106 protein-coding genes, 1 tRNA gene and 2 pseudogenes (2 of these 109 cut by a window edge) are annotated in these 115,343 nt (G+C 50.6%); 48 read left to right on the forward strand and 61 right to left on the reverse strand.

Going from position 1 to position 115,343, the window contains the following annotated elements; genetic code table 11:
- From RNAN_RS04410 to nrdD, 7 genes are all read left to right on the forward strand, one after another.
- Positions 1–88, forward strand: the end of a protein-coding gene (locus RNAN_RS04410) for a nitrate reductase subunit alpha (RefSeq protein WP_008219189.1). Its footprint begins 3,629 nt before the window's first position; only the last 88 of its 3,717 coding nucleotides appear in the window; the start codon falls outside the window, past its left edge; the stop codon is at positions 86–88.
- 16 nt (positions 89–104) lie between these two features.
- Positions 105–1,640: a nitrate reductase subunit beta gene (gene narH / locus RNAN_RS04415; protein ID WP_008219191.1), complete on the forward strand. Its 1,536-nt coding sequence runs from the start codon at positions 105–107 to the stop codon at positions 1,638–1,640.
- A 4-nt stretch (positions 1,641–1,644) separates the two neighbouring features.
- A complete protein-coding gene (narJ, locus tag RNAN_RS04420; protein ID WP_008219194.1) occupies positions 1,645–2,400 on the forward strand; it encodes a nitrate reductase molybdenum cofactor assembly chaperone in 756 nt (251 codons plus the stop codon).
- Positions 2,401–2,412: 12 nt separating this feature from the next.
- Complete coding sequence (gene narI / locus RNAN_RS04425) at positions 2,413–3,102, forward strand: respiratory nitrate reductase subunit gamma (RefSeq protein ID WP_008219196.1); 690 nt, start codon at positions 2,413–2,415, stop codon at positions 3,100–3,102.
- Between the two features lie 291 nt (positions 3,103–3,393).
- Positions 3,394–4,161 carry a peptidylprolyl isomerase gene (locus RNAN_RS04430; RefSeq protein ID WP_008219198.1) on the forward strand — a complete coding sequence of 256 codons (768 nt, stop codon included), beginning with the start codon at positions 3,394–3,396 and terminating at the stop codon, positions 4,159–4,161.
- 326 nt (positions 4,162–4,487) lie between these two features.
- A complete protein-coding gene (nrdG, locus tag RNAN_RS04435) occupies positions 4,488–4,940 on the forward strand; it encodes an anaerobic ribonucleoside-triphosphate reductase activating protein (RefSeq protein WP_008219201.1) in 453 nt (150 codons plus the stop codon).
- 13 nt (positions 4,941–4,953) lie between these two features.
- On the forward strand, positions 4,954–6,756 hold the full coding sequence (gene nrdD, locus RNAN_RS04440; protein ID WP_008219203.1) for an anaerobic ribonucleoside-triphosphate reductase: 1,803 nt from the start codon (positions 4,954–4,956) through the stop codon (positions 6,754–6,756).
- Positions 6,757–6,835: 79 nt separating this feature from the next.
- Here the strand turns inward: nrdD and RNAN_RS04445 are convergent, their stop codons facing one another.
- Positions 6,836–7,252: a SirB2 family protein gene (locus RNAN_RS04445; protein ID WP_008219205.1), complete on the reverse strand. Its 417-nt coding sequence runs from the start codon at positions 7,250–7,252 to the stop codon at positions 6,836–6,838.
- 279 nt (positions 7,253–7,531) lie between these two features.
- On the opposite strand from RNAN_RS04445, the gene RNAN_RS04450 reads away from it, so the two are divergent.
- Together RNAN_RS04450 and RNAN_RS04455 are read left to right on the forward strand one after the other, a co-directional pair.
- Positions 7,532–9,799, forward strand: a complete 2,268-nt coding sequence (locus RNAN_RS04450) for a nitric-oxide reductase large subunit (RefSeq protein ID WP_008219207.1) — start codon at positions 7,532–7,534, stop codon at positions 9,797–9,799.
- A gap of 144 nt (positions 9,800–9,943) precedes the next feature.
- Positions 9,944–10,588 carry an MOSC domain-containing protein gene (locus RNAN_RS04455; protein ID WP_202802259.1) on the forward strand — a complete coding sequence of 215 codons (645 nt, stop codon included), beginning with the start codon at positions 9,944–9,946 and terminating at the stop codon, positions 10,586–10,588.
- A 34-nt stretch (positions 10,589–10,622) separates the two neighbouring features.
- Here the strand turns inward: RNAN_RS04455 and RNAN_RS18630 are convergent, their stop codons facing one another.
- Complete coding sequence (locus RNAN_RS18630) at positions 10,623–11,096, reverse strand: hypothetical protein (protein WP_008219211.1); 474 nt, start codon at positions 11,094–11,096, stop codon at positions 10,623–10,625.
- Between the two features lie 175 nt (positions 11,097–11,271).
- Here RNAN_RS18630 and RNAN_RS04465 point away from each other — a divergent pair, with 175 nt between their 5' ends.
- The gene (locus RNAN_RS04465) at positions 11,272–11,559 is read left to right on the forward strand and encodes a hypothetical protein (RefSeq protein ID WP_008219213.1); all 288 of its coding nucleotides are present in this window, start codon (positions 11,272–11,274) and stop codon (positions 11,557–11,559) included.
- A gap of 94 nt (positions 11,560–11,653) precedes the next feature.
- Positions 11,654–12,838, forward strand: coding sequence for an HPP family protein (locus RNAN_RS04470; RefSeq protein WP_040551725.1), 1,185 nt, complete (start codon positions 11,654–11,656; stop codon positions 12,836–12,838).
- 2 nt (positions 12,839–12,840) lie between these two features.
- On the opposite strand, the gene RNAN_RS04475 is transcribed toward RNAN_RS04470, so the two are convergent.
- Entirely contained in the window at positions 12,841–14,802 is a 1,962-nt protein-coding gene (locus RNAN_RS04475) for a methyl-accepting chemotaxis protein (RefSeq protein WP_008219218.1), read from the reverse strand.
- A gap of 167 nt (positions 14,803–14,969) precedes the next feature.
- Between RNAN_RS04475 and RNAN_RS04480 the strand changes: the two genes are divergently transcribed.
- Positions 14,970–15,374, forward strand: a complete 405-nt coding sequence (locus RNAN_RS04480; RefSeq protein WP_008219225.1) for a hypothetical protein — start codon at positions 14,970–14,972, stop codon at positions 15,372–15,374.
- Positions 15,375–15,487: 113 nt separating this feature from the next.
- Here the strand turns inward: RNAN_RS04480 and hemN are convergent, their stop codons facing one another.
- Together hemN and ubiT are read right to left on the reverse strand one after the other, a co-directional pair.
- Positions 15,488–16,849: an oxygen-independent coproporphyrinogen III oxidase gene (gene hemN / locus RNAN_RS04485; protein ID WP_008219227.1), complete on the reverse strand. Its 1,362-nt coding sequence runs from the start codon at positions 16,847–16,849 to the stop codon at positions 15,488–15,490.
- Between the two features lie 85 nt (positions 16,850–16,934).
- Entirely contained in the window at positions 16,935–17,447 is a 513-nt protein-coding gene (gene ubiT / locus RNAN_RS04490) for a ubiquinone anaerobic biosynthesis accessory factor UbiT (protein WP_008219229.1), read from the reverse strand.
- A gap of 110 nt (positions 17,448–17,557) precedes the next feature.
- Here ubiT and ubiU point away from each other — a divergent pair, with 110 nt between their 5' ends.
- The 3 genes from ubiU to mog all read left to right on the forward strand — a co-directional run bounded on the left by ubiU (position 17,558) and on the right by mog (position 20,201).
- Positions 17,558–18,550 (forward strand): ubiquinone anaerobic biosynthesis protein UbiU, encoded by a 993-nt coding sequence (gene ubiU, locus RNAN_RS04495; protein WP_008219230.1) that lies wholly within the window; start codon positions 17,558–17,560, stop codon positions 18,548–18,550.
- A 4-nt stretch (positions 18,551–18,554) separates the two neighbouring features.
- Positions 18,555–19,427 carry a U32 family peptidase gene (locus RNAN_RS04500; RefSeq protein WP_008219231.1) on the forward strand — a complete coding sequence of 291 codons (873 nt, stop codon included), beginning with the start codon at positions 18,555–18,557 and terminating at the stop codon, positions 19,425–19,427.
- Positions 19,428–19,664: 237 nt separating this feature from the next.
- Complete coding sequence (gene mog, locus RNAN_RS04505; protein WP_008219232.1) at positions 19,665–20,201, forward strand: molybdopterin adenylyltransferase; 537 nt, start codon at positions 19,665–19,667, stop codon at positions 20,199–20,201.
- Between the two features lie 212 nt (positions 20,202–20,413).
- Here mog and RNAN_RS04510 read toward each other — a convergent pair whose 3' ends face one another.
- A complete protein-coding gene (locus tag RNAN_RS04510; protein ID WP_008219233.1) occupies positions 20,414–22,150 on the reverse strand; it encodes a bifunctional protein-serine/threonine kinase/phosphatase in 1,737 nt (578 codons plus the stop codon).
- A 29-nt stretch (positions 22,151–22,179) separates the two neighbouring features.
- A complete protein-coding gene (locus RNAN_RS04515) occupies positions 22,180–23,676 on the reverse strand; it encodes a NarK family nitrate/nitrite MFS transporter (RefSeq protein WP_008219234.1) in 1,497 nt (498 codons plus the stop codon).
- A 304-nt stretch (positions 23,677–23,980) separates the two neighbouring features.
- Between RNAN_RS04515 and RNAN_RS04520 the strand changes: the two genes are divergently transcribed.
- The 4 genes from RNAN_RS04520 (at position 23,981) to RNAN_RS04535 (ending at position 27,689) form a co-directional block, all read left to right on the forward strand.
- Positions 23,981–25,309, forward strand: a complete 1,329-nt coding sequence (locus tag RNAN_RS04520; RefSeq protein ID WP_008219235.1) for an MFS transporter — start codon at positions 23,981–23,983, stop codon at positions 25,307–25,309.
- Positions 25,300–26,502: an NnrS family protein gene (locus tag RNAN_RS04525; protein WP_008219236.1), complete on the forward strand. Its 1,203-nt coding sequence runs from the start codon at positions 25,300–25,302 to the stop codon at positions 26,500–26,502. Before RNAN_RS04520 ends, RNAN_RS04525 begins: the two co-directional genes overlap by 10 nt.
- A gap of 112 nt (positions 26,503–26,614) precedes the next feature.
- Positions 26,615–26,992, forward strand: a complete 378-nt coding sequence (locus RNAN_RS04530) for a putative zinc-binding protein (RefSeq protein WP_008219237.1) — start codon at positions 26,615–26,617, stop codon at positions 26,990–26,992.
- 190 nt (positions 26,993–27,182) lie between these two features.
- A complete protein-coding gene (locus RNAN_RS04535; RefSeq protein WP_008219238.1) occupies positions 27,183–27,689 on the forward strand; it encodes a cytochrome b/b6 domain-containing protein in 507 nt (168 codons plus the stop codon).
- Between the two features lie 35 nt (positions 27,690–27,724).
- On the opposite strand, the gene RNAN_RS04540 is transcribed toward RNAN_RS04535, so the two are convergent.
- Genes RNAN_RS04540 through norR form a run of 6 tightly spaced genes read right to left on the reverse strand, consistent with a single transcriptional unit; the run spans position 27,725 to position 31,853 of the window.
- Positions 27,725–28,120: a hypothetical protein gene (locus tag RNAN_RS04540; protein ID WP_008219239.1), complete on the reverse strand. Its 396-nt coding sequence runs from the start codon at positions 28,118–28,120 to the stop codon at positions 27,725–27,727.
- Entirely contained in the window at positions 28,117–28,554 is a 438-nt protein-coding gene (locus tag RNAN_RS04545) for a SixA phosphatase family protein (protein WP_237739890.1), read from the reverse strand. Before RNAN_RS04545 ends, RNAN_RS04540 begins: the two co-directional genes overlap by 4 nt.
- 34 nt (positions 28,555–28,588) lie before the next feature.
- On the reverse strand, positions 28,589–29,116 hold the full coding sequence (locus RNAN_RS04550) for a GNAT family N-acetyltransferase (RefSeq protein WP_040551727.1): 528 nt from the start codon (positions 29,114–29,116) through the stop codon (positions 28,589–28,591).
- Between the two features lie 31 nt (positions 29,117–29,147).
- On the reverse strand, positions 29,148–29,939 hold the full coding sequence (gene moeB, locus RNAN_RS04555; RefSeq protein WP_052027251.1) for a molybdopterin-synthase adenylyltransferase MoeB: 792 nt from the start codon (positions 29,937–29,939) through the stop codon (positions 29,148–29,150).
- Complete coding sequence (locus tag RNAN_RS04560; RefSeq protein WP_008219245.1) at positions 29,932–30,324, reverse strand: YbaN family protein; 393 nt, start codon at positions 30,322–30,324, stop codon at positions 29,932–29,934. Before RNAN_RS04560 ends, moeB begins: the two co-directional genes overlap by 8 nt.
- Positions 30,324–31,853 carry a nitric oxide reductase transcriptional regulator NorR gene (gene norR, locus RNAN_RS04565; RefSeq protein ID WP_008219247.1) on the reverse strand — a complete coding sequence of 510 codons (1,530 nt, stop codon included), beginning with the start codon at positions 31,851–31,853 and terminating at the stop codon, positions 30,324–30,326. Before norR ends, RNAN_RS04560 begins: the two co-directional genes overlap by 1 nt.
- A 169-nt stretch (positions 31,854–32,022) precedes the next feature.
- Between norR and ytfE the strand changes: the two genes are divergently transcribed.
- A complete protein-coding gene (gene ytfE, locus RNAN_RS04570; protein ID WP_008219249.1) occupies positions 32,023–32,721 on the forward strand; it encodes an iron-sulfur cluster repair protein YtfE in 699 nt (232 codons plus the stop codon).
- Between the two features lie 574 nt (positions 32,722–33,295).
- Positions 33,296–33,368: transfer RNA gene (locus tag RNAN_RS04575), tRNA-Val, on the forward strand.
- 229 nt (positions 33,369–33,597) lie between these two features.
- On the opposite strand, the gene RNAN_RS04580 is transcribed toward RNAN_RS04575, so the two are convergent.
- Positions 33,598–34,503, reverse strand: a complete 906-nt coding sequence (locus tag RNAN_RS04580) for a LysR family transcriptional regulator (RefSeq protein ID WP_008219250.1) — start codon at positions 34,501–34,503, stop codon at positions 33,598–33,600.
- A gap of 209 nt (positions 34,504–34,712) precedes the next feature.
- On the opposite strand from RNAN_RS04580, the gene RNAN_RS04585 reads away from it, so the two are divergent.
- Genes RNAN_RS04585 through RNAN_RS04600 form a run of 4 tightly spaced genes read left to right on the forward strand, consistent with a single transcriptional unit; the run spans position 34,713 to position 39,760 of the window.
- The gene (locus tag RNAN_RS04585) at positions 34,713–35,942 is read left to right on the forward strand and encodes an efflux RND transporter periplasmic adaptor subunit (protein ID WP_008219251.1); all 1,230 of its coding nucleotides are present in this window, start codon (positions 34,713–34,715) and stop codon (positions 35,940–35,942) included.
- A 10-nt stretch (positions 35,943–35,952) separates the two neighbouring features.
- A complete protein-coding gene (locus tag RNAN_RS04590; protein WP_008219253.1) occupies positions 35,953–36,663 on the forward strand; it encodes an ABC transporter ATP-binding protein in 711 nt (236 codons plus the stop codon).
- Positions 36,660–39,068 (forward strand): ABC transporter permease, encoded by a 2,409-nt coding sequence (locus RNAN_RS04595; RefSeq protein ID WP_008219255.1) that lies wholly within the window; start codon positions 36,660–36,662, stop codon positions 39,066–39,068. Before RNAN_RS04590 ends, RNAN_RS04595 begins: the two co-directional genes overlap by 4 nt.
- Before the next feature lie 14 nt (positions 39,069–39,082).
- The gene (locus RNAN_RS04600) at positions 39,083–39,760 is read left to right on the forward strand and encodes a hypothetical protein (protein ID WP_040551684.1); all 678 of its coding nucleotides are present in this window, start codon (positions 39,083–39,085) and stop codon (positions 39,758–39,760) included.
- 4 nt (positions 39,761–39,764) lie between these two features.
- On the opposite strand, the gene RNAN_RS04605 is transcribed toward RNAN_RS04600, so the two are convergent.
- The gene (locus RNAN_RS04605; RefSeq protein ID WP_008219257.1) at positions 39,765–40,466 is read right to left on the reverse strand and encodes a YoaK family protein; all 702 of its coding nucleotides are present in this window, start codon (positions 40,464–40,466) and stop codon (positions 39,765–39,767) included.
- A 67-nt stretch (positions 40,467–40,533) separates the two neighbouring features.
- The gene (locus RNAN_RS04610; RefSeq protein ID WP_008219259.1) at positions 40,534–42,390 is read right to left on the reverse strand and encodes an amidohydrolase; all 1,857 of its coding nucleotides are present in this window, start codon (positions 42,388–42,390) and stop codon (positions 40,534–40,536) included.
- 360 nt (positions 42,391–42,750) lie between these two features.
- Between RNAN_RS04610 and RNAN_RS04615 the strand changes: the two genes are divergently transcribed.
- The 3 genes from RNAN_RS04615 (at position 42,751) to RNAN_RS04625 (ending at position 44,349) form a co-directional block, all read left to right on the forward strand.
- The gene (locus RNAN_RS04615; RefSeq protein ID WP_008219260.1) at positions 42,751–43,440 is read left to right on the forward strand and encodes a hydrolase; all 690 of its coding nucleotides are present in this window, start codon (positions 42,751–42,753) and stop codon (positions 43,438–43,440) included.
- Positions 43,441–43,570: 130 nt separating this feature from the next.
- Complete coding sequence (locus tag RNAN_RS04620) at positions 43,571–43,867, forward strand: DUF1427 family protein (RefSeq protein ID WP_008219263.1); 297 nt, start codon at positions 43,571–43,573, stop codon at positions 43,865–43,867.
- A 101-nt stretch (positions 43,868–43,968) separates the two neighbouring features.
- Entirely contained in the window at positions 43,969–44,349 is a 381-nt protein-coding gene (locus RNAN_RS04625) for a response regulator transcription factor (RefSeq protein WP_008219265.1), read from the forward strand.
- A gap of 3 nt (positions 44,350–44,352) precedes the next feature.
- On the opposite strand, the gene RNAN_RS04630 is transcribed toward RNAN_RS04625, so the two are convergent.
- Positions 44,353–45,270 carry a helix-turn-helix domain-containing protein gene (locus RNAN_RS04630; RefSeq protein WP_008219267.1) on the reverse strand — a complete coding sequence of 306 codons (918 nt, stop codon included), beginning with the start codon at positions 45,268–45,270 and terminating at the stop codon, positions 44,353–44,355.
- 147 nt (positions 45,271–45,417) lie between these two features.
- Positions 45,418–46,197, reverse strand: coding sequence for a helix-turn-helix domain-containing protein (locus RNAN_RS04635; RefSeq protein ID WP_237739891.1), 780 nt, complete (start codon positions 46,195–46,197; stop codon positions 45,418–45,420).
- Between the two features lie 686 nt (positions 46,198–46,883).
- Here RNAN_RS04635 and RNAN_RS04640 point away from each other — a divergent pair.
- Positions 46,884–48,578: a PAS domain-containing sensor histidine kinase gene (locus RNAN_RS04640; protein ID WP_008219272.1), complete on the forward strand. Its 1,695-nt coding sequence runs from the start codon at positions 46,884–46,886 to the stop codon at positions 48,576–48,578.
- 26 nt (positions 48,579–48,604) lie between these two features.
- Positions 48,605–49,225 carry a response regulator transcription factor gene (locus tag RNAN_RS04645; RefSeq protein WP_008219274.1) on the forward strand — a complete coding sequence of 207 codons (621 nt, stop codon included), beginning with the start codon at positions 48,605–48,607 and terminating at the stop codon, positions 49,223–49,225.
- Positions 49,226–49,238: 13 nt separating this feature from the next.
- On the opposite strand, the gene RNAN_RS04650 is transcribed toward RNAN_RS04645, so the two are convergent.
- Positions 49,239–49,826, reverse strand: a complete 588-nt coding sequence (locus RNAN_RS04650; RefSeq protein ID WP_008219276.1) for a TMEM175 family protein — start codon at positions 49,824–49,826, stop codon at positions 49,239–49,241.
- Positions 49,827–50,119: 293 nt separating this feature from the next.
- On the opposite strand from RNAN_RS04650, the gene RNAN_RS04655 reads away from it, so the two are divergent.
- Entirely contained in the window at positions 50,120–51,613 is a 1,494-nt protein-coding gene (locus tag RNAN_RS04655) for a hypothetical protein (protein WP_008219278.1), read from the forward strand.
- A 119-nt stretch (positions 51,614–51,732) separates the two neighbouring features.
- Here RNAN_RS04655 and RNAN_RS04660 read toward each other — a convergent pair whose 3' ends face one another.
- From RNAN_RS04660 to RNAN_RS04670, 3 genes are all read right to left on the reverse strand, one after another.
- Complete coding sequence (locus RNAN_RS04660) at positions 51,733–53,523, reverse strand: monovalent cation:proton antiporter-2 (CPA2) family protein (protein ID WP_008219280.1); 1,791 nt, start codon at positions 53,521–53,523, stop codon at positions 51,733–51,735.
- A gap of 23 nt (positions 53,524–53,546) precedes the next feature.
- The gene (locus tag RNAN_RS04665) at positions 53,547–54,179 is read right to left on the reverse strand and encodes an FMN-dependent NADH-azoreductase (protein ID WP_008219282.1); all 633 of its coding nucleotides are present in this window, start codon (positions 54,177–54,179) and stop codon (positions 53,547–53,549) included.
- Between the two features lie 128 nt (positions 54,180–54,307).
- On the reverse strand, positions 54,308–54,952 hold the full coding sequence (locus RNAN_RS04670) for a hydrolase (RefSeq protein WP_008219284.1): 645 nt from the start codon (positions 54,950–54,952) through the stop codon (positions 54,308–54,310).
- Between the two features lie 181 nt (positions 54,953–55,133).
- Between RNAN_RS04670 and RNAN_RS19540 the strand changes: the two genes are divergently transcribed.
- Positions 55,134–55,250 carry a LysR family transcriptional regulator gene (locus RNAN_RS19540; RefSeq protein WP_369403212.1) on the forward strand — a complete coding sequence of 39 codons (117 nt, stop codon included), beginning with the start codon at positions 55,134–55,136 and terminating at the stop codon, positions 55,248–55,250.
- A 121-nt stretch (positions 55,251–55,371) separates the two neighbouring features.
- Here RNAN_RS19540 and RNAN_RS04675 read toward each other — a convergent pair whose 3' ends face one another.
- From RNAN_RS04675 to RNAN_RS04725, 12 genes and pseudogenes are all read right to left on the reverse strand, one after another.
- A complete protein-coding gene (locus RNAN_RS04675) occupies positions 55,372–56,271 on the reverse strand; it encodes a helix-turn-helix domain-containing protein (protein ID WP_008219287.1) in 900 nt (299 codons plus the stop codon).
- Positions 56,272–56,416: 145 nt separating this feature from the next.
- Entirely contained in the window at positions 56,417–59,395 is a 2,979-nt protein-coding gene (locus RNAN_RS04680) for a di-heme oxidoredictase family protein (protein WP_008219288.1), read from the reverse strand.
- Positions 59,396–59,655: 260 nt separating this feature from the next.
- Positions 59,656–60,585: a pirin family protein gene (locus RNAN_RS04685; RefSeq protein ID WP_008219290.1), complete on the reverse strand. Its 930-nt coding sequence runs from the start codon at positions 60,583–60,585 to the stop codon at positions 59,656–59,658.
- A gap of 358 nt (positions 60,586–60,943) precedes the next feature.
- Positions 60,944–61,888: an LLM class oxidoreductase gene (locus tag RNAN_RS04690; RefSeq protein ID WP_008219294.1), complete on the reverse strand. Its 945-nt coding sequence runs from the start codon at positions 61,886–61,888 to the stop codon at positions 60,944–60,946.
- A gap of 32 nt (positions 61,889–61,920) precedes the next feature.
- A complete protein-coding gene (locus RNAN_RS04695; protein ID WP_008219296.1) occupies positions 61,921–62,925 on the reverse strand; it encodes a zinc-binding alcohol dehydrogenase family protein in 1,005 nt (334 codons plus the stop codon).
- Positions 62,922–63,233, reverse strand: coding sequence for an antibiotic biosynthesis monooxygenase family protein (locus tag RNAN_RS04700; RefSeq protein ID WP_008219298.1), 312 nt, complete (start codon positions 63,231–63,233; stop codon positions 62,922–62,924). Before RNAN_RS04700 ends, RNAN_RS04695 begins: the two co-directional genes overlap by 4 nt.
- 168 nt (positions 63,234–63,401) lie before the next feature.
- Complete coding sequence (locus RNAN_RS04705) at positions 63,402–63,710, reverse strand: ArsR/SmtB family transcription factor (protein ID WP_202802261.1); 309 nt, start codon at positions 63,708–63,710, stop codon at positions 63,402–63,404.
- A 100-nt stretch (positions 63,711–63,810) separates the two neighbouring features.
- Positions 63,811–63,987: pseudogene (locus RNAN_RS18865) on the reverse strand (NAD(P)(+) transhydrogenase (Re/Si-specific) subunit beta); the annotation flags it as partial.
- 50 nt (positions 63,988–64,037) lie between these two features.
- Positions 64,038–65,000, reverse strand: a complete 963-nt coding sequence (locus RNAN_RS04710) for a zinc-dependent alcohol dehydrogenase family protein (RefSeq protein ID WP_040551687.1) — start codon at positions 64,998–65,000, stop codon at positions 64,038–64,040.
- Between the two features lie 565 nt (positions 65,001–65,565).
- A complete protein-coding gene (locus RNAN_RS04715; protein WP_008219304.1) occupies positions 65,566–65,859 on the reverse strand; it encodes an addiction module antidote protein in 294 nt (97 codons plus the stop codon).
- Position 65,860: 1 nt separating this feature from the next.
- Positions 65,861–66,103 carry a type II toxin-antitoxin system RelE/ParE family toxin gene (locus tag RNAN_RS04720; protein ID WP_008219306.1) on the reverse strand — a complete coding sequence of 81 codons (243 nt, stop codon included), beginning with the start codon at positions 66,101–66,103 and terminating at the stop codon, positions 65,861–65,863.
- Positions 66,104–66,138: 35 nt separating this feature from the next.
- Positions 66,139–66,453: a hypothetical protein gene (locus RNAN_RS04725; RefSeq protein WP_008219308.1), complete on the reverse strand. Its 315-nt coding sequence runs from the start codon at positions 66,451–66,453 to the stop codon at positions 66,139–66,141.
- A gap of 137 nt (positions 66,454–66,590) precedes the next feature.
- Between RNAN_RS04725 and RNAN_RS04730 the strand changes: the two genes are divergently transcribed.
- From RNAN_RS04730 to RNAN_RS04740, 3 genes are all read left to right on the forward strand, one after another.
- A complete protein-coding gene (locus tag RNAN_RS04730; protein ID WP_008219312.1) occupies positions 66,591–67,451 on the forward strand; it encodes a bile acid:sodium symporter family protein in 861 nt (286 codons plus the stop codon).
- 149 nt (positions 67,452–67,600) lie between these two features.
- Positions 67,601–67,906 (forward strand): DUF6172 family protein, encoded by a 306-nt coding sequence (locus RNAN_RS04735; RefSeq protein ID WP_008219316.1) that lies wholly within the window; start codon positions 67,601–67,603, stop codon positions 67,904–67,906.
- A gap of 91 nt (positions 67,907–67,997) precedes the next feature.
- On the forward strand, positions 67,998–69,266 hold the full coding sequence (locus tag RNAN_RS04740; RefSeq protein WP_008219318.1) for a DEAD/DEAH box helicase: 1,269 nt from the start codon (positions 67,998–68,000) through the stop codon (positions 69,264–69,266).
- Positions 69,267–69,305: 39 nt separating this feature from the next.
- On the opposite strand, the gene RNAN_RS04745 is transcribed toward RNAN_RS04740, so the two are convergent.
- Positions 69,306–70,109 (reverse strand): TlpA family protein disulfide reductase, encoded by an 804-nt coding sequence (locus RNAN_RS04745; RefSeq protein ID WP_008219320.1) that lies wholly within the window; start codon positions 70,107–70,109, stop codon positions 69,306–69,308.
- A gap of 147 nt (positions 70,110–70,256) precedes the next feature.
- Here RNAN_RS04745 and RNAN_RS04750 point away from each other — a divergent pair, with 147 nt between their 5' ends.
- Positions 70,257–70,595, forward strand: a complete 339-nt coding sequence (locus RNAN_RS04750) for a YajD family HNH nuclease (RefSeq protein ID WP_008219323.1) — start codon at positions 70,257–70,259, stop codon at positions 70,593–70,595.
- Positions 70,596–70,736: 141 nt separating this feature from the next.
- Here RNAN_RS04750 and RNAN_RS04755 read toward each other — a convergent pair whose 3' ends face one another.
- From RNAN_RS04755 to ybaK, 3 genes are all read right to left on the reverse strand, one after another.
- Positions 70,737–71,213 (reverse strand): NYN domain-containing protein, encoded by a 477-nt coding sequence (locus tag RNAN_RS04755; RefSeq protein WP_008219325.1) that lies wholly within the window; start codon positions 71,211–71,213, stop codon positions 70,737–70,739.
- Between the two features lie 91 nt (positions 71,214–71,304).
- Positions 71,305–71,640: a transporter substrate-binding domain-containing protein gene (locus tag RNAN_RS04760; protein ID WP_040551691.1), complete on the reverse strand. Its 336-nt coding sequence runs from the start codon at positions 71,638–71,640 to the stop codon at positions 71,305–71,307.
- 183 nt (positions 71,641–71,823) lie between these two features.
- Positions 71,824–72,297 (reverse strand): Cys-tRNA(Pro) deacylase, encoded by a 474-nt coding sequence (ybaK, locus tag RNAN_RS04765; RefSeq protein ID WP_008219331.1) that lies wholly within the window; start codon positions 72,295–72,297, stop codon positions 71,824–71,826.
- A gap of 133 nt (positions 72,298–72,430) precedes the next feature.
- Here ybaK and RNAN_RS04770 point away from each other — a divergent pair, with 133 nt between their 5' ends.
- Positions 72,431–73,234 carry a DODA-type extradiol aromatic ring-opening family dioxygenase gene (locus tag RNAN_RS04770; RefSeq protein ID WP_008219333.1) on the forward strand — a complete coding sequence of 268 codons (804 nt, stop codon included), beginning with the start codon at positions 72,431–72,433 and terminating at the stop codon, positions 73,232–73,234.
- Here the strand turns inward: RNAN_RS04770 and RNAN_RS04775 are convergent.
- Together RNAN_RS04775 and RNAN_RS04780 are read right to left on the reverse strand one after the other, a co-directional pair.
- Positions 73,231–73,529, reverse strand: a pseudogene (locus RNAN_RS04775) (BlaI/MecI/CopY family transcriptional regulator). The gene RNAN_RS04770 and the pseudogene RNAN_RS04775 overlap by 4 nt on opposite strands.
- On the reverse strand, positions 73,489–74,526 hold the full coding sequence (locus tag RNAN_RS04780; RefSeq protein ID WP_008219337.1) for a GlxA family transcriptional regulator: 1,038 nt from the start codon (positions 74,524–74,526) through the stop codon (positions 73,489–73,491). The pseudogene RNAN_RS04775 and the gene RNAN_RS04780 overlap by 41 nt, the downstream one beginning before the upstream one ends.
- A gap of 134 nt (positions 74,527–74,660) precedes the next feature.
- Here RNAN_RS04780 and RNAN_RS04785 point away from each other — a divergent pair, with 134 nt between their 5' ends.
- Complete coding sequence (locus RNAN_RS04785; RefSeq protein ID WP_008219339.1) at positions 74,661–74,855, forward strand: hypothetical protein; 195 nt, start codon at positions 74,661–74,663, stop codon at positions 74,853–74,855.
- A 53-nt stretch (positions 74,856–74,908) separates the two neighbouring features.
- Positions 74,909–75,556 (forward strand): energy-coupling factor ABC transporter permease, encoded by a 648-nt coding sequence (locus RNAN_RS04790; RefSeq protein ID WP_008219340.1) that lies wholly within the window; start codon positions 74,909–74,911, stop codon positions 75,554–75,556.
- Between the two features lie 47 nt (positions 75,557–75,603).
- On the opposite strand, the gene RNAN_RS04795 is transcribed toward RNAN_RS04790, so the two are convergent.
- The 5 genes from RNAN_RS04795 to RNAN_RS04815 form a co-directional block, all read right to left on the reverse strand.
- A complete protein-coding gene (locus tag RNAN_RS04795) occupies positions 75,604–75,954 on the reverse strand; it encodes a DUF4870 family protein (protein ID WP_008219341.1) in 351 nt (116 codons plus the stop codon).
- Between the two features lie 141 nt (positions 75,955–76,095).
- Positions 76,096–76,674, reverse strand: coding sequence for a TMEM165/GDT1 family protein (locus RNAN_RS04800; protein WP_008219342.1), 579 nt, complete (start codon positions 76,672–76,674; stop codon positions 76,096–76,098).
- Between the two features lie 252 nt (positions 76,675–76,926).
- Positions 76,927–79,980 carry an efflux RND transporter permease subunit gene (locus RNAN_RS04805; protein ID WP_008219343.1) on the reverse strand — a complete coding sequence of 1,018 codons (3,054 nt, stop codon included), beginning with the start codon at positions 79,978–79,980 and terminating at the stop codon, positions 76,927–76,929.
- The gene (locus RNAN_RS04810; RefSeq protein WP_008219347.1) at positions 79,977–83,252 is read right to left on the reverse strand and encodes an efflux RND transporter permease subunit; all 3,276 of its coding nucleotides are present in this window, start codon (positions 83,250–83,252) and stop codon (positions 79,977–79,979) included. The genes RNAN_RS04805 and RNAN_RS04810 overlap by 4 nt, the downstream gene beginning before the upstream one ends.
- Positions 83,253–83,495: 243 nt before the next feature.
- Positions 83,496–84,566 (reverse strand): efflux RND transporter periplasmic adaptor subunit, encoded by a 1,071-nt coding sequence (locus tag RNAN_RS04815; RefSeq protein WP_008219348.1) that lies wholly within the window; start codon positions 84,564–84,566, stop codon positions 83,496–83,498.
- 282 nt (positions 84,567–84,848) lie between these two features.
- Here RNAN_RS04815 and RNAN_RS04820 point away from each other — a divergent pair, with 282 nt between their 5' ends.
- Positions 84,849–86,300, forward strand: a complete 1,452-nt coding sequence (locus tag RNAN_RS04820) for an OmpP1/FadL family transporter (protein ID WP_008219351.1) — start codon at positions 84,849–84,851, stop codon at positions 86,298–86,300.
- A gap of 164 nt (positions 86,301–86,464) precedes the next feature.
- On the opposite strand, the gene RNAN_RS04825 is transcribed toward RNAN_RS04820, so the two are convergent.
- Positions 86,465–87,775, reverse strand: a complete 1,311-nt coding sequence (locus tag RNAN_RS04825) for a DUF4397 domain-containing protein (protein WP_008219353.1) — start codon at positions 87,773–87,775, stop codon at positions 86,465–86,467.
- A gap of 241 nt (positions 87,776–88,016) precedes the next feature.
- On the opposite strand from RNAN_RS04825, the gene RNAN_RS04830 reads away from it, so the two are divergent.
- Positions 88,017–89,123, forward strand: coding sequence for a phosphoribosylaminoimidazolesuccinocarboxamide synthase (locus tag RNAN_RS04830; protein WP_040551746.1), 1,107 nt, complete (start codon positions 88,017–88,019; stop codon positions 89,121–89,123).
- Between the two features lie 125 nt (positions 89,124–89,248).
- Here the strand turns inward: RNAN_RS04830 and RNAN_RS04835 are convergent, their stop codons facing one another.
- From RNAN_RS04835 to RNAN_RS19220, 5 genes are all read right to left on the reverse strand, one after another.
- The gene (locus RNAN_RS04835; RefSeq protein WP_008219357.1) at positions 89,249–89,662 is read right to left on the reverse strand and encodes a GNAT family N-acetyltransferase; all 414 of its coding nucleotides are present in this window, start codon (positions 89,660–89,662) and stop codon (positions 89,249–89,251) included.
- A gap of 135 nt (positions 89,663–89,797) precedes the next feature.
- Positions 89,798–90,787, reverse strand: coding sequence for a DUF4097 family beta strand repeat-containing protein (locus RNAN_RS04840; protein ID WP_008219359.1), 990 nt, complete (start codon positions 90,785–90,787; stop codon positions 89,798–89,800).
- Positions 90,788–90,796: 9 nt separating this feature from the next.
- Positions 90,797–91,276 carry a hypothetical protein gene (locus RNAN_RS04845; protein ID WP_008219362.1) on the reverse strand — a complete coding sequence of 160 codons (480 nt, stop codon included), beginning with the start codon at positions 91,274–91,276 and terminating at the stop codon, positions 90,797–90,799.
- Positions 91,269–91,790 (reverse strand): RNA polymerase sigma factor, encoded by a 522-nt coding sequence (locus RNAN_RS04850; protein ID WP_008219364.1) that lies wholly within the window; start codon positions 91,788–91,790, stop codon positions 91,269–91,271. The genes RNAN_RS04845 and RNAN_RS04850 overlap by 8 nt, the downstream gene beginning before the upstream one ends.
- A 65-nt stretch (positions 91,791–91,855) precedes the next feature.
- Complete coding sequence (locus tag RNAN_RS19220; protein ID WP_008219367.1) at positions 91,856–92,023, reverse strand: hypothetical protein; 168 nt, start codon at positions 92,021–92,023, stop codon at positions 91,856–91,858.
- Positions 92,024–92,205: 182 nt separating this feature from the next.
- Between RNAN_RS19220 and RNAN_RS04855 the strand changes: the two genes are divergently transcribed.
- On the forward strand, positions 92,206–92,940 hold the full coding sequence (locus RNAN_RS04855) for a pseudouridine synthase (RefSeq protein ID WP_008219370.1): 735 nt from the start codon (positions 92,206–92,208) through the stop codon (positions 92,938–92,940).
- Here the strand turns inward: RNAN_RS04855 and RNAN_RS04860 are convergent.
- Both RNAN_RS04860 and RNAN_RS04865 read right to left on the reverse strand, forming a co-directional pair.
- The gene (locus RNAN_RS04860) at positions 92,899–94,089 is read right to left on the reverse strand and encodes an MFS transporter (protein WP_008219372.1); all 1,191 of its coding nucleotides are present in this window, start codon (positions 94,087–94,089) and stop codon (positions 92,899–92,901) included. The two genes, RNAN_RS04855 and RNAN_RS04860, sit on opposite strands and share 42 nt — an antisense overlap.
- Positions 94,090–94,207: 118 nt before the next feature.
- The gene (locus tag RNAN_RS04865; RefSeq protein WP_008219373.1) at positions 94,208–96,412 is read right to left on the reverse strand and encodes a TonB-dependent receptor; all 2,205 of its coding nucleotides are present in this window, start codon (positions 96,410–96,412) and stop codon (positions 94,208–94,210) included.
- A 233-nt stretch (positions 96,413–96,645) separates the two neighbouring features.
- On the opposite strand from RNAN_RS04865, the gene RNAN_RS04870 reads away from it, so the two are divergent.
- Positions 96,646–97,263 carry a DUF5610 domain-containing protein gene (locus tag RNAN_RS04870; protein WP_008219375.1) on the forward strand — a complete coding sequence of 206 codons (618 nt, stop codon included), beginning with the start codon at positions 96,646–96,648 and terminating at the stop codon, positions 97,261–97,263.
- Here the strand turns inward: RNAN_RS04870 and paeA are convergent.
- On the reverse strand, positions 97,260–98,585 hold the full coding sequence (gene paeA, locus RNAN_RS04875) for a polyamine export protein PaeA (RefSeq protein ID WP_008219376.1): 1,326 nt from the start codon (positions 98,583–98,585) through the stop codon (positions 97,260–97,262). The genes RNAN_RS04870 and paeA overlap by 4 nt on opposite strands.
- Positions 98,586–98,767: 182 nt before the next feature.
- Here paeA and RNAN_RS04880 point away from each other — a divergent pair, with 182 nt between their 5' ends.
- Positions 98,768–99,124 carry a DUF3718 domain-containing protein gene (locus RNAN_RS04880; protein WP_008219377.1) on the forward strand — a complete coding sequence of 119 codons (357 nt, stop codon included), beginning with the start codon at positions 98,768–98,770 and terminating at the stop codon, positions 99,122–99,124.
- A gap of 143 nt (positions 99,125–99,267) precedes the next feature.
- Positions 99,268–100,248: a sugar phosphate nucleotidyltransferase gene (locus tag RNAN_RS04885; RefSeq protein WP_008219378.1), complete on the forward strand. Its 981-nt coding sequence runs from the start codon at positions 99,268–99,270 to the stop codon at positions 100,246–100,248.
- Here the strand turns inward: RNAN_RS04885 and RNAN_RS04890 are convergent, their stop codons facing one another.
- The 7 genes from RNAN_RS04890 to RNAN_RS04920 all read right to left on the reverse strand — a co-directional run bounded on the left by RNAN_RS04890 (position 100,249) and on the right by RNAN_RS04920 (position 110,217).
- Positions 100,249–101,502, reverse strand: coding sequence for an Nramp family divalent metal transporter (locus tag RNAN_RS04890; protein WP_008219379.1), 1,254 nt, complete (start codon positions 101,500–101,502; stop codon positions 100,249–100,251).
- Between the two features lie 68 nt (positions 101,503–101,570).
- A complete protein-coding gene (locus tag RNAN_RS04895; RefSeq protein WP_008219380.1) occupies positions 101,571–104,744 on the reverse strand; it encodes an efflux RND transporter permease subunit in 3,174 nt (1,057 codons plus the stop codon).
- Positions 104,745–104,761: 17 nt separating this feature from the next.
- Entirely contained in the window at positions 104,762–105,943 is a 1,182-nt protein-coding gene (locus RNAN_RS04900) for an efflux RND transporter periplasmic adaptor subunit (RefSeq protein WP_008219381.1), read from the reverse strand.
- A gap of 206 nt (positions 105,944–106,149) precedes the next feature.
- The gene (gene secF, locus RNAN_RS04905; protein ID WP_008219382.1) at positions 106,150–107,088 is read right to left on the reverse strand and encodes a protein translocase subunit SecF; all 939 of its coding nucleotides are present in this window, start codon (positions 107,086–107,088) and stop codon (positions 106,150–106,152) included.
- A 10-nt stretch (positions 107,089–107,098) separates the two neighbouring features.
- Positions 107,099–108,946 (reverse strand): protein translocase subunit SecD, encoded by a 1,848-nt coding sequence (gene secD / locus RNAN_RS04910; protein WP_008219384.1) that lies wholly within the window; start codon positions 108,944–108,946, stop codon positions 107,099–107,101.
- Positions 108,947–109,088: 142 nt separating this feature from the next.
- Positions 109,089–109,409 carry a hypothetical protein gene (locus RNAN_RS04915; RefSeq protein ID WP_008219386.1) on the reverse strand — a complete coding sequence of 107 codons (321 nt, stop codon included), beginning with the start codon at positions 109,407–109,409 and terminating at the stop codon, positions 109,089–109,091.
- A gap of 130 nt (positions 109,410–109,539) precedes the next feature.
- Complete coding sequence (locus RNAN_RS04920; protein ID WP_008219387.1) at positions 109,540–110,217, reverse strand: tellurite resistance TerB family protein; 678 nt, start codon at positions 110,215–110,217, stop codon at positions 109,540–109,542.
- A 154-nt stretch (positions 110,218–110,371) separates the two neighbouring features.
- Between RNAN_RS04920 and RNAN_RS04925 the strand changes: the two genes are divergently transcribed.
- The 3 genes from RNAN_RS04925 to RNAN_RS04935 all read left to right on the forward strand — a co-directional run.
- Complete coding sequence (locus tag RNAN_RS04925; RefSeq protein ID WP_008219389.1) at positions 110,372–113,629, forward strand: S41 family peptidase; 3,258 nt, start codon at positions 110,372–110,374, stop codon at positions 113,627–113,629.
- 242 nt (positions 113,630–113,871) lie between these two features.
- Positions 113,872–114,978: a flavin reductase family protein gene (locus RNAN_RS04930; protein ID WP_148275652.1), complete on the forward strand. Its 1,107-nt coding sequence runs from the start codon at positions 113,872–113,874 to the stop codon at positions 114,976–114,978.
- A gap of 11 nt (positions 114,979–114,989) precedes the next feature.
- Positions 114,990–115,343, forward strand: partial view of a fatty acid desaturase family protein gene (locus tag RNAN_RS04935; RefSeq protein WP_008219393.1) — the beginning only. It continues 732 nt past the right edge of the window; 354 of the gene's 1,086 nt are visible here — the first part of the coding sequence; it begins with the start codon at positions 114,990–114,992; its stop codon lies off the right edge, out of view.

Raw genomic sequence — 115,343 nt, forward strand, 5'->3', positions numbered from 1 at the left:
TAACTATTACGGCACTGTCGGCTGTAACCGCGATGAGTTTGTTGTGGTGCGTAAGATGAGCAAAGTCGACTGGCTGGATACTAAATAAGGTTGGAGTAAGTAACATGAAAGTAAGAGCCCAAATTGGCATGGTGCTGAATTTAGACAAGTGCATAGGTTGCCACACTTGCTCCATCACTTGTAAAAATGTCTGGACCTCGCGCGAAGGCGTCGAGTACGCCTGGTTTAACAACGTAGAAACCAAGCCCGGTATTGGTTTTCCAAAAGAGTGGGAAAACCAGCAAAAATGGAACGGCGGCTGGGTACGCAACAAAAGCGGCAAGCTGGAGCTGAAAATCGGTGGTAAGCGCCGCATTCTGGCGAATATTTTCGCCAACCCGGACTTGCCGGAAATTGACGACTACTATGAGCCATTCGATTTTGATTACCAGCATTTACACAATGTTGGCGACACCAAACACCAGCCGGTGGCACGGCCGCGTTCGCTTATTAGCGGCCAGCGCATGGAGAAAATCGAATGGGGCCCGAACTGGGAAGAAATTCTCGGTACCGAATTTGCCAAACGCAAAGTCGACCAGAACTTTAACGAAGTGGTACAAAAGGACATCTACGGTCAGTTTGAAAAGACTTTTATGATGTACCTGCCACGTTTATGTGAGCACTGCTTAAACCCGGCCTGCGTGGCAGCCTGCCCCAGCGGTGCCATTTATAAGCGCGAGGAAGATGGCATAGTGCTGATTGATCAGGACAAATGCCGCGGCTGGCGCATGTGTGTATCGGCCTGCCCGTACAAAAAAATCTATTACAACTGGAAAACCGGTAAATCAGAAAAATGTACCTTCTGCTTCCCGCGCATTGAAGCCGGCCAGCCGACAGTCTGTTCAGAAACCTGTGTTGGCCGTATCCGCTACTTAGGCGTACTGCTATACGATGCCGATAAAATTGAAGTCGCGGCCAATACACCGAACGAGAAAGACCTGTATCAGGCGCAGCTGGATATCTTCCTTGATCCGAACGATCCGGTGGTTATTGCCGCGGCCCGCGCCGAAGGTATCAGCGACAACTGGATTAAAGCGGCCCAGCGCTCACCGGTGTATATGATGGCGATGGAGTGGAAAGTGGCGCTGCCACTGCACCCTGAGTACCGCACCCTGCCGATGGTATGGTACGTACCACCACTGTCACCTATTCAAAGCGCGGTGCAGGCCGGCCATGTTGGCATGAACGGCGAAATTCCGGATCTGAAATCGCTGCGCATTCCGCTGCGTTATCTGGCCAATATGCTCACCGCCGGTGATGAAGCGCCGGTAGTACGCGCACTGGAGCGGATGATTGCCATGCGCGCCTTTAAACGCGCGCAGCAGGTAGACGGTGTCGAAGATGCCGAGGTGTTAAAGCAAGTGGGCTTAACACCGGTGCAGGTAGAAGAAATGTACCGCTATATGGCGCTGGCGAACTATGAAGACCGCTTTGTAATTCCAACCAGCCACCGTGCCTATGCCGAAAATGCCTACGACTTAAAATCAAGCTGTGGTTTTAGTTTTGGCAATGGCTGTGGCGATGGCAATAACGGCGTAAACCTGTTTGGCACTAAAGCCAAAGGCGTACGTCAGGTTATCCCGGTTGAGATTAAGGACTAAAGCCATGCAAATCTTACAATTGTTATCTCTGCTGCTGGATTACCCGAAGCAGCCGCTGCTAGACGCTAAGGCTGACTTGCTGACGATAGTGGCCGATGCTGCTATCGCGGCAGAGCTTAAGCAGCAGTTAAATGCCTTTATTACAGCGCGCTGCAGTGGCGAGCTGATGGACTGGCAATCAGAGTACGACGGCCTGTTTGAACGCGGCCGCTCATTATCTTTGCTGATTTTTGAGCATATTCATGGCGAATCGCGTGACCGCGGCCAGGCGATGGTTAACCTGATGGCACAATACCGCGAAGCCGGGCTGGATATCGGCGTAAAAGAGCTGCCGGATTATCTGCCGCTTTACCTGGAGTTTTTATCCACCCAAGGCGAGCAAAACGCGCAAATTGGCTTGGAAGAAATTGCGCCGGTGTTGGCGGTACTGCTGTGCCGCCTGCAGCAGCGCGACTCTGACTACGCCAGTATTTTGGCTACCCTGCTGGCGCTGTCTGAAGCTGACGTCGATTTAGCCGACATCAAGCAGCAGCTGGCCGGCGAGCAGCGCGACGATACGCCCAAGGCATTGGACAAGGTATGGGAAGAAGAAATGGTCAGCTTTATCGGTAACGAGCAAGCCAATTCAGCCTGCGGCAGCGGCAATAAACCGGCAGATGGCCAGCGCCGTGATCAGTTTATTCCGCTAAGCACTGAGCTGCTCGGTAGTGAAGAAGCTGGGCAACAACTTTATAAAGCAGCCGCGGCTAAGCGCGCTTAAAGGAGCATTAACATGGCACACTTAAATCTGTTTGCCTTTGGCATTTACCCCTACATTGCCATCGCCATTATGGTAATTGGCAGTTGGATCCGCTACGACAGAGAGCAATATACCTGGAAAACCAGCTCCAGCCAGCTGCTGGAAAGCAAACAACTGCGCAAAGGCAGTATCGCTTTTCACATTGGTATTTTGGGCATCTTTTTAGGCCATTTCTTTGGCTTACTGATGCCAAAAGAAATCTGGTATCTGTTTGGCATTACCACCCAGATGAAGCAAATAATCGCTATCGTCGCCGGTGGCATCTTTGGTTTGATCTGCTTTTACGGCCTTACCGTGCTGATTAAACGCCGGCTGTTTAACCCGCGTATTCGCGCTACCAGCAACCCGATGGACATTGCCATTTTGTTTTTACTTTATGCGCAGTTAATTCTGGGCTTACTGAGTATTACCGTATCAATGGGCCATTTAGATGGCGCCGAGATGCTAAAACTAATGGCCTGGGCGCAAAACACCGTCACCTTTAACAGCGTGGCCGCAGCAGAAGCCATTAGCGGCGTGCACTGGATTTTTAAACTGCACGTGTTTTTGGGTATGACGCTGTTTGTAGTGTTCCCGTTTAGCCGCTTAGTGCACATGCTAAGTGTGCCGGTGCAGTACGTACGCCGTCAGCACCAGATAGTACGCCAACGTTTTGTGCGCTAGACGACGTGAATAACGGACGGTTTAAGGCCCTGACGGTTGCAACACTCGCTGTGCTCGCCACAGCAACTCGCTGCGCTCAGACACTCTGTGGCTGCGCTAACGAGGTTCCAACCTGGGCCAGAATGGATCGATTGACCAGCCAGACTGCGAGCCGATATTGCTAAACAAAGCGTCTTTGGCATGGATGCCAAAGAGGAGCCTCCAGGGAGGGATTTACGGCGTCTTTGTGTGCAATACCGGCTGAAAGCAGTCTGGCGATATGCTAAACGGTACCGATTACAGAGGTTTAATATGATACAAGTCAACCAAGCCAGTATCAGCGAAGCGGCGATAATGGCCGAAATGCAGTACCACCCGGCCAGCGATAAACGCGCGGCTATGCTAAAAGCCGCCGAATCACTGATTATTGGCGAGCTGCTGCGCCAGCGCGCCAAAGCGCTGGGCCTTAGCGTAAAAAGCGAGGCCAATACCGCCAGCGATGATAATTTTCTTGATGCACTGATTAACACCGAGGTGGCCATTCCCACTGCCAGCCAGGAAGAGTGCGAGCAATATTACCGCTTAAACCCGCAGCGCTTTCATAGCTCGCCGCTGCTGGAAGTCAGCCATATACTGCTGGCGGCAGCACCAGAAGATGACAAAGCCCGGGTAGAAGCCAAAACCCTGGCCGAGCAGTTAATCACTAAGCTACAACAAGGCGAACCGCTGGCACAACTGGCACAGCACTACTCGGCTTGTCCGTCAAAAGAAACCGGCGGCAGTTTAGGCCAAATCAGCCGCGGCCAAACCGTTCCGGAGTTTGAGCGGCAAATATTTAATACCGAACCGGGGCTAATGCCACAGCCAGTAGAAAGCCGTTATGGTTATCACATAGTGTATATTGCGCGCAAAGTGCCTGGCCAGTTACTGCCCTTTAGCGCCGTCGAGCAAAAAATTGCCGACTATTTAAATGAAAAAGTCCGCCGTAAAGCGGTAGCACAGTATATTCATACGCTAATTGTTGACGCTGAAATAGAGGGCTACGACTTTAACCTTTCAGCCTCACCGCTGATGCAGTAGAGCGCAGGTTTGCGCCCTGTTGTCACACTGCAGCGCCACTAAGTCGAATTCTCTCATAGCTCCACGTTGGCCAATGTTGTTTTGGCTCCTCTGCACCGCCCCTGGGTTTCAGTGGGCGGTTTTTTCATTGTCCATACTGGTTTTTTGCCAAAGCAACTTACCCCCGATGGGGTAACAAGCTCAGCTTTGATGCGCTCTGGCGCGACTATGGCAATTTCAGGTCCGTTAAAACATGATCCAGATCAAACTTTTGCCGACAGCTAACGCTAAGCTAAAACACAATATCTAGTGCATCAAAATAAAATAAACACTATATAGAGGGTTAAATGCTTAGATTCACCGATGAACAAATCGCCTTTCAGGAGGTGCCAAATGAGGTGTCACTGGCCTTTACCATTGCTGGCTGTACGCTGGGCTGCAAAGGCTGCCATAGCAGCTATAGCTGGCAGGCTAACCAGGGTACAGCACTGACACCGGTTTACCTGCAACATCGCTTAGACAGCTATAAAAACCTGATCAGCTGCGTGTTGTTTTTAGGCGGTGAGTGGCAGCCTGAAGCCTTGATATCACTGCTTAAGTTAAGCCGCTATGCCGGGCTTAACACCTGTTTATATACCGGCTTGGACGATGTCAGCAGTGAGCTGAAACAGCAGCTAACCTACCTTAAAACCGGCCGCTGGCTGTCTGAACGCGGCGGCCTGGATAGCCCGCACACTAACCAGATTTTTACCGATTTACGCAGTAATACACGCCTGAACCATTTATTTGTAAAACCATAAAAAGGGATCTGCCATGCAAGCGCTCAATTTTCACCAACTACAACAAAAACTCAGCTTTATCGACAACTATCTGCAGGCCACGAATGCCGCCGATGGCTCAAAGTTAGATGCCAATGCTAACGTGACACAAAAAAACATTGCCACGCTGGAAGCCGAGCTAATGAAAGATCAGTTTATTCAGGTAAATAGGGCGTTAGTTAGCAATAAAATCAGTGAGTTATTTGGTGCTGAACTGGCAGCGGAATACCTGCGGCAAATTAGCGATCACGAAATTTATGTACACGATGAAACCAGCTTAAAGCCATATTGTGTGTCGGTAACTATGTATCCGTTTTTACGCGATGGCTTAACCAAACTGGGCGGCGAGTCACAAGCGCCGAAGCATTTAGAATCCTTCTGTGGCTGTTTTGTTAACTTCGTGTTTGCCGTGTCCAGCCAGTTTGCCGGCGCCGTGGCCACAGTGGAGTTTTTAACCTACTTTGATTACTTTGCCCGCAAAGACTATGGCGATAACTACCTGCAAACGCATCGCAAACAAATCGAAAACCACCTGCAGCATGTAGTGTATGCGCTAAACCAGCCAGCGGCAGCACGGGGCTACCAAAGCGTATTCTGGAATATTTCAGTGTACGACCAACACTACTTCGACAGCATGTTTGGTAACTTCGTGTTTCCGGACTTTGTTAAGCCAGAGTGGCAATCGGTGTCAGCGCTGCAGCAGTTTTTCTTAAGCTGGTTTAATAAAGAGCGGGATAAAACCGTGCTGACCTTCCCGGTGGTTACCGTTGCCATGTTAACCGAAAACGGCAAATGCAAAGATGCCGCCTTTGCCAATGACATTGCGGCTGAGATGGCAGCAGGGAATTCATTCTTTATTTACCAGTCTGAAAATGCCGACTCGTTAGCCAGCTGCTGTCGGCTGCGCAGTGAAATCAGCGACAATACGTTTTCTTACTCCTTAGGTGCAGGCGGTGTCGCCACCGGCTCTATTAATGTGATTACCATTAATATGAACCGTTTAGTGCAGGATGGCCGCGACCTGGCTGTGGAAGTGGCGAAAATCCATAAATATCAGGTGGCCTACCGCAAATTGATGGAGCAGTACAAAGCGGCCGGCCTGCTCACGGTATACGACGCGGGCTTTATCAGCCTGGACAAGCAATTTTTAACCATTGGCATTAATGGCATGGTAGAAGCGGCAGAATCGCAGGGGTTAACCGCCGGCAATAACCCGGCCTATATCCGTTTTGTGCAACAGCAGCTCAAAGTGATCTTCGACGCCAATAAAGCGGCCAAAGCCGAATATGGCTATATGTTTAACACCGAGTTTGTACCGGCGGAAAACCTGGGGGTAAAAAACGCCAAGTGGGATCGCGAAGATGGCTATATAGTAGCGCGCGACTGCTATAACTCGTATTTTTATGTGGTAGAAGATGAGCACAGTAATACGCTGGACAAATTCCAGCTGCATGGACGGCAACTGCTGGATTATCTCGATGGCGGCTCGGCGCTGCATTTAAATCTGGAGGAAAAACTCGACCAGCCGGGCTACGTTAACCTGCTGCATATCGCCGCCCAAACCGGCTGTAACTACTTTTGTGTAAACGTGAAAATTACTATCTGCAACCAGTGTGAAGCCATCGACAAACGCACGCTGTGCGCCTGTGCTAAATGCGGCAGTAAAGATATTGATTACGGTACCCGGGTTATTGGTTATTTAAAACGGGTATCTGCTTTTAGCAGTGGCCGTCGCCGGGAGCATAGCCTGCGGCATTATCAGCGCGAGCAAACCCCCCAGCAACAACGCCGCGCTTAAAGCGGATTAAATCCGCAGCGCAAAAACCGGGGCGCCTGTAACTATGAGAATGGGCGCCCCTACAAACCCGAGGCAGACATCAAACAAACAACAACGGTTTAAACCGGGCCAGGTAAAAAATACCCGCCAAATGCGCCAGCGCGATAACAGCACACACCGCACGCACCGGCAGGCTTAGGCGCTGTTTTAAGGCGCCAATACCAAACACAATATAACCCAGCAACAATAGAATTTTAAACCCCAGCCATTGGTGCACAAAGGGCTGCCAAGGCCCGATAGCCAATAATGTGAATGCCAGCGTAAGCAACAAGGTGTCGTTAATATGCGGCAAATATCGCACCGGGCTTAAGCGCCAACCGGGTTTACCGGCCATATCCAACAATAACCGCAGCATAAACAAGCCGGCACTCAAATAAGCACAAAACATATGTAATTGTTTTAACGGTAAATAGTATTCCATTTGGCAGCTCTCATCGTCATCTTTGCGCGCCACCATAAAACAACTTCCCCGCCATGCCTATATCGCTGAAGAGGTAGAAAAAACTGTTAGCATCAACTGATCCGGGTACTTTCTACCCTGACGGTAAATTACACCCAGTCCAGCGCAAGTTAAAACCACCCAACCTTTAAGTAAATCACAATAAAATCAATTAAAAACAATTAATTAAAAAATGGCGTAGTTCTTGTAATGCCCATACAGGCGACAACGCCGGTTATATAAAATAGGAGTGACCTATGACACTTGGGTGCAACAACAATAATGTAAGGGGGCTGTATGGCCGGATATCGTAAACTCTGGTGGCTGTTAATTGCCATTTTGGCCATCACCTTTGGCGTGCTGGGCTATTTTGGCGCTGAGGTGTACCGCTCGGCGCCGCCTATTCCGGCTAAGGTGGTTAATCAGCAAGGGCAAGTGCTGATGACCAATGAAACTATCTTAAACGGCCAGACCGCCTGGCAATCGGTTGGTGGTATGCAGCTGGGCTCTATCTGGGGCCATGGCGCCTATCAGGCACCGGACTGGACGGCCGACTGGCTGCACCGCGAGTTAATAGCCTGGCTGGAACTTGCCGCGCAAGATGAATTTGGCCAAAGCTACAACGAGCTTAATGCCACGCAACAAAATACGCTGCAGTTTGCGTTAAAGCAGGCCTACCGCAGCAACAGCTACGACAAAGCCACTGACACCTTGCTGCTAAGCGACAGGCGGGTACAGGCCATAACGCAAACGGCTGAACACTATATTGCCTTGTTTGGTGATGATATTGCACTTAGCCAAACCCGCGCCAACTATGCAATGAAAAACAATACCCTGCCCTCACTTAAACGCCGGCAGGAAATGACGCAGTTTTTCTTTTGGACGGCCTGGGCAGCCAGCACTGAGCGTTATCCGGACAGTGCAACCTACACCAATAATTGGCCACATGAGCCGTTAATTGACAACCGGCCAACCGCCGAGAACCTGATTTGGTCACTGGTGAGTATTATTTTACTGATCGCCGGTGTCGGTGGCCTGATCTGGGGCTGGGCCTTCCTACGCAAACACGATGACGAAGAGCCTGCAGCGCCAAAACAAGACCCTATCGCCCGCTTAACACTGACCCCGTCACAAAAAGCACTGGGTAAATATATTCTGGTGGTGGTGGCACTGTTTACGCTACAGGTGTTTTTAGGTGGTTTTACCGCCCACTACACCGTAGAAGGCGATGGTTTTTATGGCTTAAACACCACTGAATGGCTGCCGTACAGCCTGGCGCGTACCTGGCATATTCAAGCCGCGATGTTCTGGATTGCCACCGGCTTTTTAGCGGCAGGCTTATTCTTAGCACCCATTATTAACGGCGGTAAAGATCCCAAGTACCAAAAACTGGGCGTCGATGTACTGTTTTGGGCCTTAGTGGTGCTGGTAGCGGGCTCTTTTGCCGGTAACTACTTTGCCATTATGCAAATTATGCCAGAGCAATACAGTTTCTGGTTTGGCCATCAGGGCTATGAGTACATTGATATTGGCCGCTTCTGGCAAATTATTAAATACGTTGGCGTACTGTTCTGGTTAGTGCTGATGCTGCGCGCTGTGGTACCGGCCTTTAAAGCCCCTGGCGATAAAAACCTGCTGGCGCTATTTGCCGCCTCGGTGATTTGCGTCGGCTTATTTTACGGTGCCGGCCTGTTTTATGGCGAGCGCACACATTTATCAGTAATGGAATACTGGCGCTGGTGGGTGGTTCACCTGTGGGTAGAGGGCTTCTTTGAAGTGTTCGCTACCGTATCGCTGGCGTTTATCTTCCACAGCATGGGGCTGGTATCGCGCAGTGTCGCCACCAGTGCCAGCTTAGCGTCAGCGTCACTGTTTATGTTAGGCGGTATACCGGGCACCTTCCACCACTTGTACTTCTCGGGCACCACTACGCCGGTGATGGCAGTTGGTGCCACTTTTAGTGCACTGGAAGTGGTACCACTGGTAGTACTGGGTTATGAAGCCTGGGAAAACTGGCGCCTGAAAAATAAAGCGCCGTGGATGGGCGATATTAAATGGCCACTGATGTTTTTCGTCGCCGTGGCGTTCTGGAACATGCTCGGCGCCGGCGTGTTTGGTTTTATGATTAACCCGCCGATAGCACTGTATTATCTGCAGGGCTTAAACACTACGCCAACCCATGCCCATGCTGCGCTATTTGGTGTCTATGGCTTCCTGGCGCTGGGTTTCTGTTTGCTGATACTGCGTTATATCCGGCCACAACTGGTGTTTGATGAAAAGCTGATGAAAACGGCGTTTTGGTGGATGAACGGCGGCCTGGTGCTAATGCTGTTTAGCAGCCTGTTGCCGATTGGCTTTATTCAGTTTTACGCCAGCGCCACCGAAGGCTTATGGTATGCCCGCAGTGAAGCCTTTATGCAAAGCGACATTTTGCATACGCTACGCTGGGTGCGCACCTTTGGCGACGTGATCTTTATCATCGGTGCCTTAGCAGTGAGCTGGCAAGTGGTAAAAGGCGTGTTTGACAGCAAAGCTGCCGTGCAGCCATTGCAACAGCTAAACTAATACCCAAACTATCATACAAGGCTTCTGCTTAGTTAAAGCGAAGCCTTTTTGGTACCTTAACCTGTCAAACAATACGCCTTTTGTTCAGGAGCAACACAACAAATGATTGTCAGCGCAAGAATTGTCCACATAAGAACCGGCGGCTTGCAACCACTCGGCACAGAGGGGGTTATCAGCGGCATCCATAAAACGCCGGTAAAGCAAGCCTGGCTGGGCATTAACGGCTTAGAAGGTGACTTACAGGCGGACCGGCTACATCATGGCGGTGCAGAAAAGGCCTTACATCATTACCCCGCCAGCCATTATGCCTACTGGCAGCAAATACTTGGTAAGCTGCCCGATTTTGGCGACAGCGCCGCCTTTGGCGAAAACCTGACGACAGATGCGTTAACCGAACAGGATGTTTGTGTTGGCGATATCTGGCAATTGGATCAGGCTATTGTAGAGGTATCGCAGGCAAGGCAACCGTGCTGGAAATTAAACTTACGTTTTGCCAAACAAAACATGGCAAGGTTAGTTCAGGACAGCCGCCGTACCGGCTGGTATTACCGGGTATTGACGCCTGGAATGGTGGCAACCGGTTACATTATGACACTGCTTGAACGCCCTTATCCTAACTGGCCGCTATCACGTTTGTTAGACACTCTTTATGGCTCCACCTGGTGCACAGAAGTGTTACAAGAAATCGCCATGCTTAGCCCGCTTAGCGAATCATGGCGAAGTTTAGCAAAACAGCGCTTAAAAACAGGTCAGGTAGAAGACTGGCGCAAACGACTAGGCGAGCCATAAATTAACTTACTCGTGCCTGGCAAAACCCGCTTACTTAATGTGTAATAGGCAAAAACGCGTCATCATTAAAATACTCGGAATAGCGCTGCAACGCCCGTAACAACTTAACAGCGCCCTGGCGTTGGGTTGTCAATTCACTTGCAGCCATCGCTTGCTGGCTTTGCATCATTGCCGCAAGTACCAAATGAAACTGCGCATCTGCCTCGGGTGTTAACTTGCAATTGGCAACGATGTGGTTAACTTCCTGCTGCAACATCTGAGAAAACTGTTGATATTGTGACGCGGTAAAACGTTTGTGATGAATATCATCCAGATGCGTTAGCAGCTGTGCCCTCAGCCGAAGCATCGCCTCACTTAACACTGTATCTACCGGCCATTTAGCGCCATCATTCAGCGCCAGCATCGTAAGCACCTCATCATCGCCATGGTGATGATGAGGTGCTTGATCAGCCTGTAAGGGCGCGGCATGCAGTAAGCCGGTTAACAGCCATATCGATAGTATTTTCATGCATTATTCTCCCTTTGATATGGAATTATTCCGTTAACGCACCGTCCTGTCTACCTTGTTACTGCTGTGAGCAACAAAGCATATTAGGCACTACGATGTACCTACTTTGTATAATAGCCAGACAATGGGTCATACAGTACAGTTGGCGCTCTTGCCGTAACCAGAGGTTGGTATTATGCCGACTAAACCTGATCTGACTACCGCAATGCAGCAACTGCTGGTTGAGGTTAAAGCCACCCTACCGTTATATGAGCCCGCCACCTTTGTCTGTGGCATAACTAACACCGACTGTCAGGGTTGCCCAAAAAAACTGCTGGAGATGGTTGACGCTGAAGTATCGTTTTGGGAGCACGCCATCAAAAATGGCCGTACACCCAAATTTGATGAGCTAAGACGTTTCGGTAAATTGTGTTTAAGTGTTAAACGCAGCCTTATCCGCAATAAAATTTTAGCTGCCGACTAGGTATTAACGTCATTCAGCCGCAGACATCCGGGTGTCTTTTTTTCTGCTAACTGCTTATACTTGCCCTCCTTTGGTGCAAATTCCGGATTTAACCTTGCAACGCCGAGCAAAAAACCTGTTAAGTGCCGTACTGGCACAACTGGGCCTGATTAAACGCGACAGCCAGCGCTTATCGGCCATACCGCTTACCGAGCGGCTAAAGGTAGCGCTGGCGGCCTTTATCGCACTTTTTATTGTCACCTACACCAGTTTGCAACTGGCCGATACTGCCAGCACCATAGTGCTGCTGGCCTCGATGGGTGCATCGTCGGTATTGTTATTTGGTTTGCCTAACAGCCCGTTGGCCCGGCCCTGGTCTTTTGTTGGCGGCCATCTTATCTCGGCTACCGTCGGCCTTATTTGCTCGCACCTGTTTACCGACTTAGCGCTGATGGCCGCAGTAACCATTGGCTGCGTGCTGTTTGTCATGTACATCTTTGAGTGTATGCACCCGCCGGGCGGCGCCACCGCGCTGGTGCCGGTGATTGCCTCTACCGACAGCGTATTGGGCTATGACTTTTTGCTCTACCCGGTAGCGCTGAATGTGCTGGTAATGCTTGCTGTTGCGCTGCTGCTGCAAAAATTCTGGCTAAAACGTGGTATGCAGCCAACGACACAAAAATTTGACCCGGTGCATTTGCATAAAGACGCCACACCGCTAAAACGGCTCGGCCTGCAGCCGGAAGATTTACTTAGTGCATTAAACAGCTTTGATACCGTAGTCGATATTAGCGAGCAGGATTTAGAACGTTTATATCATCAGGCGCAGCTTAATGCTTATCAGCGTAAAAGCGGTGAAATTCGTTGTAGCGATATTATGTCGACAGATCTCATCACCGTAACACCAGACACCGCCGTAGGCAGTGCCTGGCAGCTACTGCGTAAACATAAAATTAGTATGCTGCCGGTAACAGACAACCAGCAACAATTAATGGGTGTGGTATCAACGGTCGACTTTCTAAAGAACCTGCAAGTGCCGCATTACTGGGGTTTACTGCGCCATGTCAATCAGCTGCTGCTGAAAAACCGCCATAAAACCCAGCATAAACGTGAGGTCGCCGAAATTATGGTGACTAAGCTTACCGTTGCCCATGAGCGGGATCATATAGTGGCGCTTGTTCCTATGTTATCCGATCAGGGCCTGCACCATATACCTGTATTAAACGACCAGCAACAGCTGGTCGGAGTAATAACCCAGTCAGATCTTATCGCCGCGCTGTTTAATGCCAAACTAGCCTGACATTAGGCCAGCGTAAAACGCCCTACCAGCTGTTGCAGTTGCTCGGCAAGGCGCGCCAGTTCGCGGCTGGTGCTGGCGGTTTGCTCAGCACCGGCACTGGTTTGTACTGCTACATCACTAATATTAAGTATTTTTTGGTTTATCTCATCAGCTACTGCAGCTTGCTGCTCGGCCGCTGAGGCGATCTGCGTATTCTTATCATTAATGCCATTAATACCCTGTAGCACCTGCGCCAGAATATCACCAGTTTCAGCTACTTTGTCACGGCCTTCCTGCGCCTGGCTCAGGCTGATACGCATCGCATCGGTGGCCTGGGTTGCGCCTTGTTGCAAGCCTTCTATCATGCGCTGGATATCACCGGTCGACTGCGCCGTGCGCTGCGCCAGAGTACGCACCTCATCTGCGACTACGGCAAAACCGCGGCCTTGCTCACCTGCCCGGGCCGCTTCTATGGCCGCATTTAACGCCAGCAAATTCGTTTGCTCGGCAATACCACGAATTACATCCAGCACCGAGGTAATGGCATCACTGTCCTGTTTTACCTGGTCAATCACTTTGGCGGTGCTGTCAACCTGGCCCGATAAACGCTGAATAAGTGCTATGGTCTGCTCTAACCGGCTTTGCCCTTGTGCTGCACCGGCTTGCACGGTTTCCGACAACTCTGCCGCCTCTGCCGTGCTGGCGGCAACATCACGCACGGTAGCGCTCATTTCATGCATCGCAGTGGCCACCATTTCGGTGTCTTGCTGTTGCTGCTGTACGCCTTTACTGGTTTGCAACGTTACCGCCGATGATTGCTCGGCAGCGGTAGCAACCTGCGCAGTAGCGCCGCCAATTTCATGAATAACCCGCAGCAGCTCCTGCGCCATATTATTGGTGCTGTCGGCAATGCGGCCAAACTCATCTTTACTTTTATAGTGGCTGCGCGCGGTAAGGTCGCGCTTTGCCAGTGCAGTAATGGTGCTTTCAATACTGCGTACTGCAGCTGAAATACTGCGCATGGTAATAGCTGCAACAATTGTCAGCACGGCACTTATCAACACAATAGCCGCCGCTAATAACCATAATTGGCGCACAGACTGCTGCTGCAGTTGCTCAGCAGAGGCGACAATACCGGCTTTGAGTGCTGTTTCAAATTCAGCCATTTGCGCCAGACGGCTAGTAGCAAGGTCAAACCACTGGCCATCATCTACGTTAAGCGGCTCACCCAGTGCGGTGTTAAACGCCAGTTGCTGCAGGCGGGCCACTTCAGCAAAGCTGTTATGCTGGCTAAGGGTACGCCAGGCGCTTTGCTGCTGTGGGCTGACCATACGTAAAAAGTTTTCAGCAAAGGCGTTATAAGCGCCTAAATTATTGCTAAAGCGAGCCAGTAATTCACTGTTAAAACTGCCACGGCTAAACACTAAGCCTAAAATGGCGCGCTCACGCCCGGCGCGCTCTTTCATTTCTATAAACTGGTTGAGTATCGCCAGTTGCCGCGCCATATCCCGGTGCGTCAGCGCCGCTTCCAACTGATGGTTTTGCGCTATCATGGCAGTAATGAGTGCGGTATAACGCTCAGCCGAGCTGGCATTGTTGATGCTTTGCTGATCAACCTGATGGCGCAACGCATTAAGCTCGCCCAGCTGTTGCTGTAGCGCATTAAGCTCAGGCAATTGCACAGCTAAAAACGCCTGTAAACGCTGATCGCTTTGCTGGCGCAGTTGCGGCAAACGCTGGGCAAAGCGGCTACCATTGCTGGCCAGGTAAACACCACTGGCACCACGCTCAGCTTGTAGGGTGGCTACTAACGCATTGGTTGTGGCTGACGCTTCAATAGCCTGGCTAACATGCTCAGCCAGAGCAACCTGCTGCCAGCTGTCGCTAAAACGCCCCAGCGCCAGCCATAACGCCGCCAGCGCCGGCAACAACAGTAATAACATCAGTTTACGGCTAATCGACAAGTTGCGGATAAAGTGTGTCATAAGACGGCCTCGGGGTGAAAATTACCACCATTTTAGGTAAAAACCACCCAGCTGCTAAGCAGGCAAAGGTGACTACCTCTTCAGGGTTAGCCCCTACCCCACCAGAGCCGGTATTTTCACTACACAGGCTTTGTTACACTGGCGAAAACTGTTAGCAGGCGTGAATCATGAATATAGAATCTTACTCTGACTTAATCAAAGCGGCGGCCATGCAGGACGAGCCGCAGCGTTTGCTGTTTGTGTTTGCCAAAGCCGAGCTACCAAACGGTTATACTGACACGCAAAAACACAACTTCGAGCAAGGCCAGGGCGGCGCCTTAGCACCGGTGCTGTGTGTGGATAAACTGCCAGACGAGGTAAACGAATTTGCCAGCTTAGTGCAAGAGTCCACCACCACTGGCGTTGACTGGGATATCGCCTTTGTTTCAGCACTGGGCGGCCGCGGTGGTTTCCCACCAAACAGCGATGAAGCGACACAGCCACTTAAGATGATGATGGAGAAAATTCAGGGTGGCATGATTGCCGATTTTCTGACCTTTAATAAAGCCGGCGACTTAGTGGCGCTGTATTGACGACAGCCGGAAAACGTAGGGGCGCATCGTTGCGCCCTTTGACAATTAATGTTCTGCCATTTTGCTAAAAATCGGGGCGCCTGCTTGGTGTAAATAGGCGCGCCCCTACAGGCTTACACCACCTTTGAATACCGCTGCTGCCCCTGGCTTAAGTAGGCATCAAAACAGGCGCAGATGCTACGCACCCACAGCCGGCCGGCGTTGGTTACTTTAATGCGCTCGGCGTATACCTCAACCAAACCGTCTTCCATAAACGGCTGCAAGCGCTCTAATGCTTCGGCGAAGTATTGCCAGAAGCCGTTAAGGCGCCACTTATGACTGAAAGCTTCAACGTCCAGCTCGAAATGACAGATAAGCTGGCTGATTAACGCAGCGCGCAGTTTATCATCGCTATTTAAACTAAAGCCGCGCTCTACCGGCAGCTGGCCACTGTTAATAGCGGCATAATATGCCGGCAGCTCTTTACTGTTTTGCCATAATACGCCGCTTACCTGGCTGATGCTGGATACCCCCAGGCCAATTAACGCATCCTGGCCGGCGGTGGTATAACCCTGAAAATTACGCTGCAGCTTACCGGCTTGCTGCGCTTTGGCCAGGGCATCGTCGGGTCTGGCAAAGTGGTCCATGCCGATAAACTGATAACCGGCGGCGACAAAACGGTTAATGGCCAGCTGCATGAGTTCAAGCTTTAACGGCGCATCCGGCAGGCTGTCGTTATCAATTTTGCGCTGGGCAGCAAAACGCTCCGGAATATGTGCATAGCTAAATAACGAGATGCGATCGGGATTAAGGCGGATAATTTCATCTACGGTTTCGGCAAAACTGGCGCTCTGTTGAAAGGGTAAGCCGTAAATCAGATCGAGATTTATCGAGCTAAAGCCCAGCTCACGGCTTAACTGCACCTGATGGCGGATAAGGTCAGTATCCTGCAGCCGGTTAATGGCAATTTGCACTTTTTCGTCTAAATCCTGCACACCGTAGCTAACCCGGTTAAAACCTAAGCTGCGTAAATGCCGCAGTTTGTCGTCACTGCAGCTGCGCGGGTCTATTTCAATACTGATTTCGGCATCAGCATTAATTGTAAAGTGTTGCTGCAACAGCGCCATTAAACGGCTTAGCTGTACCTCGGTTAAAAAGGTGGGGGTACCGCCACCTAAATGCAGCTGATTAATGCTTTTGCCCTGCAGCAGTGGCTGATACAGCGCCATCTCCTGCGCTAAGGCATCGAGGTAAGTATCGGCTTTGTGTTGATGGCGGGTGATCACCTTATTACAGCCGCAGTAGTAACACAGCTTATGGCAAAACGGGATATGCAGGTACAAGCTGAGTTCGTTCGGGCTCTGGCTGATCGCCGTTTGAATGTGCGCACGGTCAAAGTTACTGTTCAGCGCCAGTGCCGTGGGGTACGAGGTATAACGCGGGCCGTTAATATTGTATTTACTGATTAACTTCTGATCCCACTGTATGGTGTGCATTCTAACCTCGTTTACTGATTTGGGCCGGCAGCTTGGCATTATAACGCCGGCCAGGGCGCATACTTTGATCTGCCGCAGGCCAAACTTAATTGACCAGCGCAGCAGCGTTGTCGCTGGCAATTAGCTGTTGCTGCGCCAGCCAGCTTAAACCAAGCTGACATAGCTTCGGCAGACGCTCTGGCCCTATGCTGTCGAGCAGGTTTTTGCAATATAAGCCAAGCTCGGTATCACCCAGCATTTGCAGGCGGCGGCGGAAAAACAACGTATCCGGATCGGCAGTATTGCTGATCATGGCGACAAAGTCGGCCAGCTCTGCCTTTAGCAGTAAATCCTGCCCTGCGCTGGCTAACTGCACCCGTAGCTTGTCACCGTTTAGGCTAATGGCAAACTGCAGAGCTATATCGCTTACCTGCACCACCAGTGTTTTGCCGCTTAAAAAATCCAGCTCACTGGCGTTTAGCTCCGGGCGGAAAAACTGGTTCAATGCCAACTGTAACACGCCGGCCTGAGCTGCCTTGGGCGCACAACGGGTAAGGCCGCGCAGCATTGTGGGTAGAGATGCTACCAACTTGGAGTTAACGCTTTTAATATCAAACATATACAAGCCTTGCGCTGAGTTATCACCCTATAATGAAACCACAGTACGCCGCCACACTCTATTCCCTGTCGGTGGTAGTAATAACGCTAAACGAATACGGAACACACCCTATGGAGCTGCTTTGTCCGGCTGGCAGTATGCCGGCACTGAAAGCCGCCATCGAGCATGGCGCCGATGCCGTTTACATCGGTTTAAAAGATGACACCAACGCCCGCCATTTTGCCGGCTTAAATTTTGACGAAGCTAAGCTCAAAGACGCGGCCCGTTATGTACACCAGCATGGCAAAAAGCTACACGTAGCCATCAATACCTTTGCCCACCCAAACAATTACCAACGCTGGCAGCAGGCGGTGGATATGGCCGCCGATGCCGGAGCTGATGTGCTGATCCTGGCTGATATTGCCGTGCTGGCTTATGCGGCTGAACGCTACCCCAAACTGGAGCGGCACTTATCAGTACAAGCCTCGGCCACCAATGCCGCAGCCATTGATTTTTACCGCCAGTTTAATATCAGCCGGGTGGTACTGCCGCGGGTATTATCGATGCAGCAGGTACGGGCGCTGGCCAGAAGCTGTGATATAGACCTTGAAGTATTCGCCTTTGGCAGCCTGTGCATTATGGCCGAAGGCCGCTGCTATTTAAGCTCTTATATGACCGGGCAGTCGCCCAACACCGCCGGGGCCTGCTCGCCGGCCGCCTTTGTGAACTGGCAGGATAACAACGGCACGCTGGAGTCGCGTTTAAACGGCGTGTTAATCGACCGCTTCGCACCAAACGAAACCGCCGGCTACCCCACCCTATGCAAAGGCCGCTTTACTGTAGGCAATGATACTTATCATGCGCTGGAAGAGCCCACCAGTTTAAACACGCTGGATTTACTGCCCGAGCTATACGCCGAGGGCATTAAGTCATTAAAAATAGAAGGCCGCCAGCGCAGCCCGGCCTATGTGGCACAAATTACCAAAGTCTGGCGCGCCGCTATTGATGCGGTAATGGCCACGCCAGAGCGTTTTAATGTGCAACCACAGTGGCAGCAAGTGCTGGCCGGCTTGTCTGAAGGCAGCCAAACCACACTTGGCGCCTATCATCGCAAATGGAAGTAATCACATGCAATTTTCACTAGGCCCGGTACTGTATTTTTGGCCCAAAGCACAGATGCTCGCGTTTTACCGCGAAGTCGCTGACAGCGACTTTGATATTGTTTACTTAGGCGAAACGGTTTGTAGCAAGAGGCGCGAGCTTAAATTTGATGACTATATGGCCATCGCCCACATGTTGCGCGAAGCCGGTAAACAGGTGTGTTTATCATCCATGACATTATATGAGTCACCCGGTGAGCTGCGTGAACTGCGTAAATATGTCGATAACGGCGAGTTTTTAGTTGAGGCCAATGACGTGGGCGCTATTAGCATGCTACAGCAGCAGGGCCTGCCTTTTGTCGCCGGTGCGGCAATTAACTGCTACAACCAGCATACGCTGCGCCGCTTAGTCAGCATGGGCTTAACGCGCTGGGTGATGCCGGTAGAATTATCCGGCCAATGGTTAACCGAAGTATTACATCAAAGCATTATTGCCGATATCCGCGACTGTTTTCGCACTGAAGTGTTCAGCTTTGGCCACCTGCCGCTGGCCTGGAGTGGCCGCTGCTTTACTGCCCGTTCGGAGAACCGCAGTAAAGATCAGTGTGAGCTGTGCTGCATTAACTACCCACAGGGGCGCGAGGTAACAAGCCAGGATGGCACTCAGGTATTTGTGTTAAACGGCATTCAAACCCAGTCTGGCCAGCGCTATAACCTGGTTAACCAGCTAAGCACTATGCAGGGCCAGGTGGATATAGTACGGTTAAGCCCACAGCTCAGCGGCACCTTTGACTGGCTGGCGAAATTTAAAGCCAATATTAACGGCACAGCGCCGCAGCCACTGCCGGCAACCGACAGTAACGGCTACTGGCTGAATCTGGCCGGAATGGCGACAGGTTAGTCAGTGACGGAACAAATGAGGCTGACGCAAAATTTAACTGAGAATCGACTTACCCTAAGCTAACCGTTGCAGGCCAGGATGCTGACAAATTCGTCAGGAACGAATTTGAACAGCGAAGCTGGTCCGCAAGGATAAACTTCACTGATGAAGTTTATAATCGAGCCCCCAGGGATGGGGTCACGGCGTGTTGGCGTGGGTAGGTCGGTTCGATTGATGCAACAGGACGCAGGATTTCTAATGACTACACAAAAGGCCATAATAGGCATCGTTACCATAAGCGACCGCGCCAGCGCCGGCGTATATGAAGATTTATCCGGTAAGGCGATCATCGATACGTTAAAAGACTACTTAACCAGTGACTGGCAGGCCGAATACCGGCTTATTCCGGATGAGCAGCCATTAATTGAGCAAACCTTACGCCAGCTGTGTGATGAACAAGGCTGCTGTTTAATTGTGACTACCGGCGGCACCGGCCCGGCCAAACGTGATGTGACACCCGAAGCTACCGAAGCGGTGTGCGACAGAATGATGCCCGGTTTTGGCGAGTTAATGCGGGCTGAATCGTTAAAATACGTGCCAACGGCGATACTGTCGCGCCAGACTGCCGGCCTGCGTGGCAGCAGTTTAATTATTAACCTGCCGGGTAAGCCCAAAGCCATTCGCCAGTGTTTAGATGCGGTGTTTCCGGCGGTGCCCTACTGCATTGATTTAATGCACGGGCCATATTTACAGTGCAATGAAACGGTGATTAAGGCGTTTCGGCCTAAAAGCTGAAGGATGTTTAACCCAGACGATGGAGCAGGAATCGGTTTGCTCTAAGTCAACCGTTGGAGGCCATGGATGGCCTGACAAATTCGTCAGGAACGAATTTGAACAGCTTCGCTGGCCCAAAGGGTGAACCTCATGGATGAGGTTCATAATCGAGCCCCCAGGGATGGGTTTACGGCGTGTTGACGTGAGCAAACCGGTTCATGCCAGCACTGCACTCAACGTTTGAGCAAAAACAACCACACCACCAGCAATAAGGTAATAAACCAAAAACCGGATAACAGCTGCCAGAACAGCAGCGGGTTGGTTTTATGCTGCTGCTTAACTTCCTCGTGTAAAAACGCCGGATTAGGCTGCTGTAAGTCGGTTAACAGCTGGTTTATGCTTTGATAGCGCTGTGATAAATCGAGGCTGACGCCCTTTTGCAGGGCACGGTCAAACCAGGTTGGGATCACCGGGTTATACTGGCTGGCACTACGATAACGCAGTTTGTCATAATCGGCTGCGGTGCGGCATTCTTCTACTGCATTGCCGTAAGGTAAGTGGCCGCCACTGAACAGCTCATAGGCAATAGTGGCCAGCGCATAAATGTCGCCCTGCACGCCGGAGTTGTGCCCAAGCAGATAATGCGGATCAGAATAGGCCGCTGTGCCCAGTGCCGCATCATGCTGCAATGGGCTGTAAATTTCGGCTAAGCCGGCGACATACACAGAGCCAAAATCGACAATTTTTAACTGACCGTTGCTTAAATACATAATATTGCCGGGCTTTAAGTCCTGATGAATAGCGCCCATACGGTGAAAGGCTTTTAAGCCTTCGGCAATTTGCTTAACCAGTTTAATCGCCAACGCCGGTTTTAGCGGTTTGGGCTGGCGCTCAAACCATTGCTCTAAACTCTGGCCGTCTAAATACTCCATCAGATAATATAAAAAGGTGCGTGGCCGGCTTTGCCGCACCACTTTTACTACGTAGTCAGATTCAATACGCAGGCCTATCCATTCTTCACGGATAAAGCGGTCGATATAGAGCGCATCATCATCATAATTCAGTGACGGGCACTTAAGCACCAGCTTAGCCCCGCTGTCTTCATCTCCCACTAAATACAGATGGCTGCGGCTGCTGGCAAACAGCTCTTGCAGTACTTTGTAACCATCCAGTTTCATGCCGGCGCTTAATGCCGGCGGAAACGGTAACCGGGTTAAATACTGGTTTAAATCATCCAGGCTTTGTTCAGGCAGTGCTGTTATCTCCAGCAAAATCAAGCTGATATTGTCGTCGCTGCCCTGCGCTAACGCCTGCTGCTTTAATTGCAAAGCGGTTTGCTCAAGATCATCAGCTGCCGATACAGCCTGTTGCAGCATATCCGGACTGACAAAATCTGACAAACCATCGGAGCAAAGCAAAAAGCGATCACCAGGCTTGACACTGATACTGCCCTGCTGCAGCTCAACCCGCGCATCCATGCCCAGCGCCCGGCCTAAAAACTGACGCTGCTCTGACAGTACTGTAGTGTGATCCTGACTCAGCTGCACCAGCACACCATCTCGCCAGTGGTAAAGCCGGCTATCGCCAATATGAAAAAAATGTGCGGTTTGTGATTTTAAAATCAGGCAGGTAAAGGTAGTGAGATAGCCTTTTTGTTCATGCACAAACTGATGGCTCAGCTCGTACAGCTCGTTGTTAATGGTCGCCAGTAGCTGCTCGGCGCTGTAGGCCACCGACCAGCTATCCGGCGTTTGGCAGTATTCGCGGCAAAAACGGCTGACCGCGCGCTGGCTGGCCTGCTGCCCGGCTTCGGCGGTACTGACACCATCGGCCAGGGCAAAACAGGCACCTTTGTAGGTAAGTAAGTGAGCATCAGTTGGCATATAAAGCGCTACCGCATCTTCGTTGGCCGGCTTAATACCGGCCTCACACACTGTGGCGTAGCGTAGCTGCAACGCAGACTCACTCACATCTTGCCTCCTTTGTATCGCCAGCCAGGCTAGCCGACATTAATGCGATGCACAGTACCGTCTTCACCCACTTCGGTAATATGGCCTTTAGGGTCATCCAAAAACATCACCGCTACCAGACCCACCAGTGCCGAAGCGGCGATAACATAGAAAAACATACTGTAGCTGACATAACTTAGCACTGTTAAGTACACCACAGCACCGACATTACCATAGGCGCCGGCCATACCGGCAATTTGTCCGGTCATACTGCGTTTTATCAGCGGCACTATAGCAAACACGGCGCCCTCACCTGCCTGCACGAAGAAGCTACAGGCCATAGTTGCCAGCACCGCCAGCGGGATCCACCAATGGCTGTCCATCAGCCCCATTAAGAAATAACCAGCCGCCAGTCCACCAATTAAAATCAGCATACTTTTGCGCCGGCCAAATTTATCCGAAAACCAGCCGCCCATCGGCCGCGATACCAGGTTCATAAAGGCAAAACCCGACGCTAACAAACCGGCTTTAACCGCACTTAAGCCTTCGAATGTTTCGAGGAAATACAGCGGCAGCATTGATACCACTGCCAGCTCTGAGCCAAAGGTAGCAAAATAGGCAATATTTAAGATCCCGACCTGCTTAAAGCTGTATTTATCAGCCTCCGGTACGCCGGCCCGCAAATGATCTGCGTTAATGTGCCAGGTTTGCTGGGTTTGCACGATAAACAGCAGCAATAACACGCCCCACAGCACATACATCATATCAGTACTGAACAGGTTTACGCCCGCCGGTGATAAACGCCACGCCAGCATGGCCAGCGCCAGATGCATCGGAATATTCATCAGCATAAGGCCCCATAGCGCCCCCCAGCTGGACACCAGCATAGCGCCGGTTTTTTTCGGTTTAAAATACACCGAGCCTTTGGGCGTATTGCGGGCAAATTTATAAAATACCAGCGCATATACCGCACTGATTACCCCAACAGTGCCAATTGCATAACGCCAGCCATCAGCACCACCAAAGGCCAGCGCCAGGGCAGGTAACGTCATGGCCGCGGCGGCTGAGCCAAAGTTACCCCAGCCACCGTAAATGCCTTCAGCCGTGCCCACCTGATGGTGCGGAAACCATTCACCCACCAGACGAATACCCACCACAAAGCCGGCACCGACAAAACCGAGCAAAAAGCGAAACAGTGCCAGCGCATCATAAGTTTGGGCAAAGGCAAAACCGATACACAGCAGTGCCGAGATAAACAGCAATAACGAATACATAATGCGTGGGCCATAGCGATCAACCAGCATACCCACCACAATACGCGCCGGTATTGTTATTGCCACGTTCAGAATAAGTAGCGCTTTAATTTGCGCATCCGTTAGCGCCAAAGCCTGTTTAATGTGGATAAGCAGCGGCGCATGGGCAAACCAGATCACAAAGGTTAGGAAAAAGGCAAACCAGGTCAGGTGCAGCATTTTTATTTTTTGTTCGGCAAAATTAAGCAGGTTTAACCCACTGCCGCTATGCGTTGCTAAAGCAGGACCAGCCATAACATCCTCCACAGGATTAACAGATTAACTGCGCCCAGTGTAGAGAGGCTTAGGGCGAAAATCATTGATATAAAACAAAGCCGCCAGGCAAGATTTTCACGTAAAAACAAACAGATACCAACTTAGCGGTATATCACCTCAGGGCCGCAGATAGCGGTAACACAAGCACTGATACCCCTTTGTAGGTAAACGGCGGCGCGAAGCGCTACTGGCTGGCGCGTCAGAGGTACGCCTACGTTGCTGCCTGCAGCGATAGCTTTAGCGTTACACTAATGCCAACCCCTAATTAGCGGATGTTTTTGCTATGGTGCAGCCTGCTCCAACAACGCTGGCACAAGCGACTCTACCCGGTGCAACCCGGGCATTACTGATGGCAACATTAGCCTTTGCCGCCTGTTTTTCTGTCTGGACCCTATACGCCGTAATGGGCATAGCACTGCAACAACAGCTTAATCTTAGCGCCACCGAATACGGTTTTCTGCTGGCCGCACCTATCATTAGCGGTGCCGTGCTGCGCATTCCGCTTGGTATTCTGGCTGACAGATCCAGTGCCCGCCGGTTATGGCTGTATCAGATGCTGGCCGTGATACCAGCCTTACTGCTACTGCCACAGGTAGACAGCTACGCGGGTTATTTATGGCTGGGGCTCTGGTTTGGTATTAGCGGCGTGTCTTTTACGTTGGGCGTGCGCTATGTCAGCCAGTGGTTTGCTTCCAGCCGTCAGGGCCGCGCTTTAGGGTTGTTTGGCGTCGGCAATGCCGGGGTGGCCATTACCTTCGTGTTGGTGCCGCTGACGGTGCACTACGCCGGCTGGACATGGGTTGGGCCTGTTTATGCCGCCGGCATGTTGTTCATCAGCCTGCTATTCGCCTTACTGGCACCGAAAGAGCCGCTGCAATTAACGCCCCCCCCCTGCGCGCTTAGTCTGCGTCAGCTATGCAGTGATGCCCGCATCTGGCGTTTTTCGCTGTACTATTACTTTGTGTTTGGCAGTTTTTTAGCGCTACTGCTGTGGCTGCCGCAATATTATATGCAAGCCTACGACATGGACGCACAACAAGCCATGGCGTTTACGCTGTTTTTTGTCGCCACATCCAGCATGGTTCGGGCACTGGGCGGCTGGTTCGCCGATCGCTACGGCGGCCGCGCTGTGAACTGGAGCGTGTTCTGGGTCTGTATTGTTTGCCTGTTTTTTTTAAGTTACCCGCCAACTACCTTAATTATTCACGGCCTGGAAAAAGACGTACAGCTGGAAATTGGCATTAATGTCTGGTGGTTTACCTTACTGATTTTTATTATTGGCGTAGCACAAGGCTTTGGCCGTGCCAGCGTGTACAAAGTTATTCACGATTACTACCCGCAACATATGGGCAGTGCCGGCGGTTTTGTCGCCGCCATAGGCGCGCTCGGCGGTTGCACCCTGCCAATACTGTTTGGTGTAGCACAGGACGTACTGGGTATAGTCACCGGCTGTTTTATGATTTTATACGGCGTGTTGGCACTGTGTATGATCACCATGTTTTTTGCCAACCAGGCGGCACAATATCAACAACGGCTGGCACAGGCGCAGCGTAACAATTTTCTACTTGATGACGAACCTGTTCTAAACACTAAGGATACGCCATGCAAATAACCGATCTGGCCACCGAGCAAAAGCTATTCCCCCTGCTACGCCAGGCGTTTCGGCCGATGTTTTTGTTCGGCGCGGCTTTTAGTGCTATCGCCATGCTGCTGTGGGGCCTGACCCTGGCAGGCCATATTCAGCTAAAGCCATTTGCTAATGTGCTATTTTGGCACAGCCATGAAATGCTGTTTGGTTTTGTTGCTGCCATCGTGATCGGTTTTTTACTGACTGCAGTGCAAAACTGGACCGGCCTGAGGGCACCACATGGCAAAAGCCTGCTGTTTATCAGCCTGCTATGGCTGGCCGGTCGCTTGCTGTTATTGTTCGGTGAAGGCTTGCCGCTGTATCTGGTGGCTGCGGTCGATTTAAGCTTTCTGCCGGTATGCGCTTATCTGCTTGCCGTACCACTGATTAAAACCGGCCAACAGCGTAACCTGTTTTTTATTCCACTACTGCTGTTACTTACTGCCTGTAACCTGCTGATGTATATCGGCATAGCAACATCGCGCTATGAATGGGTGCAAATGGGTAGCCAAAATGCAGTGTGGCTTATTACCTTACTGATGGCGATAGTCGGCGGCCGGGTACTGCCGATGTTTACTGCTAACGGCACCCAAACGAAAAAAGTCGATGCTATTGTTTGGTTAGATCGCGCCGCGCTGGGCTCACTCTGGCTGATTTTTCTGCTGCATTTCTTTGCCCTCAAGCAATACCTGCCGCCGCTGGCGATAAGCGGCTTATTTGGCCTGAGCGCCGTTCTAACCGGCCTGCGCTGCCTGCGCTGGAAAATCTGGCTCACAGTAAAAGTGCCGCTACTGTGGTCACTGCATTTAGCCTACTGGTGCATTCCGCTGGGGTTAGCGTTATACAGTGCGCGTTATGCCGGGGTAAATATCAGCAACAGCATAGCGCTGCATGCGCTAACCGCCGGCGCTATGGGCAGTATGATTTTAAGCATGATGGCGCGGGTATCACTGGGCCACAGCGGACGCTTGCTAAAACCGCATGCGGTAATGTCGCTGGCGTTTTTGCTGGTACTGGCGGCGGCCATCAGCCGCACTGTGCTTATTTGGCTATGGCCGGCGCAAACCATGCAATGGCTGTGGCTGGGTGTCGGCGGCTGGGTGCTGGCCTATGTGCTTTACGTGCTGGTATATTTTCCGGTGCTTACCACCCCAAGGCCAGATGGCCGGCCGGGCTAAATCCGCTTACCTCTGAAGGGGTAAGCCTGCGGCGGCTTTGATTTATATCAAGCCGCCAGCTACTGCGGCTCTTACACTTAGCCAATACGCAAGTGTAAGCGGAGCCCATTTTATGAATACCGACTATCAAGACAAGCCATTGGTTTATGCCTGCTCCGGCTGCTCCAATGTTGCCCAGCTGGCCAATGATTTAGCCGTGGTGCTCGACCGCCAGGGCTCGGCGCAAATGTCCTGTATTGCCGGCGTTGGTGGTAAAGTAAAGCAGCTGGTAAAGGTAGCGCAATCCGGCCGGCCCATACTGGCGGTAGATGGCTGCCCGCTTAACTGCGTAAAACAAACCCTGGCCACGGTAAACGTAGTGCCCACCTGGCATATAGAGCTAACCACACTCGGCTATAAAAAACGCGACCACGAAAACTGCGATCTGGCTGATGCTTATAAACTGCTGCAAATGGTACACAGCGATATACTGATTCCTATTGCAGGTTAGCGGCACATCGCACAGCTTTTGAACGGCGTAATAATACGCCAACTGTGACCTTTGACATTATCGTCACAGACAGCTATTTAATTCACAACCTATTTACTTGCTAACTAAACGCATTTAGCATGGCGATGTTTAAACAGCTCTTCCATGCGATTTATCATACAGTTAGCACGCTTATTTGGTTGGAATAGTTATGAAATCTAAGTCGTATATTGTCGATAGGGCGCTGCACTGGGTATCAGCGTTATTGTTGCTTTTTATGCTGCTGAATTTATCGTCTCAGCTACATAATGTGGACTGGGATATTAAAGGCCAGTTGGAGCACAGGCAGGATGCTGTTGAACTACATGCTTTTTTAGGCATTATGCTGTTAGTTTTTACCGTTTCGCGTATTATTTTTCCGTACCTTACCAAAACCAGGATTGAACGCGTCAGTCCTACATCCAAAAAACATGCGATATTTATCAAAGTCACTCACTTAAGCCTTTACGCCTGTATTTTTCTTTTAGCGGCAACAGGATTGGCGTTAATTAACAACTATCAAATTCCCCTTACCGTTTTGGGCATTGAGCTTGCTCCAGATAAAGACGCTTTTTATCAGGTTTTTCCGCGAATTCATGATATCCATATGGTTCTTAAACAGTTAATTTGGTGGCTGATAGCCATTCATTTCTTTGGCATTATGTACGCCAAAAGATAACACGGCCTGCTCAAACCTGGATAATATCGCCCCAATCAACAGGTTGAGCACACTTTTGCTAGCAGGTGTCTGTTGTTCCATTCGTAAAACGACAAAAAAGCAACAAACAAAGCTTCCAGACTGATAAAGGTTAAACCTACCACACTTGCTGTTTGTGCATATATCAACACAATGGCAATACAAACAGGAAACCAGGCTGCGTTTGCAACTGCCAGCAAAGCAACCGATGCGGATGTTCTTTGCTTTGAAAACGCAAGCCATAACGCATACACACCGTAGCAAACATTTGCCGTCGCCAGCAGCAGAATAATTGAGATGGGCAGCTTATACAGGTCGCCAAACCAATTTGGAAACAGCAATAACAAAATGCCTACTGTGAAGCCAGCACTGCCATCCAAATGTAAAATGTTGAATTTTTCTATTCGTTTCATCTGCAGCGAAAATTCTGCCGGCTAATGCGAACACTGATCGGTGCAGTCAGTTTTACCTGATACAGCAAGTCGTAGTCTTGTTCTGTCAGTGGCGCCATGGCAATACCGCTTAACAACTCAACTAATTGCGGCACCGTATTACTGTGTCCTACCACTAAAGCTGGTTGGCTAAGCGCCTTTAACTGCTGAACTAACACCTCTGGCTGGCGTGGATCATACGGCGTTATATCAAGCTGCTGCTGTTTAGCTACAGCAGCCGCCGTTTGCTGTGTGCGCTGGTAAGGTGTTACGTATACAGCGGCTAATTTAACCCCAGCCAGGCTGTCGGCCAGTGCGTCGGCTCGCTGCTTGCCACAAACAGACAGCGCCGGGTCCTGCCCTTGAGGCTGCTTTTCTGCATGACGTACTAAATACACCGTATCAGCCGCAGCCATACAAGATAGCAGTAAAACTAATAGCAGACTGATGTTAAGCCGCATAGTTGTTGTCCTTTTCCAGAGGCAGTTGCATATAACAGGCTTGCTCGCCCTGGTAGCTCGCCAACGCCAATTTGGCTTCTGCCATTACATTATGTACTACCGTGAAACCCTGCCGCTGCCAGTATGGCACTGAGCCCTGCACTGCCACCAGCGCCAGTTTGCTCAAGCCCAGGCTTAGCGCATACTGCTTCGCGTTTTGCAGCAATTGACCGGCTAAGCCAAGCCCCCGCGCTTTAGGGCTAACGGCCATATCATGCAGGTACAGCAGCTCAGGCTTAGCCGCAGGTGTAAACGCTGCTGCTAACGGTGTGATATAGCCATCCTGCGCGGGGTAGCTGAACAAGTAGGCCAGGAGCTCGCCATCGCTGTTCTGTGCCAGCCAACAGCTGTTAGCCGCGACTGCCAGGCGCTGCGATAAAAGCTCTGGGCTTTCATACAGTGCATCGCTGTAACAGCTGTCTTGCAAACGTACGATAGCGTCTAGATCCGCTGCTGTGATTAAACGTAGGGTAATCATTAATACTTTTTTACCAGATAATTGCGCGCCGTTAGTTTGACTGGCCGCCACAGACACTGCAAGCGGGATCTTTGGCCAGCGTAAACTGACGCCACTGGCTGGTTAAACCATCAAACAGCTGCAGCTTGCCATACAGCGGCGTACCAACACCCGCGAGGATCTTTACTGCTTCCAGCGCCTGCATGACACCAACTACACCCACTACCGGGCTTAAAATGCCGGCTTCCATACAGGTTAATTGCTGCTCGCCAAACAATTGGCTTAAACAGTGATAACAAGCGCCGTCGCCCTGCATACTGAAACTGGCCAGCTGGCCTTCAAAGCGGATAGCGGCACCTGATACCAGCGGCACTTTGGCGTTAACGCAGGCGGCGTTTATCGCATTGCGGCTGCTTAGGTTGTCTGTACAATCCAGTACCAGTGAAAACTGCGGTACCAGCTGCGCTAAGTCATCGGCAGTTAAGCGCTGCTGCAAAGCATTAATGACAATGTCTGAGTTTAACGCCTGTAGACTCTCTGTAGCTTGCTGTACTTTACTCTGGCCGATATCCTCTTCGCGGTACAGAATTTGTCGTTGTAAATTGCTGTGGTCGATAGTATCGCTATCTACCAGGGTGATACTACCAACACCGCTGGCCACCAAGTAAGGTGCAGCGGCGCAGCCGAGCCCTCCCATACCTACCAGTAACACTTTGCTGGCAAGCAACGCCTCCTGCCCCCTAAAGTCCAGTGCCGGCAGCATTAGCTGCCGGCTGTAACGCATAGCTTGCTGCTGATTCAACGGAAGCGGGCTCCGCGGCGTCGGGCTAAACGGCTTAGTCATGCTTGTTATCCTGTGTTATTTGTTCAGGCCTGCGCCACAGCCAGCATGCAACCAGTAGCAACAACAGCGGTAACAACAGCTTGAGTAATACCGGAGCAGCTGAAAATTGAATGAGTACGGCACTCAGGGTCATCATGCCGCTGGCGAGATATTTAGCGCGCCGCGGCACTACACCATGTGCGCGCCAGGCTAATACCGGCGGGCCCAACCGCGAATGTGCCAGCAACCACTGCTCTAATGCCGGCCAGCCTTTACCGGCCGACCAGGCGCTAAGCAGAATAAACGGAACCGTTGGCAAACCCGGTAAAGGAATACCGATGCCCCCCAGAATTAAACTGATTACTGCTAACAGCCGCCAAAGCATCTGCTTAGTAATATGCCACATTATTTCAGCCCCAGCCGCTGTGCCAATTTGTGCAGGTTGCTTGGATCCAACTCCAACTGTCGCGCCGCCTGTGACCAGCTGCCCTCATGCTGCGTTAACGCTTGTTGGATCATCTGCCGTTGCAGTTGGTTAATGGCCTGCTTAAGTGTAATAGCCGCATTATGCTGCACTGGGTTATTCAACGCCGTGTGATGCTCTGCTACCGTCACGCTGTCAATATCCAGCAGCTCAGCGCCCAGTGTTACAATATCGCTGCGTGCTGCACCATGGCTTAATGCTTTAATTGCCGCCCGGCTTATTACATGCTCCAGTTCGCGCACATTACCGGGCCAGTCATAGGTTAACAGCGCCAGCTCAGCGGCCGGCGCTAAACGCAAAGCTCTGAGCCCAAGCCGGCTGCGGTTAAGCTCTAAAAAATGACCGGCCAACAACGGAATATCGTCACGCCGCTCGCGCAACGGCGGGATGGGTAAAGGATATACTGACAGACGGTGATATAAATCGGCACGAAACTCACCACTTTTTACCTGTTGCTTCAAATCACGGTTAGTGGCGGCCACTAAGCGAACATTCACCAGTCGCGTTTTATCAGATCCCAGCCGTTGAATTTCACCGTTTTGTAATACACGCAACAGTTTAGCCTGCACCAATAGCGGCAGTTCACCTACTTCATCCAGAAACAAGGTGCCACCATCAGCCGCTTCAAACCGCCCCGCCCGGTCACTGTGCGCCCCGGAAAAAGCGCCCTTGTTATGGCCAAACAATTCACTTTCCGCCAGGCTTTCCGGCAACGCTGCACAATTCAGGTAAATCATCGGTTTGCTGGCCCGGGCTGAGCTGCGGTGCAAATGCCGGGCAAACAGTTCTTTACCAACCCCGGTTTCTCCAAGCAGCAATACCGGCAAGTCAGAATTTGCCACTACGGTAAGCTCCTGCAGAATTTGCTGCAGTACTTTACTCTGGCCAATCAGTTCATAGCGCAGCTTAGCGGCCGGTTCAAATTGTTGCTCATCAGCCTGATGATTCAGCCGCAACGCCCGGTTAGCTTGCTCCAACTCAGTGGTTCGCACTGCCGCTTCCACCAGTAAGCTGTAACGCTGCAGTTCAAATACAGCTGCCTGAGAAAAACTACCGGCTTCTAACGCATCCAGAGTTAACACACCCCAACACCGGCCTTCAATGTAAAGGGCTATGCCCATACAATCATGTACAGGTAGCGCCTGGCCCGGCTGCTCTGCCAATAAACCATCGTAGGGGTCCGGCAGGCCACAATCTGGTTCAAACCGCACCGGATTACGACTGGCTAAAATAGCGGCCAACCGTGGATGCTGGCTAATCACAAACCGGCGCCCAAGCGCTTCGCGCACTAAACCATGTAAAGCCACCGGCTTTAATATATCGTGCTCAATTTTAAGCAGCCCTACAGCACCACAGCCAAAATGATTACGTAAAGTGCTGACTAAACGCTGTAACCGCACAGCTGCCGGTAGATCTGTCACCAAATCTGCAATTAAACTTTCTTCCAACATGGTAATTATGACCCTTGGGTTATTTTAACCCTGATTTAGCTGGGTTCAATTTACCATAGCTGCAAATAAAGCCATATAAATCAAAGGTGGTAGTTTTGGCCTGACTCTTGCCTTTTATAACCAGACGGGAGCTTTACCCGGCATGTTAATTACTTAGTCAGGAGTACCTATGTCATTACTGGATCAATCTTTAGGCGAGATCGCCACCTCTGTAGCCGGTGCTACCGCCGTATTTCATCAATACAAACTGGATTTTTGTTGTGGCGGCCAACTTAGCCTGCGTGAAGCCCTTGCCAAACGGCAGTTGCCAACAGACGAAATTGTAAAAGCACTACAAACATTGCAGCAGCAACCCACTGAACATATTGATTGGCGTACAGCGCCGGTGAAACAGCTTATCGAACATATTTTAACCCGATTTCATCAGCGGCATCGCCAGCAGTTGCCGGAACTGTGCCGCTTAGCGCGCAGAGTTGAACATGTTCATGCTATGGACCCGCAGTGCCCGACAGGTCTGGCCGATCATCTGGGTGATATGTATCAGGAGCTCGAAAGCCATATGATGAAAGAAGAGCAAATTCTGTTTCCGATGCTGTCAGGCGGTATTTATCCGGCCGGGCCCATAAGTGTGATGGAAGAAGAACACCTGCAACATGGCGATGCGCTGGACAAACTTGACCAACTGACTAATAACATTACCTTGCCGGCAGAGGCTTGCAACACTTGGACCGCGCTATATGTTGGCTTAAAAGAACTGAAAGAAGATCTGATGCAGCATATTTTGCTGGAGAACCATATTTTGTTTGTGCAACCAAACACGCCAACCAAAAATGACGACCAACAAATATGCTGTGGCAGTTGCCAATAACAACAGGAGCAAATTAACTAAAGCGCCAGGCAAGGAGGCATTGGCGCAAATAGCTACGAAATAATCTGGATGACATTGTTGCGTTAAAAACACTGAAAATTCGGAAACCTATGAACTGTAGCAACTGTCAGCAAATTGGAATCCCCTTCTCGCTAGCGACATGCTATTTATAAGCCAGCCCATCAGACATTTATAATAGCTTTTGTTACAAAACAAATACTTAAAAAACAACTCTGCTGAAATCCTTATCGCTCAATCTAAAAATACCTGTATACCATTGTGGTGCGGTACGGTTTCCTTTTTAGAAGATCGTACATAGCGTACCTTACAAAATCAGCAGTGCACACTGTTACACAAATAGTGCGCAATATACTGATATATAAGAAATAATAGTGCGCACTATAAAAAATAAATTAAATGATGGTCAAAATAGAAACTTTTACATTGTGACCATTTGGTGGCCAAATAATTTAAAACACACTTCTAAAGCATTAAAAATCTGACTGGAAAAAATATTTTGTGGTGTTAGAATCCATATACAGTAAGGCTTTCAGACGACTTAGCTGTGCATAATGTGTTTTGCACGCTGTAGAAAAACCACCTTGACATGGTGGGGGTCGGTGGTTCGAGTCCACTAGGACGCACCAATAAATTCAAACAAAAACGCCCCTCTTTCAGGGGCGTTTTTGTTTGAATGTGTTCAGTCAGTTCCCAACGATAAACGGATTGCTCAACCTTTTAACGCAGCTGGCTCTGCGATATATGCACTATTTAAATGGCGGCTTGGTTAAGTAATAACCCGGGAGTAGGCCTTCTGAATTTGGCATATAGCTGGCGCTTTTAACGTCAATTGCACGATAATATTGTTGGTATTCATTATTCGCACAGCGTCATCTGCTCCAATTTATAACTTGAGTCGAAACTTTTAAAGTGATGAACAATGCTCTCAACTCCGGGCTTTAAGCCAAAGTCTTGCCGTACATTCAGGTAAAAATCGACTTCACGGGTATTTGGTTGATCGAAAAAGACAATTTTGCGCAATTTACCTTCTGCAATTAAGTGTTGCACGTCAGGATAGGGTAACCAGGCAAAGCCGATCCCTTCGCAGACTAACTCAATTGCGGAGCTTAATTTATCAACTGTCCAGCAATGATTATTGACAGATACATCTGCTGAGTTGATTGCGGCTTCGCGATCAACCTTAATCTCAATATGCTGATGCAACGCATTTGTTGAGATGACATTAGTGTTATCAAAAGCTGAGTTTTTCGTGCCAACCACCGCCACATAACATACGCTTACAACGCTTTTAACAGAGTATCCGGACGCCGCCGAATTCAGTACTGATAAAACCACATCTGAATGATAGTCATCGTCGAAAGATGCTGTCGATACCTGGGTGATCTCAAGCTGCTTCAGCGAGAGCTCGCTGCTGCTTGATTGCAACACACTTCTTAGAATCCCTATCGGGAATAATTCATCAATCGCAATCTTTATGTTTAAGTCTTGCAGCCCCGTAAGTCCGGAAACGTAGCTTTCAAGGTTATTAGCATCTGATAATAGCTTCTCTACAAAAGAGAGTATTTTCTTACCATGCGACGTTAATAGCGTTTTTCGGCCTTCCACCTTCAGTAAACTTACATTTAGCATCTCCTCCAGCTTAGATACTGAGTGATGTACTGAAGATGTACTCTTAAAAAGCTTTTCACCAGCCTGAGCAAAGCCGCCATATTTTACGACCGCCAGGAACATCTGCCATTGTTTGAGCGTTACTTTGTTCATAGCTTTACTCCTTAACCAGCTGATAAGACCTCAAGCGCCGATGATCTGGTACTTACCTCTGTGATTATCATTTTAACCAGTACGACCAAAAATGAGACCTATACATAAGCATAGTTTCGGCGCTGGGTCCGATGTTTTAGTATTTCTTTAAATGAGGAGCAAACCAATGAGTAAACTGACGACTGCAGTGGCGCGACTTAGAGGCTGGTATGAAAACTAATCTCAGTACGCTGGTATACAGTGCCATTGGGCTACTCTCGGCTCTGCTGCTAATCAGCGGCTGGGCAATCGGTTATGCAGCTGGTTTGCATTACATCAATGCCGCTAGTGTTAGCGTGGCTACCGTGCAAAGTGGTGACTTTACCCAACGTATCACCGGCTATGGCAGCCTGCAGTCGCAAAATCAGCGTTTGCTTACCGCCAGCAGTATGGCCACCGTCGATGAAATTAAGCTACGCCCCGGTGCCGTGGTCGAACCTGATAGCATAATTCTTACCTTAAAAAATCCGGCTCTTGAAGTGGCGGCACAACAAGCGCTGGCTAATTTACATAATAAACGCAGCAATAGCCGCCGTTTGGCACTGGAGCAACAACGCGAGATTCTGGAACAAAACTCACGACTGGCTGAGCTAAGATCCGATTCTGAGCTGGCGACATTGCAAGTGGAAGCCGAGGCGCCGCTTGCTGCTGCAGGCATTATTTCAGGAATGGACGCCAGGCGCAGCCTTGCCAGAGCTAACCAGCTAGCCGAGCGTTATCAATTAGAGCAACAGAAACTAGCAACCTTGCAACAGGTGCATCAGCAATATTTATTAATCCAGCAAGAAGATGTGCAACAAGCTGAAGCCGAACTTAATAATGCCACCTACCAGCTACAGCAGTTAGTTGTTAAAGCTGGTCTGCAAGGTGTTCTGCAGCGATTACCGGTAAGTCTTGGACAAAGCGTTAACATTGGTGATGAATTAGCGCTGGTGGGCAGTTTATCCCCCTTGGTGGCGGAAGTGAAAGTGCCCCAAATGCAGGTGCGTATGCTGCAAGTGGGGGCTATCGCTGAAGTGGATACCCGCCACGGCATTGTTACGGGGCAGGTGGTGCGTATTGATCCTGTGGTGGCCGATGGTGCGGTACAGGTAGATATTTTATTGCCAGAGCAATTAAGCAGCGATATCCGCCCCATGCAGATGGTAGATGCGCGCATTCATGGGCAAAACCGCGGCCAAATAAACTTTGTCGACCGCCCGGCAGGAGTCGCCGAAGACTCGCGGGTCGAGCTGTTTAAATTAGATGCAAACCAAATAGCGAACCGGGTCCCGGTTCAATTTGGCAAAGCCTCTGGCCAACAAATTGAAATAGTGTCGGGTCTGGCGCCGGGTGATCGCATTATCATCAACGATTTGCAGCTTGATAGCAGCGTGAAGCTACTTAAACTGACTCAGTAAGGAAGTGACGATGAGCACTGATGTATTAAAAGTCAAACAACTCAAAAAAGCGTTTCAGTCGGGTCAGCAGCAGCAAGCAGTTCTTAATGGTGTAAGTTTTAGCGTGCATGAAGGCGAATATGTCGCCATTTGCGGCCCTTCCGGTTGTGGTAAATCCACCTTGTTAAATATTTTAGGGCTGCTGGACACCCCTGACAGCGGCGAATATTACATCGATAATTTGTTGGTGTCCGATATGAATGCTGAGCAGCGGGCGCAAATGCGTAGCCGCCGGATTGGTTTTGTATTTCAGGCCTTTAATTTGATTGATGAATATACCGTATTGGATAACGTGGCGTTACCATTAAAATACCGCGGGGACAGCATCAGGCAACGCCAGGCCAGAGCGCTGGAATGTTTGGAGAAAGTCGGCTTAGCCGATAAGGCCGCATTATTTCCCAATCAGTTATCCGGTGGTCAACAGCAGCGGGTGTCGATAGCACGTGCTCTTGCAGCTGATTCCGGCATTATGCTGGTGGATGAGCCCACCGGCAACCTCGACTCGAAAAATGGTGATGCAGTGATGGCGCTGCTGGCCGATTTACATCAACAGGGCACCACCATCATTCTGGTTACCCACGACCCGCGCTATGCCAATATGGCACACCGGCAAATTAATTTGTTGGATGGTCAGGTTGTTAGCAGTACATCTGCCGTGCAACCACTGGAGCAAGAGACATGAGCTGGCACATGATCTGGCGTGGTTTTCAGCAAGCCCGGCAATATTATTTAACTGTAATAATAAGCCTGATATTTACCCTGACCTTGCTATTTAGTGTGCTGAGTCTGGTCAACATTACCTTTTTTGCCCCGCTACCCTATAAAAATGATCAAGCGCTTTATCACATAGGTGCGGAGCTGAATTACCAAGGTGCAGTGCACCAATCCAGCAATGTACAAACCCTGTTTGATTTGCAGCAAAAAAGCCAGCTTATTGAGCAGATGGCGGTGTATTTTAGCTTTCAAACCGAATATAAACTGTTGGATCAACCGACACGTCCCAAAGTACCCGTGCTGTTTGGCGCGCATGATATTTTTGATGTGATGGGGGTGGAACCCTTGTTAGGTCGGCTGTTTAACGAACAGGAACTGTTGGGCAATAAGCAACCCTCGGTGGTGTTAAGTCAGTCTGTCTGGCAGGAACATTATCAAGGCCGCTCTGATATTGTGGGTCAAACGATTCAGCTTAATCAACGTCAGTTTACTGTGATAGGCGTATTAAAGCAGGTATTGGAAATACCGAATTTTAATGATGCATATAAAGCAATTTGGCTGCCGCTGGATATGGATGAACTTGTAGATATCCGCACCTTTAACGGTTATTCCTCCGGTTTTGCTGCTTTGGGTCGGCTAAAGCCGGGAGTAAGCCAACAAGAGGCCGATGCCGAGGCTTATCAGCTTATCAAGCAGGCATCAGCAGAGCGCTCCCCTGAGTTGAAAAGCCTATTTGAGTACTATGGCAAGTTTGTACCGTTACGCCAGCAAATTCAGGGAGACTCCGGCCGTTTGGTGCTCATGCTGCTAACCGGTGTTTCCTTGCTTACTCTGATTGCGCTGGTCAATTTGTCCAGTATGCAACTGGCTCGGGCCGTAAAACGTTTGCAACCCTTAGCGGTGTGTTACGCTTTTGGTGCCAGCAAAAAACAAATGTTTTATCAGGTGTTTCGCCATAATATTGCTTTACTTGCGGGTTCCGGCCTGCTGGCGCTGCTGCTGACATGGCTTGGTTTTGGCGTGATAGCAGAAGTGGCGGCCGAACAACTACCTCGCATCAGTGCATTGCGGATAGATGGCCTGATGTTACTTCTTACCGCACTGGTGCTACTGGTTATTGCGTTGTTATTTAGTTGGATCGAACTTAGTGGTGTACGCGAGCAGCAGTTGATGGCCAGCCTGCAGAGCAGCGGTAAAGGTGCTGGCAAACAACTACGCCAGGGTGTGGCACATAGCTTAATCGGCGTACAGTTATTATTGTCCTTGTTGGTATTGCTGGCCACCGCCCATGTGTTTGTGGCGGCCTGGACCGAAGCAAACCGGCCAACTGGCATAGATAGCACCGACCTGTGGTCAATCACCATTAACTACAGCGATTTAGATAATCGCGAGCAGCAGCAAAACAATCATCGGATCTTGCTGCAAAACCTTGCCGCTTTGCCCGGAGTACAACAAGTAACTGCTGTATCTGAACCTCGCGCAATCAAAACCCGCAACCAGAGTGCGGTAAGTAATGCCCAAGGTGATCTTATTACTTCAGCCCGGCTCATTGCAGTATTGCCGGGTTATTTTCAGTTTTATGGGCTGGAGCTGACAGGCCAGGACTTTAACGCTGAACACGTTGATTTAGAACATTATCCGGTGATTATCAATCAGCGCCTTGCTGATCGGATAGCCCGCTTAAGTGGCCAACCCGCGCTGGGTCAAACTATCGCAGTAAACGATGGCAGCACCCAGCGCCAGATTATCGGCATAGTGGCCAATACCAACTTTCCCGGTAACCCGGGCTTTGAAGTAGATGAAGTGTTTTACCCCCGGGACAATATCGAACGGCGCGACTATAGTTATCTGTTAAAACTCAGTTCCGGCAGCTCGCTAAATGATACCGCACTGTTAGACATGCTGCGTAAACAGGAGCCACGGTTGGATCTGTCAGAGCTGACGACAGTACAGGCGGCTTTTGATCACTTTACGCTGTCAAACCGGCTGGCTGCGGCTTTAGCTGCAACGCTTGCTTTGATGAGCTTACTAACGGTGCTGGCAGGTATTGCCGGCATAGTCAGTTATTTAGTGCAGGCACGGCGCTATCAGCTCGGCGTAGAAATGGCGATGGGTGCCAGTTTAAAGCAATTGCTTAAAGATAATCTGAGCAAGCTGGCGCAGCCTATTGCCGCAGCGTTATTGCTGGGTTTTTGCTGCTTTTTCTTTATCGCTGGTGTAAGCCGTACCCAGCCGGAGCTAATGTTTCAGGCTAATTGGGCTCTGGTGGCCAGCATACTGGGCATACTGACTTTTGCCGCCCTGCTCTGCAGCTTTATACCACTGCGTCGGGTGCTGCTGACTGATCCGGTAAAAGCCTTACGAAACGAGTAATATGCAGGCCTGTAATGATTAAAAATGTGCTAATACCGACTCTTCTATTGATTGCTTGTAAGGCCCAGGCAGAAAACACAGTCTATGCGGTTATAGACCTTCCTCCTTTTGGTTGTCAGCCCACAGAGGAGATGGGTTGCATTAACACAGAGTATACCCAAGTCGTCGCTGACGTCATTGATGATGGCAGCGGCACTATTCAAGCCTTTCCCTATCCAAGAGCGTTAAGCATGTTTGAGAGCGGTCAATCCCCGATTCTCGTTGCGTTAGCGAATAAGCGACTGATAGAACGGGCATATATCACCATTGAGTTGTATTGTGGTGAGTTTTACTTAGTCAGTATGAAAAGAGCAGCGCCACAGGGACGTAAAACCATCTCTTACCTCAGAGGGGCTGATGCCCAAAAAGAGATTGCAGCTTTTGTCAATGCTACACCCTATGAAGTAAATGATTATCGCCAGATTGATGTGATGCTAACAGCAAACAGATTAGATTACGTGATCATCCCGCGTTATATGTATGAGCACGAGGCCGGGAGTGTGTTCAGGAATGCGGAAGTTCTGTCAAAGCATAGGCTGCCGATTGTGCTTTATGTAAGCAAGCAGGCATCGCCGCATCTCGAGAGGATTAAGGCAGCGCTATCACAAGCCTCGTTATCTGGCGCTGAGCAATATCGCTACCTTTTTCCTTAATGCATCAAACTTGCGCCGCCTCAAGCTCGCAATAATGTTCTTTGCGTAACAGCCACACCAGGATGCCAATAGGCAGCAGTAACGCCCAGAAACTCAAGGCCACGTAGCAAAAACCAGCCACTATAGCACCGGTAGCAAAGGCTGCTATAGTCCATAAAGATTTAGACATTCTGACTTTAGTGGCTGTATCACCTTTTCCTAACATCAGCTCCATCGCATCCAGCACGATTTGCGTAACATTACCTGTCATCATCGATGTCGGTGCCAGATGCGGTAACAACAAACGGGTGTAAGCACTGTGCGCGCCCATCGCGGCTGCGCCAAACATGCCGCAAATGATGGCTGCAGTGGTTGGCTCATTACCTATAGGAGAGGCAAGTAAACCCGTTACCATAAAAGCGACCAGTAGCACCAGCTGCAATAAAACGGTCAGTTGGATTTGTAAATTTTGCCGGTGTTTACTGTCAAGCCAAATAGTTAACACGCGAATAGCTGCTATGCCCAGAATAAAGGCCGGAAAAGCTAAAAACTTAATCAGCACAGCTGAACTGGAGTCACTGACTAAATTGGCGCCGATCAGTATAAAATTACCTGTGACCAGGGCCGTCATCAAACCAAATAACGCAACAAACCCTACAGTGTTAACATAGCCCGCCAGAAACCCCAGGCTGATGGCCTGGAAGCGATGTTTAGATTCTATACTCATAATGTGCTTCCTTTTTAACTGCTGTTAAAAGCCGGGGTAGTTAGTGTTATTTGTTCAGCTGCTGTCCTTAGAACGCAAAACAGCTGCAACCTAACACACCCCAAAACGAGTTATGATCCGACACCGGCATATTTGAACGACGCGCCACATCATGTGAATGGCCGTGTACACCACAAGAGCCGGCACACTGGTGTGGCAAACAGTTCAACTGCGGATGCACTCTGGCGTGCCCGGGATACATTGTCACAGGCGACCATTCAGGGATCACCGGAATAGGCGTTGGGCCATGAGTGGAGAAATCGTCAGCGGCGTAAACGACTTTGCCATCAACTACCGTCAGCACCGACTCAATGCCTTTAATTTCTTCTTCCGGCACGGTAAAAAAGTCAGCCGATAACACCACTAAATCAGCCAGTTGCCCTGCTTTAATTCTGCCTTTTTTATCTGTTTCACCAGAAAACCACGCACTGCCTGCGGTCCAGAGTTCCAGGGCGGTATCGCGCGGCAAACAGTCTTTGTCCAGATACAACGGCATGCCGCCGACTGTTTTACCCGACACTAACCAATACAATGCTGTCCACGGATTATGGCTGGCAACCCGCGTTGCGTCTGTGCCACCGCCAACAGGCACCCCCATTTCTAGCATTTTTGCTACCGGTGGCGTGTTTTGCGCAGCTTGCTGGCCATAACGCCTGACAAAGTATTCGCCCTGAAAAGCCATACGGTGCTGAATGGCGATACCGCCACCTAACGCACGCACCCGCTCGATATTTTTCTCTGTGATGGTTTCGGCATGATCGAACAACCAACGCAAGCCGTTAAATGGGGTGTCTTTATTTACTTTTTCAAATACATCCAGCATACGGCTGATCGATTCGTTGTAGGTAGCATGTAAACGGAAGGGCCAGCGGTTTTCCACCAGATGCCGCACCACTTCCTCCAGTTGCTGCTCCATGTCATCAGCTAAGTCCGGTCTGGGTTCAACAAAGTCCTCAAAGTCAGCGGCTGAAAACACTAACATTTCACCGGCACCATTGTGGCGGTAAAAATCATCGCCCTGACCAGGCGTTACCAGCTGAGTCCATCTTTGGAAATCTTCCAGCTCCGCGCCTTTATTTTGGGTAAACAGGTTATAGGCGATACGTACTGTCAGCTGCCTATCTTTTGCCAGCCGTTCCACCACCTGATAATCATCCGGATAGTTCTGAAAGCCGCCGCCGGCGTCAATTACGCTGGTAACACCCAGACGATTAAGTTCACGCATAAACTGCCTGGTCGAGTTAATTTGATGCGACAGTGGCAATGTCGGGCCCTTAGCCAAAGTGGCATACAGGATCAGGGCATTCGGGCGCGCAATTAACATACCGGTTGGGTTGCCTTTTGCATCGCGCTGAATTTCACCACCAGGTGGGTTGGGCGTGTCTTTGGTATAGCCCACGGCTTTTAACGCAGCACGGTTTAATAACGCCCGGTCATAGAGGTGCAGCAAAAATACCGGTGTCTCCGGCGCAGCCTTATTAATTTCATCCAGCGTTGGCATGCGCTTTTCTGCAAACTGAAACTCCGTCCAGCCCCCGACTACCCGTACCCACTGCGGCTGAGGTGTACGATCAGCTTGATTACGTAGCATGGTAAGTGCGTCTGCAACTGACGGCACGCCTTCCCAACGTAACTCCAGATTATAATTTAAGCCACCGCGTATCAGGTGTATATGCGAATCATTTAAACCCGGAATTACAGTATGATTTTTCAGGTCAATTACCCGGCTTTGTTCATTCTGATGACGCAGTACATCAGCCGTTGCCCCCACTTCCACAAATTTGCCGTTGCGGATAAGCACGGCGCTGGCTTTTGGCTGTGCTTTATCCATGGTGTGGAAGTGACCATTGATCAGAATAAGGTCCTGATTTGTAGACGTGTCCATTAGTAAGACTCCGGTATTGTTAGTGTCGTGCACATTGCTACACAAGTGGCGATTAAGATTTTCTGATGTTAGAAGTTTGGTAAAGAATCCTCCATTTGCATAGCTATACAAACGGATAATGGTGAAAAGCATAAAGCGCTTCTAGTATATGAACAGTTCTGACAATTTATGCAGACTAACAAGGTGGCGTCTTGACAGCGGTTGCCAAAATAACGCTTGGTGCTTTTACAACAATCCATTGCACAATCACGTCTTCGTGTCTTAGTAATTTGCGAACTTGTGTTTGGCACAGTGGCTTTATCAATCAGGTCCATTAACGGTATTAAGCCGGACCGGAACTGGCCTATAAGGAGTTTAATCGTGGCAAATCCAAAACTTGAAGTTTTAACCCCACAAAACAGTCAATTTATTATTATCGACCACCAGCCACAAATGGCTTTTGGTGTGCAGTCGATTGACCGACAAGTTCTGAAAAACAACACTGTAGGCCTGGCTAAAGCAGCCAAAATTTTTAACATTCCTACCACCATTACTACGGTAGAAACGCAGGGGTTCTCTGGCTATACCTATCCGGAATTATTAGACGTATTTCCCGGTAAGCCAATATTAGAGCGGACTTCGATGAACTCCTGGGACGATCAAAAAGTGCGTGACGCTTTAGCCAAGAATGGTAAAAAGAAAGTCGTTGTCGCGGGCTTATGGACCGAGGTCTGTAATACCACTTTTGCGTTGTGCGCCATGCTTGAAGGCGGCTATGAAATTTATATGGTTGCAGACGCCTCAGGTGGTACCAGCAAAGATGCTCACGATTATGCAATGCAGCGCATGATTCAGGCCGGAGTAGTGCCGATGACCTGGCAGCAGGTGCTATTAGAATGGCAACGTGATTGGGCTCATAAAGATAGTTACGATGCTGTTATGGCTTTGGTGAAAGAGCATTCCGGCGCTTACGGTATGGGGGTGGATTACGCCTATACCATGGTGCATAAAGCGCCACAACGCGCTACCGGGACTCATGAAACGCTGCCTCCTGTAGCTGCCACTAAATAATTTGCCGCTTGCCTGATAATCCCGTCTTTGCTGCACAGTAAAGGCGGGATCATCTGCCGACAAAACATTGTGCCTGTGGTTACAAATTGGATAGAACCGCATAGCCTTAGGTATTTAAGCATTTATTTCAATGGAGCCTTATATGAAATTATATCTGCTGTCGCTCGGTGTCGGTTTACTGGTTGGTATTATTTATGCCTTATTGCACGTGCGTTCGCCTGCCCCGCCGGCTATCGCGTTACTGGGTTTGCTCGGCATGTTAATTGGTGAGCAAATTGTACCCGCGGTTAAAAAATTGATAATAGGGCAGCCGTTAACTATGCTATGGTTCAAAACCGAGTGTGTTCCTAAAATTACCGGCACGCCGGCAACTTTAGTTTCTAAAGCAGAAACAGAAAAAGATGCTAATCCCAAAGACGATGTCTAACACCTGATGTGTTGATTAAGTGAGCGCTGAACAACTGCAATAATCGATTCAAGGCTACGGACTCCAGAGGATCTTTACTTGCTTAGCAGTATAGGAGTCATATGCAGCAACTTGATAACAAAAGAGATTTGATTGCAATTGTTGATGATGATCTGTCTGTCCGTGCCGGGTTAAACAACTTGTTGAGCTCAGTCGGCTATGAAACTATCTTATTTGAATCAGCCGAAGAGGTATTGCAAAGCAACACTTTATCTCACTTAAGTTTTATGGTGCTTGATGTGAAACTAAAGGGTATTAGTGGTATTGAGTTGTTTGAGCAGTTACGTGCTATCGAAGTGAATATTCCTACTGCGTTTATCTCAGGCAATGCGAATCTGAATACCCAACTGCGGATCGCCCGTGCCGGAGCTGCTTTATTTCTATCAAAACCGGTGGACGTGGAGCTTTTGCTCAGAACGATAGACAATACTCTGAAAGCCTGAATTTTACTTTAGTGCACCGGGTACAAAGCCAGACTGCCCCCGAACCGCCCGGCGATAATCGGACGGGCTCAGCTGCTGATGTTTAAAGAACACCCGAGCCAGTACCTGACTGGACGAATAGCCTACGTTAAAGGCGATCTCCGTGAGTGTCAGGTTCGTTAAAGCAAGAAGCTCGCAGGCTTTCTCCATCCGTAATTGCGTGAAGTAGATGCGTGGTGGTACACCAAAGCTTTGCTTGAACATCCGGGCGAAATGATAAGGTGACAGCTGTGCTTCAGCCGCCAGCTCGTCCAGGCTAATGTCTTGCGACAGCCGCGCACGCATAAACTCCTGACAGTGCCGTTTTGCCCAAGGCGCAAGGCCGCCCTTTGCCGGAGTAAACTGTGCCCCGCCGATCCGACACAGTTCGGCAAGTATCTCGCAACCGGCAGCTTGAGCCAACAAACGCGAAGGGGCCCCTTCTTCTTCAGACAACGCCCACAATTTCCGTAAAGCTGCCCGAATAGCGGGTGAATCAAACACCCGACCATAAAGAAAGGAATTGTCGAAGGAGAACCTCCCCTCTGTCGCTTCGTCCAGCACCCCTTTCCATTTATCCATCGAGAACGCCAGGCTACGAAGCTGATGGCTTTGCTCCATAACCGCTGCAGTGGCAAAATTCGGAGCAGCCAGAGTAAGTCCGCCTTTTTCGCTTCTCAGATCGAAGCGCCCCCCGCCCAAATTGCCAACAACCCGGCTCCCCCCGAGTAAGTCCTCATACAAGACAATCTCCGGCAAAGCCGGCCGGGACATATCCCCGGCAGGTCGCACAACTTCAAGCAAATCCAGGATCCCGCCGGGCGATTTGCTCGTCCGCACGTAGGCTGCCTGTTCCCCCATGCAGTACCACTGGTTAAATGACAAGGCGGTAGGTTCGTTCATTGCGGTGTATCCTGTAAAATGGCCGTGACATTTTCGTCGTCATGCGTATCTACCAACTCAGTGTCAATCCATTGCTCATCAAACTCCTTGACCAGATACACTGTAGGCGGAAAACAAAAAACAGTATTAGCTACCAAAGCACCGCATTCAGCGAACAGCACGACGATACGCAGTCGGGCTCATGTGCTGATATTTAAAGAACACCCTGGCAAGTACCTGGCTGGACGAGTAGCCAATTTGAATGGCTATATCCGTAATTGGAAGATCCGTCAGCGCAAGAAGTTCGCAGGCTTTCTCCATACGCAATTGCGTCAGATAAACGCGGGGCGGTACACCAACACTTTGCTTAAACATACGGGCAAAGTGATAGGGTGACAACTGTGCCTCTGCGGCCAACTCGTCCAGGCTGATGTCTTCCGATAGCCGTGCGTGCATTAACTCCTGACAACACTGTATTGTCGAAGGAGCAAGGCCGCCCCTCGGCGAAATTAATGGTGCTCCACTTAACCGGCACAGTTCGGCCAGTATCTCACAACCTGCGGCTCGCGCCAGCAAACGTGACGGCCTGCCCTCTTCTTCTGCCAAAGCCCAAAGATTCCGCAGCGTTGATTGGATGGCCGGCGAGTGAAATGATCCCCGGTACAGTTGTAAGTCATCTACCGAGCCACCGCCAGCTTCGTCAAGTACATCCTGCCAGTGAGCCACGGGGAAAGATAAGCTATGCAGCTTATGATAGGTGCTGGCGATGACAGTATTGGCAAAATTCGGTGCAGCAAGATAGAGCGCGCCCTTGTCACTTAACTGTTTGAAAGGACCACCTCCGGCGTTGCCCCGAACACAGCCGCCACCTATCTGATCCTGATATAAAACAAGTTCTGGTACCGCCGGGCGAGACATGTCACCGGCTGGCCGGGCGATCTCGATCAAATCGAGGATACCTCCCGGTGCTTTTCGCGCGCGTACATATGATGCGTTTGGGCCCTCACAGTACCATTGTGTGAATGACAAATCGGTAGCTTTGCTCATTGCAGTGAACTCAGTGAAACAATCAGCCCATTATTTGCGTAAAACATTCCTGTTATCAATCAGCAATTTAAACGCTAGTTAGAAAAAAATAATTATTAAAGTATAGCCGACATGGATGCAAAAACGAATTTGCCTTCCATCTGAATTAATGATTATTCCGCAATATCGGCAACGTGACCGCAATTACTGCAACGCACTATTTTCCGCCTCCGGCTATAGTAATGGAGTGGAAAAACAACCGCATCTCCAGCTCTGAATAGAGCCTGTGTACAGCGTGAACCAGGTTTAAAAGTGCCGCCAAACATACTCGTCGTGCCGTAAACGCACTTTTCAGTCGGACTTAAGGGTAATTTATCCCGGACTTATCTGTGCGAGCCTATCAACCCCGGGTAAGTAACCAAGGCAGAGGGAAGAAAACATGAATAACCCCAAAGGCAAGAATACAATCGTAACGGGCTGTTCTCCCGGCATCGGTGCCGCAATACCCTGTTTACAGCAGGCCATACTGTGCTATCACGACTGGCCGACAGAATACACAGCCCTGCAACCTGGAGGGTGCCTTGCCGCAGGCATTGCATTAGGGTCCTATGAACTGTAAAAAACTACGCATTTCTGACGATACCACCAGCCAGCACTTAACTATTCTGCTTCACGCATCCAAAGCTATCTGCGAAGCAACAGATTATGCCGCGTTATTACAAACACTGTTAACCATTATTATTGAACAGGCCGGCGCACAGCGGGTATTCCTGCTTAAATCACAAGACGATAGCGTGATACTGGAAGCAAGAGCACAAACCACCTCTGAAGGTCTGATGATTGAGTCTGTGCAGTGTGAAGCTAATTGGGATGATTTACCCAGGCCCCTGATTAATACTGTTATCCAAACACACAAACTGCTGTATGCCAACGTTGGCCAGCAAAGCAGACCTGATGATCCCGCCCCTTATTTTCAGCGCGTCTCCGGTGTCATTGCCCTTTGTCTACCGGCAATTACACAGGATCGGTTAGTGGCAATTTTTTATATTGAGCTAAGAGAAAATGACAAGCTGTTTAGTAATGAATACCTGAATGTACTGGCTATTCTGGCAGCTCACGCTGCAGCGGCGATAGAAGCTACCCGCTTACAGATTGGTATCGATGAAGTGAACCAGCAGCGGCTGAAGTTGGAGCGGGCATTAAGGCTTGCCGATACATCCTTGGCTTTAGGTGAGCAAATCAGCAGAACCGGTAGCTGGCGCTGGGAGCTGCAGACCAACACCTTAGTTTGCTCAGAAGAGTTTTGCCACATCTTTGATTTAGCCCCTGAACACCGCACTATTTCATTTGCTGATTTTGCGGCATGTATTCACCCGGATGACAAAAAATCGGTGTTAGACCGCATTCATTACGCCGTGCAAATGGAAACAGCCATCAATGTGGAATACCGTATTCTAAAAGCCGACGGTAGCGTTTTGTATTTGACCGGACAAGGTTGCCCGGTCTTTGGCGCTGGCAAACTCGTTGATTATGTTGGCACAGTGAATGATGTGACGGCAAAGCATGCTTCGGAGAATGCCTTACGTGCCGCCCAGGACGATTTAGCCCGGATGTGCCGTATTACCACCATGGGGCAATTAACCTCGTCTATTGCCCACGAAATTAATCAACCTCTAATGTCTATTGCCGCCAATGCCGGCGCAGGTTTGCGCTGGCTGCACCGTCCGGTTCCGGACTTACAACAAGTCAGCAACAGTTTACAGGCGATTGCAGCCGATGGACAAAGAGCAGGACAAATTGTGCAAAGCCTGCGGACTTTGACTAAAAATACCAAAGCATCGCTGAGTGTGCTGGATATACATGATGCACTGAAATGTATTCTGGCCATAGCGCGCTGCGAAATTGAAAGGCGCCAGGTATTATTAGAACTGCATCTGGATGCGCAATTGTCACATATTCGTGGTGATATAGTGCAATTACAGCAGGTGATGTTGAATCTGCTAATGAATGCCATAGAGGCAATGAGTGAAGTCAGCAACAGACAAAGAGTATTAACCATCTCCACTTTTACAAAAGATGAGCAGGATATTTTTATCAAAGTCGAAGATACCGGGCCAGGTATTAGTGATGAGATAAAAGACCGTTTATTTGAAGCCTTCTATACTACTAAGAAAGATGGCATGGGCATGGGGCTGGCAATTTGCCATTCTATTGTCGAGATGCATGGCGGCACATTATCTGCAGCGCTACGTCAGCCTGTAGGTAGCGTGTTTACATTTTCTATCCCCTTAGCCAAAAACTAAAGCTAAGCACCAAGCGGAGGAAACAAATGAGTGGCTTGGTTATGGTAGTGGAAGATGAAGCTCCGGTGCGAGCAGCGCTGGTAAGGCTGCTGCAGTCAGCTGATTATAAAGTGCGGGATTTTGCATCTGGTAGAGACTTTCTTTGTAGCGACATGCCACAAGCTCCGGCTTGTTTGCTACTGGATATGCAGATGCCCGATATTACGGGTATGGACATTCTCGAGCAATTAACTGATAAGGACGCCCGGATGCCGGTGATTTTTATCACGGGTCATGGCTCTATTCCGTTGAGTGTGCAGGCGATGAAGTTGGGGGCCAGAGAGTTTTTGACCAAACCGGTTAACCCGGACGAGTTATTAGCCGCCGTGAATGAAGCTTTAGCATCTGATCAAGCAAATCTGCAGCTGCGGCTTGAACAAAACGAGCTGACAACCCGCTATAACTCGCTGACACCACGTGAGCAACAGGTACTGGAGTTCATTATTGGCGGTTTGTTGATCAAACAAATTGCGGCTGAACTGGAAGTGAGTGAAATTACCATAAAAGTGCATAAAAGGCAGATAATGGACAAAATGCGAACCAAATCAATTACCGATCTGGTGCGTATTACTGAACGCTTGCATATTGCTCAGGCCAGAGGTCGCTGAAATATCTGGCTATTTAGCCGTTAGTATCGTGTTTCAAACTGCGCTCTATGCGCTGATCGGGGATTAACCAAAGCATGGCAACAGCAATATAAATAGCTAAAGCCAGCCACTGAGAAACAAAAGATAACAGTATACCCAGCAGATAACACAGCATAGATAAACGGCCTTTCCAATCTTTTCCTACCGCGTATTTCAGCTTAGATTGCTCGCCCTGCGACACTATAATTCGGTATTCCAGTATCCAGTAAGCTACAGAGGCCATCAGCAAGACAAAACCATACAAAGCAACCGGTTGAGCTGAGAAACGGCTTTCCCCCATCCATGCGGTGGTGAAGGGAATTAAAGACAACCAGAATAGCAAATGCAGATTGGCCCACAGCATAGACCCCGTCACTTTGTCACAGACATACAACATATAATGATGGTTGTTCCAGTAAATGCCCAGGTAGATAAAACTCATCACATAACTGAATATCACCGGCGCCAAAGGCCACAATGCCTCTAAGCTGTGGCCGGCCGGACTGCGCATTTCCAGCACCATAATAGTGATAACAATGGCAAGCACACCATCAAACAGGGCTTCCAGTCTGTTTTTACCCATAACCCCCACCTATATCTGCCATGATAAATCTCAAATTCATGCTGAAAAACCTAATTGCTACGGCTATCACTTTACTTCAACAGAGCATCAAATGAACCTATACCTAGGCATAGTATTTTCAGATTTGATTGATGTTATTCTGCTTATACTCAGCGTGGTTGCCGATGATTTCTTTTTGGCAATTGCTCTGAGCGCAGAAATTACACTGCGTTACCAGCTATGGGGAACTATTGTTAGGAGCAGCTATTTAGTACAGACGACTTTATCAAAATTAGTTCATAAGGCTTATCAAGATGAAAACAATTTATTTAATATTGGTTCTTCTGTCCACTTTTGTTGTCCATGCTTATGCGCAACAAAAGCCCTATATGGATTATGTGCTCAGCTGGGACGGAGACACCTCAATACTGGAGGTCGAACTGACGTATTCTGCATCGCAAAAAGACAGTACTGTATTTGTATTCGGAGACCCTAGTTTTGGCGGGCAGAATGATATATTTAACGTCATCAAAAATATCCGTGTTAGCGAGCCTGAAGTGGTCAGGATTGACTCTGCGACCAGACAGATCACCGTCTATCACAACGGGGCTAAAGTACCCCAGCTCCGTTATGAAATAGACGGTTCGTTTAACGAGTCTCAACCAACGGTAGCATCTCAAACGGAACTGTTCAGGCCAGTTATCAGCAAAGGATTCTTAACCCTGGTAAATAAGCAATTTACCCTGGAAATAACCGATGAAAGTAATCCGTTGGTATCCTTCATATGGCGTGATCATCCGGAAAACTTCAACTATTTCAATTCCGTTGTTCCGTCTCAAACTGATCCATCGCAAAAACTTTCAGCCTATTACAACCAGGTTTCTGAAATGGTGTATTTTGTTATGGGGAGCAATATTGATGTTAGGGAATACAATGTTATGGGAATTCCCTATTATAGTGTGACTACGAAAGAAGATAAGTATGGCAATGACTTGCAGGGCAGTCTCAGCCCTTTTTTCGAACGCTATTTCCCGAGCATCCACAGATTTTGGAACGATACTGATTTTCCGTTCTATTTTTTAGCCGCATCGGCACTGCAAAATAATCAAAAAGAAATAGGAGCAGGTGGCTTTGGGATCAGAAACGGCTTTGTAATGAAGCTGGGAAGAGCATTTGGTACCTGGGAAAAGTATGTAACAGCACACGAAACCGCCCACACCTGGGTAGGGATAAAAATGATGTTGGGTAAGGCGAGTTTTGATCATCAATGGTTTGGTGAAGGGTTTAACGACTACACCACGCTCATTAATTTGGCAAACAGCAAAATTTACGGGCAAGAGGAGTTTCTGCATTACCTGAACGAAGAGACGCTAAAAAAGCATTACGAGAGCGAGGTTAAAGGGGCACCTAATGATGCCATTGCCGCAAATTATTGGACCGACTATGCCAATTATGGAAAACTTCCCTACAGACGGGGTCTTATCTACGCTTTTTATCTGGATAACCAAATCAGGTTGGCGTCAAATGGAAAATTCACCCTGAGGAATATGCTGCTTGACCTCTACCGGTATAGAAAGGCCAAAAGTAAGGATGAGGCTTTAACTGTTGATGATTTTATAAGCGCAGGCGCTACTTATATCGACAAAGCGGCGCTATCACAACAAGTAAAACAGTTTATGATAGAAGGGATCCCTATTGATTTTAACAGTGTAAAGCTGATAGACGCATTCAATGTTGAAATCAACGATAGCATACCAAAGCTAAACTTGAGTGAAGGAGCCGACCTGGCAACAATATATCAATGGTAATAAGACTTAGCGCTGCCAGCTTTGACACTTCAGACAGCCGTCTTTGAGACTTTAAATTTTTCTGATTTAACGGCGTCAGGCCGGTACTAATTGGTACCAGGCCTGAAACTCTGACGCAGTTACTCCTTGCTCTTGGGTCGCGGTTTAAACAAAGGCAGAGGTTCCGGCGCCGCTAAATTGCCGCGGACAAATAAGCGCCCCCGCTCTAGGCCGCCGATCAGCTCTAACTCCAGCCGCTCTGCATCACGCTGACGCACTTCGTTAATGGCATCCCTTGCCTGTTCTTCTTCGAAACCCAACCCTGTCAGCACAGCCTTACTAAATACTAATGCCGATTCGAATGTCTCGCGGAGCTGAAACGCTACCCCCGCTTTGATTAACCGCAATGAATGGCCGCGATCATATGAACGGACATACAGTTTGGTCATCGGAAAAGCTGATTGGCATAGCTCGACAATTCGGTTTGCTGTCTCAGGGTTATCAACACACACCACTATTACTTCGGCAGTTTCTGCACCCGATGCCCGTAATACATCCAGACGCGTACCATCGCCATAATGCACCTTAAAACCGAAGTTGGCCGCAGATCGGATCATATCTACGTTGCTTTCAATCACAGAGAGTTCGACACGTTGCGCGAGTAACGCCTGACTGGCCACTTGGGCGAACCGGCCAAAGCCAATACAAAGCACCTGACCGCGCAGACCATCAGCCTTATCGATACCGCTAAGATCGGTGATAAGCGCTCCCCTGCGCATTTTCGCCTGAACAAGCAACACAATGGGCGTAAGCGCCATAGAAATAATGACAATCGCGCTCATGATGGCTGATGCACGCCCGTCAAATATACCCGCTGCCGTCGCGGCAGCATAGAGGACAAAAGCAAACTCGCCGCCTTGTGCAAACAACGCCGTCCTTTGCATAGCAGTAGCATGTGTTGTGCGTGTCAAACGGGCGACAGCATAAATGCCAAGCCCCTTTACCAGCATAAAGACGATGACACCGCCCAACACCATGCGCCACTCACCGGCAACAATCTGCAGGTTTAGCGACATGCCAACACTCAGAAAGAATAAGCCTAGCAGGATGCCGCGAAACGGCTCGATATCCGCCTCTAACTGATGGCGGAAGTTAGACTCAGCAAGTAACACGCCTGCGACAAAAGCGCCCATTGCCATCGACAGTCCCACGCTTTGCATAAACACGGCCGAGCCTAAGACGACCAGCAATGCAGCAGCGGTGAGTACTTCCCGTGCACCGGTGCGGGCGATGATCCTGAAAAACGGATCAAGCAACCAGTGTCCGGCTATCAGTAACGCCGCCAACCCTATAACGGCGATAGCGGCAGATTGCCAAAAGGGCGCGGTGTTGGCGTCTGCCGGGTTGGCTAATGCGCCCCATAGCGCAACCAAGGCCAATAAAGGTACTATTGCCAGGTCTTCCAACAGCAGGATGGAAATAGAACGCTGCCCTTCAGCAGAGGTTGTTTCGCCTTGCTCTTGCAGCAGTTGCATAATGACTGCGGTAGATGACAGCACAAAACCCATAGCCCCAACCACTGCAACGGGAAATGATACCCCCGCCGCCGTCGCGACCAGCGTCAGCAAGATACCGCAGGTGGCGACCTGCGCTACGCCAAGCCCGAATATCTGCCGGCGCAAGGTCCACAATTTGGCCGGGCGCATCTCCAGACCAATGATAAACAAAAACATGACAACGCCTAACTCAGCAGTGTGCAATAGTGTTTCGGGGCTGCTAATCAACCCCAAACCGAAAGGACCTACCGCAAGACCTGCAGCCAGATAGCCCAGCACAGAGCCCAGCCCCAAACGTCGGAACAGGGGTACAGCAACAGTGGCTGCCGCTAATAAAACAACCGCCTGAACCAGGCTAAAACCAGAAGTATCCACCCGCAGCCTCCTTAGGCAACCATTTAGGCGTTAAGTACATTCATAAAGCCGGGGGTGATGGCTTGCGCAATGCGGGACTTTGCTGTTGTTATTGCGATCTCGCGTGCTTCAGGCCCGTGACCTATCTTTTCGGCATGCACAAAGCTGATATCGGTTAGACCGATAAACCCCAATAGCGTCCTCAGATAGGGCTCCTGGAAATCCATCGCTTTAGCAGGACCTTCAGAATAGAGCCCGCCCCGCGATTCGATAACGATTACGCGCTTGTTTTGCAGCAGCCCCTGCACAGAACCGTCTTTATAGGCAAAAGTAACCCGCGGCCGCAGTACATGATCAAACCAGGCTCGCAGCGACGTTGGTATACTGAAGTTGTACATCGGCGCGCCGATCACGATAACATCTGCAGTCTTTAATTCAGCGATCAGCTCGTCCGAAAGCGCTTGTGCGGCTAATTCAGCTGGTGTTTCAGCAACGGCCCTGATGCCGGCAACTGTAGCCGATGTCAGGTGTGGAATAGCGGCATCACCCAGATCACGATAGGTAATCTCTGCGTTAGGCTCTGTTGCCTGCAAACGCTGAACGGTTTCTGCGACCAGTAACCGTGACACTGATGCATCGCCTGAAAGGCTGCTGTTTATAACCAGGATTTTACTCATGAGTGTTGCTCCTTTGGGTTAAACATTGAAATTACGATGAGGTTTATGAGCCGCTACGAAGTAGCCGGTTGGATAATTGAAAAGGTTAAAGCCCGGGAGTAAACGTCCGGGCTTTATTATTTCAGCGCTTATTTAGGTACTGGCGTATTGAGCAACTGCTGCTCCCATAGGAACGCAATACCGCTGCCACCGGCATGGTACTTTATTACTTCGATAAGCTCAGCAATATGCTCGGTGCGGGCCCAGTCACGCTGCCATTCTGACGCCAGTGCCAACCAGGTCATCATATTGGCACCAGCAGCAATCATGCGCTGAATAGCCACTTCATGCGCTTCAACAGTAACACCGCCCGATGCATCAGTAATCACTGTCACATCCCAGCCCTCACCAAGCGCCTGAATAACCGGCATCGCAACGCATATCTCGGTCCAAAGACCGGCAATAATCAGCTGTTTGCGCCCCGTTGCTTTAACGGCGTCAACCACCTTCTTATCTTCCCAGGTGTTGATAAACGTGCGGTCGATAACCTCCTGCCCCGGAAACACATCAGTGATATGAGGAAAGATATGGCCACCTTGAGCCTGAACGACACTCGTTAAAATAGTTGGGACACCAAAAGCTTTGGCGGTCTTTGCCAGTGCTGTCGAGTTACTAACCACGGCCTGTGGATCGTGGCTGTTCAGATTGGCAAGCTGATAGGGTTGATGGTCGATAAGAACAAGAACAGAGTCTTCAGGACGAAGCAGTGAATTAAGGCCGTTACGTAATTTCATGATGATACCCCTGATAGGTTAGAAAAGTTTGAATTGCCTGGACGCGAGCGTCGATAACGCCCTTTCGCTCGACAAGGGGAGTTTGTCATTCCAAACTTTGATGCGATAGTATCCAAACATATAGTATCCAAACATATAGTATCGACTTAGCACACTCAGTGTCGCGCCAGGAGGCGGTAAGTTGGACATCGAAGAGCTGCGAACTTTTATAGCAATTGCTGATGCCGGAGGGGTTTCGCCTGCTGCACGCCGGCTGGGCGTTGCCAAATTTATTGTTAGCCGGCGACACTACACCTGAGCAGTTTCTTACGCATCAGGCGCTGATGCAGGGCACAGAAAACTGACAATTTATCGATGGCGACAAGGTCATCTCAGTTCGTCTACAAGGGCGCTCTAAAGCCAACATTCATCAGCTTCTTTCAACCGTTGTGAACGCGAACTGCCTGACGATAATCAGTGGGGCTTATCTGCTTATATTTTTTGAATACTCTGGCGAGTACCTGGCTGGATGAGTAACCAACTTCACCCGCAATGTCAATTATCGAAAGGTCTGTTTGCTCAAGAAGCTCGCAGGCCCTCTCCATCCTTAGTTGGGTCAGATAGGCTCGTGGTGATACACCAACACTCTGTTTGAACATACGCAGAAAGTGAAAAGGTGACAACTGTGCCTCGGCAGCTAACTCGTCCAGGCTGATATCTTCCGACAGCCGAGCGCGCATACACTCCTGAACACGCCGTTTTGCCAACGGAGCAAGGCCCCCTTTTGTCTGCGTGAATGGTGTCTCGCTCAACCGGCACAACCCGGCAAGGATCTCGTAACCTGCTGCCCGGGCCAACAAACGCGACACCACTCCATCCTCTTGGTCGCATAAAGCCCAAAGTTTCATGAGTGATGATTGAATGATTGGCGAATGAAAAGCCCCCCGGTAAATCTGCAGGTTATCAAACGAAACTTTGCCTCCGGTGGCTTCGTCCAGCTGCTTCTGCCACTGCGCAATGGGCAGCGAGAGACAGCGAAGTTGATGGTTTCTGTCAACTGAGAGCGTATTAGCAAAGTTCGGTGCTGAAAGATAAAGGCTGTTCTTCCTGCTAACAATATCGAAATGTCCCCCACCCGAGTTGCCGCGAACACGGCTGCCACCAAGCAAGTCCTGCGTCAGAACAAGGTCTGGTAGGGCCGGGCGAGACATATCGCAGCCCGGCCGGGTAACCTCAAGCAAATCCAACACACCTCCGGGAGATTTCTTTGCCCTCAGATAGGGAGCCTCTTTGCTCTCAGAGTACCAGCGGGCGAAAGACGGATGCTCAGGTACAATCATTGTTGTGGTTCCCGTTCAATAGCTGTCACATTCACCTTATTATTCTTTCCCGCCAGCCAAGCTTAGTAAGAAATAAAGCAGCCGGTCAGGCCATGTTATAAATGAACTTGGGTACCCGGTGCCAGGCTAAGCACCGGGCTTTATGTTACAGCGATCTCAGAAAAGCCAGCAGGGCCTCGCGCTCTTCGGTGGCTAAATTAACAAAACGGTTTTTAATCACTTCAGCCTCACCGCCGTGCCATAAAATGGCTTCGGTTAACGTACGGGCGCGGCTGTCGTGCAAATAACCTACCGGCGTGCCGGCGGCGACGTATTTGGTATAACCAATACCCCACAGTGCCGGTGTACGCCACATGCTGCCTGTTGCCAGACCTTCGGCAAAGTTATCGGCCAGCTCTTCACCCATATCATGCAGCAGCAGGTCAGTGTAAGGCCGGATAGTTTGGTTACGTACTTCGTCAAAAGCTGAGCGGGCGCTGGTTTGTACTTCGCTGACATGGCAGGCATTACAGCGGATGGCTTTAAATACCTGCTCACCCTGCGCTATTTTAGCCGGTTCAACATCCAGATAGGCCATAGGTGACACGCCCTGTGGAAAACCACTAACCAAGCTGCGCTGTGCCGGTACGGCTAACAGCTGCAGATAGTTTGTCATTAACTCAAGCGCTGCATCCGGCAAGCCGGGTTCCGCGCCGCTGGCCGCATCACAGTGTGCGGCACCGGCCAGGCAATCGCGGTTCGGGTAAACAGATGAGGTCACCGACATATCCAGCAAGGCGGCATTGGCGACCTGGTGGCGCAGGCTGACTTTACTGGCCTTCCAACCATAGCGGCCTAACCGTACGTCGCCGGTTTCCGGATCATAGGCATAGTTAGCCGTGCCCAGAACCCCATCGGCATCAGGTGTGCTGCGCACCCGCGCTAAAATGGTGTCATCGGCAATCGCCTCAAGCAGCCCCATGCCGATTAATGGCTGAGCTGAGCGCACGGAGTAAACATCAGGTACCGGCCCTTCAAAAGCGATTTCAGGTTTACGCAGTTCAACCACAGTGCCATCAGCCAGTTGCACGTTCTTCGTGGTAAAACCGGCAACCACTGCCGCATTACCCCAGTTTTGCACTTCTCCTGTACTCGTTGAACGTGCATTCATTTGGATTGCCTGGCCGTAAATAGGGTGCGGCAGGTAGTTACCATTATTGTCAGTACCATGAGCGCCGACGCGTATTGCCATGGTATCCAGCCGTTGGTTTACTACTGTGGGGGCGACACTGCGGCCATTGCTGATGTGGCAGCCAAGGCAGGAAGACTGGCTAAAATGCTGCCCTTGCAGGTAGCGGCCCTCGTCATTGCGGTCGTTACCGGCTTCGTTATGCTGGCCGGTCCATAAATTGGTATGTAACCAGCGGCGGCCTTCCATAAAGCGCTGGATATTTTGCATGCCGATATTGTTGTGTGGCTGCTGGAAAATAAAAGTGGCATTGTCGGCGTAATCGTAAGACACCGAGCCGAGGCCGCCCTGCAAAGTGCTGTCTGGCAGTGGCTCATTCATTAACCGCGGCTGCACACCGTACCAGGGACGCAGGCCCTGCCCCATGACATAGGTGAGCTCGTTGGTGTAATAACGAAAGCCGCCGTTGTCGCCAATGGCATCCATCACTTCACGGGTCGAGAAAAACGAACCGGTAAACTCAATCACATCGCCTTTTTTCAGTGCTCTTGCCGCCACGTTATTACCGTTTGGCACCAGCACGCCATCGGCATTGGCAGACAGCGCTCTGTGGCCGGGATAAGTATCAAACACCACGCTGCAGCCGTCATTCGCGCCGATAATGCCGTTATAACCGCTGTTGGGGTTTAGCAATACACCATTGGCTGGTTTTGGTACTACCGGACAGGGGGCGCCGTCAGTCAGATAAGTGGAGTCATCCAGTAAATCGCCGGGGCTCATCCAGCCAAAACCGGTCACATTGGGCTCATCAAAACGCCGGACAAAAGAGTGGCCGCCGCCTTTTTGTGCCTGCTGATAATACTGATTAACGATAATTTTCGGTGCGCTAACGCCTGCAACATTACTGTTATCAATAAATTCCACGCCCCAGGTGCGGTTTTTAAAGTAATTGGCAACAAAGTTTAAATGTGCGCCTGGCCCTTTATCGACAGGGTTACCCTGAGCATCTACAGTTTCGTTTGGCCCGAAACCAATTTCGTTCCAATCTTCGCCGCGCTCGCGGGCATGACGCGATCGGCCCACCATACCAAACCGGGTAACCAGAGTACCGTCTGGCAGAGCAAAGCGCAGTGTTTCAACTGGCTCGGCCGGAGCTGGCAATGGCTGGCGGCCATTGCCACTTAGCGGATAAGGCACATAGGAGGTATCCAGCACTGGCATAGAAGTGTCGCTACCCGGTGTTTTAAACTCAACCTCAAACAAAGAGTAACCATACTGAGTATGACGCTTGATACCTTGCAGGCGAATATAGCGGGCATAGATATCCAGATTAAAGAATTCTTCCGTGCCGCCCTGAGCGCCGGTGATATAACGCAGCTGATACCAGTTTTCCGCATCGTCAGAAATATAAATGGCATATTCTTCAGCGTAGGCGTTTTCCCAGTACAGCTTGATATAACCAATCGCGGTTTTACTACCAAAGTCAAACTGTATCCAGGCATTGTCGGCGTCGGCATCATTACCCCAGTCGCTTGCCCAGCGGCTGGTTAAATCACCGTCAATAGCCTTATCTGCCGTGTGGTTGGCATTTTCATCACCGGATGAGCTTGCGATCATACTGCCAATCGATTGAGCCTGATTGCTTTTATTGTACGTTGCAGCCAGCCTTAACTCAGCTGGTGGTGGCGGTAACGATGGACCATCCGGTCTGGGCAGTGGTTTAACGTTCGCATCAGGTGCTGGTTCAAATGCCGGTTCCGGTAGTGCTTCTGCCGGAGGTGGTATCCCCACTGGCGGTGGTGTTACAACGGGTGGCGTTGCAACCGGCGGCGTACCATCTGCACTCTCGCTGCTACCACCACAGGCCGACACAGCGAGTGCCAGTATGGAGACCAGCAACCAAGCCAACACGTTGCTGCTATTGGCAGCAACTTTTACATAGAAGCGAATGCTCATAACAATTACCCTAAAGTAGACACATATTATGTTAAGTAACAACGTGCAGCCCAACTATGAAGCAACAGCATAAAGTTTTATGTAATTAATTGTTTAGCCGGTGTTTTATCCACAGCGATTAAGCCCGGGCCGGATCACATTTATTAGTTAAGTGAGCTACCCGGGCAGGCTTATTTCTCGGGATTCAAATCAATGCTGTCAGGATCTGAATGACATAAAGCCTTTTTGCTTGTTGAGCTACGCTATTACTGTGCCTAAGCTTAATATTCTTTATTTGCTCCCGGTAAGGGGATAAATTCGTCTTCGTCACCGGGTACAATTGGGAATTTACCTTCGACCCAATCACGCTTTGCCTGCTCGATGCGCTCTTTGCGACTGGATATGAAGTTCCACTCCATATAGCGTTTTGATATTTTCTCGCCACCGATCAGTACTATGGTTGTTGGTTGTAGCGCAGTAACTGTAACGCCATCTGCATCAGATAAAATAATCATCTGCTTTTCAGAATATTGACGTTCTCTAATTTTCAGCTCGCCATTTGCAATATATAAACCCCGCTCAGACTCATTTGGTAGTTCAAGTGTCTGGCCCGGCAGCAGTTGTGCTTCCAAATACAGCGTTCTGTAGAACTCTTTTACCGGGGAGACCACCCCATAAGCGCGACCGATAAGAACCCTGACAGGCACGCCATTTACCGCGACAGAAGGTATCTTGTCAGCTGGGTAATGATGAAACTCCGGCTCCATTTCTTCTGAAGCTTCGGGCAAGGCCATCCACAGTTGAAAACCATACAGTCCGCGCGATTGCTGTATTCTGTCCGGTGCCTCCCGCTCCGAGTGCACAATACCTTTGCCTGCAACCATCAGGTTTATAGCCCCGGGGGTTATTTTTTTAAAAGTCCCCAAAGAGTCTTTATGTAACACTTCCCCGTCAAACAAATAAGTAACAGTAGCTAAATTTACATGTGGGTGAGGACGAACATTAATACCTGAACCCGGCGGGAGCATTGCCGGCCCCATTTCGTCGAAGAATACCCAAGGCCCGACGCTACGCCTTTCCATAACAGGTAAACACCGATTGACAGTAAAACCACCTAAATCTTTAAGCTTGGGTTGTACAACAAGCTCAATGGCAGCACACTCCTCCACCGCCTGACATCGTGTTTCAAGTTCTAGTTGTTCAATACTCACAGCGTTTACCTCTTATGTATGGTGGCAATTCAATGGCAACCTGCTCACAGGTTAGTTTCCTTAAGCGGCTATTTTGGTGCAATGGCTTTAACGCTGATTTCAATCAGTTGCTCTGGTTAGCTTGTCAAAAAAGTTGACACGGTCTGGAATAATGCTGCCAGCAAGCCATGGGAAGCACAGGTAGTAAATCTACTAAACCTGGAAGCGAAATAAACCTATACATAGGCATAGGTTTATTGCATCGAATGGAAAATGCCCGGCTGGAAACTTGCGTACTGTGATTACTCAATAACGGGAAAACCGGACAACTATCCTGAGCAATCCGGTGGTTAAAGAGGTCGTCTTGTTCTAACCTTCTTCAGTTGAAATCTGGCAAAAGTTCTTCGGCCAACCGTTTCAATGTGGCTTCGACGTCCGTGGTGTTAAAACGAAGATTCAATCCTACATGGTTTATGCCAATCTGCTGCAGCTGTCTCAAATAGGAACGCAGGGCATTAACACCCGAGCTAAAGCCCAGATGTATCGGCCGCGGTGCGGCATTAGGGTTTTCCTGCAAATCAATATACAGCGATTGCATGGCCGGCTTATCCACAATACCGGCTTCGTCCATGCGCTTGCGCCAGTCAGTGATAATGGCCGCCTGGGCGTCGATGCGTCGCGGATATGTTATCCAACCATCGCCATTGCGTGCGAGCCAGTCGGGGCTCTGCCGGCTGGAGCCCGTGATCAAAAGTGGCAAAGTTCCCGCTGCCGGCTTGGGGAGAAGGTCGATACCACGGCCCGGGCTCCCGAACGCATTAGTAAAGCCCTGAGTGTTGCTCCAGGATTCACGGATATACTCAATGCTGGCACGAAAGCTTTCCCCGCGGCTTTCAAACGGACGGTTAAATGCAGGGTATTCTTCCGGGCGATCACCGGAAGCAACCCCTAACAATATGCGCCCGCCAGACAGCACATCAGCACTGGCGGCCGCCTTGGCCACATGGGCCGGGTGTCGTAGCGGCAAAACAATGCTTGATACGCCAAGCGCTATCCGGCTGGTGTTGCCCGCTAAATATCCCAGGTAGACAAAAGGATCGAATAACTGCCCTGCGTCGCCGAATGTCGGAACATTGAACGGCACATCACGCAGCCATACCGCGCTAAACCCCAACTCTTCTACCAATTGCACCCGCTGTAAATGCTGCTGCATGGTCGGAACTGCAGTATACGCATGATTTTCAATCGGAACGAAAATACCCAGGCTAAGGCGCCCTGGCTTAAATGTTTCGTTATAGGCTTTGTTAATTGCCTGAAAACTCATACTTTCCTCCAATTATCATCAGGTCTTCAGTATTAAAAGCCCGATAAAACGACCTTACCTATAGTTTTACCCGCTTCCAGCAGCTGATGCCCTTTTCTGATACTCTCGGCACTCATCGGCCCAAGTATTTCGCTCAGAGTCGGCTTTATCTCGCCCGCATCGACAAGTTCGCTGACTCTTTTTAATAAAGCGTGTTGCTTAGCCATGTCTTCAGTCTGGAACATCGACCTTGTAAACATGAACTCCCAATGAAAACTCAGTGACTTCAGTTTCATTTTGGATATGTCCAACGCACCCGGGTCATCAATCATGGCGATTTGTCCCCTGGCTGGCATCAGCTCGACTAAAGGCGCAAAATGTAAATCGGAGCGTGTCAGGGCAGCCACATACTTGGGGGTTTTACCCAGCAGTGAAAGTTGCTCTTTCATTGATTGGCTGTGATCGATAACATCATCGGCACCCAGGTCTAAACTCCATTGTTGTGTTTCAGGTCTTGAAGCGGTGGCAATAACATGCAGCCTGGTCAGTTTCTTTGCCAGCTGAATAAGCGCAGAGCCAACACCGCCTGCCCCGCCAACCACCAGCAACGTCTCACCTTCGCCGCCCCCCTCGGGTATTCTGAAGCTGTCAAACAATAACTCCCAAGCCGTTATACTGGTTAAAGGCAGAGAAGCTGCTTCTTCAAACGAAAGGCTCCTTGGTTTAGGCCCCACTATCCTTTCATCTACCAGATGAAACTCAGCATTTGTGCCCGGCCGGCTAATATCGCCGGCATAGAACACCTCATCGCCGGGTTGAAATAACGTAACTTCAGCACCGACTGCTTCGACCACGCCGGCGGCATCATAACCAAGAATACGATGACCAGACTCAGGCACACCGTTACGACGCACCTTGGTATCTACCGGATTGATTGATACGGCTTTGACTGCAACCAACAGATCACGTGGACCTTGTGTGGGTTTTGGCACATCAAAAGCAACCAGCGCATCCGGATTGTCAGCCGGAAGATATTCTGAGAAACCTACAGCTTTCATTTTTCACCTCCGGTTGATGTTAGTGCTGCGTTAAAGTGAAACACCTCCACCTCGCCTGTTATAAAAGGCATCAGTGCATTAATAAACATCTGATGTGCTTTACTGGGCTCGAAAAGCTCCACATGGTCTGCATAGCTGCGCCATTTCACCAGCAAACTGATGCGGGACGGATCTTCAATCTCCCGGCTAATGATGTGCGATTGATAACCTTCAGCTTGTTCAACATAGGTTTTCACGTCGGCAAAAGTATTAAAGAAAGCTTTGTGTTGCTCAGGCGCAACGTGAAAACGGGCAATTTCGATAACCATTTATTTTTCCTCCGGGCGTAAGACGCCGTTAAACGGTGACACCGATGGTATACAGCACAACTTCACGGAAACTCTCTGGTCCGGGATCTGAAGTCATTGCCTGCCAACCAATCTATATATTTGCATATAGATATTTATCGATGCATTTAGTCCAAAAAAAGAGCTGTATCACAACTCTTTACCAAGGAGCTCAATCAGTTTTTTGATATTCGCTTCATTTCGCTTGTAGTAGGTCCATCCCCCCATCCGTTTGGAGGTAACCAGGCCTGCGCGTTGCAGCGAAGCCAAATACGTCGATGTCGTCGACTGGCTTAATCCAACGCCCTCCTGGATGCTTCCAACACAGACACCATCAAGAGTGACATCACCTTCATCCTGCGGCGGAAAATGCTTCTCCGGCTCCCGCAGGTTCTGCAGTATTGCTAATCGTGTGGGATTACCTAACGCTTTAAATACTTCTACTATGTTCATGCTCATGATTATATCGCTATATCTATAAATGTCAATATGGATTTATCGTCTGCCAAACTATTTGCATTACCCATATAAACACATGTTTATAGGTTATGCATCATCTTCAGCCTGCAGCAAACTCACGAATTATGCTGTTAATGGTGTTTTTGCCCCCCGGTACCATCCGTGTATTGTCCTTAAAGAACAGCGGGTTGTCCACACCAGCAAAGCCAGCATCTGCAGAACGCTTAAATACAAAGACAGTTTTTGCCCGATACGCTTCAATCACCGGCATAGCGTAAACTGGGCTACCTGCCTAGACACCGAGCCGGATTAACTCCACAGGAGCCATTAAGCGGTTACATCGATGGCAATCTTGCCGCGTAAACCATTGGATTTCTGCTCCAGCCTGGCATGCGCCTGGCCAATTTCCGCCAGCGGATAGGTAGCGCCAACCACCGGCTTGAGCAGCCCTCTGTCGACCAAACGCGCTAAGTCATCCAGCTTGCCCCGGTTCTGACGGGTGAAGACAAAGTGATAACTGGCATTGCGACCCCAGGCTTCAATCAGGTTCTGCGGCGTGGCAATGTCAACGATGCTGACAACCCGACCCAGTTGCGCCAGCACTAACGGGCTTTTTTGCAGCGTATCGCCACCGATGGTATCCAGTACCACATCCACACCTTTACCATCTGTTGCTTCAAGCACCGCTGCAACGTAATCGGTTTGCTTGTAGTCGATGGCGACATCTGCGCCCAAGCCTTTTACAAACCCGGCGTTTTGTGAAGACACTGTCGTGATCACCCGCGCCCCCGCCGCTTTCGCTATCTGAATGGCAATATGCCCCACACCGCCGGCACCGCCATGCACTAAAATGGTTTCTCCCACCTGCAAATTAACCCGCGTAATCAGGGCTTCCCACACCGTGCCACCCACCAGGCTCAGCGCCGCAGCTTCCAGGTGTGTCAGTGAACGCGGTTTAAGCCCTACGATGGCTTCATTGGCGACATGATATTCGGCGTAACTGCCATCGCCGTTGAAGATTTCCGGGGTGTACCACACTTCATCACCGGGCTTAAATGCCGTTACACCAGGGCCGACTGCTTCTACTACGCCTGACACGTCGTGTCCGGTAATCGCCGGCAGTGGCACGTACTCTTTGTAGTCACCACGCCGCACCTGATAGTCCAACGGGTTAACAGAGGTCGCATGCACCTTGACTAAAACCTGGCCCTCACCTGCTACTGGTTTGGCCAGCGCAACTTCACGGAAACTCTCAGGTCCACCGAAGGAATCTAAAATCATTGCTCGCATATTTTTCACCCACTTACAAATTTATATATCGACATATATCGATATATGTAGTTTTAAAAAAAGAGTTGCCTCACAACTCCCAACGTTTTCCTGCATGCCAGTGACATAAAGCTGCCAATATCTGCGCACACCGTCAAAATCTATATATCGATAAATTTCGATATGCGCATATATTATCGTCATATCGAGAAATGTCAATATAGATCTGCAATTTTTTTATACGTCCTTCCTCAGGCTAACCGGTGCTAGGTTTTAACATGCCTTTGCCTGGATCGCTCCAGCATCAATCAAACCAGCTATTTAACCTTAAGGAGCAGATTTAATTGTTATAGCCAGAGTAAACATTAGTAAAAACCCAAAAAGCCTTTCATTGTGTTGTCCTTAACGCAAACGCACGCGGTCTAATTGTCACGATTTCCCCAAAAAACATAGCCAACACCGAGCACAGCTCGGTGAATTTCAACCTGACGTTTCATTTACCGAAAAACTGAACTTGGCTAAGGCTTTATTTGCTGCAAAAACTAAGGGCGCAATAATGCGCCCTTACGATGAGTTGGTGCGGCGGTTATGCCGCTGGCTTGACGCTGAATTGCAAGCCAAGTGCTTTGGCGACTTTTAGTACTGTGCTTAATTGCGGGTTGCCGTCTGCAGACAAGGCTTTGTATAAGCTCTCACGACCAAGGCCGGTATCACGCGCTAAGGTTGCCATGCCTTTGGCGCGAGCAATATCCCCCAATGCTTTGGCGACAAAGCTGGCATCACCATCGCATTCTGCTATTGAGGCTTCAAGATAGGCCGCCATCTCCTCTGGTGTACGCAGGTGCTCTGCTACATCGTAATCTTGCAGTTTAATGCTCATATTACACCTCAAGCTTGTTTACTAATTGGTACGCTAATTCGATATCGGCACGCTGGCTTGCTTTATCACCGCCGCATAGCAGAATAATCAACACGTTCTGCCGCTGCGTGTAGTACACCCTGTACCCTGGCCCGACATCAATTTTCAGCTCAGACACACCCAACTTTAAATTGCGACAGACACCAGGATTACCAGACGCCAGACGCTGGGTTTGCCACTGCGCCGGGGTAATAATGTCAATCATACAGGCTTACTTCACCGCATAGAACAGCTGTAACACTAACTGCCAAACTGAAAAAAGATCCCCACGGCCAGCTCGGCCCAGCAGTACAAAAAGGCCAGTGCCACAGCTAATGCCAGCCACAGCCGCTGCGCCGGTGCTACTTTACGGGCAATGACCACAAAGGCGCTGCTGCTTAAAAACAACAGCAGCCCCATCATGATAAAGTCGCTACTGCTCCAGTTAATCTCGCCGGTTAGCTGCATGGCGATAAAGGGAATAAGTAATAAAGCGGCAGCAGCTACTGCCAGATAAATAAAAATATGCCGCCGATAAAGCAGTGATGTTGTTTTGGGAGATAAGGTTTGCGCCATAAAGCACCATGCCTTTGTGGTAAAGATGTGCACTAAGTTTAACCTGCAGCTACATGAATACAAGCTGAGTAGCAGTTGCGCGCCAGGCCGGTTACAGGGTAGCTTAACAACCAATGATCAATACTTGTTAGGCCGCTATGTTTGAAGCATTAACCCAAATTGGCTTACCGCTGGCACTTATTCTGATTATGACCGGTGTTGGCATGAGCCTGCGCCCGGCGAATTTTCAGCAAGTGCTGCGCCAGCCCAAGGCATTTTTTGTCGGTGCTACGGCACAGCTGCTGTTACTGCCCCTGCTGGCTGTTGGCGTAATTTGGTTATTCGGGCTTAGCGGCGAGCTGGCGGTGGGGTTGTTTATTCTGGCGCTGTGCCCGGGTGGCACCACATCTAATTTGTACAGTTATCTGGCCAAAGCCGATGTGGGCTTGTCGGTGTCATTAACGGCTTTGGTCGGCTTTGTCTCGCCCTTTACCCTGCCCCTGCTGGCCGCCTGGGCTATGCAGTATTACCTGGGTGCTGACAGTGCTTTACAGCTGCCACTGATAAAAACCTGGCTTACCTTGCTGATTGTCGGGGTAGTGCCGGTGTTTGTCGGTATGCTGATTAAAGCCCGCTTTACCGCTTTTGCTGAACGGGCGCAGCCGCTGATTAGCCGTTTTTCCGTGTTGGTGTTGCTGCTGTTAATTGTCAGCATAGCGCTGGATTTAGGTGATGCACTATGGCACTACCTGCTACTGAGCGGCCCGGCTGCGCTGGCACTGAATATCCTGTCTATGGCGGCGGGCTATCTGCTTGGCCGCGCACTTTTGCACAATGAGCAGCAATCCCGCACCATTTGCCTGGAGGTCGGCCTGCAAAACGGGACCCTGGCGCTGCTTATCACCACCGGCATTTTACAAAGTGCAGAAATGTCGATCGCCCCCAGCGTCTATAGCCTGTTAATGTTTGCCAGCGCCAGCCTGTTTACCTGGTGGGTGTTAAAGCGCAAGCAGACTTAACTGTGCAATTGCCAACAAATACCCAGCGTATTCAGGTTGTTGTAACAAAATAGCAGATAATGCCGGTTATCTTGCCGGTAACCATGTAGAATGCGCGCTTTATAACACACTCAGTGTTGGCGCGTTGGCGCCTATTGGCAGGACTACAGATGAAAAAAACCTTTTTGTCAACCCACCCCAAACATAAAGCCGAGCGCTGGGTTGAACTGATAAAGCATGAAATTAAAAAGTATTTAAACCGCGAGCGGCGCAAAGCCCTGCCAGAGGGCGCGGACTACTGGAGCTTTGATTGCCGCGTGGGCGAAGACGAAACGCAGGCGGTAACGGTGTTTACCTCTGAAATTAATAAGCATATTGATGCCGCAGCCGCAAAGCAGCTGGACGCGGTGTATGTTGAAATTCTGGCCCGCGCCTTTCAGCACCAGCCAAGGCCGGATGCTGACAGCGCCGAGTAATTTCGCCTGCGCTGTTTTGCCGGCACCGTTACCGTTTTATGGCGCAGCTCCGCAGCAGATTTTTGCGTAGCTCTGCTACTAAGGACACTTTATGCAATTTTCATCATTAGATTTAGCCGCTGATCTAAAGCGCGCGTTGGATGCCTGCGGCTACAGCGAGATGACAGCGGTACAACAGCAGGCCATACCACCGGCGCGGCGCGGTAAAGATTTACAGGTTACCGCGCAAACCGGCACTGGCAAAACCGCCGCCTTTGCTATTCCGCTGCTGCAGCGCATGCTGGACAAACCTAAAGCCACCGTAGCCAGCCGGCCACGCGCTTTAGTACTTACGCCAACCCGCGAGCTGGCCGAGCAAATTGCCGCTGCCTTTACCCGCTATGCACAGTTTTTACCGCTTAGCAGCACCGCCTTATATGGCGGCGTAAAAATGGGCTTGCAGGCCAATAAGCTTAACGCTGGCGTAGATATTGTCATAAGCACACCGGGCCGCTTGCTGGAGCATATGGCGCTGGGTAATGTGATTTTATCGGATGTCGAATTTGTGGTGCTGGATGAAGCCGACCGCATGCTGGATATGGGCTTTGTGACCGATGTGCTGAAAATTGTCGGCTCAACAGCAAACTCTCGCCAAACCATGCTGTTTTCTGCCACCACCTCGCCGGCAGTAAATGAGCTGTCGCATAAGCTTTTGAAAAACCACCAGCAAATTCGGGTAACCAAAGTAAACAGTACGGCTGATACGGTGCAGCATGTGGTATATCCGGTAGAAGAGAGCCGCAAAATCGAGTTATTCGAGCAGCTGTTAGCCGAGCATAACTGGTTTCAGGTCTTAGTATTTACCAGCACCAAACAGCAGGCGGATCAATTGCTTGCTGGCTTACAGCAACGCAGCATCGATGCTGCAGTGTGCCATGGCGATAAAAGCCAGGGCGCCAGACGCCGGGCTATTGCCGATTTTAAAGCCGCCAGGTTACAGGTGCTGATTGCCACTGAAGTGGCGGCACGCGGGCTGGATATTCAGGGGCTGGATTATGTGGTTAACTTTAACCTGCCCTACCTGCCGGAAGACTATGTACACCGTATTGGCCGCACCGGCCGCGCCGGCGCCAGCGGCAATGCGCTGTCTTTTGTTAGCCGCGAAGAAGAGCAAAGCTTAAAGCGGATTGAGAAGCTTATCGGCACTACTATTAAACGTGTGGTAAAACCGGGCTTTGAAGTGAGTAACCGTGAGTCGCTGCTAAAAAGTTTGTCGCGTAAGGTGTTAAGCGGCCGGGCCAATAAAGCCAGCGCCACACAAATTGAGCTTAAAACCAGCAGCAAAAGCACGGCGAAAACCAACCCCCGGCGCAGCAAATAAGCCGGGGAATTAGCGGTTTTTGCAACAGCAGGCCGCCTGTTAATCTGTCGCGGCATCGATACCCTGTTGCAGTATTGCCCGCGATAATTCACCAAAATGGGCACTACTGAGGGTGCCATCGGCACGAAAAAACAGTGTTGCCGGCACACCCTGAGCACCATAAAAGCGGGCAACGTCGCCGCGCGTATCCAGTAACACCTGGCCAAAACTTAACTGATGCTGGCGCAGATACTTCGCCACTGTATCGCGGTTTTCTTGCAGGTTTACCATCATTACGCTGATGTCCGCGTTTTGCTGCGCGGTGTTGAGCAACAACGGCATTTCCCTATGGCATGGCGGACACCAACTGGCCCATAAATTAAGCACCACCGGTTTACCCTGCGCCATATCCGGCAGCGCCACGCTATAGCCAGATAAGGTTTCCAATCTAATATCCGCCAGTACTTGCTGTTGCTGCTGACTATACAGCCAGGCCGAGCCCAGGCCAAAGCACACCAGGCAGCTTAAAAACCCACCAACTAATGCACGCTTAAACTCGGGGTAGCGTTTAAGCTGTACAATCAGCAGTACTAATGCCGCCATTACAGTGGCAGCGATGTCTATTCCCCTGTCACGAAAATCCAGCATTTGCCACACACTGTCGTAGCTGTCAGCGAAACGCAGTACAAACACCAGCCGGCCAAATAATAGCGCGGCAAACAGCACCAGCAGCAGCGGATCGGTAACGCTACTTGCGGCAGAACGGGTCAGCAGTTTTGCTGCCAGCAGCCCACAAACTACACTGGCAAGTAATACCAGCACTATAGTGGGTAAAGACACAGGGCCTATTGAGATACTGAGCATTGTACGCGTCGTGGTTCCTGTTGAATTAACACTAACGTCGAGTATATAGCTTATTGCACTGCATTAGCGCTAAACCGCATAATGGCGTAGCACTTAAACAGCCAAGCCCTTATGCGGCGGTTATATTATTTCAGCTCCAGGACAGTTATGAGCAAAGCCAACAGCGGCGCAGCAGCCTATCAGCAGCAAGAACAAGGCTACCGCGATAAAGCACTGAAAATGTATCCCTGGGTGTGCGGCCGTTGTGCCCGCGAGTTTGTGCATTCTAATTTGCGCGAACTCACCGTGCATCATATCGACCACAACCACAGTAACAACCCAAGTGATGGCAGCAACTGGGAGTTACTCTGTATTTATTGTCATGATAACGAGCACAATAAATTTCACGAGTTTGTGCTGTATGGTGGCACTACTGAGCCAAAAGTGGCGCCAGCAACGCATAATCCTTTTGCCGATTTAAAAGCCTTGTTGAATAAACCAAAGTAATAACCGTTAGCGCCCGGCAATCTGCAGTAAACGCTCAGCATGTCGCTGCAGCGCCTGTTTCAGCTCTGGCGGTTCAATAATACTAAAATCAAACGGCAGTTGGCTTAACCACGCTAGTTAAACGGGCGCAGTAATGCGCCGCTACGGCAGCAGCAGAGTCTCGTTAATGGCGATAAAGCGGCTGGCGGCGTTAATCAGTGCCTGAGCAGTTAAGTTTTCAACGCCAAATACCACTACTTCTGTTTGGTATTTAGTGATGAGTGTTTCTGCCAGCAGGCCAAAATCGCCATCGCCGGAGGCCAGTACCAGCACATCGCTGTGCTGGCCGTATTCAATGGCATCCAGCGTTATACCAACATCCCAGTCGCCTTTGGCACTGCCGTCAGCACGCTGGATAAACGGTTTTAATTTTACCTCAAAGCCGATGGCACGCAGAATATTCTGGAACTGGCGCTGCTTTTCATCGCCACGGTCAATAGCATAGGCAATGGCTTTAACGACCGTACGCCCGGCCGTTACCTGACGCCAAAAGGCGTTGTAGTCAAAATTGCGGCCAAAGGCCTCGCGGCTGGTGTAATAGATATTTTGCACATCAACCAAAATGGTAACACTGGGCATAACAGCTTCCGCTAATAAAACAGCCAAGCTAACCGCCAAACCTCTGGGGTGCAAGCGTTTTATATTTTTACCAGCGCGGTGGTGAGACGGGTTAAAAACTAATACCTTGCTTTTGCCGGGCAAATTGTTCCAGCCGCATGATTAACTCTTCCGGAAAGGTGCCCTGATACAACGCCCGCATGCTGCCATCAAGATAACTTTGCTCCAGCGCCTGTTGCCATTGTGCGATATAGTCGTCGGCATGCTCTGCTGAAAATGCCAGGTACAGTTGTACCTCATCAATATCAGCGATGCGAACCAGCTCTGTGCCCTGCTCAGACAGTTTTTGCGCCAAAGGCGCGGTAAAAAACTCATTCCATACAATCAGATCCGCCCTCTGCTGCAGAAACATATCGCGGCATTGGCTTTTTTGCACCGTCAGTGTCATGCGTGCGCTATCGCTAAAACCATACCGGCGCCATTGTCGCCAGGGAGAAAACGTAAAGTATTGGCAGCAGGCCAGGCAGATATTTCATAAAAACAAGTTGTTGGATTAAAGTATTGGCTTTCAGTATTGACAGAATTTTGCATAAAAACCAGTAATCTGCGTGATTCAGCTCACTACCGTTGCCTACTGCGGCGCCAACAGTGCAGCAAGCTGCGCGTCTAACAACCGTCGTAAGTCCTCTGCTGCCAGTTCAATTTCCAGCCCGCGCTTACCGGCGCTGATATAAATGCTGGCAAACTGCTGCGCTGAATTGTCAATAATGGTAGGCAACAGCTTTTTTTGCCCCAGCGGGCTTACGCCACCCAGCACATAACCTGTACTGCGCATCACATCAGCAGCATTGGCCATCTCCGCCTTTTTCGCCCCCAGTGCTCTGGCCAGCAACTTCATACTTAGCTGCTGACTTACCGGTAATACCGCAACAGCCAACTGCTTAGTATCTAATTGCACTACCAGGGTTTTAAATACCTGCGCCGGGTTTACCCCCAGTTTTTCCGCTGCTTCCAGGCCATAAGAGACGGATGCCGGATTATGTTGATAATGATGTACGGTATAAGCGATACCCTGCTGTTTGGCTAACTCGATAGCGGGTGTCATAGATGCTGTTCCTCGTTAAGATCATTCGATTTTATTTGTAATAACTTCGAATACTTCGCACTATTTATTCTATTGCACAGTACGGTTGCTCAGCGTAGCCTGCACATAGTAATTCGCTAACAGGCACAACACAATGAGCTCATCTTTGGCACCGGTATTCTATCTGCCGCATGGCGGCGGCCCTTTACCCTTACTAGCCGACCCACATCATCTGGCCCTGACGCAATTTTTAACCGAGCTTGGCGATACACTGGCAACACCGGCCGCGATACTGGTGATCAGTGCGCATTGGGAAAATGCCCAACCGGCGCTTACGGCTACTAAAAGCCCGGCATTATTGTTTGATTACTCTGGTTTCCCGCCAGAAAGCTATCAGTATCGCTACCCTGCGCCCGGTGCCCCTGCTTTGGCAAATGAAATTGCCGCAGCGTTGCAACAGCATGGCTTTGCTGCGCAACTGGACAATAATCGTGGCTGGGATCACGGTGTTTTTGTGCCGCTGATGCTGCTTAGGCCACAAGCCGATGTACCGGTATTGCAACTTTCGTTGCTGAAAAGCTTAGATCCGATGCAGCATATCGCCCTGGGTGAAGCCATCGCCTTTTTACGGCAAAAAAATGTGCTGATTATCGGCTCTGGTATGAGCTTTCATAATATGCGGGCGTTTTTTCAGCCTGATTTAGTCAGCCTGCCACAGGTTGCAGCTTTTAATCAGTATTTAATCGACAGCTTAAACTCCGTGCTCAGTTACGATGAACAAGCCACACGTTTAAGTGCCTGGCTTGATGCTCCCTATGCCCGGCTAATGCACCCTCGGGAAGAGCATTTATTACCATTGCATGTCTGTTTTGGCGCAGCCAAAGGCAGCCGCGCCAAACTGCTGTTTCAGCATGAGGTAATTCAACGCGAAGTACTGGCTTTTGGCTGGTTTGATTAAACCCGGCAGTAGTTTAAATGCACAAAAGCAGCGCCATCAGTTGGCCCGGCAACCAAAGGGGCTATCCGGCCCGAAAAAATTCGTTCAACAAAGGACCGGCCTTGCTCAAGCTGATATTGCTGCTGGTCAATGAGCGGATAATACAAATAAGCCCGCCCCTTTTTTTCAAAGCCCCTATACTCACCAAACGGTTAAGCAGTGTTTTTACGGTTTTTTCAGGCCAGTCTTTTTCGTTATCTAACACGGTAACGACATCATTGGCTGACAAAGGTTGTTGTTGCCACAACACCTGCATCGCAACACGCAAAGTTGGCTTCCTGCATAAATTTATGCCGGTATTGGCTGGGGGTGAGTTCGGTGTAAGTTAAAAACAGCTTTCTAAACGAGCTCATATCTTCATACCCTACCTGCAATACAATCTGTTCAATCGGCTGATTAGTGGTTTCCAGCAAGCGTTTGGCCTGCTCTACCCGTAAGCGCTGCAAATAATTAAGCGGTGTATCATTTAAAGCCGCCTTAAATCGGCGCAGCAAGGTGCGTTTGGTTAAATGAAACTGCTCCGCCAGTGGCTCCAGCGCAAAAGGTTCTGACAGCGTTTTCGCCAGATGTTTTTGTACCTGCTGGATCAGCACGTCGTTATGTTGCTGGCCAATGGATAAGTCCATGTAGGGAATTTGCGAGCTGCGATTTGGGTCGGTTAGCATAACTTTTGCAATCTGGCGGGCAAACTGCTCACCCACTAACAATTCTGTTAACGCCAGGCACAAGTTAACAAAAGACGTTGTCGCCCCTGCTGTCAGTATATTGCCATCTTGCACCAGCAATTTATTTAGCTGCAAGTGCACTTCAGGATACAGGTTTTGAAACACGTCTTTAAAGAACCAACTTGAGGTAGCATTCTTGTGCGCCAGTAGGCCACTGGCAGCCAGTATAAAGGTGCCGGTGCAATTAGCCGCGATAAGTTTACCGTTCGCCACCGCTTGCCTTAAGCCAGAAAAATACGCTTTAGATGGCTCTGCAATCGCCGTCAGTTGTGCCCGGTTATAAGCATAAGCCGGCGCCACAACAACCGCATCAGCTTGCAGCCAGTCGTTTGCTGCTACGTTAAAGGTAACGCCTTGTTTTAAAGTAAGTGGGCCGCCATCCGGTGACACCAGATAACAATGAAATAATGGTGCAGCGTCATGCTGTTGGTACCGCCACAGCACATTGCAGTACTCAAAAAAGTCCAGTAAGCCAAATATATCGCTACTGATGCTACTGTTGGTGGCCAATACCGCAATCTGCTTCATTTGTGCTTTCCTGTTATCTATCGCGATAACCTGTCACTTTTCACCCTTATTTTATCAATAGTGACACTGCAAACACCTTTTAGCAAGGACTAGACTGACATTGTCGTATCGAATCACCCCATGCAGGAGGCAGTATGAATACCCTTAACGCTAAATGGCTGGCCATCGCCGCCTGGCTTATCAGCTGGCTGTTACTTTTTTGGATTAACTTTGCCGCAGAGCTGTCACTGATGATGCACTTTTTTGCCATCCCGCTGTTACTGCTAAGCACAGCAGTGGGCGCGGCTCATTTTTATGAAGTGCGCGATGACGACAACAGCAATGACTGAGGCCCCGCCAGCCGTTACAATATTGCCATAGGTATCAAACGGAATAACAGGTTATGGGCAGTTGGCAGATAGCAGGCATGTTGATTGCTTCGGTGTGGCTGGTACTGTATTACCCGCAGGAACTGTTGCCCAAACTGCGTGCCGAGCCAGGTTATCAGCATTTTGTCTTCGCCTCCATCGTGGCGCTAAGTTTGTTCTGGAGTGTGCAGGCCGGTATTAAAGATGGTCTTAACCTGCATTTTTTGCTAATGACCACGCTGGTGCTGTGTCATGGCTGGCGTATTGCCTGCTGGATTGCACTGGCTCCCCTGATACTGTTGATTGGCTTTGGCAAACTGCCGTGGCAGGACGGCGGCCTGTATATGCTGTGTAGTGTTATGCTACCGGCACTGTTTAGCTATACGCTGTTTTTAGCCAGCTACCGTTACTTAAACCGGCATTTGTTTGTCTATATTTTTGTCGCAGGTTTTTTTGCCGCGGCGTTAACCATAGTGCTGCAAATTAGCCTGACGGCGCTGTGGTTTGGCCTGGAAGGCCGCTACAGTTGGCAGGAAATTATCGACAATTACTGGCTGCTGGCGCTGTTACTCTGGTTCCCGGAGGCGCTGTTAAATGGCAGTGCCATTACGCTGATGGCGATTTACCGGCCGCATTGGCTGCGCACCTTTTACGACCGGGAATATTTATCACCCGAGCGTTAAGCATAAAAAAAGCGAAGCCGCAGCTTCGCTTTTTCATAACGCCTGCTTTAGAACATCCAGGTTTTTTCGTCCTGTACCGGCTGCTCTAAGCCCAGCTGTTTTAAGCCTTTTACGCTGCGGATAATCAGCCAGACAATCCAGAACAGGATCACTAGCCAGCCGATAAGCACGACCGATAACACACTACCGATCAGGATGTACACTAAACCCATCCAGAAAGTACGGATCTGGAAGCGATAATGGCTTTGCAGCCAGTCCGGGCCGTCGTCTTTGTTCACATAGGCGACGATTACACCAATAATGCCGGTGATACCAAACACCAACCCCACCAAATACAAAATATACACCAGTTTAGCGGTAGATGAATTCACCGCCGGTGCTGCATTAATGTCATTCATGACACTCTCTCCTTTACGGCCACTATTGTTATTGTAAGAAAACTGCCCTAAGACCGAACCGGCGCTACATTGACAGCCTCGCTTTGCAACATAGCGCTAAACGCGTAGCCGGGCAATGGTATTTCCTGCTTAAACAGCTATTTACCCTAATGCGAGTAACTGATCGGAGCAGATAATATAAAGCCCCAGTAGCATAAACACCGCACAAGCCGCTTTACGCGCCAGTGCCAGCGGCATTTTTTGCATTAGCCAGCTACCGGCGTATACCACAGGCACATTGGCCGCTAACATGCCCAGCGTGGTGCCCCAGATAACCCACCACACAGCGTCATTAAAGCTGGCGGCTAACAGCACAGTGGCAATTTGGGTTTTATCGCCAATTTCGGCCAGGAAAAACAACATACAACTGGCGGCAAAAGCGCCAAAGCGCAGCACGCCGGTATCTTCACTGTCATCTTTATCAGGAATAAGTAACCACAGCGCCACAGCGATAAAGCTGCCACCCAGCAGCCAGTTGTGCCAGTTAGCCGGAATAAACTGTGCTACCCAAACACCCAGCCAGGCCGATGCCGCATGGTTGAGTAAGGTGGCGACCAAAATGCCAGCGACAATAGCGCCTTTGGCGCGAAAACGGGCCGCCAGAAATAACGATAATAATTGGGTTTTATCACCAATTTCGGCAATAGCGACAGCAGTAAAGGACGACAGTAAGGCTTCCATGAAATAACCTGAGCGGGAGTTCACATAAGACACAACAATGGCTCCCGCTATGGGCCACTGCAGTGTCTTAAGTCTCATCAATTCAGCGGGCGCTGAACGCTGTGGCCATGTGCATTGCAGCACAAGTATGTTGACCACACCGCTGCGGTAAAACACCGCAGCAGATTACTCCCTTAAGGACGGGCGCATTCTAATCAGTTAGCCACCTGCTGTAAAGCACCGATCATGGTTAACGCATGACGCGGTTTAAACTCAAGCCCACACCTTATCGGCCCAGCGCCGGGCACTGGCGCGCCAGTTGCGCCAGCCGGCAATCAGGTTTACCAGGCCCAGGTAAGTCAGCGGTACCAGTACCAAACTGGTCAGGGTCGAAAACAGCAAGCCGCCGATAATGGCAATCGCCATAGGCGCATAGCTTGGGCCATCGCCGCCAATCTGGGTACCGCCCAGCGCCAGTGGCAATAGCCCCAGCACTGTGGTGGCCACTGTCATTAAAATAGGCCTCAAGCGTGACTCACTGGCATTGATAATCAGCTCACGCAGGGGTGTGTCGGGCATGGCCTGACGGTCCTGATTAATGCGGTCGACCAGCACTATACCGTTGTTCACCACTATGCCCATTAATACCAACATACCGATCATACCCATAATGCCCATGCTGGTGCCGGTAAACAGGAAGGTCCAAAACACGCCGACCAGTGAAAACAGCAAAGAGCCAATCACTGCGGTTGGCAGCAGTAAAGATTCAAACAGCGCCGCCATCACGATATAAATCATCGCCACGGCCAGCAACATATTCACCAGCATCACCTGCTGCGACTCGTCCTGGCGCTGGAAACTGCCCTGAAACGACCAGCGATAGCCCGGCGGCAGTGCCAGCTGATCCATTACCTGTTTGATGTCCTCACGGGCTTTGTCCATTTGGTAATCTTTGGCCAGATTCATCCGAATGGCGATGCCGGTTTGCCGGTCAAAGCGGCGGATCTGATCTAGCCTGGGCGCAAAGCTTAAGCTGGCCAGTTGTGCCAGGCTAATGACCACACCGTCTTTGGTTAGAATGGGCAAGGCCGCCAGCTCAGTTTGTGACTGACTGATACGCTCATCATACAGCACCCGCATTAACAGCTCGCCCTGTTCCAGGCTGCGATAAGTACGCAGGTTAGTGCCGCGAAGCGCCAGTGCCACCGCACCGGCAACCTGTTGGGCGCTTAAGCCATGACGCTGCAGCTGTTCGCCGTCCAGCCGTATTTGCAGCTCTTGCTGGCCACGGGCAATTTCTGAGCTGACATCTTCAAGGCCTTTAATACCCGCCAGCATCGGCTCAATGTCTTCTGCCAGCTTTAACAGCACCTCGGTTGAGCTACCCAGTAAATGCACTTGCATACCGCCATTATTGCCCCAGCCAAAAGACGGTTTCGAGCGCACCAGTGCCGGCCAGTCTTTGCGAATGGCGTCTTTTAGCGCCGCCAGTGGCTGGCTAAGCTGCGGCTTTAAAATAATGATCGACATGGCATAACCGGCGCGGTAATAGCTGTACACCGATTCAATATCAAACTTATCTTTATTAGCATATAAATACGCTTCCATGCTGCTCACTTCAGCTTCTACTTCACTGAGCGCATAGTTGCCCTGCACATTGTAATTCACAAAGAGCCGGTCGCTGTCTTCGTTGTCATGATCACCGCCCGACACCTTGCCAATAGGGATAACAATGCTGGCCAGCAGCAGCACAGCAACCAGGGCTGACCAGCGCGGGTGGTACATCACCATACTTAAGGCTTTACGATAGCCGCGCTCCGCTTTGCCAGCTTGTGCCGTTTGCTTAGGTTGCATATTCAGTTTGGTGGTTAACAGCGGGATAAGCGTAAGCGACATCAGCAAACTGACCGCCAGACATAAACAAATGGCTATCGCCACATGCTCTAAAAAGATAGTCAGCTCCATTTTTTGCCCGACAATATTGGGCAAAAATACAATAGCCGTAGTGGCAGTGCCGGCCACCACCGCCAGGCTCACCCGGCGCACACCGCGGGCAGTAGCGGCTTTCACATCGCCGCCCAGCGCACGCTCACGGAAGATACTCTCGGTAACCACTACGGCGTTATCCACCAGCATACCTATGGCCAACATCAGGCCCATCATGCTTAAAATATTCAGGCTGTAGCCTAAAAAGTACATTACGCCCAGCGCAATACAAATAGAGACCGGCACCGCCAGCACCACCACTATGGTGGTACCGATATGGCGCAAAAACAGATACAACACCGCAAAAGACAGCAAGGCACCGATGCCACCGGCACTGAGCAGATCAGATAGCGAAGTGGTTACGCCGTCGGCCATATCGTCCATGATGTATAAACTGATGCCGTTAAAAGCCGGATCCTTATCGGCGGCTTCTACCACCGCCAGCGCGGCTTTGGCCACCTCAACCAGGTTGGCGCCAGACTCCTTAAACACATTCATGCCCACCGCATAGGTTTGGTCCAGATGACGGCCATCTTCGCGCTGGGGCAGCTCCAGCTGTACTGTGGCCACTTCGCGTAAGCTTAACCCCGGCCGCAGTGGCAAGGCGGCAATTTGCTCCAGTTGCTGATACTCACCCACCGGCTTTACCAGGATACTGGTTTCGCTGTTGCGTAGCTCACCGGCGGTCATGGCAAAATTATTCGCTTTAAGCGCCTGTACAATAGTTTGCGCATCGATATTCAGCGCGCGCATTTTGTCGGGGTTTAGCCGGATAATCACCTGACGTTTTTCTACGCCATACAGCTCAACCTTTGACACACCGGCCACCCGCTCCAGCGGCCTTTTGATTTGCCGCTCCAGCAAATCATAGGCCATGGCTAAGTCGCGCTCACTGGAAATGCGCAGCTGAAAAATCGGCATATCGTTAGTATTAAACTGAAACACCAGCACCCGCTCAACGTCATCCGGCAGTAAATGGCGGATACTGTCCAGCCGCTCACGCACCTCAATGCTTTTGCTGTTGATGTTTTCTTCCCAGTTAAACTCCAGTGAAATCTCGCTGTTGTTTTCATTGGACCAGGAGCGCATTTCTTTCACGCCCGTCACTGTCGCTAATGCTTCCTCTAGCGGCCGCGTGATTAAGCGCTCTATCTCTGTCGGTGTTGCATTGCTGTAAGGCACATTGATAAAAATTTGTGGTATATCGATACCCGGAAATTTTTCCAGTGGCAGCATGCGGCTGGCAATAATGCCAAACACCAGCAGCGACAAAAACAGCATGCAAATGGTAACCGGCCGGTTTAGTGCAACACGGGTTAACCACAGGGGTTGCTGGCTCATACACTCACCTCCGCGGTTTGTGTAGCCGTGGCGTCAATACTGGCAGTGCGCGGCTTGTCGCGGCTAACCAGCGCATACAGCACCGGAATAAACAACAGCGTGAGCAAAGTAGCCAGTGCCAAACCAAAAATGACCGTTATCGCCATTGGCGCGCGGATTTCACTGCCATCACCGCTGCCCAGCGCCATCGGCAGCAGGCCTAAAATGGTGGTTAACGTCGTCATTAATACCGGGCGTAAACGGCTGGCACCGGCCTCAACAATGGCTTGCTTCAGCGCCAGCCCTTCATCACGCAGCTGATTAATGCGGTCAATCAGTACGATGGCGTTATTTACCACTATACCCGCCAGCATAATCAGGCCGATAAAGACGATAACTGATAAGCGGGTGTCGGTTAGCCACAGGCCTAAAATAGCGCCGGCGCCGGCCAGCGGCACGGTAAATAAAATCAGCAGTGGCTGCAGCAGGTTTTCAAACTGCGACGCCATCACTAAGTAAACCAAAAATACCGCCAGCAGCAGCGCTATGGTCAGTGAGGTGTAAGCCCGCTGCATTTCTTCACTTTGCCCCACCACCGCAGCCGATACGCCATATGGCAGCTGTTGCGCGGCTAAAATGCGCTCTGCTGCAGCAGTGGCTTGCTCTAAGTCACCATAGGCCAGGTTAGCGCTGACTACCGCCACCCGCTGCTGGCCAATACGGGTAATTTCACTGGGGCCGGTTTCGCGTTTTATTTCGGCTACCGCCGATAACGGCAGCGGTTTGTCGCTACCGGGGTTAATAATAAGCTGCGCCAGTTGCTGCTCAGACTGCCGATACTGCTCAGCTAAACGCACGCGGATATCGACTTTACGATCGTTTACCGAATACTGGCCGGCCAGCTCGCCACCGACATAGGCTGCAACCCGCTTAGCAACATCATGCGAGGTCAGGCCCAGCTGGGATAACAAGCCATGATTAAAATACAACGTAATTTCCGGCTGACCGGGGCGCAGGCTGGTTTTCACATCACTGAAGCGATCTTCGGCTTCCAGTGCCAAGAGCAGGCTATCGGCGGCAGTTTTCAGCTGTGCCAGCTCATACCCTGACAGCTCAATTTCCAGCGGGGTGCTAAAGCTAAACAGCTGCGGCCGGTCTATTTTTACGCTGATATCCGGCTGCTGCGCCAGATAGTCACGTAGCACGTTAATCACCTGTTGTTCCTGCTCTGCACTACTGTCACTTTGTAACACCACATTCAGCCGGCCCCAGTGGCTGCCGCCGATGCTGGGATCGACCGTCATCTGGGCGCCGGTGCCGGCCTGGGCATAACTGCGTTTTACGCCAGCCTGCTCGCCGGCCAGTGCTGCAAGTTGGGTTAATACCTTATCGGTTTGCTCAATGGCGCTGCCTACCGGTAGCTGTATTTCGACAAAAAACTCGCCCTGGCTGATGGCCGGGATCACATCCGCACCCAGCCGTGGCAACAAACTAAAACACAGCGCAGCAATGGTTAGTGTCAGGGTTAGGGTCAGGGCTTTTAGCTTAAGGGCGCCATTTAGCGTGCGCCGATACAGGGCTTCCAGCCTGACCAACAGCCATTGCACCGCCAGCAACAACGGCTTAAACAATAGTGCCAGACCGCGGCTAACCACACGAAACAATAGTGTCAGCACGCTGAGCACCAGCAGTGCCAAACCGCGCAGTGCCTTGCCCAGCATACGCAGTGGCCAGGTGGGCCAGTAATACCAGCGCCGTACCGGTGCCTCAGTAGGCGTTGGTAAAGCTGGGGCATCAGAAGCTGTCTGGCTGCGCTCACGGGCGGCCATGGTCGGAATAAGCGTTAGCGCCACCACTAACGAAGCCAGCAGTGCAAAGGTTACCGTTAACGCCTGATCGCGAAACAGCTGGCCGGCAATGCCTTCAACAAACACCAGCGGAAAAAATACCGCTACAGTGGTTAAGGTAGAAGCCGTAATCGCCATCGACACTTCGCGGGTGCCGATTTTCGCCGCTTCAAAGGCTGGTTTGCCCTGCTCTTTATGCCGGGCGATGTTTTCCAGCACCACGATAGCGTTATCGACCAGTAACCCCACTGCCAGTGCGATACCGCCTAAGCTCATCATATTTAGCGTAATGCCCTGACCGTACATCAGGTTAAAGGTGGCAATCACCGATACCGGAATAGAAATAGAGATAATCAGCGTGGCCCAGGCGTTACGCAAAAACAGATACAGTACCAGCATCGCCAGCACACCACCGACCACAGCTGCTGATTTCACATCATCAATAGCTTGTTTGATAAACTCGGACTGATCGTACACTAAGGTTAAGCGATAACCGGCCGGCAGCGCTTTTTCAAGCTGTGGCAGCTGTGCCAGCAGGGTTTGCGCCACCTGCACCGTATTGGCATCACCCTCTTTATAAATGGCCACTTCAATGGCTTCTTTACCATCAACATAGGTAATGCTCTGGCGGTCGACAAAGCTGTCACGCACTTCGGCCACATCTTTTAAGCGAATTTGGCTGCCGTTTACCTCGGCCAGGTATAAATTTTCAATCTGGTTTAAATCGGCAAATTGGTTAATGGTACGCACCAGATAATCGTAACTGGGGGTTTCTAAACGGCCTCCGGCCTGATTCAGGTTTTCCTGCCGCAGACGGTTACTTATCTGGCTGATGTCCAGCTGCAGCTGGCTGAGTTTTTGTGGGTCGACCAGAATTTGAATTTCCTGGCTTAAGCCACCGTCAGGCCGCACGGCCGCCACGCCGGTTAAGGATTCCAATGCACGGCGTAAATCTTCTTCAGCAAAGGTGCGCAGGCTAACCAGTTGTGCCGGGCTTAACGCTTCACCGCTATTTTCACGGCTCAGTGCCAGCCGCACTATGGGGTCGTGGTTGGGGTTAAAGCGCAGCAACAACGGCTTTTCAATTTCCAACGGTAGTAACAGCACATCGAGCTTTTCGCGCACCTCCAGCGCCGCTAAATCCATGTCGGTGCCCCAGTCAAACTCCATTACCACATCAGAGCGGCCAGAGCGCGATACCGACATCACCTTGCGTACGCCTTTAACAATGCCGACGGCTTCTTCAATAGGTTTGCTGACTAGCTGCTCGACTTCTGCCGGCGCAGCACCAATAAATTCAGTGCGCACGGTGAGTGATGGGTAAGATAAATCGGGCAGTAGGTTTACCGCCAGGCGGCCTGCGGCGACCAGGCCAAACAGCAAAATGCCAAGAGTAAACATCCAGATGGTAACGGGGCGGGCTACCGCGGTATCGACCAGCTTCATAGCGTCATATCCTGTGAACGTTGTTATTTTTGTCGTGTTAGCTGCGAGAAGTGTTCCGACAGACACCGGTTTACCCACGCCAACACGCCGTGAACCCTTCCCTGGGGGCGATTATGAACTTCATCCATGAAGTTCACCCCACGGGCCAGCTTCGCTGTTCAAATTCGCTCCTGACGAATTTGTCAGCATCCTGGCCTGCAACGGTTGGCTTAGGGTAAGCCGGTGTCTATCTCGATTCAGTTATCAAAATTCGCGTGTGGTAACCACATTAACCAGCGCATCGTCTTTCAGCGCCGACTGGCCGGCAATCACCACTCTGTCACCCAGCGCCAAGCCTGACAGCACTTCAACCGTATTGTCGGCCTGATAGCCCAGCTGCACTGGTTTGCGGCTCACTTTCTGCTCAGTATCTATCACAAACACGGTCTGGCTGTTATCGGTACTCATTAATGCCCGTTTTGGCAGCAGTAACGCATCGGGTTTTACATCAAACTGCAGCTGCACCTGGGCAAACATACCGGGTTTTAACTGTTGGCTGTCGTTGGCCACATTCAGCACAGCACGCACTGTGCCAGACTGTGCGTCCACTACCGGCGCTATACGCACCAAAGTGGCAGTTACCGGTGTCATACCGGCAAACTGCAGCAGAGCAGTCTGGCCAAGGCGGGCCTGTGCCAGCTGCTGCTCAGGCAGATGCACTACGGCTTCCAACTGCTGGTTTGACACCAGATGAAATAAAGATTGTACTGCGTGCTGATTAACCAGCTGGCCCACTTTGGCATAGCGGCGTGACACCACACCGTCTATTGGCGCCCGAATTTGGGTTTCTTTTACCGCAAGCTCGGCTAAGTTCACGCTGGCCAGTAAGGCATCATGTTGCCACTGCAGCTTTTCAAACACGTCGGCACTGATTAGTTTGCGCTGGTACATCTCTTCCATGCGCTTTAACTCGCTGTTCAGCCGGCTTAATTCGGCTTTTTCTTTTTGCAGGCTGTATTGCTGACGCTCGTTATCCAGCACCGCCAGCAACTGGCCGGCCACTACTTTATCGCCCTCTTCCACCAGGATTTGCTGCACGATACCGGTGGCTTTACTGATCACTTCAGCTTCGGCACGGGCTTCTAAGGTGGCAGTGGTACGATAACTGCTGCTGATCTCACCCTGTCGGATTAATACGGCTTCTACCGGTATGGCCACCACGGCTTCAGCTTTGGTGGCGGCGGTGGAACTGTTGGCCTGGTTACAACCACTGACCAACAGACTGGCGATAATAGCAGCGGCGGCGGTCAGTTTAATGCTGTGTGAGGTTTTCATCATTCATCCTTTGGAAAACAAAAAACAGTGCAAGTTAACAGGCTTAATGCAGAGGCTATGCCAGCTGATAAAAACATTAATTCCTGAATATTTTCAACAACATAAAATATGTTAAGCATTTTCAAGCCATCCAAGCCAGGTTAAATTTGGTCAAATTCACTAATTAATAGTGATAAAACACACTAGCGCACGACAAATCCACAGCCTTTTACGCTCTAGAGTATGTACTCTAAGGTATGACCTCTTTATACTGGCGGCTTTTACATTCAACAGGGTATGTATATGTTTAGAAAAACCGCCGTGTCTTTAGCTATTATCGCCAGCCTTGCCAGTGTGTCGGCGCACGCTGAAGGCTATAAACTCTTCGAGCAATCGGTTAGCAGTATGGGCAATGCCTACGCCGGCCGTGGCGCCCAAATTACCGATGCCAGCCTGGTGCACTCTAACCCGGCGGCATTAACCCAATTAGACGGTGCCCAGCTGTCGGCCGGTTTAAACCTGATCAGCGCCAAAACCAATTACCGTAATGCCAGTGCACAAAGTGCTAATGGCCAGTCTGTTATTGGTCGTACAGAAGGCGCAAATAGTTTGAATGAGCTGGTACCTTTTGTGTTTTACACCGACAAAGTGTCTGAGCAGCTAAGTTGGGGCATCGGTTTTTATGTACCTTTTGGTTTGTCGTCAGACTATGACGATGATTTTGTCGGCCGTTATTTTGCCGATGAAACGGCAGTGCAGGTGCTAAGCCTGCAACCGACACTGGCGTATAAGCTAAATGACAGCTGGTCAGTGGGTCTGGGTATTTCGTTAAACCGCGCTGAGGGCACCTTATCCAAATTTAAAGATCACAGTGGTTTATGTGAAGCTGGCCCCATGTTAGGCGCGATTTTTAATGACGCCATCTGCCAAAGCCACTATGAGGTAGAAGGCGATGATCTTGCCTTGGGTTATACCCTGGGTATTCATGGCGAGCCGATTGCAGGCACCCGCTTAGCCTTTACCTGGCACTCGGCGGTCAATTACACCTTAACAGGCGACTCAGTTATTACTAATACGCCGGTGACCAGCGCTAATGGTCTGCCTTACCTGGTACCGGTACCGGGCATGCCGCAGTTACCGCTGCTCGATACCCGCACCGGTAAACTGGCCAGTAATGATATGCTGATTGAAAAAAGCCAGCTGGATTTAACCACGCCAGCCACTGCCGCTTTTAGCCTGGATCAACAGCTGACTGAAGCCTTGTCGCTGCAGTTTAGCGCGGCCTGGACACAGTGGAGCAAGTTTGCAAGCATTGATATTGTCAGCAATGATGCCAACCCCAGCATTTCACTGAGTACCCAGCTCGGGCCAAACCTGAATAGTGAAGGCTATATTGGCTATATTCCTGAGTACTGGCATAACAGCTGGTCAGTCGCGCTGGGTGCTACCTATGTTTATCAGCCGGATCTGACGCTGAAAACCGGTATTGCCTATGATGAAAACCCCATTAGCCAAAGCCATAAAACCGCGCGTATTCCCACCGATGACCGGGTGTGGTTAACCGTGGGTGCCACCTGGCAGTTCAGCGAGCAGCTCAGCCTGGATTTTGCCTATGGCTACCTGTTTACCGGCGATGTCAGCGTAGATGAGCGGGAATACAATGTGCAGGACGAACCGTTGTACAACAGTGGTTTTCAGGGCCAGTACAGCAATAAAGGCCAGTTGTTAGCGGTACAAGCCAACTATCGTTTTTAAATTTGGCAACGACACCGACATGTTAAGCATCGGCTTACTCTAAACCAACCGTTGAAGGCATGGATGCCTGAATCGAGCCTACAGGGATGTATTAACGGCGTGTTGGTGTGAGTAAGCCGGTGCTTTAACCGGCTTAAACCCGATAAACTATTACCCGCAAGCTTTTAATGCACCAAAGTCAGTTTATAACCTGACGGTGCTGCGTCATCCTGCTCGGCCAGCAGCATATAACGCTGCCCTGGTGTTAGTTGCAGGCTGTCGGTTTTATCCAGCAAAGTAGTGCTGCCATTTTCTGCCACGTGTACCAGCGCAATAGCGTAGTAATTTTTCGGCAGGTTAATGCTCTGCTGCTTTTTAAATGCCAGATTCTTCACGCTGTAGCGGGCATCAGCAATAGTTTCGTTTTCCCGCACAAAGTAAAACTGCAGTTTGTCAAAATCGCTGGCCAGGTTGGCCACAATCACATCATGCGCCTGCACTTGTGGAGCGGCCGGCTCGTTAATGGCTAAGGCTTCTACCTGCTGCTCGGCATCGGCATACAGCAGTACCGCCTTACTGTCACCGGCACTGATGCTGAGCAGCGCACTGTTTAGCAGCAGCTGATTGTCGCCATCACGTACTGACAAACTAAAATCGCCTTTGTTAAGCGGTAAATAGTCGCTAAGCTCACCGGCGGGTAACGCCGCAACCGCGTTGTTGTCCAGCGCCACGCTCACCTGCTCTGTCAGGCTATTGTATAAACGAAACTGCGCCGGTGCATCGGCATGGTTGTAAGCGGTAACACTGGATGAGTGCAACACCAAATCCAGCGACAACTGCCCTGCTACCGGGCCATGTTTGTCACGTACAATCAGTACATAGTGGCTGGCATAGGCAAAATTGACACTGCGGGCGACAAACAGCGGTGTGGTGCTGCCACTGCTGGTCAGATACAGATTAAACTTACCAATGTCTTTCGCCTCAGCCAACGAGCTGATTTCATGCAGCGCCAGGCTGTCCAGCAACTGCGCATCGGCAAAGCCTTTGTTTTCCGGGCTTAGGTAAACATCCAGTGCAGTTTGCTCGTCAGATAAATTCACCAGATGCAGCTTAAACTGCTTATCCAGGGTTTCTTCGCGCTTAAAGCTCAGGCTTAAATAATCGTACTGCTGCCCCTGCTCGGTCAGGATCAGCAGGGTTTTGTCGCCTTCTGCCAACGGCAATGTTTCTGTTAACAGCTCATCGGCCGAGCTGACATCGGTTAATGTCAACTCGTAGCTGTTTACATCAAGCGACTGCACACTGGTGGCATCGCCAAAGGTGGCACTGCCCACAGCAATATCGCCGGCTTTGAGCGAGGTGTTACCACTGCCGGCAGCCCCGTTGTAAAACTGCAAATAGGCTTGCGCGCTGCTGTCATCACTGCTGCTGCCACCACATGCTGTTAATACCGCTACGGCACAGGCCAGCAGCGCCATGTTAAACCCTGATTTCATTAAATGCTTCCTAAAGCTGGTTAATCCGCCGCTCAGGGTAAGGCAGGCACGCCAGACTGGCTACGGCAAATAACCAATACAAACAGTTGGTTACCCTTAGTTACAAACACCATAGCTTTTATACAACTGTGTGCTTGGCCAAAATGCGTTATTTAGCCGGGCGCCATACAGACTGATTCAGTTAAGCCAAGGATTCTGCTACACTCTGCGCGCCTAATTTAACGCCTCAGAAGACATGACTATGACTCTTGCAACTCAGGTTCTGGCGGTCAACGACGACTTGCCTATTCGCACCCATTTGCCGGTCCACTCCGGTAAGGTGCGCAGCGTGTACTGGTTAACCAGCGAAGACAGCGCCCGGCTGATCCGGCAGAAAAACTACCCGGTTGCCGCCGATACGCCGCTGGCCATCATGGTAATAAGTGATCGCATTTCTGCCTTTGATTGCATCTGGCATGGTGAAAACGGCTTAAATGGCGTACCGGGCAAAGGCGCGGCGTTAAATGCCATTTCTAACCACTGGTTTTCACTGTTTAAACAGCACGGCCTGGCCGACAGCCATATTTTAGATATTCCGCACCCGCTGGTGTGGATAGTACAAAAAGCCCGGCCGGTAAAAATTGAAGCGATTGCCCGTCAGTATATTACCGGCTCAATGTGGCGCGCCTACAGCAAAGGCGAGCGCGAGTTTTGCGGCATCACCTTGCCTGAAGGGCTTAAAAAAGATCAAAAGCTACCGGATATTTTAATCACCCCTTCCACCAAAGGCATTTTAACCGGCCTGGACGGTGTACCCGAGGCTGATGATGTTAATATTTCCCGCGCCGATATTGAGCGCCACAGTGCTGCCTTTGGTTTTGAACAAGCATCTGACATCGACTTATACGAAACGCTGTTAAAGCAAGGCTTTGGCGTAATTAGCGATGCCCTGGCTAAACTGGACCAGATCTTTGTTGATACCAAATTTGAGTTTGGTTACGTAAAAGATGCCACTGGCCAAAGCAAATTGATTTATATGGATGAAGTGGGCACGCCTGACAGCTCCCGCATTTGGGATGGTGCAAGCTGGCGCAGTGGCAAGATTGTCGAGCAGTCAAAAGAAGGTTTCAGGCAGTGGCTGCTAACTAACTTCCCTGAGCCAGATATTCTGCTAAATAAAGACCGTATGCCAGAGCGTGCCGCCCTGGCGCGCGACAATGCGCTGCCAACTGAAGTGATGATGGATATCTCACGCACCTATTTAGGCATTGCCGAAAAAGTGATTGGGAAAAAGATTGAATTGTCGGCCAACCCGAAAGCCGAGATTATTGCCGTGCTCGATAAAGAGTACGGTTTAATTAACCGCTGATAAATTTAACGTGACCGGTTTGCCCTAAATCAACCGTTGGAGGCCATGGATGGCCGGAATCGAGCCTCAGGGATGATTTATGGCGTGTTGATGTGGGCAAACCGCGTCATGTTGTGACTCCGTTGTTACAACGTTTTAGTCATAAAGTATTTCGCTCCGCCGGCAAAGGGGTAATCCTGCTGTACCCACTGCACCTGATAACCATGACGCTGATAAAAAGGTTTAGCCTGAAACTCCAGCGTATCTAACAGCACAAACTTGCACCCGCGCCTTTTGGCTATTTGCTCAGCCTCATTAAGCATGGCACTGCCTAAGCCTTTGCCGCGCTCAAGATCGGCCAGCCAAAACGACTCTAAATAAAACCAGTTACCAAAGGTACGCCCGGCCAGCATAGCAATCAGCTCACCGCGGCTATTTAGCTTTTTTAAGCCCAGTCCCTGCCGTTTGCTGGCATCCCAGTGTTTGGCATTAAACTCTGCAATTTTCTGTTTGGCCTGCTCAGCAAAGTGACTACTGTTATCAGCAATAAAATCTGTCATCTAAACCCACCCTTTATTAGCTGGTGCGCCAGTGTAATCAGCTGTTAGCTCACAGCACAAGCGCCTGATGGACTAACAGCACAAAAAACAAAGGCCGCCAAGGCGACCTTTATCGTTATGCATCCGCGCAGGGTTTTATAGCTTTTCCAGCTTAATATCACCACTTACTGTGGTTAGCTCAACACTGCCATCGCCACTGCCCAGGGTAAATTGCAGGCTACGGGAGGGGCCGTATTTAGCCTTGCTGGCTTTATCGCTACTGAGCTTATTATCAATACTGCCGCCGGCCGACGCTTTAAGCTCAAAACGGGCGCTGATGCTGCTATCCAGTTTCAGCTCAATGTCACCACTAACGCTGCTGCCACTGATGCGTGGTGCAGCACTGTCGCGCAGCGCCGCGTCAATCTCGCCGTTTACCGTACTTAGCTTCAGCTGTGTGGTACCGCTTAGTTTAAGGTCGGCATCACCGTTTACCGTGCTAACGCTTACCTCTTCAGCGCTGCTGCTGGCTTTAATCTCGCCGTTGACCACTTCATAACTTATCCGACCGCGGGAGTCGGTATCTTCAATTTCGCCGTTTACTGAGCTGAGTTCTATGCGGCCACTGGCGCCACTGAGTTTAATTTCGCCATTAACGCTGCTTAATTGAACGCTGTTACGCAAATCGGTGGCGGTAATTTCACCATTTACCGTGCCAATTTGGCTACTGCCGTGAATACCGCTAACGCTGACATTACCATTAACGCCTTTAAACTCAACACTGGAGCCCACCGGCACCTCAAAGCTGAGCTGGGCGGCATTGCCTTTGTCATTCCAGCGGTAGTTAACCTGGCGTGGCATGGTCATTTCAAAGCGGGTAAAACCATCTTTGCTGTCAAACTCATAGCCGGTGGCTTTTTCATCCAGTTTGCCAGTTACACTAAAGGTATTAGTATCAACAGCTTTAATGGTTATCTCACCACTCATCACCTCAAGGTAAATTTTTTCATTGGCTGATACGCTAACGCGCTCGTTTACCACGGTGCGCGGATCGGCAAGCGCCAGCTGACTTACGCCAAGCAGCATGACGCCAAACAGGCCACTGCCCCATACGTTACGTACTGATAGATTATTTGCAATTTGCATAGCCTTCTCCTAACTAAGCGTTATAGGTTGTTGCAGCGTGGCTTGCTGAATATAGCTAAGCTGCTGTTGATACAAATGTTGCAGCTTCGCGAGTAGCTGCGGTTCATCCGGATAAAATTGCAGGGCCTGGCGTACCTGAGCGATGGCCTGATCCCAAATCTGTAATTGCTGCTGCCAGTTGTCAAAGCCTTCAGCCACTGCCACCACCTGGCTTAGCTGCTGCGCTTTTTGTTGCTCATACACCTGCAGCAACATCAGCTCAGCATTGGGCATGGCAGCGCTACGCTCGTTTGCTGGCGGCAGCAGCACCAGCTGCCAGCTGATTAAACCAACCAGTAACAGCGCTGCGGCGCTGGCCCAATAAGCGAGCGCCAGCTTAGCCTTTTGCTGCTGTGGCAAGCGGCTGACAATGTCTGGCCATAAGTCGCGCTCTGGCGCGATACTGTTAGTTAAGCCGCGGATAGCGTTATCTAATTGCTGTTCATTCATCAGCTAACCACTCCTGTAATAATTGTCTGGCCCGAAAATACTGCGCTTTAGAAGTGCCTTCTGCTATTCCCAGCAAAGCGGCAATTTCCTGATGCTGATAGCCTTCCAGCGCAAACAGCACAAACACGGCTCTGGCCTGCGCCGGTAAACGTTGTATCGCTTGCTCCAGCGGTGCCAGCTCACTGGCGCAACCCACACTGGGTTCGGTAAGCGTTATCTCATCGCTGCTGTCGGTAAGACGCAGATATTTATCCTGCCGCCAGCTATCAATAGCGGTGCGGGTCGCTATGCTGTGCAGCCAGGTGGCAAAACTGCTGTCTCCACGAAACTGTGGCAGCTGCTGCCATACCTTGATAAACACTTCCTGGCTGGTGTCTTCCGCTTTTTGTTTATTGGCCAGCAGTCGCCAGCAAATAGCATATACCCGGCCGATAAACTTCTGATACAAAATATAAAATGCCTGTTTATCACCCTGTTGTGCCGCCGTTATGGCCTGCAACAGCTCCGTTGTCATAACTGCCCTTACTGGCCGGTGTTTTGCGTTATTGTAGGGTTAGTCGTAAGGCTGCTGCCAAGGGTTTAAATAAAGATAATTTTTTTGCGCAAGAAAAGCGGGAGCCAGGCTCCCGTCACTAAAGTGGTGAAATAATCCAGGAAGGAAGGTGTAACAGGCGCCAGTATCTTTGCTTTTCGTGGCAGTTGTATGACAATAAAGGCATTAACGCCAAAAATATCCAGCGATTGCACAGAAAAAAGCCGGACACTAGTCCGGCCAAAATACCACCAACAAGTTAAGTACAATCAAGCACTAGGAGGAACAGATCTGCGCTTGCAGACCTGACTTAGTGTGCCAGCCAAGTGTGACAACCAGATGATTTTTCTGCGTCATATCGGTTACCATAATGCTCTTTTCTGACTGAAGCGGCAGTATGAGCGCAAAGCTACAACACCGATTGGCGAAATACATTGCGATCTGTGGTCACTGCTCGCGCCGGGCCGCAGAGCGGCTTATCACGCAAGGCCGGGTCAGCGTGAATGGTGCTGTGGGCAAACATACCGATACAGTCAGTAGCGACGATGTCGTGATAATTGACCAGTTGGCGCTGGCACAAGCCAGCACTTTGCTATATCTGGTTTATCACAAACCTGTGGGGGTCGATTGCAATAACAGACCCGAGGATCCGTCCAGTCTGTATCATTTGCTGCGCACCTTACCGCAACGCGTATTCGCCGTTGGCCGGCTAGATAAAGACTCGTCGGGTTTATTGCTGCTAACCAATGACGGCGCCTTGTGTCAGCAGCTCATGCACCCAAGCTTTTATCATGAAAAAGCCTATCAGGTGCAAACGGATCAGCCCATTACGGCAATGCAGCTTGAACAATTAGCCTCAGGCGTCAGCTGGCGTCTTGGCACTACACAATACCAGTCAAGGCCCTGCAAGGTAGTACCGCTTACTGAAACCTCGTTTGATATCACCCTCACGCAAGGCCTGCACCGGCAAATTCGCTATATGTGCAAAACGGTTGGCTTAAAAGTTATCAAATTACAGCGTTATCGCATCCATAACCTGCTGCTTGGCGATTTAGCTGAGGGTGAACTGCGCAGGCTCTCAGATGACGAATTAACAGCGCTGCTTGCGCCTGGCGATAACATAAAGCCATAAACTTAGCATCAGTGTCACGCCATACATTAATAAAGCGCCCACGACCACACCCTGCCATTGCAGCCACTGCCAAAACGGTTGCAAATAGAGACTGCCGGCGCTGGCGCCAATATAATAAAACACCAGATACAGTGCGCTGGCACTGGCTTTAGCTTTCTCTGCACATTGCGTTACCCAGCTACTGGCCAGAGAATGGGTCAGAAAAAAGCCAAAAGCATTAATAAAAAAACCACTGACAATAAGCCCCAGCTGACTGCCTGATGTGAAACAGGTGCCCAGCATCAGAATGGCCACGCCCACTGCCATGCCAAGCGGTACAGGTAGGTGCTGCGCAACCTTACCCGATAACGCCGAGCCGATAGTGCCGGTAAAATAGCTGACAAACAACAGGCCAATCCAGAAACTGGACAGCTGATAAGGCGCCTCTGACAGCACAAAAGCAATGTAAGTATATTGATTAAGAAAAATAAAAAAATTAAGCCCGCCAATCAGATAGGTTAGCAGCAATAAAGGTTGGCGCAGATGAAGCAGATTATTTTTTACCGCATCCGCCAGGCGAAAAGGTTTGCCACTAAACCGTGCCGCAGCGGGTAAATCACGCCAGATCAGGTAACAGCTGAGCGCGCCTAACAGCACCATTGGCCAGAATACCCATTGCCAGTGGCCAATATCGGCCAAGGCGCCTGCCATCAAGCGGCCACTGATGCCCCCCAACGAGTTAGCACTGATGTAATACCCCACCGCCGCAACCAGTGCCGGTTTACTGTATTCTTCGCCCATGTAGGCGATGGCAATTGCCGGCAGGCCGCCTAAGAAAAACCCTTGCAGCGAGCGAAACAGGATCAGTGAGCCAAAGCTTTCAACCTGAGTCAGCGCCAACGTTGACAGCGTCATACCGCAAAGCGTTATCAGTAATAGTTTTTTCCGGCCCCAGGCGTCTGACAAGGCAGCATAAATCAGTAAAGATACCCCCAGACACAGGGTGCCTGCAGCATAAGCCCAGTTGGCTTGCAACGGCGTGAGGGAAAATTGCCGGCTAAGCTCTGGCAACAACGGCTGCAGTAAATGTAAATTGGCAAACACCACCACCGCAGCCAGACATAAGGCAAAGGTGGCGCGATAAAATGCCGCACTTTTATACTCTATCACCGTACTGCCGTCCTGATTTTTGGTGGCAAGATTATAAACGAAGCCCGATTGATTTAAGGCTTTAATCGGAATAAAAAAGCGGCCTAACAGCCGCTTTTAACAAACACCTGATGCGCGATCAAAATTTCAGGCTGTAACGCACACCAAACTCGCTGGCATCGTTACTCATAATACGCAGAATATAATCGCCGGTATTTAACCGTGCATTGTCATAACGCTTATCAAAAATATTCTGGCCATACAGCGCCACCGTCCAGTCGGCGTCAGCCGGTACGTAGCTAATATCCATATTAACCAGTTCGCGGCTATCAATCAGCGTTAAGCGGCCCGGGTCTGAGCTGGGCTCACCGTACATCTCGCCGCGATAGGAGTAATCGATACGTGTGGTAATGCTGCTGCCATTATCCATCACATACTCATAAGATGGGCTGATAGACGCCGTTAGCTCCGGCGTTAATGGCGCCACCGGTGTTACCCCATCCTGCTCATCCACATCAACATCGATATAACCTAAGCTGGTATGCAATTTAAAGCCATCGGTAACGTAAACCGTACTTTCCCATTCAATACCGCGAGAGCGCTGTTTTACCACCAGGTTAGTGGTGTTAAAACCGCCTGCAGCCGTGGTGCTTACCTGATAGGGTAAATCATCATATTCGGTATTAAACAAGGCGATACTCATGCTGATATCACTGGTTATCTGGCCTTTTAAACCTACTTCGTAGTTAACAGCCGTGATGTTGTCCGATGCAACAAAACACTCAGGGTTGCCGAATAAGCAGTACGGCCGTGCCGGGAACTGCCCTGACTGATAACCACTTTGAATACTACCATACAGGTTCATGCCGTTTTCCAGCCGATAGTTTGCCGATAAATCAAAGCTCACCTGGCTCCAGTCATCCTCTGCCGCAAAAGGACCAATACCCACGTTTGCCACGGCAGATTTTTTATCTTTGTTATAACGCACACCACCGGCGATACGCAGATCGTCGGTCAGGTTATAGCCAACATTAACAAACACCGCGCGACTTGTGGCGTCCTGATCCAGTTGTAACAGGTTTGCACCACCATTAAAGCGGGAATCCTCGCCCTGGCGGTTGCGGCCTTCTTCATTAAACCAATACACACCAGAGACGAAATCAAAGTCACCAAAGTAACCGTTTAACTGCAGCTCGGCAGAGGTTTGGTCGGCGTCACCGCGCTCCGGATAATGGTCCAGCGCATAAATAGTGCCGTCATCATCCAGACCGGCTTTGTACTCGGACGAGCGGCGGCTGATAATGGCACGGGTAGAAAAGTTATCACTAAAATTCCAATCCGCGGTTAGCGAGATACCGTCAGCCTGGTTGCTTACTTCGGTGACTTCTTTGGTACCCGTTGCGTTGTCGTACGGGTTAGCTGCAACATCGGTATTGCGCAGTGGGCCAGATGGCAGTGGCGCGCCAAACCGCTCACCGGTGTAATAAGCTCCCGTTGGTACTTCGTCAATTAGCGTGGTATAGGGGCGCAAACCACCTTTACCATCATTGGCATCGGCCGTCAGTACCAGGCTGAAATCTTTGTTTGGTGCAAATTTTACCGACAAACGGCCATAAGTATCTTCAGTTTCACCGACGTCATATTTGGCATCGGGCACATTGATAAACTTACCCAAACCGTCACGTTTGTTATAACCGGCGTTGACGTTAAATGACAGCTCGTCTGTCAGGCCTGCATTAACAAACACATCGCCTTTAACGCGGCCACGGCTACCGCCTTGTAGGGTTACCTTTCTTAACGTGGTTTGATCCGGCTGCTTGGTGATAATATTAATGGCACCGCCAATAGAGTTGCGGCCGTAAAGCGTACCTTGTGGGCCGCGCAGCACCTCAATCCGCTCGATATTGTTCAGGTTCCAGTTTTGCCCGACCTGACGGCCAAGGTATACGCCATCTACATACACACTGACGCCCGGATCTGTGGTGATCAGGTGATCCTGCAAGCCGATACCGCGAATAAAAGGGTTCGCCGATGAGGTATGGCCTGCCGAAAACCCGGTAACGTTCAGGTTAGGCACAAATTTACCCACGTCGGTTAAATCGGTTATGCCCTGCTCGGCCAACGCATCGCCACTAAAGGCGCTGATAGCCACCGGCACTTCATAAATCACCTGCGCACGTTTGGTTGCGGTAACGGTAATTTTTTCTATTTTACTTGTCTCTTCGGCGCTGTCGGTAGCTTGTTGCGCCAGCACAGAGCCGGACAGCACCGTACTCAGTGCCAGAGTGAGTAAACTCAGTGGCGTAGTCAGCTTTTGTACTGCAGTATTGTTTTTGCTGTTCAATGTCGTCTCTCCACAAAACATTTCACCGGGCGGCTTCCCAGCACGGAATTAGTATATCTGATTATTTTCAACCACTAAGCACCTAAGGCTGTATTTTCATTCATTTAAATCAGTATCTATGCACGGCTAAAAAAATATTTGCACCAAAATCTAAAGTTTTAACATCTGCTGCCGATAACTGGTCACCGGCTATACTAATGCCGGTAAAGCCCGCGTAAATCAGGAGCAGCATCATGGCGATTTCTTCCGGTAATACCTCCAGTAGTAGTACAGCGGTTAGTCAGCTAGCCAAAAGTAATAATGCTGCGGTGAAAACCGACGATAACCGCAGCGTTAAAGAGCAGGCCAGGCAGGCGCAAAACAGCGCCATTTTAAAAGCCAATGAGCAGGTGTCGCTGCGCAGTAATAACGACTCGTTAAGCCTGCTGTATAAAACCGCACTGGAAGGCATTAATGCCGAGCTTGAGCCTGTGATGGGTGAAAACGCCGCGCAAAAGATTTACGACAGCGGCATAGATACCTCGCCAGAGGCTACGGCAGAGCGCATTGTGGCTTTTGCCACAGGCTTTTATGGCCGCTATAAAGAGCTAAACCCGGACAACAGCGAAGAAGAAAACCTGACGGAGTTTCTGAAAATTATCGGTGGCGGTATCGATAAAGGTTTTGCCGATGCCAAAGACATTCTTAAAGGCTTAAAAGTGTATGAGGGCGAAGTAGAAAGCGGGGTTGATAAAACCTACAGCCTGGTGATGCAGGGGCTGAACAGCTTCCGTGAAAAGATGCTCGAGCTTGCTGGTAATCATCAAGCCGCTGACACCACAGGCAGTGTAGCCAATAACAGCACGGTTTAAACCGTGCTGTGCTCTTTGGGCTTGTCGGCCGTTTCGCCGTTATTCAGCCGGGTAACCAGCAGCTGGTCAATCTTGTAGCTGTCGATATCTACCACCTCAAACTTATAGCCACCGTGCAGCACAAAGTCAGTGCGTTTCGGAATTTTGCGCAGGCTGTACATCATAAAGCCGGCTATGGTTTCGTAGTTTTCCGGGCTGGGAAAACTGTCGATATCCAGCACCCGCATCACATCCTGCAGCGGCGTTAACCCCTCTACCAGCCAGGAGTTGGCATCGCGCGCCACAATTTGCTCTTCTTCAGAGCTGACCAGCTCGCCCATCACAATACTCATTACGTCTTTGAGCGTAATAATGCCGACCACCAGCGCGTACTCGTTCATAATGATGGCAAAATCGACACCGGCCGACTTAAAATGCTCCAGCACTTCATATAATGACAAGGTATCGGGGATGATCAGCGGCGAGCGCACTATGCCTTCTTTTTTCAGTGAAATCGGTTGGTCGTGCAGTACCTGCATCAGAATATCGCGGGTATCGACATAGCCCACGACTTTGTCCAGCACACCATCCACTACCAGAAACTTGGCATGCGGGTGTTCGGCCAGCTTGGTTTTGATATTGTCCTGTGTTTCATCCAGGGTGAAAAAGATCAGGCTTTCGCGCGCTGTCATCGCTGAAGTGACTGTACGCGATTCCATATCAAACACATTTTCCAGCAGCTGATGCTCGTGCTCTTGCAGCACCCCCGCTTGGGCACCGGCTTCCATCATGGCAATGATATCATCCGGCGTAATGTCATCTTTTCGCATAGTAGGCACGTTAAACAGGCTGAAAAACCAGTTAGCCAGGCCATTAAACAACCAGACAAAGGGCTTTAACAGCGTGATTAACAGCAGCATAGGGTTTACCACCTTAGTGGCAATTTTCTCCGGTGCGATCATCGCCAGCCGTTTGGGCATTAAGTCGGCAAACAGGATAAACAACGAGGTAACAAAAAACACTGATAGGGCAAAACCGGCACTACCCACCCAGCTGCCGCTAAACATCAGAGCCAGTAAAGCGCTGAAATAAGGGGTAAAGGCCGACTCGCCCAAAATACCCCCTAAAATAGCCACCGCATTTAAGCCAATTTGCACTATGGTAAAAAAGTTGCCCGGATGCTCTTGTAGCGCCAGCACCTTTTCAGCGTTAGCATTGCCTTCACTGGCCATTAGCCGCAAGCGCATTTTGCGCGATGCCGCCAGGGCAATTTCAGACACCGAAAAAAACGCGCTGCCCGCCACTAATAACAGCATTAGCAACATATATTCCAGCGTGGTCATACTTACTCCCGTAATACTGCGCCGCTAAAACGGCTGATATCAGCTGCCAGTATAGCGCTGTTAGATGACGAAACCTGCTAAGGTGCTGAAAATATTCAACGAAAAAATACCGACTGGCCAGAGCAATAACCCAAAGCCACACTATACTTCAGACGATATTCCCACCCTGCCCCGGAGGCACTATGAAAACCTTGCTCGTTCCCGTTATGGCGTTATTGCTAAGCGCACCGGCGCTGGCTGATGATCAGTTATTCAGCAGTATCTGTGGTTATGTAAAAGAGGACAACCGTAATCAGCTGCGTAAAACCCTAACCGATAACAAGCTGAACGTACGTAAAATTTACGACAGCCTGAAATGTGACAACGACAATCTGCTGCAATTTGCCATTCGCAGTGATGCCTATGAGTCCGGCACTTTTATTATCAAGCAAATGCCGGCCAAAACCCTGGCCGAGTTTGATTATGACAGCTGGGCCAACAGCAACGGCTTTAGCGCTTCGCCCTTGGTAAACGAAATACGCGCCCGTATTGGCCAGTAACACCGCTTTTTATCATCTGCTTTGAGGCTGCAACCGTCTGCTGTTGCAGCCATATCAACGTTTTGTTTGATACATATCAAGCAAGTCCACCGCAACAACTGTACACTAATTAACCAACACACCACTTTAGGCTGACCCAGACCATGAGTACAGTACTGAGTGTTATTCTGGCCGGCGGCGCCGGCAAGCGGCTGCAACCGTTAACGCTGCGACAAGCCAAGCCAGCACTGAATTTTGTTTATCGTCGCCGTATTATTGATTTTGTGCTGAGTAACCTGTGGCATTCGGGCTTTCATCAGTTGCTGGTATTGACGCAATACCAACCCTACCGGTTACATAAACATCTGCAGCAGCATTGGCTAGCCCGTTTTAAACCACATGGTGATTTAGTCTTACACCAGGCCCCGGCGCAGCTGATTACCGGCACAGCAGGTGCGGTAGCGCGTGAACTGAGCCTGATCCGCGATTACCAGCCGCAGCATGTCGCCATCTTAAGTGCCGATCATATCTATAAAATGGACTACCGCCAGATGTTACAATTTCATCTGCAGCAGCAAGCCGATGTCACGGTAGCGGCTATTGCGGTTCCGATAGATAACGCCAGTCAGTTTGGCGTGTTTGTTGTCGATGACAAGCAACGAATTACAGGTTTTATTGAAAAGCCTAAAGGCGCAGTGCCACAGATGCCAGGCCGTCCCGGCTTTGCGCTGGTGTCGATGGGTAATTATTTATTTCGCACCACAGTATTAGAGCAGGCATTACATCAGGCCCAACCCGGCATTGAGTTGGATTTTGGCCACCATATCCTGCCGCAACTGATAAGCGAAGACCGCTGCTCGGTATACGACTTCAGCCAAAACCAGCTACCCGGCACGCAAAGCCTGCCGCATTACTGGCGCGATGTTGGCACGCTGAACAGTTATTTTGCCAGCCGCTTAGACATTCTAAGCCACCCTGATTGGCTACAAGGTAGCGGCCAAAGCTGGCCTATTTTGGGGCGGCGCAGCTGCACTGAGCGCCTCTCGCAAGCCGGCTCGGCCCTGTTAACCAAGCACAGCAAAAGCTGGCTTAGCGCTATTCGCCCATTGGCGCCATCGCAGTATCAGCATGCTTTGTATTGCTGATCAGACAACAGCAAAAGCCAACGCCAGGCTGCGGCCACTTAACAGCAAACTCACCAGCAACACGGCCACGCCAAGAACATTTTGCCAAAATGTGTTTTTGTACTGGCCCAGCACAGGGTGGTTCATCGCCAGCAATAAGCACAGGCAAATCAACGGCAGTAATATGCCATTAGCCACCTGAGCAAACCAAATTACCTGTATTGGCCGGATCCCTAACGAGGCCAACAGCACCCCACATAGAATGATCAATAACCAGGTCACCCGGAACAGCGGCTGAGTAAGATCAAGCGGCTTGCCTAAAATACCGGCCAGGGCATAAGCCGCCGCCAGTGGTGCGGTAATGGCCGATGATAAACCTGCAGCCAGCAGCCCCAGTGCTAAACACCAGGTGGAGGCACTGCCAAATAGCGGCGTTAAACTGTGCGCCAGCTGGCTGACATTGTCCAGTTGCTGGCCACTGCCAAAAAAGGCTGCAGCAGCGGTGGATACTATCGCAATGGAAATCAACCCACCCAGCGGTATCGCCAGCGCAATATCAGCGCGTGAAGCACTAAGTGCCGTTGTGGTATCAAGCCGCGCTTTCGGCCACTTTTGTGCCGCGCTGGCAGCATGCAAAAATAACGAATACGGCACTACAGTGGTGCCAATCAACGCAATTACGGTTAGTGTCGCCCCGGCAGGCAGCTTCAGCAAAAACATGCCATTTAGCAAGGCCATTACATCTGGCTTAGTCAGCACCATAGTGCCAATAAACGCCAGGCTCATCAGTAGCACCAGCACAATTAAACAGCGCTCTATCCACTGATAACGGCCAAACCACAGCACTGTGGCGGCGACAGCCCCCAGCAACAGTACCCACAGATTAAGGCCGCTGGCCGCCTGCCAGTGGCGGATAACACTGATATGGCCAAACAGTGCATCGGCGCCCAGTGCCGCCCCGCTGATATTACCGCCCTGATAAGCGCTATTGCCAATGACAATAGCCGCAATAACTAACGGCAACAGCGGCCAGCGCAGCAGCGGTTGTGTTACCAGGGTTCGCAGGTTTTCTCCCAGCCCCTGGCCGGTGACAATACCTAAGCGCGCCGCCATTTCCTGCAAAATCATGGTCGCAAATACCGAAAATACCAGCGCCCACAACAACGCATAGCCAAAGTTGGCACCAGCCAGCGAAGCAGTGATCACCGTACCTGGGCCAATAAAGGCGGCGGTTACCAGCGCTGCCGGGCCAAAACGGGAGGTTTTTGTTGTCATCAATAGAGGTTAACAAGCAGACATGGCGCTACCTTAGCACAAGGCAGCGCCATCAGGGCAAGTGGCTTTTACAATAAGCCCTCTTTGGTATCCAGATGCTCACGCCGGTGCTGCTGGGCAATTTCCTCGGCTAACTGCTGCTTAGTGCGCGTTTCGCGCAGGCGTCGCTCGGTCAACCAGAAGAAAAACAGCGGCACCACAAACACAGCTAAAAAGGTGGCCGCCATCATACCGCCCATTACACCGGTACCGACGCTGTGGCGCGCACCGGCGCCGGCTCCGCTACTCAGTGCCAGTGGTACTACGCCTAAAATAAACGCCAGTGAGGTCATAATAATAGGCCGAAACCTTAAGCGTGCTGCTTCCAGCGCCGCCGTACCTGTCGTCCAGCCCTGCTGGGTTTTCATCAGCGCATATTCGACAATTAAGATGGCATTTTTCGCCGCTAAGCCTAATAAGGTCACCAAACCAATCTGGAAGTACACATCATTGGTTAAGCCGGCAATCCACACTGCCACCAGCGCACCGAAGATACCAAACGGCATCGCCAGCAGCACCGACAGCGGCAGCGACCATTTTTCATACAAGGCCGCCAGAATTAAAAATACCATTACCACCGCCATGCCCAGCGCCAAACCGGTAGTGCCACCACTGCGTTTTTCCTGAAAGGCGCTGCCGGTCCAGTCATAGCTGATATCCGGTGGCAACACCGTATTGGCCAGCCGTTCTATTTCCGCAATGGCCTGGCCTGAGCTGTAACCCGGCGCGGCATTACCCAGCAGTTTTACCGCTGGCAGGTTGTTGTAACGTTCCATATTATCCGGGCCCGAGCTGTACTGGATATTGGCAATGGCCGACAGCGGCACCATCTCGCCGGTGCTGCTTTTCACATAGATATGCTTAATGTCATCCGGCTGCATGCGATAGCCGGCATCGGCCGACATCAGCACCTGCCAGGCCCGGCCGTACTTATTAAAGTCATTGACATAATAAGTACCCAAGGTACCCGCCAGCGTATTAAAAGCATCGCTTACCGGTACGCCCAGCGCTTTGGCGCGCTCTCTATCTAAATCGACTTTTAACTGCGGTGTATTGGGCCGCCACAGCGTTTGTACGCCGGCTAAAATCGGGCTTTGCGCCGCGGCGCCCTGCATTATGCCCATGGCTTCGGCCAGTTTCTCCGGCCCGCCATCACCGCGGTTTTGCAGATAAAACTCAAAGCCACCGGTATTACCCAACCCAAAAATTGGCGGTGGGTTAAACGCCAGCACCAGGGCTTCATTAATATGGCCGGTTTTCATAAACAGCTCGTTCACTAAATCGCTGGCGCTGATATCACGCTCGTCCCAATCCTGCTGGGTCACAAAGATAGTGGCGGCGCTGTTTTTATAACCGCCGCCGATAAAATCAAAACCGGCAAAGCTGACAATATCTTTATTGGCCGGGTTAGAGCGGATAGCGGCGATCACTTCATCGGTAACGCGCTGGGTACGCTCTAAAGAGGCGCCATCAGGTAAAAAGATCGCCGCTATATAAAAGCCCTGATCTTCATCCGGCACCAGGGAGCCGGGTGTCGCACGCCACAGGCCGGCGGTAATAACAATCATGCCGCCTACCAGCAGCAGCGCCAGCAAACCACGGCGCAGGAAAAAGCCCACTGTTGCGACATATTTACCGGTAATACGCTGGAAAAATGCATTAAACCAGAGGAAAAACTTCGCTGTTTGCTTATGCTCATGGCGTAATATCGCCACGCACAGCGCCGGCGTCATTACCAGGGCTACTACGCCGGACAAGCTGACCGAAATGGAGATAGTGACAGCAAACTGACGGAACAGCTCGCCGGTTAAACCGCCTAAAAAGGCGATAGGTACAAACACCGCACACAGCACCATCACAATAGCCACCACCGGGCCGGACACTTCCTGCATGGCTTTTATTGCCGCATCGCGCGCCGATAAATGCTCTTCGTGCATAATGCGCTCGACGTTTTCCAGCACCACTATCGCATCATCCACCACTATGCCGATAGATAACACCATACCAAACAGCGTGAGCGTGTTAATGGAATAGCCCAGCATATACAGGCCGGCAAAGGTACCCAGCAACGAAATGGGCACAGCAAGAATAGGAATTAAGGTAGCACGCCAGTTTTGTAAAAACAGATACACCACTAAAAACACCAGCAGCATAGCTTCGGCCAGGGTTTTTACTACCTCGCGAATAGACACTTCAACAAAGCGCGTGGTGTCATAAGGCGTGGCCTGATCCAGCCCTGATGGAAAGCGCTGTTTAAGCTCGGCCACAGTAGCGTTTACTTCTGCTGCTACATCCAGCGCATTGGCGCCTGGCTGCAGAAAAATACCCACCAGGGTGGCCGATTTGCCGTTGTACTGGCCCGAGAAGTCATAATCACGTGAGCCCAGCTCCACCCTGGCAATGTCTTTTAGCCGCAAACTGCTGCCATCGGCATTGGCGCGGATAATGACATTTTCAAACTCTTCAACGGTAGAAAACCGGCCCTGCGCCGTCACGGTATACACCAGCTCCTGCGCGTCGGCCGCCGTGGGTGTGGCGCCTATTTTACCGGCAGCGAACTGGGCGTTTTGCTCACGCAGTGCGCCAGCAATTTCCGGTACTGTCACCTGTAGCTGGCTCATCTGATCCGGTTTTAACCAGATGCGCATCGCGTAGTCTTTGGCGCCGAAAATTTGCACATTAGTGGTGCCGGGAATACGTTTTAGCCTATCCAGTACGTTTAAGGTAACGTAGTTAGAGGTCCATAAGTCGTCCCGGCTACCATCGGGCGAGTAAAACGCCAATACCTGTAAGAAACTTGACGAGCCTTTCTCTACCGTAATGCCCTGCCGGCGCACTTCTTCTGGTAAACGTGCTTCGACCTTGCTGACACGGTTGTTGACGTTTACCGCCGCCTGGTCGACGTCGGTGCCAATTTCAAAAGTAATAAAGATGGTGGTCATGCCCGAACTGGTCGAGGTAGATGACATATACATCATGCCCTCGACGCCGGTAATGGCGTTTTCCAAAGGTGCGGCCACCGTTTGCTCCAGCACCTCGGCCGAAGCCCCCGGGTACATCGCCATTACCTGCACCACAGGCGGGGCAATTTCCGGGTACTGCGCTACCGGCAGGCTACGCATGGCGGCTAAACCCGCCAGACAGATAAAAATACCTATGACAAAGGCAAAAATGGGCCGGTCAATAAAATAACGCGAAAACATAGTCTGCTCCCTGCCTGTTAGCCCTGCGCCGGATTAGCTTGTGCCAGCTGCACTGGCATCCCAGGGAAGAAAATACGCGCCATACCCTCGACTATCACGGTATCACCGGCTTTTAACCCAGATTTAATTACCCAGCCGTTGCCGCCGTTCAGTTTTACCCAGTCGCCCACTTCTACCGGTGCCGGCATGGCAACTTTACCGCCCTGCTCGCCGTCGGCTAACAGATAGACAAATTTGCCGGTACCACCGTCGAGCACCGCATTTTGCGGCACGACGATAGCGTTGTGGCGTACCGCGCCTTCAAGCTCAATACGGACAAACTGCCCGGGCCTTAGCAACAGCTCGGGGTTGCTAATTTCCGCTTTCATTTCGCTGGTGCCGGTTTGGCTATTAATGCGTACATCAGCAAAATCGACCACACCGGTCTGGTTATATTCAGAGCCATCGGCCAGCAGCAGTTTTACCTGCCACTGCGCAGGCAGCGTTACTGCACCGCTTTGCGCTTCAGCACGCAGTTTTAACTGCTCGCGCTCGGCGATGGAAAAGCGCACGTACATAGGGTCAAGCTGGGTGACATAGGTCAGCAGCATGTCCGGGCCTGAAACCAGCGTGCCTTCCGACACCAACTCCCGGCTGACCACGCCGGCTATCGGCGAGCGCACCTGAGTGTAATTTAGCTGCAGTTGTGCCTGTTGTAATACCGCTTCAGCCGTTTTTACATCGGCTTTGGCCACATCCAGCGCCGATAAAGCATCATCTAACGCTTGCTGCGATACCGCGCCGTCTTTACGCAGTTGCTGCAGCCGGTTTAACGTGCGCTCGGCCTGGGTCTGACGTGCTCTGGCTGCGCTCAGCTCGGCCTGATTACGGTTTACCGTAGCCTGAAATGGCGCCGCATCTAGGCTAAACAGGCTTTGCTCTGCGCTGACTTTAGCGCCTTCATTAAAGTGGCGTTTCTCTAAAATACCGCCTACCCGGGCACGAATTTCCACCTCGCGCGAGCCAGCCAGCAGCGCCGGGCTTTGCAGCAGTAACGGCACGCTCTGCGGTTTTACCGTTATGACATCGACAACAGCAGGTGGCATACCTCCACCTTGCTCAGCAGCATTGGGCGCATCTGAGCAGCCGGATAACAGCACAAGGGGAAACAACACTATTGCACCGATGGCAACACGAAAAGAAGCAGACCTGGTTATCATAAAAGTACCTGTAAGCGATCCGTCTGATGCTGCAACTTCGGCAGCGGCAGGTGCGGTAGTTTAGCTGAAAACACAATTGATATGATGAAACCGCAGTAAAATAGCATATTTCTTACCGATCGGTAATGAAATATATATGAAGATTTGTAAAAAAGATTTGACCATAAAGCCAGGCCACTGTAACTGATGGCCTGGCCGTGGTTGCTTTATGGCAGCGGATCGGCACCTTCGGTTTCTACCGGTGGGCTTAGCATATCTTCGCGGCTTAAGCCCAACAACTCAGCGATGGCGCTGGCGACATAAATAGACGAGTAAGTACCCACGGCGATACCAAACAGCAGCGCGGTGGCAAAACCGTGGATTAGCGCACCGCCTAAATAAAACAGCACTACCAGCACTAATACTGTAGTCAGCGACGTGATCACTGTGCGGTTTAAGGTGGACGTGATCGCCTCGTTAATGGTTTCGGCTACGGTAGCATCGCGCAATTTGCGAAAGCTTTCGCGGATGCGGTCAAACACTACTATGGTGTCGTTGATAGAGTAACCAATCAGCGCCAGGATGGCGGCCAGCACCGTTAAGTCAAACTCCAGCCCCAGCACCGAGAATAATCCCAGGGTTAAAATTACATCATGCAGCAGTGAGACAACAGCGCCGACCGATAAGCGCCATTCAAAGCGTAGCGCGACGTAAATTAAGATGCCGACTAACGCCACCAACATGGCCAGGCCGCCATCTTGTTTTAGCTCGGCGCCGACACTGGGGCCGACAAACTCAATCCGGCGCACATTAACCGTGCCGGCATCACTGGCATTAAGCGCGGCGACGACCGCATCGCCAATTTGCGCTTGCACTAAATCGGCCCGCAGCGGTATGCGAATAAGCACGTCACGGCTGCTGCCAAACAGTTGCACCACGGCATCGTCAAAGCCGGCAGCACTGAGCGTTTGCCTGACCTTGGGTAAGTCGGCGGCCTGGGCAAAACCGACCTCAATTACGGTGCCGCCGGTAAAATCCAGCCCCCAGTTAATGCCATTAATCGCGAAAGATGCGATAGCGCCACATACCAATAGCACAGACAAGATTACCGCCGGCCATTTTAGGCGCATAAAATTCAGAGGTTTAGCAAAATTAAATATTTGCATCTTGTGCTCCTTACACTGGCAGTGACTGCAAACGGCGGCCACCCCAAATTAAATTCACTAATAAGCGGGTGCCAACTACGGCGGTAAAGATAGAGGTTAAAATGCCAATCGCCAGCGTGACGGCAAAACCTTTTACCGGTCCTGTGCCAACACCAAACAGCACCAGTGCCACCAGCAAGGTGGTAATGTTGGAATCGGCAATGGTGGCAAAAGCCCTGTCGTACCCCAGGTGAATGGCCTGCTGCACCGAGCGGCCTTCACTGAGCTCTTCACGGATGCGCTCAAATATCAGCACATTGGCATCGACCGCCATGCCTACCGTTAACACTATGCCGGCCATCCCGGGTAAGGTCAGCGTTGCGCCGGGCACCATCGACAGCACACCGATAATCAGCACTAAATTGGCCATCAGCGCTATATTGGCTACCATGCCAAAGGCTTTGTAATACACCAGCATAAACAGCATTACCGCTGCCAGCCCCCACTGAATGGCACTGACACCCAGGGCGATATTCTCCTGCCCCAGGCTTGGGCCTATGGTGCGCTCTTCAATAATTTGCACCGGCGCTATTAAGGCACCAGCCCGCAGCAAGGTCGCCAGGTTTTGCGCCTCAGCCGGGCTGGCAATACCGGTAATGTCAAAGGACATGCCCAGCCGCTGCTGAATAGTGGCGTCGTTAATCACTTCCTGCTGTTTCAGCAGTACCGGCGTGCCGTCTGCGGTTAGCGCTTCACCAGGTTTGTACTCAATAAACACCGACGCCATACGCCGGCCTACCGCATCTTTAGTGGCGGCAGAGAGCTTAGTGCCGCCCTGGGCGTCCAGTTTAATGCTCACTTTGGGCTGACCATATTGGTCGTAACCGGCGCTGGCACCGTTAATATGATCGCCGGTCAGCATAATGCGTTTTTCCAGCAGTAGCGGCTGGCCATCGCGGCTGTAATACAATTCGGCATTGGGCGGCAAGCGGCCGGCTAAAGCTGCAGCAATATCGGCTTCAGTATCAACCAGACGAAACTCTAACGAGGCAGTGGCACCGAGGATTTCCTTGGCCAGTGCGGTATCCTGCACGCCCGGCAGCTGCACTATTATGCGATCCGCTCCCTGGCGCTGCACCAGGGGCTCGGCCACGCCAATCTCGTTAACCCGGTTGCGGATAATGGTCAGGTTTTGTTGCAGGGCTTCTTCACGTACTTGTTTTTGTCGTACTTCGGTTAATTTAAGCGTGAAGCTTAAACCATCAGCACTTTGTTGTAACTCTGGCAACTGCTGAGTAATCAGTTTTGCGCTCGCCGCGGCATCGTTATTATCACGCAAGCTCAGCCTAAGCTGCTGGTTAGCCGTATCAACGCTGACACTTTGGTAACGGATCTGGTTTTCCCGTAATAAGGCGCGCAGCTGCTGAGCGCTGTCATTCAGCTGTTTATCCAGCACCGCCTGCATATCAACCGCCAGCAAAAAGTGCACACCACCGCGCAGGTCCAGCCCCAATTTCATCGGGCCGGCGCCAATCGCAGCAAGCCAGGCTGGCGTGGTCGGCGCCAGATTAAGCGCGGTAATGTAATTATTGCCAAGCACCGAGCTTGCCAGCTCACGCCCGGCCAATTGCTCATCAGCAGAGTTAAACCGCACCACCAGTTGGCCGTTATTTAGCTCCAGTGCCTGAGGTTTAAGGCCGGCGCGGTCAAATTCGTTGGCCAGTTGTTTCACCAGGCCTGGGGTTAACTCGCCGCCACGACTGGCACTGATATTCAGCGCCGGTTGCTCGGGGTATAAATTGGGTAGCGCATAAACCAGCGCCAGTAATAGCAGGCCCAGCACTACCAGGTAGCGCCAAAGCGGGTTTTTATTCAACATAGTTATTCCTTTAATGCACAGCCGCATGCTCAGAGGCAGCATAACGGCACTAATACAATCTGCTTATGCAGGTACAGACAGCTAAAGCTGAATCGCGCAGCAAACATAACTGCCGGTAACTAAACCAGTGTTTATCAGTGCATTAAGAAAGTGGTGGTGCGCGGGGTTGCTGTGGCCTGACCACAACAGAACAGGTACCGAACAGCTGAGCGCCACCCGCCAGGTAGCACGGGCGATATGACGGCAGCGTAGTTGCGCTTTTGGGCAGCGCCGGTGGCGTGTCATCGTTATCTGTGTGGCTATTTTCGCCGGGAATGTGGGCTAGTTGCTGATGGCTGAGGTTAAGGGCATACAGCTGGCTGTCGGCAAGCGGCGATAAGCGAACATCTTGCACGGCAAAGGCTTGCGGTGTGCAAAGTATTGCTAAGTAAAATAATATCGCGACGCGACTAATCCAGCGCATAGCTGTTTATCACCCAAATTCACTATCGGTAGTGGCTGCGCTAACTAAGGCACAGCTATCAGCATAATGGGCCTTTAGCGGCCTTTGCACAAGGCCGCTAAGAAAAAATACTGCTACAGCGTAAGAAAATTTAAGCCGTGGCCTGACGGGCTTGCTGCTCCAGCTCAGCTTTTAACGCCGGATCCAGCTTTAATTGCCGCGCCAGCTCAGTTAAGTAACTACGCTCCATAAAATTCTCTTCATCTACCACCAGTACACTGGCCAGATACATTTCAGCGGCCATTTCCGGTGTGCTGGCGCTTGTGGCAATATCAGCCGGATCCAGCGGTTTTCGAAGCTCTGCATCAAACCACTGCTGCAAGCTGCCATCGCTGGTCAAACGGGCAATTTCGTTATCGATAAGCTCGCGTTCTCTGTCATCAATATGGCCATCGGCTTTAGCGGCAGCAATAATTGCACGCAAAATAGCATGACTATGCTGCTCAGCCTGTGGCGCCGGTAAGCGGTCGATAGTTTGTGGTTCACCCCTTGCTGCTGCGCTTTGTTGCTGCTGGTAGTTGCTATAGGCTTTATAGGCCACCACGCCAAGCGCAGCTAAACCGCCATAGGTTAATATTTTGCCGCCCATTTTGCGGCCTTTTTTACTGCCCAGCAGCAGCCCCAGCGCACCACCGCCCAAAGCTGCTCCGGCTTTGCCCGACAACAAACCACCGAAACCACTGCTGCCAGAGGCTGATGTTTTGCTGTTAGCTGATAGTAATTCAGAGCCCTGCTTAAATAACTGATCTAATAATCCTTTGGTATTCATCAATCTGTCTCATCTTTCCTAAGTTGTTTGTCTGACCATAGCGGTAGCAAATAATTCCGGCCAGACATTAACTGTTACAAGCTGATGTTTTGCCATCAGCACGCACTGTGCTTTACTTGTTGTCTATTCAGAACCAGAACAACAAGGAATGCTTATGTTTAAACCACGTTACCTCGCGCTGTTTTGTGCGCTGACCAGCGGCTTTACCTTTGCCAGCGACGGCACTCGCCTGCTGCGCCAGCCGGATATCTCGGCTGCTCATCTTACTTTTGTTTATGGTGGCGATATCTGGCTGAGTGATAAAACCGGCCAGAACCCACGCCAGCTGACCAGCCATCCGGCCAGTGAATTTGCACCTAAGTTTTCGCCCGATGGCAACTGGATAGCCTTCTCTGCCAGTTACGATAACAACACTGACGTGTACATTATGCCTGTTAGCGGCGGCACGCCAACGCGACTGACTTATCACCCGGGGGTGGACACCGTAAATGGCTGGAGCCCGGATGGTAAAAGAGTGCTGTTTGCCTCGAACCGCGAAATTGCCAATAGCCGCAGTAATCAGCTGTACCAAATCAGTATTGACAGCGGTTACCCGGAAAAACTGATGCAGGCCGTTGCCTTTGAAGGCGACTTACACCCCGATGGCAAAAAACTGGCCTACCGGCCGAATAATATGGCTTACAGCGGCGCCAGTGGCTGGCGGTTGCATCGCGGTGGCAGCACGCCGCCGGTGTGGATCATCGATCTGGAAAAACAGCAGCTGGAAAAAATCCCCCACCCTAATGCCAATGAATTTAATCCGTTCTGGCTTAATGACACCGTGTACTTTTTATCTGACCGCGACAACAAGGCAGTAAACCTGTTTCGCTATCGGAACCAGCAGGTCGAGCAGCTTAGCCAAAGCCAAGACTGGGATTTACGCAGCGCGGCCGGCCACGGTAACAGCATAGTGTATGAAGCCGGCGGCTATTTATACCTGTACGATGTTGCCAGTGGCCAAACTACTCCGGTTAACGTCAATATCAACTCCACTTCAGTGCAAAAACGACCACAGTGGAAAGACGCCAGTAAAACGCTGACCAGTGCGCGGCTATCCAGCACCGGTCAGCGGCTGGTGGTATCGGCCCGCGGCGATATCTTTACCGTACCGGTGACTGATGGCAGTACCCGTAGCCTGACGCAAAGCAGCGGCGTGCGCGAATTTGACGGCCTGTGGAGCCCGGATGGCAGCAAGGTGGCGTACATTTCCGATGCCGGCAATAAACACCAGCTGGTGTTGCAAAGCCAGGATGGTTTAAGCGCGCCGCAGGTGTTTGCGCTGTCAGACAACGGTTATTTTAACCTGCTAAGCTTCTCACCCGATGGCAAACGCATCGTGTATCAGGATAACCACCTGAATTTATATGCCTTTGATCTACAGAAAAAGCGCAGCCAAAAACTCGATAGCTCACAGCGGCGCGAAGACTTTATTGTGTCATTCTCGCCCGACAGCCGTTATCTGGCCTATACCGTGGCCGGTGCCAACTACTTTAGCCAGATCAAACTGTTCGATTTTAACAGCAACAGCAGCACACAAATTACCGATGGCTTAAGCCATGCCAGCGATCCGGCCTTCAGCCAGGATTACTTATTCTTTACTGCCTCGGTCAATACCGGGCCGTCACAAGTCGGGCTGGATTTATCTACCCGTGAGCGGCCGGTACGCAGCGCTATCTATGCTTACGTCCTGGCCGCTGACGGCAAGTCGCCGCTGTTGCCCAAAGCCGGTGATGAACCGGTTAAAGTCGACGACAAAGCAGGCAAAAAAGATGACAGCAAAGACAGTGCTAAAACCGAAGTTAAACCGGTCAAACTTGACCTTAACGGCCTGCAAAATCGTATTGTCGCGCTGCCGGTGGCCGAACGTAATTACGCCAGCTTAAGTGTCGCCAGTGACGGGGCGCTGTTTTATTTAGAACGCAGCCAGCCAGGTAGCAGTAATGAGCCACCAGCGCAGCAAAGCCCGAATAATGGCACGCTTCATCGTTATGATTTTAAAGAGCAAAAAGCCGAACAAGTGGCACAGGCCATCAGCAGTTATCAGCTAAGCAACGATGGTAATAAACTGTTGCTGCTAAGCCTGCCAAATAAGCTGGAGGTCGGCGATGCCAAGGCCAAGCCCGACGCTAAAGCCGTTGACCTGGCCGACGTACGTAGCTTTGTTAACCCCAGCGAAGAGTGGCAGCAGATTTTTAACGACGCCTGGCGTATGCAAAAAGAATACTTTTATGATGCCAAGATGCACGGCATTAACTGGCAGGCCATTTATGACAAATACCAACCAATGCTTAAACATGTGCAGCGCCGCGAAGATTTAAACGAGGTGCTGGTAGAGATGATTGCCGAGCTGCAAGTCGGCCATAACCGCATTGGCGGTGGCGATATTCACCAGGAAAGCCCGAGTAAAGTGGGTTTGCTGGGCGCTGATTTTGTCATTAAAAACGGTAAGTATCAGTTTAGCACTGTCTATCAGGGCGATCGCTGGAGCCCGTTTTTAAAAGCGCCGCTAAATGTGCCCGGTGCCAGTGCCAAAGCCGGTGATTACCTGCTGGCCATTAACGGCCGCGAGCTTAACGCCACGGACAACATTCACGCCTTGCTGGACAACACCCAGGACCGGCAAGTGGTGCTGACACTGGCCGACGATGCCAAAGGCAAAAACCGCCGCAACATTACGGTAGAGCCGATTGCCAACGACAGTCAGCTGCGGCTATGGCACTGGGTAGAGCATAACCGTAAGTTAGTGACAGAAAAAACCGACGGCAAAGTGGCCTATGTCTATCTGCCCAATACCGCTGATGGTGGCTTTTACTTCTTTAACCGTATGTTCTTTGCCCAGGTAGATAAACCGGCACTGATTATTGATGAGCGCAAAAACGGCGGCGGCCAGGCGGCGAACTACATTACCGAAATTCTTGGCCGGCCGTTTTTATCCGGCTGGAAAGATCGTGACGGCCTGGTATTTACCACGCCGGGCGGTGGCATTTATGGCCCGAAAACCATGCTGATTGATCAGGACGCCGGCTCTGGTGGTGATTTCCTGCCCTGGGCCTTTAAACACCTGGGCCTGGGTAAAACTATTGGTACGCGCACCTGGGGTGGCTTAATTGGTATCTCGGCCAACCCGCCAATGATCGACGGTGGTTTTCATGTGGTGCCATTTTTCCGTTTTTACACGCCTGATGGGCAGTGGCGGGTCGAAAACGAAGGGGTAGCGCCGGATATCGAGGTAGAACTGGATCCGATAGCGGTGAACAAAGGCATAGATGTACAGTTAGAACGTGCCATTACACACACGCTAGACGAGCTCAAGGCTAACCCGCCGAAAGATCACAGCCAGGCGCCAGCGATGCCCACTCAGCTTGGTCTCTAAGCCAGCCAGAACACAAAAGCCGCTTAACACTAGCGGCTTTTTTATTGCTCCCGACATAATAAAAACCACAAAAGCGTACAAGCGTTAGCTTAAAAACAAAGCAATCACTTCACCCATAAGAATTTAAAGCCATATATTTCATAATATTACTACACTCAACAGTGACTAAGCATAACTAAAACTGGCCAAACCAGATATTTTAGTGTACAACTGTGCGCTGAAATAACACTAAACGAATTATTGTGACGACTGTGACTGCTTCTCCCTCTCTACCACGCCGCCTGTGGCGCCATTTTTGTTTAATGCTGGGTAATCAGCCTGCACTTAGCCTCTATCTGCAACCTTTACTTCGCGCTGTTTGGCCAGGTTTTATGCCCGGCCAATTTCGTGGCCAACTGGCAGAAAAAAGCTGGCAAACGGCTGATATGGTAAAACTGACCTTACGAGTGTCACGCCGCTGGCCGGGCTTTATACCGGGCCAGCATGTGCTGCTGACGCTTGAGCATAATGGCAAAAACCTCCCCCGCCCCTTTAGCATTTGCTCGCCGCTTAGCCTGTGGCATAGCCAACGCCAGATTGAGCTGTGCTGCAAGGTACAGCATAACGGCGCCGTTACACCGCTGTTGGCCCAGCTGACAGCGGGCAGCAGGGTAAACATCAGCGCTGCTCAGGGTGCCTTTAGCTGGCAGCAACCTGCCAGGCCGGCACTGTTTGTCGCCGCGGGCTCCGGTATTACGCCTATTGCCTCGATGCTACTTAGCCAGCGCCATTGGCTTACGCCCGTCAGCCTTTACTACAGGGTGCGCGGCAAAGAGCAGGCCGCGTTACTGGCACCGCTGCAACAACTGGCCGCGCAACAACCTTTGTTCAGCCTGCAGCTGTCCGACAGCCGGTTTGAACATAGCGACGCCTTTACCCGGCAAGTTTGCACGGAAGGCCAGAATAAGCAGCTGTACCTATGCGGTCCCCAAGCCTTGATGCAGCAGTTAAACGCCGCCCTAGTGCAGTCCGGTGTAGCGAAACACAACATTTTTCAGGAGCAATTTGGCCCGGCGCTGCTGGCACAAAGCACTGACAGTATCAGCGGGCAATATCAGGTGGCGCTGCAAAGCAGCACCAGCCAGCAGGTATTTAGTGCCCAAGCAAACCAAAGCCTGCTGCAAAGCGCTGAGCAACAGGGCTTAAACCCGCGTTTTGGTTGTCGTATTGGTGTGTGTTTTCAATGCGTGTGCGACAAAATCAGCGGCCAGGTGCGTGATATCCGTAGCGGTGCCTTAAGCGGCCATGGCAGCGAGCAAATTCAGTTATGTATCAGCCAGCCGGTCACGGATCTGGTGTTAAAACAATAACAGGGCAAAAGATGGTATTAAGCAACGAGCAATATCAGGCGCTGGCACAAGAGCTGGACGGTTTAAAACAGCAGGTGCAGGCACAATTAGGCGAGGCCGACGCCCGTTATATCCGCCGGGTCTTGCTGGTGCAGCGCATCAGCGCCATTAGCGGTCGTATTTTACTGGTGCTGGGCTTTATCACGCCCTGGCTGTGGGGGCTGGGTGTGCTGCTGTTGGCACTGGGCAAAATTCTCGACAATATGGAAATTGGCCACAATGTGCTGCATGGCCAGTACGACTGGATGAACGATCCCCTTTTACACTCACGCCGCTATGAGTGGGATATTGCCTGCGAAGCCGGCTCCTGGCAGCGCACCCATAAT

The organism is Rheinheimera nanhaiensis E407-8 (assembly GCF_000296695.1).
GTDB classification, from domain to species: Bacteria; Pseudomonadota; Gammaproteobacteria; order Enterobacterales; family Alteromonadaceae; genus Alishewanella; species Alishewanella nanhaiensis.

Coding starts and splice junctions, on each gene's coding strand:
- narH (WP_008219191.1), top strand. CDS start 105: ATGAAAGTAAGAGCCCAAATTGGCATGGTGCTGAATTTAGACAAGTGC.
- narJ (WP_008219194.1), top strand. CDS start 1,645: ATGCAAATCTTACAATTGTTATCTCTGCTGCTGGATTACCCGAAGCAG.
- narI (WP_008219196.1), top strand. CDS start 2,413: ATGGCACACTTAAATCTGTTTGCCTTTGGCATTTACCCCTACATTGCC.
- RNAN_RS04430 (WP_008219198.1), top strand. CDS start 3,394: ATGATACAAGTCAACCAAGCCAGTATCAGCGAAGCGGCGATAATGGCC.
- nrdG (WP_008219201.1), top strand. CDS start 4,488: ATGCTTAGATTCACCGATGAACAAATCGCCTTTCAGGAGGTGCCAAAT.
- nrdD (WP_008219203.1), top strand. CDS start 4,954: ATGCAAGCGCTCAATTTTCACCAACTACAACAAAAACTCAGCTTTATC.
- RNAN_RS04445 (WP_008219205.1), bottom strand. CDS start 7,252: ATGGTGGCGCGCAAAGATGACGATGAGAGCTGCCAAATGGAATACTAT.
- RNAN_RS04450 (WP_008219207.1), top strand. CDS start 7,532: ATGGCCGGATATCGTAAACTCTGGTGGCTGTTAATTGCCATTTTGGCC.
- RNAN_RS18630 (WP_008219211.1), bottom strand. CDS start 11,096: ATGAAAATACTATCGATATGGCTGTTAACCGGCTTACTGCATGCCGCG.
- RNAN_RS04465 (WP_008219213.1), top strand. CDS start 11,272: ATGCCGACTAAACCTGATCTGACTACCGCAATGCAGCAACTGCTGGTT.
- RNAN_RS04475 (WP_008219218.1), bottom strand. CDS start 14,802: ATGACACACTTTATCCGCAACTTGTCGATTAGCCGTAAACTGATGTTA.
- RNAN_RS04480 (WP_008219225.1), top strand. CDS start 14,970: ATGAATATAGAATCTTACTCTGACTTAATCAAAGCGGCGGCCATGCAG.
- hemN (WP_008219227.1), bottom strand. CDS start 16,849: ATGCACACCATACAGTGGGATCAGAAGTTAATCAGTAAATACAATATT.
- ubiT (WP_008219229.1), bottom strand. CDS start 17,447: ATGTTTGATATTAAAAGCGTTAACTCCAAGTTGGTAGCATCTCTACCC.
- ubiU (WP_008219230.1), top strand. CDS start 17,558: ATGGAGCTGCTTTGTCCGGCTGGCAGTATGCCGGCACTGAAAGCCGCC.
- RNAN_RS04500 (WP_008219231.1), top strand. CDS start 18,555: ATGCAATTTTCACTAGGCCCGGTACTGTATTTTTGGCCCAAAGCACAG.
- mog (WP_008219232.1), top strand. CDS start 19,665: ATGACTACACAAAAGGCCATAATAGGCATCGTTACCATAAGCGACCGC.
- RNAN_RS04515 (WP_008219234.1), bottom strand. CDS start 23,676: ATGGCTGGTCCTGCTTTAGCAACGCATAGCGGCAGTGGGTTAAACCTG.
- RNAN_RS04520 (WP_008219235.1), top strand. CDS start 23,981: ATGGTGCAGCCTGCTCCAACAACGCTGGCACAAGCGACTCTACCCGGT.
- RNAN_RS04525 (WP_008219236.1), top strand. CDS start 25,300: ATGCAAATAACCGATCTGGCCACCGAGCAAAAGCTATTCCCCCTGCTA.
- RNAN_RS04530 (WP_008219237.1), top strand. CDS start 26,615: ATGAATACCGACTATCAAGACAAGCCATTGGTTTATGCCTGCTCCGGC.
- RNAN_RS04535 (WP_008219238.1), top strand. CDS start 27,183: ATGAAATCTAAGTCGTATATTGTCGATAGGGCGCTGCACTGGGTATCA.
- RNAN_RS04540 (WP_008219239.1), bottom strand. CDS start 28,120: ATGAAACGAATAGAAAAATTCAACATTTTACATTTGGATGGCAGTGCT.
- RNAN_RS04545 (WP_237739890.1), bottom strand. CDS start 28,554: ATGGCTGCGGCTGATACGGTGTATTTAGTACGTCATGCAGAAAAGCAG.
- RNAN_RS04550 (WP_040551727.1), bottom strand. CDS start 29,116: ATGATTACCCTACGTTTAATCACAGCAGCGGATCTAGACGCTATCGTA.
- moeB (WP_052027251.1), bottom strand. CDS start 29,939: ATGACTAAGCCGTTTAGCCCGACGCCGCGGAGCCCGCTTCCGTTGAAT.
- RNAN_RS04560 (WP_008219245.1), bottom strand. CDS start 30,324: ATGTGGCATATTACTAAGCAGATGCTTTGGCGGCTGTTAGCAGTAATC.
- norR (WP_008219247.1), bottom strand. CDS start 31,853: ATGTTGGAAGAAAGTTTAATTGCAGATTTGGTGACAGATCTACCGGCA.
- ytfE (WP_008219249.1), top strand. CDS start 32,023: ATGTCATTACTGGATCAATCTTTAGGCGAGATCGCCACCTCTGTAGCC.
- RNAN_RS04580 (WP_008219250.1), bottom strand. CDS start 34,503: ATGAACAAAGTAACGCTCAAACAATGGCAGATGTTCCTGGCGGTCGTA.
- RNAN_RS04585 (WP_008219251.1), top strand. CDS start 34,713: ATGAAAACTAATCTCAGTACGCTGGTATACAGTGCCATTGGGCTACTC.
- RNAN_RS04590 (WP_008219253.1), top strand. CDS start 35,953: ATGAGCACTGATGTATTAAAAGTCAAACAACTCAAAAAAGCGTTTCAG.
- RNAN_RS04595 (WP_008219255.1), top strand. CDS start 36,660: ATGAGCTGGCACATGATCTGGCGTGGTTTTCAGCAAGCCCGGCAATAT.
- RNAN_RS04600 (WP_040551684.1), top strand. CDS start 39,083: ATGATTAAAAATGTGCTAATACCGACTCTTCTATTGATTGCTTGTAAG.
- RNAN_RS04605 (WP_008219257.1), bottom strand. CDS start 40,466: ATGAGTATAGAATCTAAACATCGCTTCCAGGCCATCAGCCTGGGGTTT.
- RNAN_RS04610 (WP_008219259.1), bottom strand. CDS start 42,390: ATGGACACGTCTACAAATCAGGACCTTATTCTGATCAATGGTCACTTC.
- RNAN_RS04620 (WP_008219263.1), top strand. CDS start 43,571: ATGGAGCCTTATATGAAATTATATCTGCTGTCGCTCGGTGTCGGTTTA.
- RNAN_RS04625 (WP_008219265.1), top strand. CDS start 43,969: ATGCAGCAACTTGATAACAAAAGAGATTTGATTGCAATTGTTGATGAT.
- RNAN_RS04630 (WP_008219267.1), bottom strand. CDS start 45,270: ATGAACGAACCTACCGCCTTGTCATTTAACCAGTGGTACTGCATGGGG.
- RNAN_RS04640 (WP_008219272.1), top strand. CDS start 46,884: ATGAACTGTAAAAAACTACGCATTTCTGACGATACCACCAGCCAGCAC.
- RNAN_RS04645 (WP_008219274.1), top strand. CDS start 48,605: ATGAGTGGCTTGGTTATGGTAGTGGAAGATGAAGCTCCGGTGCGAGCA.
- RNAN_RS04650 (WP_008219276.1), bottom strand. CDS start 49,826: ATGGGTAAAAACAGACTGGAAGCCCTGTTTGATGGTGTGCTTGCCATT.
- RNAN_RS04655 (WP_008219278.1), top strand. CDS start 50,120: ATGAAAACAATTTATTTAATATTGGTTCTTCTGTCCACTTTTGTTGTC.
- RNAN_RS04665 (WP_008219282.1), bottom strand. CDS start 54,179: ATGAGTAAAATCCTGGTTATAAACAGCAGCCTTTCAGGCGATGCATCA.
- RNAN_RS04670 (WP_008219284.1), bottom strand. CDS start 54,952: ATGAAATTACGTAACGGCCTTAATTCACTGCTTCGTCCTGAAGACTCT.
- RNAN_RS04675 (WP_008219287.1), bottom strand. CDS start 56,271: ATGATTGTACCTGAGCATCCGTCTTTCGCCCGCTGGTACTCTGAGAGC.
- RNAN_RS04680 (WP_008219288.1), bottom strand. CDS start 59,395: ATGAGCATTCGCTTCTATGTAAAAGTTGCTGCCAATAGCAGCAACGTG.
- RNAN_RS04690 (WP_008219294.1), bottom strand. CDS start 61,888: ATGAGTTTTCAGGCAATTAACAAAGCCTATAACGAAACATTTAAGCCA.
- RNAN_RS04695 (WP_008219296.1), bottom strand. CDS start 62,925: ATGAAAGCTGTAGGTTTCTCAGAATATCTTCCGGCTGACAATCCGGAT.
- RNAN_RS04700 (WP_008219298.1), bottom strand. CDS start 63,233: ATGGTTATCGAAATTGCCCGTTTTCACGTTGCGCCTGAGCAACACAAA.
- RNAN_RS04705 (WP_202802261.1), bottom strand. CDS start 63,710: ATGAGCATGAACATAGTAGAAGTATTTAAAGCGTTAGGTAATCCCACA.
- RNAN_RS04710 (WP_040551687.1), bottom strand. CDS start 65,000: ATGCGAGCAATGATTTTAGATTCCTTCGGTGGACCTGAGAGTTTCCGT.
- RNAN_RS04715 (WP_008219304.1), bottom strand. CDS start 65,859: ATGAGCATTAAACTGCAAGATTACGATGTAGCAGAGCACCTGCGTACA.
- RNAN_RS04720 (WP_008219306.1), bottom strand. CDS start 66,103: ATGATTGACATTATTACCCCGGCGCAGTGGCAAACCCAGCGTCTGGCG.
- RNAN_RS04725 (WP_008219308.1), bottom strand. CDS start 66,453: ATGGCGCAAACCTTATCTCCCAAAACAACATCACTGCTTTATCGGCGG.
- RNAN_RS04730 (WP_008219312.1), top strand. CDS start 66,591: ATGTTTGAAGCATTAACCCAAATTGGCTTACCGCTGGCACTTATTCTG.
- RNAN_RS04735 (WP_008219316.1), top strand. CDS start 67,601: ATGAAAAAAACCTTTTTGTCAACCCACCCCAAACATAAAGCCGAGCGC.
- RNAN_RS04740 (WP_008219318.1), top strand. CDS start 67,998: ATGCAATTTTCATCATTAGATTTAGCCGCTGATCTAAAGCGCGCGTTG.
- RNAN_RS04745 (WP_008219320.1), bottom strand. CDS start 70,109: ATGCTCAGTATCTCAATAGGCCCTGTGTCTTTACCCACTATAGTGCTG.
- RNAN_RS04750 (WP_008219323.1), top strand. CDS start 70,257: ATGAGCAAAGCCAACAGCGGCGCAGCAGCCTATCAGCAGCAAGAACAA.
- RNAN_RS04755 (WP_008219325.1), bottom strand. CDS start 71,213: ATGCCCAGTGTTACCATTTTGGTTGATGTGCAAAATATCTATTACACC.
- RNAN_RS04760 (WP_040551691.1), bottom strand. CDS start 71,640: ATGACACTGACGGTGCAAAAAAGCCAATGCCGCGATATGTTTCTGCAG.
- ybaK (WP_008219331.1), bottom strand. CDS start 72,297: ATGACACCCGCTATCGAGTTAGCCAAACAGCAGGGTATCGCTTATACC.
- RNAN_RS04770 (WP_008219333.1), top strand. CDS start 72,431: ATGAGCTCATCTTTGGCACCGGTATTCTATCTGCCGCATGGCGGCGGC.
- RNAN_RS04780 (WP_008219337.1), bottom strand. CDS start 74,526: ATGAAGCAGATTGCGGTATTGGCCACCAACAGTAGCATCAGTAGCGAT.
- RNAN_RS04785 (WP_008219339.1), top strand. CDS start 74,661: ATGAATACCCTTAACGCTAAATGGCTGGCCATCGCCGCCTGGCTTATC.
- RNAN_RS04790 (WP_008219340.1), top strand. CDS start 74,909: ATGGGCAGTTGGCAGATAGCAGGCATGTTGATTGCTTCGGTGTGGCTG.
- RNAN_RS04795 (WP_008219341.1), bottom strand. CDS start 75,954: ATGAATGACATTAATGCAGCACCGGCGGTGAATTCATCTACCGCTAAA.
- RNAN_RS04800 (WP_008219342.1), bottom strand. CDS start 76,674: ATGGAAGCCTTACTGTCGTCCTTTACTGCTGTCGCTATTGCCGAAATT.
- RNAN_RS04805 (WP_008219343.1), bottom strand. CDS start 79,980: ATGAGCCAGCAACCCCTGTGGTTAACCCGTGTTGCACTAAACCGGCCG.
- RNAN_RS04810 (WP_008219347.1), bottom strand. CDS start 83,252: ATGAAGCTGGTCGATACCGCGGTAGCCCGCCCCGTTACCATCTGGATG.
- RNAN_RS04815 (WP_008219348.1), bottom strand. CDS start 84,566: ATGAAAACCTCACACAGCATTAAACTGACCGCCGCCGCTGCTATTATC.
- RNAN_RS04820 (WP_008219351.1), top strand. CDS start 84,849: ATGTTTAGAAAAACCGCCGTGTCTTTAGCTATTATCGCCAGCCTTGCC.
- RNAN_RS04825 (WP_008219353.1), bottom strand. CDS start 87,775: ATGAAATCAGGGTTTAACATGGCGCTGCTGGCCTGTGCCGTAGCGGTA.
- RNAN_RS04830 (WP_040551746.1), top strand. CDS start 88,017: ATGACTCTTGCAACTCAGGTTCTGGCGGTCAACGACGACTTGCCTATT.
- RNAN_RS04835 (WP_008219357.1), bottom strand. CDS start 89,662: ATGACAGATTTTATTGCTGATAACAGTAGTCACTTTGCTGAGCAGGCC.
- RNAN_RS04840 (WP_008219359.1), bottom strand. CDS start 90,787: ATGCAAATTGCAAATAATCTATCAGTACGTAACGTATGGGGCAGTGGC.
- RNAN_RS04845 (WP_008219362.1), bottom strand. CDS start 91,276: ATGAATGAACAGCAATTAGATAACGCTATCCGCGGCTTAACTAACAGT.
- RNAN_RS04850 (WP_008219364.1), bottom strand. CDS start 91,790: ATGACAACGGAGCTGTTGCAGGCCATAACGGCGGCACAACAGGGTGAT.
- RNAN_RS04855 (WP_008219370.1), top strand. CDS start 92,206: ATGAGCGCAAAGCTACAACACCGATTGGCGAAATACATTGCGATCTGT.
- RNAN_RS04870 (WP_008219375.1), top strand. CDS start 96,646: ATGGCGATTTCTTCCGGTAATACCTCCAGTAGTAGTACAGCGGTTAGT.
- paeA (WP_008219376.1), bottom strand. CDS start 98,585: ATGACCACGCTGGAATATATGTTGCTAATGCTGTTATTAGTGGCGGGC.
- RNAN_RS04880 (WP_008219377.1), top strand. CDS start 98,768: ATGAAAACCTTGCTCGTTCCCGTTATGGCGTTATTGCTAAGCGCACCG.
- RNAN_RS04885 (WP_008219378.1), top strand. CDS start 99,268: ATGAGTACAGTACTGAGTGTTATTCTGGCCGGCGGCGCCGGCAAGCGG.
- RNAN_RS04890 (WP_008219379.1), bottom strand. CDS start 101,502: ATGACAACAAAAACCTCCCGTTTTGGCCCGGCAGCGCTGGTAACCGCC.
- RNAN_RS04895 (WP_008219380.1), bottom strand. CDS start 104,744: ATGTTTTCGCGTTATTTTATTGACCGGCCCATTTTTGCCTTTGTCATA.
- RNAN_RS04900 (WP_008219381.1), bottom strand. CDS start 105,943: ATGATAACCAGGTCTGCTTCTTTTCGTGTTGCCATCGGTGCAATAGTG.
- secF (WP_008219382.1), bottom strand. CDS start 107,088: ATGCAAATATTTAATTTTGCTAAACCTCTGAATTTTATGCGCCTAAAA.
- secD (WP_008219384.1), bottom strand. CDS start 108,946: ATGTTGAATAAAAACCCGCTTTGGCGCTACCTGGTAGTGCTGGGCCTG.
- RNAN_RS04915 (WP_008219386.1), bottom strand. CDS start 109,409: ATGCGCTGGATTAGTCGCGTCGCGATATTATTTTACTTAGCAATACTT.
- RNAN_RS04920 (WP_008219387.1), bottom strand. CDS start 110,217: ATGAATACCAAAGGATTATTAGATCAGTTATTTAAGCAGGGCTCTGAA.
- RNAN_RS04925 (WP_008219389.1), top strand. CDS start 110,372: ATGTTTAAACCACGTTACCTCGCGCTGTTTTGTGCGCTGACCAGCGGC.